Below are 113,202 nucleotides of genomic sequence, written 5' to 3'. Positions count from 1 at the left end.
GTGAGGCCGCGGATCGGGAAGATCTGGAAAAAGGAGCCGCCCGCGAACAGGATCACCAGCAGAATGCCGAACAGGAAGCTGGGGATGGCGTAGCCGACGATGACGACGGCCGAGGTCCACACGTCGAAGCGCGAGCCGTCGGCGACCGCCTTGCGGATGCCGAGCGGGATCGAGATCGCGTAGGAGATCAACGTCATCCAGAGGCCGAGCGAGATCGAGACCGGGAGCTTCTCCTTGATCAGCTGCAGCACCGAGACATCGCGAAAGTAGCTCTGCCCGAAATCGAAGCGGGCATAATCCCAGAGCATCTTGCCGAAGCGCTGGTAGGCCGGCTTGTCGAAGCCGAACTGGGCTTCGAGCTTCTTGATGAAAGCCGGGTCGAGCCCCTGCGCCCCGCGATACTTCGAGGTCTCGCTGCCGCCCCCTCCGCTGCGCGCCGCGCCGCCGCCGAGATCGCCCTGGCCGCCGGTGATGCGCGAGAGCGAGCCCTCCTGCTGGCCCTGGAGCTGGGCCAAGACCCGCTCCACGGGGCCGCCGGGCGCGAATTGGATGATCGCGAAGGTGATGAGCATGATCCCGAAGATCGTCGGGATCATCAGCGCGACGCGGCGCAGGATGTAGGCCAGCATGTCCCTCTAGACCCTCATTCCCGGCCGATCCGGCGCGCCTTGGCCTCGTCGTACCACCACAGGCCCGGCACCCCGAGTCCGTAGGTGGGAAGCTTCGCGGGGCGTCCGAACATGTCCCAGACCGCGAGGCGGTACTCGGGCGAGTACCACATCGGGATCCAGTAGCGGCCCGAGCGCAGGACCCGGTCGAGCGCCCGGCAGGCCGTCGTCAGGCTCGCGCGCGACTCCGCGCCGGCGATCCTGTCGAGGAGCGCATCGACCACGGGATCCTCGATGCCGGCGAGATTGTTCGAACCGGGGATCGCCGCCGCCCGCGAACCGTAGGCCTCGCGCAGTTCGGGGCCGGGGGTCGCGTCGCCCGATGCGGCGCGGCTGATGACGTCGAAGTCGAAGTCGCGCACCCGCGCCTGATACTGCGCGGCATCCACCGCCCGCTGGCGCGCCTTGATGCCGATCAGCCCGAGATTGCGGATGAAGGGCTGGACAATGGGTTCCCAGACCGAGTCCGAATCGAGGAATTCGAACTCGATCGGCTTGCCGCTCGGCAGGCGCACGACGCCGCCGTCGCGGGTGCAGCCGGCCTCCTTGAGAAGCGCCACCGCGCGGGCGAGAAGCGCCCGGTCCTGGCCGGTCCCGTCGGCGACGGGTGGGGTCCAGGCCTCGCCGAACACCTCCGCCGGCACGCGGCCGCTGAAGGGTTCGAGCAGCGCCAGTTCCTCGGGCGAGGGCTTGCCCGTCGCCATCAGGTCGGTCTTCTCGAAGAACGAGGTCGTGCGGTTGTAGGCCCCGAACATCGCCGAGCGGTTGGTCCAGGGAAAGTCGAAGCACAGGCCGATCGCCTCGCGCACGCGCGCGTCCTTGAACATCTCGCGGCGGGTGTTGAAGAACCAGCCCTGGATGTTGGCCGGCGAAGTGTCGGGCAGCGTCTCGCGCTTGACGCGTCCCTCGCGGACGGCCGGAAAATCGTAGCCGGTCGCCCAGATCCGTGAGGTGAATTCCTGCCGGTAGGAGAAGGCGCCGCCCTTGAAGGCTTCGAAGGCCACCTGCCGGTCGCGGAAATACTCGTAGCGCAATTGCGCGAAGTTGTTCTGGCCGGCCGTCACCGGCAGGTCGGCCGCCCAGTAATCCGGCACGCGCTCCAGCTCGATGAAGCGGCCGATATCGATCCGCCCGACCTGATAGGGACCGGAGCCGAGAAGCGGCTTCAGGGTCGGCGCCTCGAAGTCGCGCCCCTCGAGAGATGCGGCGGAGAAGATCGGGAGCTGCGCCACGATGAGCGGCAGGTCCCGGCTGCGTCCGGGGGCGAAGCGGAGCACGAGGGTGTCCTCGCCCTCGGCCGTCGCCTCGGCGAGGTCGCGGATGACCTGCGAGATCGTCGGGTGCCCCGTCTCCTTCAGGAGCATGAGGGAGAAGGCCGCGTCTCGGGCGCGCAGGGGCGAGCCGTCGTGAAAGCGCGCCTGCGGGCGCAAGGCGAAGCGATAGGTCAGGCCGTCGGCGCTGATCTCCACCGAGCGGGCGACGAGGCCGTAGACCGCGTCGGGCTCGTCCAGCGCCCGCACCATCAGGCTGTCGAAGGTAAGGTTGATGCCCGCCGCGCCGTTGCCGCGGAAGACGTAGGGGTTGAGCGTGTCGAAGGTGTCGAAGGCCTGATTGCCGAAGGTCTGCACGAGCTGCGCCGAGAAGCGCCCACCCCGCGGGGCGATCGGGTTTACGTAGTCGAAGTGCTGGAAGTCCGCGCCGTATTTCAGCTCGCCGAAGCTCGACAGGCCGTGGCTGGTACGGGAGCCCTCGGCGCGGGCGGGCAGGGCCGCGGCGAGCGCGAGCGCCCCGGTGCCGAGGACGACGCCCCGGCGCGTCGCGCCCGCGCTCACCGCGGCGCCCCCGTCTTGGCGGCGAGGGCCTCGTCGTACCACCACGTCGTTGGGAAGCCGGAGGAGCCGTATTTCGGCAGGACGGCCGGACGGTTGAAGCGGTTCCAGCGGATCGTGCGCGAAACGGCCGAGGACCATTGCGGCACCACGAAATTGTGGGCGAGCAGGGTGCGGTCCAGGGCGCGGGTCGCGGCGATCAGGGTCTCGCGGTCCTCGGCGTAGATCACCTTCTCGATGAGCGCGTCGATGCCGGCATCCTTGATCCCGGCAATGTTGCGCGAGCCAGGTTTGTCGGCGGCGGCCGAGCCCCAGAACTCCCGCTGCTCGTTGCCCGGCGAGAGCGATTCCGGCCAGTTCGAGGTCGTGATGTCGAAGTCGAAGCCGCGCAGACGGTTCTGGTACTGCGCCTGATCGATCACGCGCACGGAGCTCTGGATGCCGATGAGCTTGAGCTGCGCGGCGAACGGCAGGATCACTCGCTCGAACACGTTCTGGAATTCCAGGAACTCGACGGCGAGCGGCTCGCCCGTCTTCGAGACCATCTGGCCGTTCTTCAACTCGTAGCCGGCCTCGCGCAGGAGGCCGACGGCCTTGCGCAGGTTGGTGCGCGCGGCGTCCGGGGTGTCGTTGACCGGGTTCGTATAGGGCTCTGTGAAGACGCGCGGGGGCAGCTTGTCCTTCACGCTCTCAAGGATCGCCCGCTCCATGCCCTCGGGCAGGCCGGAGGCGGCGAGGTCCGAGCCGTAGAAGTAGGAATCGATCCGGCTGTACTGGCTGTAGAAGAGCTGCCGGTTCATCTCCTCGAAGTTGAGGGCGAGGTTGAAGGCGCGCCGCACCCGCTCGTCCTTGAACTTGTCCCGGCGCAGGTTGAACACGAAGGCCTGCATGATGCCGGTGCCGCGGCCGGGGAACTCCTCCTTGAGGAGGCGGCCGTCCTTGACGGCGGGGAAGTCGTCGTAGGCCGTGGCCCAGTTGCGGGCGATGTTCTCGGTGCGGAAATCGTAGAGGTCGCCCTTGAGCGCCTCCAGCAGCACCGACCCGTCGCGAAAATACTCGTTGCGGATCGTGCCGAAATTGTTGCGCCCGCGGTTCACGGGCAGGTCCTTGCCCCAATAATCGGCCACGCGCTCGTAGGTGGCCGAGCGGCCGGCGTCGAAGCGGGCGAGCCGGTAGGGGCCGGAGCCGAGCGGAATTTCCAGCGTCGTCTCGGCGGGGTTGCGGGGCTTGCCGTCCTTGTTCTGCCCCGTCCACCAGTGCTTGGGCAGCACCTGCATCTGACCCAGCACCTGCGGCAGTTCGCGGTTGCCGGCCTCGGCGAAGCGGAACACCACCTCGCGCTCGGCGCCCGGCTCGGCCTTGGTCACGGTGTGATAATAGGCGGCGTAGAACGGGCTGTTGGCCTTCAGCGTGTCGAAGGACCAGATCACGTCCTCGACGGTGACCGGCTTGCCGTCGTGCCAGCGTGCATTCGCCCGCAGGCGGTAGCTGACCGACATGCCGTCGGAAGCGATCTGCACGCCCTCGGCCAATAGGCCGTAGGAGGAGAAGGGCTCGTCGCCCGAATCCTCCATCAACGTGTCGTAGATCTGGATGATCCCGCCTTCGAGGTCGCCCTTCAACCCGTTGACGATGAAGTTGAGGTTGTCGAAGCCGCCCTGCGCGCCGAGCCGCACGAGGCCGCCGACGGGGGCGTTCGGGTTCGCGTACTCGAAGTGCTGGAAGTCGGGTCCGTATTTCGGCTTTCCGAGCAGGGTCAGCGCGTGGTGCCAGGTGCCGGGAGCTTCCTGTGCCGAGACCTTCGAGGCGGATTCCGCCGGCTCCTGCGCCGAGGCGGAGCCGCGCAGCCCCAGGAGAACGAGCGCTCCGGCAAGGAAGCTGCGGCGTGCGATCACGGCGTTCTCTGTCACGTTGGCGCGGTCTCCCGGTCCGATGGTGCGAGGATGGGCCGCCGTTCTAGGACGGAGCCGCCTCCGGCGCAAAGACGCCGCGAGCGCGCAGGGCGGCGCGCGAACGAGAAAGGCCGGGCCTTGCGGGCCCGGCCTTCGCCGTTTCGGATCGTGTCGGCCCTCGCCTTACGGCTTGGCGGCGTCGGGATCGGCCTTGGCCGGCGGCTCGGTGGCCGCGGGGCCCTCGGAGTCGGACGGGGCCGCCTTGGTCGGGATGTCGCCCGAGGGCTTGGCTTCCGGCGCCTGGGTCGGGGCGACCTCGTTGCGCTGCGGCTGGATCTCCGGCGAGGGCACCGGGCGGGCCGTGTCGCGGCCGTCGCCGGACTGGGTGGCGCCGCGCGGCGCGTTGGTCTCGGGCGTCTTGCTCTTGTCGCCGGTCGGGGTCTCGACCGGCTTCGGCTCGGTCGACTTGCCGGCCGCGGGCTGACCCTCGCCAGCCTTGCTGTCGGACGACTTGCTCTCGGCCGGCTTCGCGTCAGCCGGCTTGCCTTCCGTCGCCTTGGCGTCGGCGGGCTTGTCTGCCTCGGCCTTCTTCTCGCCCTCAGGGGCCTTTTCTTCCTTCTTCTCGGCAACCGGCAGGGGCTTCGGGCTGTCGGAGAGGCTGCGCAGATAGGCGATCACGTTGGCGCGCTCGGCCGGCGAGCTGATGCCGGCGAAGGCCATCTTGGTGCCCTTCGCGTAGCCCTTGGGGTTCTCGAGGAAGTGGTCGAGATCGTCGTAGCTCCAGGTGCCGCCCTTCTCCTTGAGGGCCGCGGAATAATCAAAGCCCGCCGCGTGCGCCTTCTCGCGCTCCACCACGTCCCAGAGGTCCGGGCCGACCTTGTTCGGGCCGCCCTTCTCGAAGCTGTGGCAGGCGGCGCAGGCCTTGGTGCCGCCCTTGCCCTTGTCGGCATCGGCGCTGGCCAGCCGCACGGCGATGGGCTCGGCCTTCGGCGCTTCCGCCGTGGCCCCGCCGCTCTTCGGCTCGGGCTCGGGCAGGGCATAGCCGGCATTGCCGGCGGGCTTGGGTTGATAGATCAGCTCCGCCACGAAACCCGATCCGACCGCGAACAGCAGGGCCCCCAGGACAGCGCCGGCGACCTTGTTCAGCTCGAAGGAATCCATGCTCGACAGCTCCGGCGCGCGGGATCAGGACCCGGCGGATGAGGGCCCGACGGGCAGCGCCGGACTTTGGAGGATTTCAAGGGTGATTAGCCGCTCGGGCCCGATCTTGACAATGGCCCCTGCGCGCTGCGCGCTGTCGCATACCCGGTTTCCGTCATTCTCAGGCGCGCGTAGCCCCTTTGCGTTGCAGCGCTGCCGCACCGGAAGCCGCCGGAGCCGGAAATGACAAGCCGCACGGCCGCTGCTAGAGGCTCACCCGCCCGCGATGCCGGGCGCGATCCGACCTCAAGCACGGCCGCTCTGGCCCATCCCTCGATCATGTCCGATCCCCTGATCCTGATACCGGCCCGCCTCGCCGCGACCCGGCTGCCGTCCAAGCCGCTGGCCGAGATCGCGGGCGAGCCCATGATCGTGCATGTCTGGCGCCGCGCCGTGGAGGCGGGCATCGGCCCCGTGGTGGTCGCCACCGACACGGCCGAGATCGCCGCGGCGGTCGAGGCGCAGGGCGGCCTCGCGGTGATGACGCGGACCGACCACCCATCCGGCTCCGACCGTCTGGCCGAGGCGTTGGAGATCGTCGATCCGGACGGCAACCACGATGTCGTCGTCAACGTGCAGGGCGACCTGCCGACCATCGATCCGGAAATCATCGCCGCGGCGGTGACGCCGCTCGCCGACCCGCAGGTCGACATCGCCACCCTCTGCGCGGTGATCCACCGGGCCGAGGAGATGGACGACCCGAACGTGGTCAAGATCATCGGTCACACCGTCGGGCCGAACCGCCTGCGCGCGCTCGCCTTCACGAGGGCGCGTGCGCCTTGGGGGGAGGGGCCGCTGTTCCATCATATCGGGCTCTACGCCTATCGCCGGAAGGCGCTCGCGCGCTTCGTGCGCCTGCCGCAGGGCGAGCTGGAGCGGCGCGAGAAGCTGGAGCAGTTGCGCGCCCTGGAAGCCGGGATGCGCATCGACGCGATGATCGTCGAGGATCTGCCGCTCGGCGTCGACACCCCCGCCGACCTCGAGCGCGCCCGCACGCTGCTCGCCGTCCGCCGCCTCAACTGAAACCTGCCTTCCGCCGCCCGCTTCGGCCCCGTTCCGAAGCCGGCGCAAACTCCTCGGGCCGCTGCACTGCCGATGACCGACCGCACGATAGCCTACCAGGGCGAGCCTGGGGCGAACTCCCACATCATCTGCTCGCAGGCCTATCCCGGCTGGACCGCGCTGCCCTGCGCGACCTTCGAGGACGCCTTCGTTGCGGTGAACGAGGGCCGAGCCTCGCTCGCGATGATCCCGATCGAGAACTCCATCGCCGGCCGGGTGGCCGACATCCACCACCTGATCCCGACCGCGCGGCTGCACATCGTGGCCGAGCACTTCCTTCCGATCCACTTCCAGCTCTTGGTTCTGCCGGGCACCCGGGCGGAGGATCTGCGCAGCGTGCACAGCCACGTCCACGCCCTGGGGCAGTGCCGCCGGATCACCCGGCGCCTGGGTCTCAAGGCGGTCGTGGCCGGCGATACGGCCGGTGCCGCCCGCGAGGTGGCCGAGGCAGGCGATCCCACCCGCGCGGCCCTGGCGCCGGCCCTGGCGGCGGAGGTCTACGGCCTCGACATCATCGAGCGGGACGTGGAGGACGAGGCGCACAACACCACCCGCTTCGTGGTGTTCTCGCCCGAGCCGGTCGAGGTCGCTCCCGATGCCGGGCCGATGGTGACGAGCTTCATCTTCCGGGTCCGCAACATCCCGGCCGCGCTCTACAAGGCGCTCGGCGGCTTCGCCACCAACGGCGTCAACATGTCGAAGCTCGAGAGCTACATGGTCGAGGGCCAGTTCACCGCGACCCAGTTCTACGCCGAGGTCGATGGCCACCCCGAGGATGACGGGCTGCGCCGGGCGCTGGAAGAGCTGCGCTATTTCTCGAAGGAACTGCGCGTCATCGGCACCTACCCGGCCCACCCCTTCCGCGAGACGACGCGGCAGGCTGCGGAATAGGCGGGGCGCAAGCAAAAGGCCGGCCCGAGAGGGGCCGGCCTTTTGCTTTGACGACATCGCGATCCATCGGGTGGAACGGATCCATCCCCGCGGTCGCGGCGGCCGGCTCAGGCCGCGTCGGCGGCCTTGTCCTTGCCGGCCTCGGGCTTCGGGCCGCCCTTGGAGACGCCGACCAGCGCCGGGCGCAGGGTCCGGTCGCCGATGACGTAGCCGGTCTGCACCACCTGCACCACGGTTCCGTTCGGAACCTCGGTGTTCGGCACCTCGAACATGGCCTGATGCCGGTTCGGGTCGAAGCGCTGGCCGTTGGGCTCCACGATCTTCACGCCGTGGCGCTCCAGCGTCTTGGTCAGGTCGCGCTCCGTCAGCTCGATGCCCTCGATCAGCGCCTTGAAGGCGCCGTCCGCCTGGGCGCGGGCCTCGGCCGGCACGCTGTCGAGGGCGCGGCGAACGTTGTCGGCGGTGTTCAGCATGTCGCGGGCGAAGTTCGTAACCGCGTAGGTGCGGGCATCGGCGACCTCGCGCTCGGTGCGACGGCGCAGGTTCTCCATCTCCGCGAGCGTGCGCAGCAGACGGTCCTTGAACTCGTCGCGCTCGGCGATCGCGCCGGCCAGGGCTTCGGCGTCCGCACCGGCGGTCTGGGCGCCCCGTGCCGCCTCGGACGCGGGCGTCTCCGCGCCGTGGTTCCGGTCCTGGTGGTCCATGTCGTCAGCCATCATCGTGCGATCGATCAGGTCTCTGAAGTGTTCCGGGTCGGGCCTGATATCATTCGGGTCAAGTCCGAAATCAAGCGAACGGCGCAGCCCAACGTCCTACAGCTCCCGCGGGGGCGGCGAGTCGACGAGCGCGTCGAGTCCCTCGGCGCGCAGGGCCGCGACGTCGCTGGCGAACACCTCCATCACCGCGGCCCGGATCAGCGCGAGCCGGTCCGGCTGCATCACGCGGGTGCCGGTCAGGTCGGTGACGTAGAACACGTCCACCGCCCGCTCGCCGAAGGTCGCCACATGCGCCGAGGTGATGTTGAGGTTCAGCCGGTTCAGCGCCGTCGTGAGCTCGTAGAGCAGGCCCGGGCGGTCGAGACCGGTGATCTCGACCACCGTCTCGCGGCTCGACAGGGCGTTGTCGATCGAGACGTCCGGGGGCACCAGGAAGGTCTTGACCGGCTCCTTGGGGTGCTTGTCGGCCACGAGTTCGGCGATCTTGATCTCGCCCTTGAGCGCCCGCTCGATGGCGGTGGCGATGCGTCCGGCCCGCCGCAACTCGTCCTCGTCCCGCTCGAAGGCGCGGGAGATGAAGATCGAATCGAGCGCGAAGCCGTCGGTCGTGGTGAAGATCTGCGCATCGACGATGTTGCCGCCCGTGGCCGCGCAGGCGCCGGTGATGATGGCGAGCAGGCGCGGATGATCCGGCGAGTAGACCGTCAATTCGGTCACGCCGCGTATGGGGTCGGTCTCGTAGGTGGTGGCGCTGGTGCGGCCCTCTTCCATGACCGTGCGCAGGAAGCGCGCGTTCTTGAAATGGCGCGTGCCGTCGACCTTGAGCCAGTAGGCCTGATTGTGGCGCGCCGCGTAGGCGTCGAAGACCTCCGCGCCCCAGTCCGCGAGTTGCTCGCGAAGCGCCATCTGGATCAGCCGCACCCGGTCGGTGCGGGCGATCTCGGAATGGCCGCCCGACAGCAGCACCTCGGTTTCGTCGTAGAGGGTGCGCAGCAGCGTGCCCTTCCAGGCCGTCCAGACGCCGGGGCCCACCGCCTTGATATCGGCGACCGTGAGGATCGCGAGCAGCTTCAGCCGCTCCAGGCTCTGCACCACGCTCGCGAACTTCTCGATCGTCTTCGGATCCGAGAGGTCGCGGCTCTGCGCCGTCATCGACATCAGCAGGTGGTGCTCCACGAGCCAGGCCACGGTCTCCGTCTCCGCCTGGGAAAGGCCGAAGCGCGGACCGAGCTTGCGGGCGATGGCCGCCCCCGCGATCGAGTGATCCTCCGGGCGGCCCTTGGCGATGTCGTGCAGCAGGATCGCGACGTAGAGCGCGCGCCGGTTGTGAATCGTGTCGATGAGGCGCGAGGCGAGCGGATGCTCCTCCCGCACCCGGCCGGAGTCGATCGCCGAGAGCACGCCGAGGGAGCGCAGAAGATGCTCGTCCACCGTGTAGTGGTGGTACATGTTGAACTGCATCATCGCCACGATGCGCCCGAAATCGGGGATGAACCGGCCGAGCACGCCCGCCTCGTTCATCAGGCGCAGGATCGTCTCGGGCGCATTCTTCGAGGTCAGGATGTCGAGGAAGAGCCGGTTGGCCTCCGGATCGGTCCGAACGCCGTGGGTGATGAGCTTGAGCGAGCGGTTGGCGAGCCGGGCCGCATCCGGGTGCAGGGCGAGGTTGTGCCGGTCCGCGAGCCAGAACAGCCGGATCAGGTTGACCGGATCGCGCTCGAACGTGTCCTCGCCGCGGATGTTGACCCGTCCGTTGTCGATCCAGAAATCCTCCGCCTCCATCGAGGTCGCGCGGAAGCGGTCGCGGAAACGGCCGATCCAGCGGTCGAGCACCGGCGTGCGCTTGGCGTGGCGCGCCTCCAGCTCGGCGCAGACGATGGCGGTGAGGTCGCCGACGTCCTTCGCGATCAGGAAGTAGGCCTTCATGAAGCGCTCGACCCCGGAGAGCCCGCCCCGCGCGCCGAAGCCCAGCCGCTCGGCGATCTTCGGCTGAAGCCCGAAGGAGAGGCGCTCCTCGGGGCGCCCGGTGACGAAATGGATGTGACAGCGCACCCGCCACAGGAACTCTTCGCAGCGCTCGAACAGCCGGTACTCGTCGGGCGTGAACAGGCCGGCATGGACGAGTTCCGCTTGGTCCCGGACCCGGTAGGTGTATTTCGCGATCCAGAACAGGGTGTTGAGGTCGCGCAGGCCCCCCTTGCCGTCCTTGACGTTGGGCTCGACGAGGTAGCGCGACGCACCCGCCTTCGCGACGCGCCCGTCGCGCTCGCGCAGCTTGGCGTCGACGAACTCGGTGGCCGAACCGATCACCAGTTCGGTATCGAAGCGCGTCACCAACTCCTCGAACAGGGAGCGCGAGCCGAACAGGAAGCGGGATTCGAGCAGGGCGGTGCGGATGGTCATGTCGGCGCGGCCCTCGCGCAGGCACTCCTCCACCGACCGGGTGGCGTGGCCGACCTTCAACTTCAGATCCCACAGCACGTAGAGCATCGCCTCGACGACGCTCTCGGACCACGCCGTCTGCTTGTAGGGGAGCAAGAAAAGGAGGTCGATGTCCGAGCCCGGCGCCATCGTCCCCCGGCCATAGCCGCCGGTAGCCACGATCGCGAGGTGCTCGCCCGTGGAGGGGTTGTCGTTGGGATAGAGACGCCAGACCACCGCGTCGTAGATCGCCCGCACCACCGCGTCGGTCAGGCGGCTCAACCGTTGGGCGCAGGCGAGGCCGTCGCGCTCCTTCAGCAGCAGGCGCTCGGCATCCTTGTGCCCGGCCTCGATCACGCGGCGCAGTTCCGGCACCAGAAGCCCCCGCAGCTTGGTCGGCTCGCGGGCATCGCGGTCGAGGGACGCGACGATCTTTTCGAGGGCGGGAACGGGGTCGAACATGGCCGCTGCGTTAGCATGTTCAGCCGGCGGCGGCATCGGTCGGTCGCGGACAACTCAACCGTTCTCTTTCTCGGATTATCCGTTTGACGAAACGAACGGGACTGTTCTAGCCATCAGGAAAGCGCGGGCGCCGAGCCCGAACGATCCGAGGGAGCCCGTCGTCATGATCCATCGCCGCACCGCACTCTCGGTGATCGCCGGATTGTTCGGCCTCCTCGCCGCGGGCGCGCCGAGTGCCGCGGCGGAAGTCTCCGAGGTTCGCCTGGACTGGGCGACCTACAACCCGGTCAGCCTCGTTCTGAAGGAGAAGGGCTTCCTCGAAGAGGCGCTGAAAGCCCGGGGCATCAAGGTGCGCTGGGTGCAGTCGCTCGGCTCCAACAAGTCGCTGGAATTCCTGAACGGCGGCGCCATCGATGTCGGCTCGTCGGCGGGAGCGGCCGCCCTTCTGGCGCGGATCAACGGCAACCCGATCAAGGTCGTGTACGCCTTCTCCCGGCCCGAATGGACGGCGCTCGTCACCCGCAAGGAGACCGGCATCGCCAAGCCCGCCGACCTCAAGGGCAAGCGCATCGCCGTCACCCGCGGTACCGATCCGCACATCTTCCTGATCCGGGCGCTCCAGGGCGCGGGCCTGACCGAGAAGGACGCCAAGCTCGTCCTCCTGCAGCACGCGGACGGACGCACCGCCCTCGAACGCGGCGACGTGGATGCCTGGGCCGGGCTCGACCCGATGATGGCGGCCTCCGAGATCGAGAACGGCGGCGTGCTGTTCCACCGCGACGCGAGCGCCAACACCTGGGGCGTGCTCGACGTGCGTGAGAATTTCGCCAAGGCCCATCCCGATCTCGTGAAGGTGGTGATCGCCGCCTACGAGCAGGCGCGCGCCTACGCCCTCGCCAACCCGGACGCGCTGAAGAGCGCGCTGGTGAGCGCGACCAAGCTGCCGGAGGCGGTGATCGCCAAGCAGTTGGAGCGCACCGACCTGAGCCAGCCCGCCGTCGGGCCGGCCCAGGCCGAGAGCATCCGCGCCGCCGGCCTCGCGCTGCAGCAGGCGGGCGTCATTCCGGCCGGTACCGACGTTGCGGCGGCGGTGGACGGCCTGATCGATCCGCAGTTCAATCCCGCGCCGGGGCGCTAAAGGGCGCGTTTCGCGACACAGCGATGAGCAGCAGTCCGGTCGCCTTGACACCCGCAGACGAGCAACCCGTCCCCGCGGCCTCGCGCCGTTCCGCCTTCCTAGGCGGCGGCGCGCGGGCGGCGCTCGGCTTGCTGCTGCCGCTGGGCCTCGCACTGGGCTGGGAGATCGCCGTCGCAGCGGGGCTCTCCTCCGGGCGGTTGCTGCCGCCGCCGAGCCGGATCGCCGCCGCCCTCTGGGCGCTCGCCGCCTCGGGCGAACTCTGGATGCATGTCGAGGCGACCTTGATCCGGGTCGGCCTCGGCTTCGCCTTCGGAGCGAGCGCCGGCATCCTGGCCGGGGCCCTGACCGCGACGCTGCCGCCGCTGCGCTGGCTCGTCGATCCGAGCCTCCAAGCCCTGCGCGCGGTGCCCTCTTTAGCCTGGGTGCCGCTGTTCATCCTGTGGTTCGGCATCCTGGAGACGCCGAAGGTCGCGCTGATTGCCGTCGGCGTGTTCTTCCCCGTCTATATCGGGGTCGCCGGTGCCATCGCCTCCGTCGATCGCAAGCTGGTGGAGGTCGGTCGCATCTTCCGCCTCTCGAGATGGGCGCTGGTCCGACGCATCCTGCTGCCGGCGGTGCTGCCCGCGACGCTGACGGCGCTGCGCACCGGCCTCGGCCTCGGCTTCCTGTTCGTGGTGGCGGCCGAGCTGATGGGCGCCTCCGAGGGGCTCGGCTACCTGCTCCTCGACGGCCAGCAATTCAGCAAGCCCGACCAGATCCTGGCCGCGATCATCAGCTTTGCCGTGGTCGGCAAGGCCGCCGACGCGGCGCTCGTCGCCCTGACCAATCCGCTCGTGCGCTGGCAGGACACGGCACGGGAGACGCTGTGAGGCGGCCATGCTGAGCATCGAAAGCCTTTCCAAAACCTACGCCGACGGCACCCGCGCGCTCGACGGCATCGACCTCGCCGTCCGGAGCGCCGAGATCGTCGCGCTGATCGGCGGCTCGGGCTGCGGGAAGACCACCCTCCTGCGTCTCGTCGCCGGCCTCGACCGGCCGAGTGCGGGCCGCATCGTGCTGGACGGGGAGGCGATCACCCGACCCCATCCGGGCGTCGGCCTCGTCTTCCAGGAGCCGCGCCTGCTGCCCTGGCTCGATGTCGCGGGGAATGTCGGCTTCGGCATCGACGGCCTGCCACGGCGCGAGCGCGCCGAGCGCGTGGCCCACGCCCTGGAGCGGGTCGGCCTCGCCGAGCATGCCGGCCGCTGGCCTCGGGAATTGTCCGGCGGGCAGCAGCAGCGCGTCTCGATCGCCCGCGCCTTCGTCGCCAGCCCGCGGGTCCTGCTCCTCGACGAGCCGTTCTCGGCGCTCGACGCCTTCACCCGCAAGGATCTCCACAGCCATCTGCTGGCCCTGTGGGAGGAGGTGCGCCCCACCGTCATCATCGTCACCCACGATGTCGGCGAGGCGGTGGCGCTCGCCGACCGGGCCATCGTCATGCGCCCGCGCCCGGGCCGCCTGGACGACACCGTGGCCCTGCCGCTGCGCCGCCCGCGCGAACCGGCGGCGCCGGCGAGCGAGGCGGCGACCCGGACCATCCTCGCCGCCCTCGATCGCTCGCTGCGTCCGCGCGAGGCCTCGCGCGCCCCGGAACTCGCGGGAGGCAGCTCGTTCTGAGGTGTCGCCGGCCGCGGAAAACCGCTAAAGCCCGGGCCTTCATCCAAGAAAAATCGGGAGGTCACCACGATGGACGCCAACGCCCTGCGCGCGCTCCAGGCCCCGCTCAAGAACCAGTACCGCGAGACGCCGGATTCCGCCGTCGTCACCCTCAAGGCCAAGGGCTCGCTCGACGACACCAGCATCGCCTGCAAGGTCGAGACCGGCCGGGCGCTCGCGGTGGCGGGCCTCCACCCGGCGACCGGCGGCTCAGGCGCCGAATTGTGCTCGGGCGACATGCTGCTCGAAGCGCTCGTCGCCTGCGCCGGCGTCACCGTGAAGGCGGTCGCGACCGCGCTCGAAATCCCGCTCAAGGCCGGCACCGTCAGCGCCGAGGGCGACCTCGATTTCCGCGGCACGCTGGGTGTCGACAAGGAGGCACCGGTCGGCTTCCGGGCCATCCGCCTGAAGTTCGACCTCGACACCGACGCGCCCCAGGAAAAGCTCGACCAGCTCCTCAAGCTGACCGAGCGTTACTGCGTGGTGTTCCAGACGCTCAACCACAAGCCGGAATTGGCCGTCAGCGCCTCCCGTCCGTGAGCGCGAGTCTTATCTGACAGGCTATGCGCCTGCTCATCATCGAAGACGACCGCGAGGCCGCCGCCTATCTGGTCAAGGCGTTCCGGGAAGCCGGACACGCCGTGGATCATGCCGGCGACGGCCTCGACGGCTACGCGCTGGCCCGCGAGGGCGACTACGACGTGCTGATCGTCGACCGGATGCTGCCGAAGCTCGACGGCCTTTCCCTGGTGCGCTCCCTGCGCGAGCAGGGGATCGCCACCCCCGTCCTCATCCTCTCCGCGCTGGGGCAGGTGGACGACCGGGTGAAGGGGCTGCGCGCCGGTGGCGACGACTATCTGCCCAAGCCCTACGCCTTCTCCGAGTTGCTGGCCCGCACCGAGGTCCTCGCCCGCCGCCGGGCGGCCGCACCGGGGCAGACGGAGGCGACCGCCTACCGCGTCGGCGATCTCGAACTCGACCGCCTCTCGCACCGGGTGACGCGGGCGGGCCGCGAGATCGTGCTCCAGCCCCGCGAGTTCCGACTGCTCGAATACCTCATGCGGCACGCGGGCCAGGTCGTGACCCGGACCATGCTGCTGGAGCATGTCTGGGACTATCATTTCGATCCGCAGACCAACGTCATCGACGTGCACGTCTCGCGCCTGCGCTCCAAGATCGACCGCGGCTTCGAGCATCCGTTGATCCACACGGTGCGCGGCGCCGGCTACGTGATCCGGCTCGACGAGCCGCACGTCACGTGACCCGTGAATCCGCGCCCGACCGGCCGCTGACGCGGATCGGCAAGATCTTCCGCACGACGGCCTTCAAGCTGTCGCTGGCCTACCTCATGCTGTTTGCGCTGCTGGCCTCGCTCGGGCTCGGTTACGTCGCCTGGAATGCGCGACGCGTGCTCGACGACCAGATCGTCTCGACGATCGACGCCGAGATCAACGGCCTGTCCGAGCAGTACACGGCCGGCGGCCTGCGCCGGCTCATCGCCGTGGTGGAGCGGCGCGCCCAGGAACCCGGCGCCTCGCTCTATCTCGTCACCACGCCGGCCGGAGAGCACATCGTCGGCAATGTCAGCCGGGTCCCCTCCGGCGTCCTGTCCCAGCCCGGTCAGTACGACGGGCCCTATGGGCGCCGCTCCGAGGCGGAGGGGGAGGAGCACCGGGCGATCATGCGGGTCTATACGCTGGCCGGCGGGTTCCGCCTGCTCGTGGGCCGCGACACCGAGGAGCGCGACCGTCTGCGGGCGGCGATCGGCAACACCTTCGGCTCCTCGCTGGCGCTGGTGGTGCTGCTCGGCGTGGTGGGCGGCTGGTTCGTGGCGAGCCGCGTGCTCAAGCGCGTGGACGACATGACCGAGACGACCCGCACCATCATGGCGGGCGACCTCGACGGGCGGCTCCGTGTGGCGGGCACGGGCGACGAGCTCGACCGCCTCGCCCAGAACCTCAACCTGATGCTGGAGCGCATCGGCGAGCTCATGCGCGGCATGAAGGAGGTGTCCGACAACATCGCCCACGACCTCAAGACGCCCCTCACCCGCCTGCGCAACCGCGCCGACGAGGCCCTGCGCACGGCCGATTCGCCCGATGCCCTGCGGATGGCCATCGAAGGCGTGATCGAGGACAGCGACGGGCTGATCCGTGTGTTCAACGCGCTTTTGACCATCGCCCGGCTGGAGGCCGGCAGCGCACCCGAGACCTTCCGCCGCTTCGACGCGGGCGCGGTGGCCCGCGAGGTCGCCGAACTCTACGAGCCGCTGGCCGAGGAGAAGGGACTGAGCCTGACCGTGACGGCCGAGCCGGACCTGCAGCTCGACGGCAACCGGGAGTTGGTGGGTCAGGCGCTCGCCAACCTGATCGACAACGCCATCAAGTATGGCGGCGACGCCGCCGAAGGCGCGCCCCGGGAGATCGTGGTCGACGCCGCGCGGGCCGACGGCGCGGTCCGGCTGCGGGTGGCCGATCGCGGCCCCGGCATCCCGGAGGCGGAGCGGGGGCGTGTGCTCGACCGGTTCATCCGCCTCGACGCCGCGCGAAGCCGACCCGGATTCGGCTTGGGGCTCAGCCTCGTCAACGCGGTGGCGCGCCTGCACGGCGGCCGGGTCGAACTCGCCGACAACGCGCCGGGGCTCGCCGCCGCTCTGATCCTGCCGCTAAAGATCGCCTGAGGACGGTCTCTCCGTCGTGTAGCCTTTGATTCCGCTCGGGTCCGCGAGCGAGGGCGGCGGGCTGTCGATCGACCAGATTACGAGGAAGACGAGAAACACCACGAAGAGCAGCGCGGCCAGCACGGCACCGACACGCTGCGGGTCGAACCGACGGCTCACGATCACCGCGCAGCCGATCGTGAAGGCGGCGGCCTCGGCCATCGGTATCAACTGAGGGTAGGTCATCGATTCGCGTCGTTCCCATCCAGTGCGTCGAAGGCTCGAACGTCGCTCGCCCGGGCAAGGCTCCCGCCGGCAAATTTTCACGGTCCCGCTTTCTTCCACAAGGCAGGGCGAGGCACCAGACGGGCCCGCGGACCGTTCGAACGAAGGAATAGTCGGACGCCTTGGACCGGCGCCCGGCGCCTGCGGCGCATCGCTGTTCGGAGATCGCCCCTTGGCAGAGGGCGAATTGCGCGTTTGATGGACAGGCACGCGCGCCGGCATCGACGCGGGACGCCTGGAACCGACACGGGGACGGCATGAGCAGGCGAGACGGCGGGCAGGCTGCCCGCGACGACGGCACCGCACCCCTGTTCGAACGGCTGGGGCAGGCGCCGCCTCTGTCCGACCCGGACGCGGCGCGCGCGCGGGTCGCTGAGATCGCCGCGGCCCTTCCCGCCACCCTGTGCGAGGGAGCGGCCGGGAACCTTCTGGCCGCGCTTGCCGACCATTCGCCCTTCCTCTGGTCGCTCGCCGCCCGCGATCCGCAGCGCCTCGCCCGGCTGCTGCAGGAGGCGCCGGAAGCCGCCGATGCCCGCCTCGTCACCGCACAGCGCGGCGCCGGACGAACGGGGGAGGGGCAGGCGCCCGATCTCGACGCGGTCGGCCGGACCCTGCGGCGCAACCGGGCCGAACACGCCCTGCTCCTGGCGCTCGCCGATATCGGCGGGGTCTGGCCGCTGGCTCGGATCACCGCCGCGCTCTCGGATTTCGCCGATGCCTCCGTCGGCGCGGCGGTCGATGCGATGCTGCTGCAGGCCGCTGCCGCGGGCCGGTTTCACCCCCTGGACCCGGCCGAGCCGCAGGTCGGCTCCGGCCTCGTGGTGCTGGGCCTGGGCAAGCTCGGCGGACGCGAACTGAACTATTCCAGCGACATCGACCTGATCGTCTTCTTCGATCCCGAGGCGGCTCCCTTGAAACAGGGGCTGGAGCCGACGCCCTTCTTCACGCGGCTGGCGCAAGGCGTCTCGAAGCTGCTGCAGGAGCGCACCGGCGACGGCTACGTCCACCGGGTCGATTACCGGCTGCGCCCCGATCCCGGCTCGACCCCGACGGCCATGAGCCTGTCCTCGGCCTACGTCTATTACGAGACCACGGGCCAGAACTGGGAGCGCGCGGCCTTCATCAAGGCGCGGGCCATCGCCGGCGACATTCCGGCGGGCGAGCGCTTCCTGGCCGACCTGACGCCCTTCGTCTGGCGCAAGTATTTCGACTTCGCGGCGATTGCCGACGTGCACGCCATGAAGCGGCAGATCCATGCCGTGCGCGGCCACGAGGCGCTTGCGGTCGCCGGCCACGACATCAAGCTGGGCCGCGGCGGCATCCGGGAGATCGAGTTCTTCGTCCAGACGCAGCAGCTCGTCTTCGGCGGACGCCGCCCGGCCCTGCGCGCCCGCGCCACGGTGCCGATGCTGGCCGCCCTTCACGAGGACGGCTGGATCTCGGCCGAGGCCCGGGACGAGCTGGGAGCGGCCTACGTCTTCCTGCGCACCGTCGAGCACCGCCTCCAGATGGTGCGCGACGAGCAGACCCAGCGCCTGCCCACCGACCGGAGCGAACTCGAAGCCTTCGCGCGCTTTGCCGGATTTGCCGACCTGCCCGCCTTCGAGGCCGCCCTTCTGGCCCATGCCCGGCGCGTCCAGGCCCACTACGCCCTGCTGTTCGAGGCCGGCCCCGATCTCTCGTCGGAACTGGGCGATCTCGTCTTCAGCGGCTCCGAGGATGATCCGGCGACGCTCGCGACCCTGCGCGGCCTCGGCTTCCGCGATCCCGAGCGGGTGGCCGACACCGTGCGCGGCTGGCATTTCGGGCGCCGCGCGGCGGTGCGCAGCGCCCGCGCCCGGGAGGTGCTGACCGAACTGGTGCCGGCCCTGCTCAAGGCGCTCTCCGGCACGCCGGACCCGGATGCGGCTCTGGCCAACCTCGACCGCGCCTTCGGGCGGATGCCGGCGGCGGTCGAGCTGCTGACCATCCTGCGGGAGCACGAGCGCCTGCGGCTGCTCTTCGCCGATCTCCTCGGCAGCGCGCCGCGGCTCGCCGACACCGTCGCCTTCTCCCCGCACGTCCTCGATGCGGTGATCGACCCCGATTTCGTCGATCCGTCGGTCGATCCGCAGGGACTCGCCGCCCATTACCGCGCCCTGCTGGGCAAGCCGGACAGTCACGAGACCTTCCTCGACCGCAGCCGCGACGCGGCCCGCCAGCTCCGTTTCCTCACGGGTGCGCGGCTGCTCTCCGGCATCCTGACGCCGCGGGCGGCCGGCGAGGCCTTCTCCGCCATCGCCGACGCCGCGGTCGCCACGGCCCTTGAGGCGGTCTCGAAGACCTTCTTCGCCGATCACGGGGCCGTGCCGGGAGGGCGGATGGTCGTGCTCGGCTACGGCCGGCTCGGCTCGCGCCAACTCACGGCGGAATCGGATCTCGATCTCGTGGTGCTCTACGATTTCGATCCGGACGACCGCACCAGCGCCGGGCCGAAGCCCCTCGACGCGGCGGTGGCCTATAATCGCCTGACGCAGCGCCTCGTCGCGGCACTGACCGCCCCGACCCGTCGCGGCCATCTCTACGAGGTCGACCTGCGCCTGCGGCCGGGCGGGGGCCAGGGCGCGGCCGCGTCGCAGTTCCGCAGCTTCCGCGCCTACCAGCGCGAGGAGGCGGAGCTGTGGGAGCATATGGCGCTGACCCGCGCCCGGGTGATCGCGGGCGATGCGAGCCTCGCCGAAGAGGTGCAGGCGGTGATCCGCGAGGCGCTCACCCAGGCACGCGACGCCGACGCCGTTTACCGCGATGTGCGCGCCATGCGTGCCACCGTCGAGCGCGAGAAGGGCGACCACGGCCCGCTCGACCTGAAGCTCAGCCCCGGCGGCCTGCTCGATCTCGACTTCCTCGCGCAGGCCCTGGTGCTCGGCCACGCGCAGGCCCATCCGGCGCTGATCGGCCGGGAGGCAACGGGCGTCTTCGCCGACGCCGCCGCGGCCGGGCTGATCGAGGGCGAGGAGGCGGAGCGTCTCGACGCGGCCTACCGTCTTCTCGACGACGTGCATCAGTGGCAGCGCCTCATGGTCGAGGGCGACCCGACGCAAGCCTCCGCGGTGGCGCTCGCCCGCCTCGCCCGCGCCGCCAACCTGCCCGACGCGAGGGCGCTCACCGCCCAACTCGACGCGGAGCGGGCGGCGGTGCGCGCGATCTTCGATCGGCGGCTCGGCGCCCCCGACTGATCGGTTCAGCCCGGCACGACCAGCGACTTCGCCTGCGGCAGGGCGTCGATCGCCGCACGGTCGAGCCGCGTATGCGCCTGCACCAGGGCGTGCGGGGTCAGGGCCATCCACTGGCGCAGGGAGATGTCGGCGTAGCGCGGAGAGCGAAACATCTCGAGGAAGGTGAGCGGCGTGTCGCCGGTGTTCTCGATGTAGTGGCCCATGGCGAAGGGCACGTAGCCGACGTCGCCGGCCTGATAATCGAAGCTGCGCGCCTTCGACTCCGAGCCGAACACGGTCATGCGCCCGCGGCCGGACAGGTAGTACTGCCACTCGTCGCCGTTCGGGTGCCAGTGCAGCTCGCGCATCGCGCCGGGCTCCAATTCGACCAGGGCCGCGGCGATGGTGGTGGAAGCGGGAAAGATCGAGGAATCGGTGATCCGCACGCTGCCGCCCTTCGAGCGGATCGGCTCCTGCGCCAGCATCCTGTGGCTGAAGCTCTTCGGCACCGGTCCGGCGCCACCCAGCTTGTCCTCGGCGAGCCCGCCCGGCTTCGGGCCAGGGAAGATGTAGAGTTCCTTCTCGGGGATCCCCTGGAAGGCGCTTTCCGGCAGACCGAAATTCTTGGCGAGCACGTCCCGCGGCGTATGGGCGAGCCAATCGGTGATCAGGAAGGTCGAGTCCTCGGAGAAATGCCCGTCGTCGAAGACGAGCAGGAACTCGCAGCCGTCCTCCGGGCCTTCGAGGCCCTGGATCGAGTGCGGGATGCCGGAGGGGAAGTACCAGAGGTCGCCCTCGCCGACATCGTCGGCGAAGGTGCGCCCGTCCCCGTCGATGGCGGTGATGCGGGCCCGCCCCTTGATCATGTAGGCCCACTCCGCTTCCTTGTGCCAATGCATCTCGCGCACCGCGTTGGCCTTGAGGCGCATGTTCACGCCGGCCATGGCGGTGGAGATCGGCAACTCCCGCGTCGTGGTCTGGCGCGCCCAGCCCCCCTCTTCCAGCCGCATGTGGCTGTCGGCGAAGGACCATTTCAGGTTCGGCATGGTGCCGTGATCGGTCTTCGGCGGTGCCAGGGTGAAGGGGTCCTCCGCTTCCCGAGGCGTGTTGCGCGGACCCAGGATATCCGCGCCCTTGCCGCCCCGGACCGGGGACGGGCCGTCCGCCGCGTTGGCGCCAGCGCTCAATGCGACGCCGCCCGCTGCGGCGATCAGGCCCCGGCGCGAGAACACGTTCATGACGACCTCCGTAATCCCTAATTCCGCCCGGTAACGAGCCGGAGGTGCGTTCGTGTCCGGCACCGCGATCACGACATCCGGCGCGATCGCCGCAGGGAGCGTCTGTAGGGAGCGACGCCGGGTGCCTTGCGGGAGAGGTCCGCCGGCCCCTAATCTCATCGCCATGAGCGTCGTCGCGATCGATTTCGAGACCGCTAACGAACGGCGCGACAGCGCCTGTGCGGTCGGTCTTGCCTGGATCGAGGGCGGACGCGTGGTGCGGCGCGTCTCCCGCCTGATCCGCCCGCCGCAGATGCGGTTCTCGCCCGGCAACATCCGCATCCACGGCATCCTGCCGGCGGACGTGCGCGATGCGCCGACCTTTCCCGAAGCCATGGCCGAGTTCCTGCCCGACCTCTCGGCCGGCGGGATGCTCGCGCACAATGCCGGCTTCGACATGGGCGTCCTCGCCGCCTCGCTCGCCGCCTGGGGCGAGCCGGTGCCGGAGATGGCGGGGCATTGCACGCTTCAGATCGCCCGGCGCATCTTCCCCGATCCGGCCGGGCACGGGCTGGCGAAGGTGGCGGGCCGCCTCGGCATCCGCTTCGAGCACCACGATGCGGGCGAGGACGCCTATGCCTGCGCCGAGATCGCGCTCGCGGCTCTGCGCGAGACCGGCGCGACCGATATCGCCGATCTCGTCCGGGGTCTCGGCCTGACGCCGATCCGTGCGGTGGCGGCGCCCCGGCGCGACTTCACCCGCTCGACCTCGGCCCGGGCAATCCGCGCCTCGGGCATCGTGGATCTGCGCCCCTCGAACGAGTTACGCTTCTCCATGCGCGGCAGCACCGGCAACCGCTACGTGCTCGCGCTCGAAGAACAGGCCGACGGCCCGTATCTGCGCTGCTCCTGCCCGGCGGGCACCCATCGGCGCCGCTGCCGGCACGTCGATGCCTTGGTCGAGGGAGACGTGACCGATCTGATCTCGAACAATCTCGGGGATGTCGAGCGGCTGCGGGAAAAGCTCGACGGCAAGGATGTGGGGCCGCTGCGCAGCAAGGGCATCGCGGCCGCCTGAGGCTTCGTCGGCCTCGGACGAATTTAAAAGCGCGACGGTGCCGATCCGGCACCGTCGCGCCTGGCCATCAGAGGCTGGCTTCCTCGAAGGCCCTCACCCATTCCGCGCAGATGCCGGAGCGGACGATGTCGTCGAGAGTGAACTCGACGATCGGAATCGTCATCATGCGGCTTTTCACGAGATGGATGACGGTGCGTAGTCCAGAGGTCTCGCGGAGATCCGTCTGAGAGACGTCGCCGTTGATGATGACCTGGCAATCGTCGCCGATGCGGGTCAGGAACATCTTGATTTCGGCAGTGGTGGTGTTCTGCGCCTCGTCGAGGATCACGAGGCAGTTCTTGAAGGTGCGCCCGCGCATCACCTCGAACGGCACCACCTCGATGTCCCCGGCCTTGACCGCGATGTCGAAGGCGGCCGCGCCCATGCGCTCCTTCATCGTCTCGGTGAGCGGCGCGACCCAGGGCGCGATCTTCTCTTCCAGGGTGCCGGGAAAGAAGCCGAGCGAGCGGCCGGAGGGGACATTGGGGCGGGTGATGACGACCTTGGCGATACGGCGCTGGCGAAGAAGATCCGCGGCGCGGGTACCGGCGATGAAGGTCTTTCCAGTTCCGGCGGGGCCGAGAACGATGACTTGAGAAGATGTTGCAAGGGCGTCGAGATATTGGCCTTGTCGTTCCGTTAGTGGTTGTATCGGTGCCGGGTTTCGCTCCTCGTCGAAACGAGTCCGATGCATGCGGATCGGGCGGTCTTCAACCAGTTCAAGCCGTGCGCGTCGTCTCTTCATGGATCAACACTCCACCTTGACTCGTGCGTGACTCTCGCAAACTCGATTTTTCAACCAAACTCGACTGCCCGAACACTCCCTCGATTCGGCGAAGACGTTACCGATCTTCGATCATCTTGACGCAAGAGCAAAGCCAACGACCCTGAGTCGGTTCCACCGGATGACGCGAAGCCTGTGGAACGCGGCTTTACGGCAACGCTTCTGCGAGCCCCGCAAGCCTTGCAAGCGGGGGCGACGGGGGCGTGACGGCTTTGCGACGAAGCGATGACCCGGGCGCCTCTCTCGGCGCCGTCGGCGGATCGGGACGATCCTGCTTGGGCCATCGCGGACGTCGCCCTCCTCGGGCGATCGGCGGCCGGCCACCCTTCGAAGGCCCGCCGGCAGGACGCCTCAACCGGGTTGGAGGAAGCTGTCGAGGACCATCTTCCGGCCGGCCTTGTCGAAGTCAACGGTGAGTTTGTTGCCGTCGACGCCCGCGACCGTGCCCGGCCCGAACTTGGTGTGGAAGACCCGCTGGCCGTGCTCGAAGGCGGACGGCGCACCGGTCGATTTGGCAACCAGTTCGCCCTCGATCTCGCGGGGCCCGGTGGAGCGGCCTCCGCCGCCGCGCCCGCTGCCGAACCCGCCGGAGGTGTTGGCCTGCGCCCGCTGCCAGCCCGGCGTGCCGTAGGACGAGCCGAACGGCGTCGGGTTGCGGTCGAAGCGCGAGGCGCCCGCAGAAAAATGCGCCGGGGCCTCGACCACGTCGACGGCCTCGGGCGGCAATTCGTCGATGAAGCGCGAGGGGATGGTCGAGGACCACAGCCCGTGGATGCGCCGGTTGACCGCGAAGGACAGCTTGGCGCGCTTGCGGGCGCGGGTGAGCCCGACATGGGCGAGCCGCCGCTCCTCTTCGAGGCCGGCCCGGCCGCTCTCGTCGATGGCGCGCTGGTTGGGGAACAGGCCGTCCTCCCAGCCGGGCAGGAACACGGTGTCGAATTCGAGCCCCTTGGCCGCGTGGAGCGTCATCAGCGAGACCCGGTCGGCCCCTTCCGCCTCGGAGGCTTCCATGACGAGGGAGACGTGTTCGAGGAAGCCCGCCATGTCGGGGAATTCCTCCATCGAGCGGACGAATTCCTTGAGGTTCTCCAGGCGTCCGGCGGCGTCCGCCGAGCGGTCCTTCTGCCACATCTCGGTGTAGCCGGATTCCTCCAGGATGGTCTGCGCGACCTCCGGATGGGGCTTGGATTCGATCAGCCGGGTCCACCGCGAAAAGCTCTCGACGAGGCCGCGCAGCATCGAGCGGGCGCGGGGCTTCAACTCGTCGGTCTCGATCAGCTTGCGTGAAGCGGCGAGCAGCGGAATCCGGTCGGCGCGGGCGAAGGCGTGCAGGGTCTGGAGGGTGGCGTCGCCGAGGCCTCGCTTGGGCGTGTTGAAGATGCGCTCGAAGGCGAGGTCGTCGGCGCCGTTCATGGTGACGCGCAGGTAGGCCAATGCGTCGCGGATCTCGGCGCGCTCGTAGAAGCGCGGGCCACCGATGACCCGGTAGGGCAGGCCGACCTGCACGAAGCGGTCTTCGATCTCGCGCATCTGCGCGGAGATCCGCACCAGAACCGCGATCTCGGAGAGCGCGTGCCCCTTGCGCTGGAGCGACTCGATCGACTCCGCGATCTGGCGTGCCTCCTCCTCAGAGTCCCACGAGCCGGTCACGGTGACCGGTTCGCCCTTGGCATCTTCGGTGCGCAGGGTCTTGCCGAGCCGGCCCTCGTTCCTGGCGATGAGGCCGGAGGCGGCAGCGAGGATGTGGCCGGTGGAGCGGTAGTTGCGCTCCAATCGCACCACGGTGGCGCCGGGGAAGTCGTGCTCGAAGCGCAGGATGTTGTCGACCTCGGCGCCGCGCCAGCCGTAGATCGACTGGTCGTCGTCGCCCACGCAGGCGACGTTCTTGCGCGCCTGGGCGAGCAGCCTGAGCCAGAGGTACTGGGCGACGTTGGTGTCCTGGTACTCGTCAACGAGGATGTAGCGGAACCGGTCCTGGTAGTTGGCCAGGATGTCCGGGTTCTCGCGCCACAGCTTGAGGCAGAGCAGCAGCAGATCGCCGAAATCGACCGCGTTGAGCGTCGCGAGCCGGGCCTGATAGGCGGCGTAGAGCTGGCCGCCCTTGCCGAAGGCGAAGGCCGTCGCCTCGCCCGCCGGCACCTGCTCGGGGGAGAGGCCGCGATTCTTCCATCCGTCGATGGTGTGGGCGAGCGAGCGGGCCGGCCAGCGCTTCTCGTCGATGTTCTGGTCGGCGATGACCTGCTTCATCAAGCGGATCTGGTCGTCGGTGCCGAGGATGGTGAAGTCGGATTTCAGCCCGACGAGCTCCGCGTGCCGGCGCAGGATCTTGGTGCCGATGGCGTGGAAGGTGCCGAGCCAGGGCATGCCCTCGCCCGCCGGCCCGATCAGCCCGCCGATGCGATGCTTCATCTCCCGGGCGGCCTTGTTGGTGAAGGTCACCGAGAGGATGTCGTAGGGGCGGGCCTTGCCGGTGGCGATCAGGTGGGCGATGCGCGTCGTCAGCACCCGCGTCTTGCCGGTGCCCGCGCCCGCGAGGACGAGCACGGGGCCCTCCGTCGCCTCGACGGCGCGGCGCTGCTCCGGGTTGAGGCCGGAGAGGTAGCCGGCTCCCTCGGGCCGCAGGGCGGCCATGGCGCGGGCGGCGATCGAGGTGGACGCGGCACCGCCATCGGACGGGCGCGGCCCGGACGCGTCGAACGCGTCCTCGTCGGACTCTTGCATCATGGCTGCCTCCCTGGACCAAAAGGCGAACGCCGTCGAGACCCGATCCGGAACCGGCAAGCCCCCTCACGCGTCACTCGGATGACCCGAATTGGCCCAGATGAAGGATGCGAGGCCATGCGCGCCCCGTCTCTCGCCCTCGTGATCGTGCTCGCCGGGGCGATGCCCGCCCTGGCACAGAGCCCCGGCAACCGGGGCGCGACGAGCCGGCAGAATGAGGTTTTCGAGTATCGCAACCAGAACCGCAACTTCGAGCAGCGGCAGACTTTGGAGAACAGCGCGATCCGCAACCAGATCCAGCGGGCCCCGCTCAACGCTCCCCCGCCGGCCGGACCGTCCTTCGGCGTCCGCCGCTGACCCGCGACCCTAGCTTGAGCGTGAGGTGCGGGCCGGCCGCAGCCTGTGCTATGGGCGGAAGCGACTGAGTTTCGCGCGGTTCCAGCGGCCCTATCCCGTCGAAGCGCGCGTGAGACGCGAATGGAGTCCTGCGGCCCGCAGGCCAGGCGGAAGCGAATACGGTGCGTGATTTCCTGACCGCGCTGGCGGGCGCCGTCGTTCTGGTTCTCGTGGCGGCGCTGGCGGTGCCGCCTTTCATCGATTGGTCGGCGCACCGGGCGCTGATCGACCGCACACTGGCCGAGTCGATCGGCGCCGGAGCCCGCAGCGAGGGCGCGGTCGATGTGCGTCTGCTGCCCTCGCCGCATCTCCGCCTCGCCCGGCTGCGCCTCGGCGCCGAGGATGGGCCGATGCTCGACGCCCGCGCGGTCGATGCCGAGATCGCCCTCGCACCCCTCCTCAAGGGCGAGGTCCGCTTCGTACAGACCCTCATCGAGCAGGCCGCCCTGATCCTTCCGGTCTCCGACGAGGCGTTGCTGCTGCCGCGCGCCCAGACCGCGATGCGCCGCGACATCGTGATCGACGATCTGCGCATCCGCCGCCTCGCGATCGCGACCCGGCGGGTCGGCGAGCGCCCGCAGGAGCAGATCCGCGCCGAGAACCTTCGCTTGAGGGCGCCGACCCTCGCCGGCCCCTGGCTCGCCGAGGGGACGGTGAAGGGCAGCCCCTTCCATCTCGCCACCAGCGCGGCGGGAGCGGACGGCGCGTTCTCCCTGAAGGCCACCGGCGGCGGGGACACGCTGCCCCGCCTGGAGCTCGATGCCCGCATCGCCTTCCAGGCCGAGGAGACGGTGGGTGGGGAAGACGGCCGTCGCGGCCTCATCCCGGAGGCGGAAGGGTCGGCCAAGCTCACCGTCGGCCCGCCGGTCCAGCCCGCCGGCGCCGGACTGCCCTTCACGATGACGGCCAAGTTCGACGCCCGCGGCGCCGTGCTGAATGCCAAGAGCGTGGAAACGGAGATCGACCCCGGCGGCAAAGCCGCGCGGCTCTCGGGCACCGGCCGGCTCAACCTGCGCGAGGGCCGGCTCGGCCTGACGCTGCGCACCCGCCGGCTCGACCTCGACGCCCTGCTGCTCTCCTCCGGAGGGCGCTCGCTCCTGTCCCAGGGGCTGTCCTCGGGCGTGCTGACCCCACCGCTGATGCTCGATCTCGACATCGCGGCCGAGACGGTGGCGCTCGGCCTCGACGACTGGGCCAACGTGGTTCTGCGCGGCACCTTCGACCGCAGCGGCGGTCTCGTCCTGCGTCGCTTCGAGGGCACCGCCCCCGGTGCTGCGAGCGTCGCGGCCACCGGCGAGATCGAGCTGGCGGGCTCGCCGCGGTTCTCCGGCCATGTCGACCTCTCCGCCCGCAACTCCGAAGCGCTCGGGCGCTATCTCGGCCGTATCGGCGCGGAGGAGACCGTCACCGCGATCCTCGACGGCCGGGCCTTCGATCTCGGCACGGACCTCTCGGCGGCAGGCGGGGAATTGTCCCTGCGCAACCTGCGTCTCGCCCTCGGCTCGGCGCGCCTGACCGGGAATGCGCGCTACGTGCGCGCGGGCCCGAGCGGGCGCGGGCGGCTCGATGCGCAGATCGCGGCCAGCGGTATCGACATCGCCGAGTTGCCGCCGGTGAGCCAGCTGATGGCCGGCCTGAACCGGCACGATCTCGGCCTCACCCTGAAGGCGCGGGATGTCCGCTACGGGCCTTCGGGGGCGAATTCCGGCAACGGCACCATCTCGGTGAGCCTGCAATCGGACGGCGCGAGCCTCGTGGTCGACGGGCTCGACATCGCCGACCTCGCCGGCGCCAGCGCGCAGCTCGCCGGGCGGATCGCCCCTGACGGCTCCGGGCGGATCGAAGGCCATGTCGCGGCGGGCAAGGCTGCGCCGCTGATGGCCCTGCTGGAGCGCGGCTTCCTGCCCGAGGCCCGGCTCGTACCCCGCAGCTTCCGCGAGGCGGGCCTTGCCCTCGACCTGACCCTGGAACGCGAATCGGGCGAGGCCGATACCCTGCGCGCCACCGCCCGGGGCAAGGCCGGCGACGGCGAGATCGACCTCGCGCTGTTGACCCGCGCCAGCCGGATCGACCGCCTGGACGCGACCCTGTCGACGCCGAGGACCGGGCGCTGGTTCGGCCGCGACGAGATCGCCGCCCTGCGCCGGCCGGGCCGCCTGCGTCTGGCCGGCGCCCGGCCCGCGGGCGAGGCCGGGCGGGAGAGCCCGCCGCTCGCCCTCACGATCGAGGGCGAGCTTGCGGGCCTGACGCTCTCGACGCCGCGCCCCCTGCTGCTCGGAAGCTTCGACGGACCGCCCACGGGTGGCGAAATCCGTTTGGATGCGCCGGATCTCGGCCCCTTCCTGCAACTCGCCGGAGCCGCCGGAACCCTTCCCGCGCTGCCAGGCACACTCTCCCTTGCCGTCTCGCGCCGGAATGCGGCGTTTCACGTCGACTTGAGCGGGCAGGTGGCCGGGACCGATCTCTCCGCCGCCCTCGATCGCGCGCCGGACGGCGGTTTGAGCGGTACGGCCGCACTCGGCCGCCTCTCGCTCCCGGCTCTCGCGGCGGCGACGGTGCTGCCGACGGAACCGGGTGGGCGGTTCGCGTCCGCGCCGGGCCAGACGCGGGCGAGCCTGGGGCTCAAGGTCGGTCAGCTCGAACTCGGCCGCGGCCTCGTCGCCGAGGGCGCGAGCCTGACGCTCCTGCGCGAGGGCGAGGTGCTGAGCCTGCGCGACCTCTCCGCCGCCCTCGCCGGAGGGCGGATCGGCGGCAGCGTCACTCTGGCCCGGCCGGGCGGCGCGGGTGCAATCTCGGGCGAGGGCACGCTGAGCGACGTGGAACTGGGCCGCCTGACCCGCTCCAGCACCCTGGCCGGCCGGCTCTCGGCCGCGCTGCGCTTCGGCGCGACCGGCGCAAGCCCCGCGGCTCTGGCCGATGACCTCTCCGGCAGCGGTGAGATCCGGCTTGCCGATCTCAGCCTGCCGGACGCCGAGCCGGGCGCGCTGGACCGCGCTCTGGGCCGGGCATTGGCAGAGGACGATCCTCTCCGCGAGGGCCGCCTCCAGGCGCTCGTCTCCGAGGAACTCTCCGCGGCGCCGCTGCGGGCGAAGGGGCCCGTTTCGGTCCCCGTCACCGTGTCGGGCGGGACCCTGCGCACGGCGCCGCTCGCTCTCGATCTCGGCCCGGCGCGCTGGAGCGGAACCCTGCAGGTCGATCTGCGCAATCGCAGCCTCGACGCCCGCGGCGCCCTCACCGCGGCAGCCGGGCCGAAGGGCTGGTCCGGCGCGCCGCCCGCGATCCAGCTCGGCTTCGCCGGGCCGCTGGCCGAGCCCGAGCGGCGGCTCGACGCCGCGCCGCTGACCACGGGGCTGGCCGCCCTCGTGCTCCAGCGCGAACTGGAGAAGATCGAGCTGTTCGATGCCGACCAGAGCGAGCGCCAGCGCCGCCGCGCCCGCATCGAGATGGATCGCGCCCGTGCCGCCGCCGAGGAAGCGGCGCGGCAGACCCGCCTCCGCGCCCAGCAGGCCGCCGAGGAGGCCGCCCGGCAAACCCGCCAGCGCGAGGCGGAGGAGACCGCGCGTCAGGCGCGCCAGCGGGAGTCCGAGGAGGCATCCCGCCGCGCGCGCATCGAGGCGGAGCCGCCGGCCGCGCCGGGAGCGCAGCCTCTCGACATCAGCCCACCCGCCGCCCGGCCCTGAGAGTCGTTCCGGGAGGGACGGCTTCCGCGGCCGGGGCGCGCGGGCGATGATGGTGCGGACGATCGATGCGGGGAATGTCGCGATGATTGCACCGGGCCCCGTGCCGCCTCCGCGCTTCGAGGCGCCCTACGCGCCCGACGATGGAGCCCTGGCCGAAAGCCTCCTGCGCGGCGCGACGCAGTCCGGTGCGACGGAGGCGGCGGTCGATGCCCTGGCTACGGACCTGATCGGCGCCGTCCGGGCCGATGCCGGCCACGGCGCGGTCGAGGCCCTGCTGCGGGAATACGCGCTCACGACCCGCGAGGGCTTGGCCCTCATGAGCCTCGCCGAGGCGCTGCTGCGGGTTCCCGATGCGGCGACCGCCGACCGGCTGATCGCCGACAAGCTGCGCGAGGGCGACTTCGCCCATCACACGGCACGCTCGGAGAACGGACTCGCCCAGGCCGCCGCCTGGGCGCTGGGTCTCGGCGCCCGCCTCGTCGGGCCGCAGGACACGCCGGAAGTCACGCTCGGCGGCATGGTGCGGCGCCTGGGCCGCCCGGCCGTGCGGGCGGCGGCCCACCGGGCGATGCGGGTGATGGGCGGGCAGTTCGTCCTGGCCGAGGATATCGCGACGGCGCTCAGGCGGACCGGCTCGGGTTCAGCCCGGCGCCTGCGCTACTCCTTCGACATGCTGGGCGAGGGCGCCCGCACCGCGCAGGATGCGGAGGGCTATCGCCACGCCTATTCCGAGGCGATCGCACGGATCGGCCGTGAGGCGGGCAACGCCGCCCTGCCGGCCCGGCCGGGTATCTCCGTGAAGCTCTCGGCGCTCCACCCGCGCTACGCGCCGATGCAGGCCGTCCGGGTCATGGCCGAGTTGGTTCCTGTGGTGCGCGATCTCGCGCGCGAGGCCCGCGCTCACGACCTCAACTTCACCCTCGACGCGGAGGAAGCCGAACGCCTCGAACTCTCGCTGGCGGTCTTCGCCGCGGTCCTGGCCGATCCGGCGCTCGCGGGCTGGGATGGGTACGGGCTCGCCGTCCAGGCCTATTCGAAGCGTTGTCTGGCCGTGATCGACCACGTGGCCGCGCTCGCCACCCATCACGACCGGCGGCTGATGGTACGCCTCGTGAAGGGTGCCTACTGGGATACCGAAGTGAAGCTCGCCCAGGTCCTGGGGCTGCCCGACTATCCCGTCTTCACCCGCAAGGCGATGACGGATCTGAACTATCTCGTCGCCGCCCGGCACCTGCTCGCGCACCGCCCCCGGCTCTATCCGCAGTTCGCTACGCACAACGCGCTCACCGTGGCGAGCGTGCTCGGCCTCGCCGGACAGGTCGAGCGGCCCGGGCAAGGGGAGGCGGGCTTCGAGTTCCAGCGGCTGCACGGCATGGGCGAGGCGCTCTACGAACGACTCGCCGCGCGCGCACCGGACATCGGCCAGCGGGTCTACGCGCCCGTCGGCGGCCACCGCGAGCTGCTCGCCTACCTTGTGCGCCGCCTGCTGGAGAACGGGGCGAACTCGTCGTTCGTCTCTCGGGCCGGCGATCCCTCCGTTCCGATCGCGGACCTGCTCGTCCGGCCGCAGGCGCTGATCGATGACCCGTCGCGGGCCCGCCACCCGAAGATCCCGCTGCCGCGCGACCTCTTCGACGGGCGACCCAACAGCCCGGGCCTCGCCTTCGGCGATAGCGCGGCGCTCCGGCGCCTCACGGCCGAAATCGAGGCCGCTGCCGGCCCGGGCGAGAGCGGTCCCGTCATCGACGGCGCCACCGTTCCCGGGCCGGGCCGCCCGCTCCTCGGCCCGATCGATCGCGTGCCGCTCGGCAGCGTGAGGGAGACGGGGCCCGAGACCGCAGCGCGGGCCATGCAGGCGGCGTGGCGCGGCTTCCCCGCCTGGAGCGCGACCTCGGCCGCCGAGCGCGCCGCCTGCCTGGAGCGGGCCGCCGACGCCTTCGTGGGCGAGCGCGCGCGCCTGCTCCATCTCCTCCAGACGGAAGCCGGCAAGACCCTGGACGACGCCGTGGCCGAGTGGCGCGAGGCGATCGACTTCCTGCGCTTCTACGCGGCGGAGGGGCGCCGCCTCTTCGCGACGCCGGCTGCTCTGCCCGGCCCGGCAGGCGAAGCCAACACCCTTCGTCTGGCCGGACGCGGCGTCTTCGTGGCGATCTCGCCCTGGAACTTCCCGCTCGCGATCTTCACGGGGCAGGTTTCGGCGGCGCTGATGGCGGGCAACGCGGTCGTCGCCAAGCCCGCGCCGCAGACGTCCCTGATCGCCCATCTCGCCGTGCGCCTGCTGCACGCCGCCGGCGTGCCGGCGGGCGCCCTGCATCTCGTTCCCGGCGGACCGGAGACAGGGGCGGCCCTGATCGGCCATCCCTTACTCGGCGGTGTCGTCTTCACCGGCTCCACGGCGACGGCGCAGAGCATCAACCGGGCGCTCGCCGCCCGCGACGGTGCGATCCTTCCGCTGATCGCCGAGACCGGCGGCATCAACGCCATGATCGTCGATGCCACCGCCCTGCCGGAGCAGGTGGCGGACGACGTCGTGACCTCCGCCTTCCGCTCGGCCGGCCAGCGCTGCTCGGCGCTGCGGCTTCTCTTGGTTCAGGAGGAGGTGGCGGAGCGGATGATCGCGGAGGTGGTCGGCGCCGCTCGCGAACTCCGGGTCGGCGATCCGCGCGCGCTCGCGACCGATCTCGGACCGGTGATCGACGGGCAGGCCAAGCAGCGGCTCGAGGCGTATGTCGCGCGGATGCGGGCCTCGGCGCGAACGCATCATGCGGGCAGCGCGCCGGACGGGCTCTACGTGGCACCGCACGTCTTCGAGATCGATCGTGTCTCGGATTTACGCGAGGAGGTGTTCGGCCCGATCCTCCACGTGGTGCGCTATCCCGCGAGCAACCTTGATCGCGTCATCGAAGCGATCCGGCAGGGCGGCTACGGTCTGACGCTCGGCATCCATTCGCGGATCGAGGAGGCCGCCGAGCGGATCGCCGCCGCCTTGCCCCACGGCAACGTCTACGTGAACCGCAACATGATCGGGGCGGTCGTGGGCAGCCAGCCCTTCGGCGGCACCGGCCTTTCCGGCACCGGCCCGAAGGCCGGCGGCCCGCATTACCTGCCCCGCTTCGCCACCGAGCGCACGCTCACCGTGAACACGGCGGCCGCGGGCGGCAGCGTCGGGCTCATCACCCTCGACGGTTGAGGCGAGAGCCGCCCGATGTCTTCGGGCAACGAGACCCCGTCACGGCGAGGCGGAGCGATCCAGCGCTCGATACGATCCGGGGGAGGTCGCGCAACTGGACCGTTTCGCTGACGCCGATTCTCGATCGAACAGCCAAGGTCGTCGGACGCGAGGCGTCAGTCCTCCGCCACGCGGGCGATCGGACGGTCGCTGCCCTGGGCGGTCTCGTCGTGCCACTGTCCGCGCCCGTCCTGGTAGCGGATGCCCTCGGTCGAGCCCGGCACCTGCTGCTCTGCGGCGGCAGCCTGCGCAGCCTCCAGCGCCTCCTGCCGGCTCGGGAAGGTCTCAGAGAACACGTCCCCGACCTTGTAGGCAAAGCCGCCGTCGTGCTCGACGATGTGGTAGGTGACTTCGGTCATCTGCGGAGATCCGTTCGCTTCGGCTCGGATGAGCGCGTGTGATGGAGCCCGAACCGGTTGCGCTGCCGGAGGTTCCGTATCCCCAGGGCCTCAGTGCCGCGTGGGCGGGCGCTGCGGCAGCCGCTCGACCACCGCCCGGCAGCCGGCGATGAGGGAGCCGCGCACGTCCTGCGGATCGAAGCCGACCCCGTCGGGAAAGGCGAAGACATGCGCCTCCGCCCCGTCCTCGGGCCGGATGCGGGCGATCCAGCCCTCCGGCCGACGCTCGAAATTCACCTCGTAGACGATCCCGTCATGCTCGAAGCTGTGCGGTTCCATGCTGGACCTCCCGAAGCCGCGGCGAGACGCGGCCTGTCGCCATATGGGGAGCCGCCCTATGCTGGCACGAGACCTCCCCGCCCGGAAAAAACACGCCCGATGCGCCCGATCCTCGCCCTCGCCGCCGCAAGCCTCTGCCTCGGCGTCCTGCCCTGTTCGGCGCAGGACGTGCCGTCGAACCCCTTCGCTTCGAACTACCCCTCGGCTCCGCCGCGGCTGGTCGGGCCGGACGGGCGCCTTCGGCCCGTGCGCGCCGCTCGGCCCCGCCCCCCGGCCCGGATCGAGCGCGGACCGGTTCCGCCCGCCGCGATCCCGGGGTGGTGAAGGCGCCGTCGGACGACGCTCGGCCGGATCAGGCCTGCCCCAGCTCCGCGACGATGGCGCTGACGATGCGCGGATCGCTCGGATCGACCGGCGTGGCGAAGGCGGCCCGCAGGGTGCCGTCGCGGCCGACGAGATACTTGTGGAAGTTCCATTGCGGCGTCTGGCCCGGCTTCTGCTCCGCCGCCCAGCGATAGAACGGGTGCGCGCCCGCGCCCCGGACATGGGTCTTGTCGGTGACCGGGAAGGTGACGCCGTGGTTCTTGCGCGCCGCCTCGGCGATGGCGGTCCCGTCGAGCGGTTCCTGGTTTCCGAAATCGGGGGAGGGGACGGCGATCACCGTCAGGCCCCGCTCGCCGAAGCGGGTCCACAGGCCCTGAAGGCCGGCGAATTGGGGAGCGAAACCGCAGGCCGTGGCGGTGTTGACGACGAGGATGGGCTTGCCCGCCAGATCGGCCAGGGCAAGGCTGCCGCCGCCGGGCTTATCGAAGGCGAAGGCTCCGGCGGGGCCGGCTTCCCCGGCGCGGGCGGGCGCCGCAGCGAAGAGGGCGAGCAGGGCGAGGCACTCGCGGCGTCGTATCGTCATGGCGTGATTCCTCCGGACCGGAAGCTGCCACGCGCAGCGCACATCGCGGTACGGGCCCTATCGTCGCGGCAGGCGCCTCGGCCTCAGGCGGCGCGCGCGGCGAGGGCCTCGCGCACCGAGGTCGCGACCGCCTCTTCCTCCGCCGGGCGCGGCACCAGCAGCGTGTCCGACGGCATCCGCTCGATGCAATCCGCGATCGCACCGTCGCAGGCGACGACGATGCCGAGATTCGGCCGCAGCGCACGCGCTTCCGCGGCGAGTTCGCCAAAACCCATCGTGCCGTGCAGCTCCGCATCGGTCACGAGAACGTCGACGGGCAGGCCGAGCACGAGAACCGTCAGGGCATCGACGGCGGAGTCGACGGTGATCGCGCTGTAGCCGGCGCGCCGGATCTGTCCGATCACGTCGTCGCGCCACTGCTTGCGGCGCCCCGCGATCAGGACCTGGACGCCGTAGCAGCTGCGCGAAGAAGAGGGTGCGGCTCCCTCCGCGCCCGCGAAGGACATCGCAGTGTCGATCGGGCCGTCGTCCAGATCCAGTTTGCGCTGCATCATTCGAGGTTAGCGTATTGCGTAACGGATTCAAGTGGCTCTGCTTTTCGCAAAGCGTCCACGACGGTGCCCCGAGCCGCGCTCCCTGCGCGTGTTGACGCGCGACGGCCCGGGGGCGAGAGAACGGCCGGCGATGCCGGGCTTCATCCCGGTGTCGCGTCCGCGTGCGAGGGCGCCGCTCTCGTGCGGCCCGCCGCGGCGGGCACGGAATCAGAGACGGAGCCGACCGATGTCATCCACCGAAATCTCGCCGCTGGCGCCGTCGACCACGCCCGCGCTGCCCGAGATCGCGGGCGTGCGTCTGGCCACTGCCCAGGCCGGCATCCGCTACAAGGACCGCACGGACGTGCTCTACGTGGCGCTCGACGAGGGCACCGCCGTGGCCGGGGTGTTCACCCGCTCCCGCTGCCCCTCCGCCCCGGTCGATTGGTGCCGCGATGCTCTGACCACGGGCCTCGGCGCGCGGGCGCTCGTCGTCAATTCGGGCAACGCCAACGCTTTCACCGGCCTGAAGGGCCGCGAGGCCGTGGCGCTCACCGCCGAGATCGCGGGGCAGGCGGCGGGCTGTGCCCCGTCCGCCGTGATGATCGCCTCGACCGGCGTGATCGGCGAACCGCTCGATGCCCGCAAGTTCGAGGGCGTGTTGGCCGATTGCGCCGCGCGCGCCGAGGGCGGCGCCGAGGCCTGGGCGCAGGCGGCGACAGCCATCATGACGACGGATACCTTCCCGAAGCTCGCCACCCGCCGCACCGAGATCGGCGGCGTGCCGGTGACGATCAACGGCATCGCGAAGGGCGCGGGTATGATCGCCCCCGACATGGCGACGATGCTCTCCTTCGCCTTCACCGATGCGGCCCTGCCGCGGGAGGTGCTTCAGACCCTCCTGAGCGAGGGCACCAAGACCTCGTTCAACTGCGTGACCGTGGACGGCGACACCTCCACATCCGACACCCTGCTGCTCTTCGCCACCGGCACGGCGGGCAACGAGGCGGTCGGCGATGCGAACGATTCGCGGCTGGCCGCTTTCCGCGCCGCGCTCGACGATCTGCTGATCGAGCTGGCGCAACTCGTCGCCCGGGACGGGGAGGGCGCCAACAAGCTCGTCACCGTCAGAGTGGAGGGCGCCGAGAACGACGCGTCGGCCCACCGCATCGCCATGTCGATCGCCAACTCGCCGCTGGTGAAGACGGCGGTGGCCGGCGAGGACGCCAATTGGGGCCGCGTCGTCATGGCCGTCGGCAAGGCCGGCGAACCCGCCGACCGCGACCGGCTGGCGATCTGGTTCGGGGACGTTCGCGTCGCCGTGCAGGGCGCGCGCGATCCCGATTACAGCGAGGCCGCGGCCAGCGCCGTGATGCGCGAGCCCGAGATCACCGTCCGGGTCGATCTCGGCCTCGGCCAGGGGCGGGCGCGGGTTTGGACCTGCGACCTCACCAAGGCCTACGTCGCGATCAACGGAGATTACCGCTCGTGAAGCTCGCCCCCCTCGCCGCGCTGGCGCTCCTCGCGTTTCCCATCGCCCCCGCCGCGGCGGACGACGAGGGCCGCATCCGTGTGATCGGCCGGGCCTCGCAGGAGATCGCACCGGATTTCGCCTCGGTGCAGATCGGCGTGGAGAGCCGCGGCGCCACCCCGGCCGCCGCCCTCGACGCCGCGAGCCGGGCGGCCAAGGGCATCATCGCCACGGCGCGAGAGATGGGCGTGGCCGAGGCCGATATCGGCACCTCCTCCGTCACGCTTCAGCCACGAACCCGAACCGTACGCCGGCCGGACGGCACGACGGATGAGCAGGCCGACGGCTACACGGCAGGCAACCGCGTGCGCGTGCGCCTCGCGGAGATGGGCAAGCTCGGCGAACTGATGCGGCGCGCGCTCGATTCCGGCGCGAACCGCATCGAGGGGATCAGCTTCGGCCTGCGCGATCCGCAGGCGGCCGAATCCGCGGTGCAGGTCGGGGCGGTCAGGGATGCGCGCGCCCAGGCGGAGCGCATCGCCGAGGCGACCGGCGTGAAGCTCGGCTCCGTCCTGTCGATCGACTCGCCCCCCCGGGCCGAGCCGCGCCCGATGCCCTACGCCCTCTCCATGGCGAAGGCGGCGGCACCGCGCGGCCGCACCGCGGTGCCGGTCGAGGCCGGCTCGATCGAGACTGCGGCCGAGGTCGAGGCGGTCTTCGCGATCGGCCGATGAGCGCGGTCCCCCTCAAGCTGCTGCTCGTCGTCGCGGCGGCCCTGGTCGATGGCGACGGGCGAGTGCTGATGGCCCAGCGTCCGGAGGGCAAGGCGCTGGCAGGCCTGTGGGAGTTTCCCGGCGGCAAGGTCGAGCCCAATGAGCGACCGGAGGAGACCCTGATCCGCGAACTCGCCGAGGAACTCGGCATCGCGGTGAAGGAGCCGTGCCTCGCGCCGCTCACCTTCGCGAGCCACGCCTATCCGGATTTCCACCTGCTCATGCCGCTCTACATCTGCCGACGTTGGGAAGGGTTTCCGCAGTCGCGCGAGGCGCAGGCGCTCCGCTGGGTCCGCCCGGGCGCGTTGCGCGACCTGCCGATGCCGCCGGCCGATCTGCCGCTGATCCCCTTCCTGATCGATCTGCTCGGCCCTTGACCGGGGCCGGGCCCGGCGGGGACGGGCGGGATGGCGCGACGGGCGAAGGCGGCGGTCGAGACGGCGGCAGCGGAGGCGAAGCCGGCCGCCGCGAAGCCGCGCAAGCCCCGCAGCACGACCCCGACCCGCGAGAGCCTCGCCGCACTGAGCCACGAGCGGCTGATCGCGCTGGTCCTCGAAGAGGTCGGCCAGAGCGCCGCCTTCAAGAAGCGGGTCAGAGCCGCTCTCGCGGCTCTGCAGGGACCCGACACGGTGGCGGCCATGATCGACCGGCGCCTCTCGGCCCTGGAAAAGGCGCGCGGCTACATCGACTGGCAGAAGCGCCGGGCCTTCGCCGCCGACCTCGACGCGACGCTCGCCACCATCCTCGCCGACCTGAAGCCCCTCGATGCGGGATTGGCCCTCGACCGGCTGCTGCGCTTCCTGCTCGGCGCCGACGCCACGCTGGAGCGGGTGGACGATTCGAGCGGGCAGGTGCACGCGGTCTACGAGGCGGCGGCGGAAGCCGCCTCCGGACTCGCGGCATCCCTGCCCGCCGATGCGGCCGTGCGCTTCGCCACACGCGCCCTCGCCGGTCTCGAAGGCGACGGGTTCGGCCTCATCGGCGGCCTGCTGGTCGACCTCCTGCCCAACCTATCCGCGGCGGCGCTCGATCCCCTCGACGCGGCCCTGACGGAGGCGATCGCGGCGCTGCCGGCTTCCGAGGGCAAGGGTGCCGTCCTCGCCGCCGGCGGCCAGGAATGGGAGCGGCGCTATCAGCGTCACCGCCTCAACCGCCTGCGTCAGGTCATCGCCGACATCCGCGGCGACGCCGACGCCTTCATCGCCATCGAGCAGGAGATGTCGCCGGAGCAGCCCGACACCGTCGCGGTGGCCGAGCGCCTGCTCACGGCGGGCCGCGCGGCAGAAGCCCTCGACTGGATTCGGCGCCGCCGGAGGCAGGGCATGCGGGTCGTCACCCGCGCCGATCTGATCGCGGGAGAGATCGACGCCGAGGGGCCAGACCGGGCGCGGGAGGCGGTCGAGATTCGCATCCTCGACGCCCTCGGGCGCAGGGACGAGGCCCAGAGCCTGCGCTGGTCGCGCTTCGAGGCGAGCCTCGACCCGGATGTCCTGCGCGACTATCTCGCCCGCCTCCCCGATTTCGAGGACGAAGAGGCCCTTGAGCGCGCCTTCGCCCACGCCGCGAGCCGCAAGGACCCGCATGGCGCGCTCTCCTTCCTGATCCGCTGGCCGAACCTCGACCGCGCCGCGCGCCTCGTGCTCGATCGGCGCCGGGAATGGTCGGGCCGCATCTGGGAGTTGCTGGCGCCGGCCGCCGAGGCGCTGGAGCCCGATCACCCGCTCGCGGCGAGCATCCTCTACCGCGCGCTCATCGACGACATCCTGGAGCGCGGTCGCGCTCCCGCCTACGGGCACGGCGCCCGACACCTCGCGCGGCTGGGCGAACTGGCCCGGGAACTGGCGCCCGGCGACCTTTCCCCGAGCCACGAGGCCTATGCGGCGGGGTTGCGCAAGGCGCATGGGCGCAAGAGCGGATTCTGGTCGCAGGTGGCCGGCTGACGGCAAATCCTCGCACGCCGCTCGCCGACCGTCATTGCGAGCGACAGCGATCCAGGGCGCGATCTTTCCGGCGGGTGCGGCGCGCTGAATCGCTTCGGCTCCGCCTCGCGATGACGGGCAAACATGCCTTCAGCGGTGCCCCCTCGGTCACGCTTCGATCGCGTCGACGCGATCCGGGTAGAACGCGACATGCCCGCGAATGCGCGAGACGGCCGGGAACGGATTCTCGTAACTCCAGGCCACGGCCGGGCGCAGCGCGCCGCCGACCGAGAGATCGAAGTAGGACGCCTCGCCCTTGTAGGGGCAATGGCTGCGCTGCGGGCTCGGCGCCAGGGCGGCGGCGTCGATATCCGCGCGCGGGACGTAGAGGACGGCCCCGTAGCCCGCCTCGCGCAGTTCGAGCGCCCGGTCGGTCTCGGCGACGATGCGTCCCCCGGCGATTACCCGCACATGGCCCCCATGCGGCGTGATCGTGATCGGATGGTGAGGCCCGGGCTCCTTCACGATTCGTCTCCCCGAAGCGGCAAGGTATGTTCGGCGGTGCCGAGGGCATCGGCGAGGCGCGCCTTCGCGCTGCCCGGCCGCAGCGGCTTCTGCTGGCTCTCGTGGGGCACCCAGCCCGAGAGCCAGAGAATCTCGAAGGTCGCGCGCAGGCGCCCGTCCGGGTCGGAGAAGCGCTCGGCGTAGATTTCGGCGGCGCGCAGGAGCGTGCGGCGGCGCAGCGGCGTGCGGCGGCGGTCGGTCAGGGCGTTGGTCAGGCCCATCGCCCGCAGATCCCGCATCAGCGCGAACGGATCGCCGTAGCGCACGGTGATGATGTCGGCATCCACCACCGGCAGGGCGAAGCCCGCCCGCTGCATCAGACCGCCGAGGTCTCGCAACTCGGCGAACGGCGCGACGCGAGGGCTGGCGCCGCCCTCCGTCTCGCTCTCGGCCTGGAGAAAGGCCTGACGCAGCTCGGTCAGGCTCGCCCCGCCGAGCAGGCAGGCGACGAGCAGGCCGTCCGGCTTCAATGCGCGCCGGGCCTGGATGAGGGTGCCCGGTAGATCGTTTACGTGTTGAAGCGCCAGCGCCGAGACGGCGAGATCGAATCCCGCCGTCGCGCCGAAGGGCAGGAATTCGGGATCGCCGACCAGCGAAGAACCGGGTTCCGAGACTGGGCTCAGGCGGATCATCCGCTCGACCCGTCCGCTTCGGCGCAGCCGCTCGGCCAGGGCCGGCAGCGGCGTGCCGAGGTCGAGCCCGAGGGGGAAAGCGCGGGTCACCGCCGCCAGACGATCCTCGAGGTCGTCGGCGACGCGCTCAAGCAGGAAGCCGGCATAGCCGCCGGCACGGGCTCGCCCGATGCGGTGGCGGACGAGGCTCGAATCGAAGAGGGGAGATGTCGTGTTCATGGATGTCGGCAGATGGTGCGGCGGAGCGGTGTCGGCCAGGGTCGGGCCGCTGCCTCCCATCCCGCGTAAGGCCTGTCTCGACAAGGGGCTGGACGGTTCGATCGTGGCTTACGTTTCGTTATCCCTCGCTGGCGAAATGTCCGGGAACCGAAGCTTGAAATGTCCGTTTCTGCCCGTCGATCAAGGAGATTGAACATGACACGGATTTTCATCCGCGCCGGTCTGATCTTTGCCGCCGTCGCTCTTTCCAGCGTTGCGGAGGCCAAGGGCTGCATGAAGGGTGCCGTGGTGGGTGGCCTTGCCGGACACGCCGTCGGTCACGGCGTCGCGGGTGCCGCCGCCGGTTGTGCCGTCGGCCACCACCGGGCCAACAAGAAGGACAAGGCGGCCCAGGACAGCGGAAGCGCGGGCCGCTGATCGGTTGAGGCGGTCCCGTTCGCATGCGCGGACTTCCCGGTCTCGCCGGGAGTCTGCGCCGGGCGGCGGCGACCGCCATCGGCCTGATCTACCCGCCGACCTGCGTCGGCTGCGGTGCTGCCACCGGTGACCCGCACGCGCTCTGCGCCGCCTGCTGGAGCGGGCTCCGGCTGATCGAACGGCCCTTCTGCGAGCGCCTGGGCACGCCCTTCGCACTCGATCTCGGCATCGGCGCCCTCCTCTCGCCGGGCGCGATCGCGGAACCGCCCGTCTATGACCGTGCCCGTGCGGTCGCCATTTACGAGGGTACCGCACGAGACCTCGTCCATCGCCTGAAATACAACGACCGCCTCGACCTCGCCCGGACCATGGCCCGCATGATGGCCGGCGCCGGGGGCGAGTTGCTGGACGGGGCCGACCTGATCCTGCCGGTGCCGCTCCATGGCCTGAGACTGTGGCGGCGGCGCTTCAATCAGGCCGCCCTCCTCGCGCGCGAGATCGGACGCCTCTCTGGCAAGCCCTGCGACCTGCGGGCACTGGCGCGGGTCAAGGCGACGCGGCCTCAGGTGGGTCTCACCCGCCACCAGCGCGCCGAGAACCTGCAGGGAGCCTTCCGGGTGCCGGTCGGGGCGCGCCCGAGGATCGCCGGGCGTCGCCTGCTCCTCATCGACGACGTCACGACCACCGGCGCGACCGGCAACGCCGCGGCCCGCGTGCTCCTGCGCGGCGGCGCGGCGAGCGTCGATCTGCTCACCTTCGCGACCGTGACGCGTGACGGGCTCTGATCGCCCGACGCGAAACGGGGGCCATGAAGGCCCCCGTCTGGGATGGCATGACCGCGCCCGGCTCAGGCGGTGGCGTGTTCGATCCGGGCACCGGCGGCGGCCTGCGTCTCCGCCGGCTGATCGAGCACCTTGCCCCGCGGGCCGACCCAGCTGCCGACCCACTTGCGCTGCCACATGAAGAGGCAACCGAGCACGACGCCCGTGAACACCGCGTAGGAGACGAAGCCGGTGGCAAAGCCCCCCGTGTACTGCTTCGAAAGACCCATGACGTTGGGCAGGATCGCCCCGCCGAGCGCGCCGACCTCACCGATCATCGAGCCGGCCACCGCGGTGTTCGTGGGCCAGCGCAGGGGCACGAGCTGGAACAGCGCGCCGTTGCCCGCACCGAGCGCGGCGAAGCAAAGCATGAACAGGATCGTGGTGACGGCCAGCGAGGGCGTCGCGGTGAGCGCGAGGAACGACCCGATCGCCGCGAGCAGGACCAGCGAGAGCACGAGGATCCCGCCCATGCGGTCGGCATAGTAGCCGCCCACGATGCGGATGCCCGAACCCATCAGAGCGGCGAGCATGGTGAGGCGTCCGGCCTCGACCTTGGTGACCGCGAACTGCTCGTAGAAGAAGGTCGGCAGGAAGTTCGAGAGGCCGATGAAGCCGCCGAAGGTGATGACGTAGATCAGCGAGAAGGCCCAGCCGTCCTTCGTGAACAGGCAGGAGACGTGCTCCTTGAAGCTCTGGCCGTGGCAATCCGGCGGCTCCTTGGCGAGGAAGATCATCACCAGGATCGGCAGGATCATCACGATGCCGGCGAAGCCGTAGACCGCCTGCCAGCCATAGGCCTGGGCCAGGGGCGGGGCGAACAGCACGGCGAGCACGGTGCCCGAATTGCCCGCCCCCGCGATGCCCATGGCGAGCCCCTTGTGCTCCGGCGGGAACCAGCCCGAACCGAGCGAGAGCGCCACGCCGAAGGACGCTCCGGCGATGCCGAGGAGCACGCCCATCGCCAGCACGTCGTTGTAAGTAGAAACGAAGAAGAAACCGTAGATCATCGCCAGTACGATGACACCCATCTCGGTGAGCGCGGCGTTCTTGCGGCCGATATACTGGGCGAGCACGCCGAGCGGAAAGCGCATGATCGCGCCCGCGAGGATCGGCAGCGAGATCATGAAGCCGGTCTGGGCCGGGCTGAGCCCGTAGGTCTCGGTGATGAACGGACCCATGGCGCCGTTCAGCACCCAGATCGCGAAGCAGAAATCGAAGTAGAGGAAAGCGGCGAAGAGGGTCGGGGGGTGGCCCGACTTCATGACCGTCTTGAAGGAAGCCATCGGCGTGCTCGTTCGGCTTTGACGCGCGCCGCCCGGACGCGCCGGGCGGGGCCGCTCATGCGGGGAGGTTGTCCGGACAGGCGCCGTCCGCATCGCGGGGCGCCGTTGCCCCGCCTGCCACCCGGAGGTAGCGGTCAGCCCTGATGCAGCCCTCGTGCCAAATCGTCGGACGGCCTCTTCGCCCAGGACCTTCCCAGCGAAGCGCTTGAAACGCTGCCGCTTGCCGCTCGGCCGTGCAGCGATGCCTAGGAAGGATGCAACCGCTTCGTTGCCTCAAGCGAGGGCAGTGCCGCGATCCACAACGCGGACGACGCTGCGGCCGCTACCGCGCTTCTCCACGCGGATCTGGACAGCGATGCGCTCCATCATGCCGGCGACATGGGTGATGACGCCGACCTTCCGGCCGCACCCCTGGAGCGTCTCCAGCGCATCGACGGCGAGATCGAGGGTTTCGGCATCGAGCGAGCCGAAGCCCTCGTCGATGAACAGGGTGTCGACGAAGGATTGCCGCCCCTCCAGGCCCGACAGCGCGAGCGCGAGCGCCAGGGAGACGAGGAAGCGCTCACCCCCCGAGAGGCTGCGCGTGGCCCGGCGCTCGTCGCCCATATCGCGATCCACGACGTGGAGGGCGAGGTCGGCCCCCGCGCTGCGGGCGAGGCGGTAGCGCGGGCTGAGCGCCCGAAGCTGCTCGTTGGCGAGATGAACGAGGTGATCGAGGGTCACGCCCTGCGCAAAACGGCGGAAACGGTCGCCGCCGGCCGAGCCGATCGCCTCCTCGACCCGGTGCCAGGTAGAGAGTTCGGCCCGCGCCGTCTCGATCTGCCCGGCGAGGTCGGCGGCCTTGGCGCGTGCCGCCTCGTCCCGGCGCAGTTCCGCGTCGAGGGCGCCCAACCGCTGCTGTGCCTCCGCGATCGCCTCCGAGAGGCGCGCGGACTCGGCCCGGGCCGCCGCCAAGTCGATCTCGACCTCCGAGCGGAGCGCATCGAGATCCGCACGGCGTGTGGCGAGCGCGGTCGCGGCCTCGCTCTCCTCGCGCGACAACCGGTCGAGCCGCGCGCGCAGCGCGGTTCGCGCCTCTGGGGGCAGCGCGAGGAGGGCGGACACCGCCTCGCGTCCCCGCGCGCCGCAAGCCTGGGTGAAGGCCGCGTCGGTCGCAGCGTAGCGGGCGTCGGCACGCTCCGCGGCCGCGGCGGCACCGGCCGCTTCGGCGATGGCACCCGTCAGGGCGCGGGCAGCCTCGGCACAGGCCGCCTGCGCCTCCTTCAGCGCATCGCGCGCCGCGTGGCGCTCGTTGTTGAGCCGGGTGCGGTGGGCACCGGTCGCCTCGCCGCCGAGGAGGCCGGCCCGCTCCTGCCGTGACTGCGCCAGCCGCGCCTGCCGCTCGGCCGCCTCGGTGCGGGCCTTGGCTGCCGCGCGCGCCTCGGTCTCGCTCAAGGAGGCTGCAGCGGCCCGTTCCGGAGCCAAGGCCGCGATCTGGGCCTCGAGCTCCGCATGCTGCGCGCGCAGGCCCGCATAGGCCTGCCCGAGCGCGGCGATTCGATCGGCCGCTTCCTCCGAGGCGCGGTCGAGATCGGGCAGGCTCAGGTCGGCGGCACTCAGGGCAGGGCCGATCTCGTCCGAGAGATCGGCGACGCGCTGAAGCAGCGCGGCGCGCGTGCTCTCGGCCCGCTCGGCGGCGAGTCCGGCCTCGGTCCGGCGCCGGGTGAGGGCGTCGAGGGCACGGGTCTCCGCCTCCGCCCGCGCCTCGGCCGCGTCGCGATCCCGGATCAGGCCGTCGATCTCGCCGCGCAGGGTCCGCGCTGCCGTCAATGATCGAAGGACCGCGTCGCGCTCGGCCCGCGCCGTTGCCCCGGTTGCGGCCAGCACCGGCGCATCGGGCTCCTGCGGCAGCACGCAAGCGAGCCCGGCGGCTTCGAGCGCGGTGGCCAGCGTGGGCAGAGCGGCGCGGTAGCGGGTGCCCGCCGCCGCTGCGGCTTCGGCGGCCGCGGCGGCCCGCTCCTGTGCGTCTTCGAGCCGGCCCTCCGCCGCCGCCGCGTCGCCGCGGTCGCGGTCGCGGGCGGCTTGATGCCGACCGATCCGCTCATCGAGTTCGGCCCGCCGGGCGCGCATCTCCCCGGCGAGCCGACCGAGCGCACCCTCGGATTCGTGGGCGTGGGGATGGTCGGCGCTGCCGCAGACGGGGCAGGGGCCGCCGGACACGAGCAGGCTGCGCAGGCGCGCGGCCTCGCGCGAGACGCTCTCTTCGGCGAGTTCCGCCAGCGGGGCGATCTCGGAGCGCCGGATTCCGGCCTCCTGAAGTGCCGCGTCCTCGACCGCGTAGCGCGCCGCGGCCTCGGCGAAGGCCGCGGCGGCTTCCGTCTCCGCCTCGGCGGCGGCCGCGCGATCCGCCAGCGCCGTGGCATGGCGTCCGGCCAGGGCGTAGGCTTCGCGAAGTAGATCGAGCAGGCCTTCGAGGGCTCCAGCCCGGACCTGCGCCGCCGGCTCGGCCAGGGCTTCGAGCGCCGCCTCGCGTTCGGCACGGGCGGCGGCCAGTGCCTCCCGGCGCGCACGAAGCTCGGCGAGGCGGACCGTTCCGGCCTGCGCGTCGCCGTCGCACGCCGTGATCTCGCATCGGCGCGCGGCACCTTCCGCCGCGGCTGCCTCGGCCTGACCACGAAGCCGCGCCCGCTCGCGGATGCGCCGGGCGAACTCGTCGCCGCGTTCGGCCAGAGGAGCGTGGGCGCGGTCGGCGTCGAGGCGACGGGCCGCGGCCGCGCCGGCCTCCCGCGCCTCACCAAGACGCAGGTCGAGCGCGGCAAGGGCGATCCTCGCCGTCTCCGCCGCCTCGGCGGCGCGGCTCGCGACCTGCCCGGCTCCGGCCGCCTCCTGCTCCGCATGGGTGACGGCGGCGTCGAGCGCGGCGGCCCGGTCCCAAACCGGACCGAAACTCTTGAACACGGTTTCCGCCGCCTCGTCCGCGGCACTCGCTTCGGCGCGCGTCGCCTCGCAGGCCTCGGCGCGGCCTTGCGCCGCCGTGACGCGAGCCCGGACGGCCTCGACCGCGGCCCGCGCCGCCTGACGCTCGCGGCCCACCTCGTTCAACGCTTCGACCCGGCCGCGCAACGGCTCGACCGCGTCGAGCTCGGCGAGATGCGTCCGGTCCGAGGCGGCGGCTGCCGAGACCTCCCGGGTCGCCGCGGCGCGCTGCTCGGCCTGGGCCAGCGCGGTGCGCGCCGTTTCGATGCGGCGGGCGGTTTCGAGGATACGGCCGACCGCTTCCTGCTCCACGTGCCATGCCGCGACCTGAGCCAGGCGCTCCGCGCGCTCCGTGTCGCGGGCCTTCACGCCGTCCTCATCGAGCAGGCCGATCTCCTGGCGGCGCATCTCGAGCGCCTCGACCGCGCGGCGGTGCTCCTCGTAGCCGAGGTGAACCCGCTTCGAGATCTCGGAATAGATCGCCGTGCCGGTGATCTTTTCCAGGAGCTCCGCCCGCTCGCCCTCGGCGGCGAGCAGGAAGGCGTCGAACTCGCCCTGCGCCAGCAGTACCGTGCGGCGGAACTGGTCGAAGTTCAGATCGGTCAGCTCGACCACCTTCTCCAGCACGGCAGTCTTCCCGGCCGCGACGGCGCTGCCGTCATCCAGGCGGTGCAGGCGGCGGCGCTCGGCCTGGAGCTTGCCCGTCGCCCGGTTGCGGGCGCGGTAGGCTTCCCAGCCGACGCGGTAGGCGACACCGTCCCGGCCCACGAAGTCGACTTCGGCGAATCCCGCCCCCGCGCCCCGGCGCAGGATCGCCCGCCCGTCACTGGCGCTCAGCGCCTCGCCGCCCGGATCGGGCACGTCCTCGCGGCGGCTGACGGCGACGCGGGGATAGCGCCCGTAGAGTGCGAGGCAGAGCGCGTCGAGGATGGTTGACTTGCCGGCGCCGGTCTCGCCCGTGATCGCGAACAGGCCGGTGGCGCCCAGTGGCTCGGCCGCGAGATCGACCGCGAAGGGTGCGGCAAGGCTCGCGAGATTCTCGCCCCGGATCGCCAGGATGCGCATGGCGATAACCCCTCAGGCCTCGGCCCGGGCGCGGTGGAACACGTCGAGATGGGCGGGCTCCGGCTCCTCGTCCCATTTCGCCCGGTAGGCGAGGCGGAACAGTTCCTCAGGGTCGCGCTCCGACAGGCGCGGGGGCGGCACCTCGGTCTCCGCGACCCCGGCGGCGACCTGCGGGGGCACGGTGACGCGCACATCCACCACGCGCACCGGAAAGCCCTCGGCGATGCGGTCCACCTCCGCCCGGTAGCCGGGCAGCAGACCCTCGCGGGCGAGCCGGACCTGGATGTAGGGCCGGTCCTCCGGGGGCAGGCTCGGATCGAGGCCCAGGGCGGCCAGATGGTCGCCGAGATCGTCCAACGGCATGTCGCCGGATGCCGGCAGGCGCAGGAAGGGCACGGGCCGGGCGATCTCGATATGCTCGATGACAGCCGATCCGGTTCCCAGCGTCACCAGGGTCACGCCGTGGCGATAAGGCTGCTCTGCGGCCGAGAGCGGAATCAGCGAGCCGCAATAGCGGACCTGCCCACGCCCGAGTTCCTGCGCCCGGTGGAGATGGCCGAGCGCCACGTAGCGCGCCTCGTCGGGGAACACGTCGGCCGGCACCGCGTGCTCGCCGCCGACGAGGATGCGGCGCTCGGCGCCCTCGGATTCGAGGCCGCCCGCCACGTGGAGATGGCCGGTGACGACCAGCGGCAGACCCTGCAGGCGCGGACGCGCCGCCTCGAAGAGCTGACCGTAGAGATCGCGCACCGCGCCGACGATCGGCGAGGCGTCGCCGGCTCGCGTCTGCCGGCCGAGCGAGGAGAGCGGCGGCAAGCAGGCCGCGGTGGGGTAGGAGACGGCGAGCACCTGCGCGGCCGTCTCGCCGTCGGCGCTGCGCACCGGAACGAGGTGCCGCGCGAGATCGATCGCGCCGTCGCGTCGCCGAACATTGCCGACCACGTGCACGCCGATCGCTTCGAGCAGGGGGCGAGGCGCCTCCAGCCGGCCGGCGGCATCGTGGTTGCCGGCGGTGATGACGATGGTCATGGCCGGCCGCGCCGCGTGCAAACGGGCCATCAGCGCGTAGAACCGCGCCTGCGACTCGCCGGAGGGGTTCTGGCTGTCGAACACGTCCCCGGCCACGACCAGCGCATCGACCTCGCGCTCGACGACGATCGCTTCCAGCCGCCCGAACACGGCGTCGTGCTCACGCTCGCGCGAGAAGCCGCGCAGGGTCTGACCGATATGCCAATCGCCCGTGTGGAGGACGCGGATCACTGGGGACGCCACTCGCGCGAGAACCGGGCCGCACCGGCGGCCGTCAGGACCGGCTTGTAGCGATTTGCGCAGCCGGCTTCGAGTGGCCGCCGGCCGCGGGGCCCGGATCTCCTGTGATTTCGCGCGTTTCCGCTCGAAAGCCGCTCAGTGGCAGACGGTGACCGTCTTCACGAGCCAGCCCTGATCGGCCTGCCAGAGCTTGCGTCGCACGCGCGAGCAATTGGCCGGCTCGGCCGCCGTCCAGGCGGTCTGCGGCGCGACGGGGGTCGGCTGGGCCAGCGGCGGCGCGGCCTTGCGGGGCGGCGCGGCCTTGCGGGCGGCCAGGGCCTCGCTCGGCAGCGTCAAGCCGAGGCAAAGCAATCCGAGCGAGAGGCGGAGGATCGAGGCGCGCAAGGGAATGGGTCCGTGGTCGGGGCCATACGGCCACGCTCGATCTAGTGAGTGGCCCGGCCAAAGCAATCGCCGCGCGCCACAATTCGCCACGGCATCCGCACAATTTTTTCGAAATCGTTAAAGCCATCTCGAAAGCGCATAACGGGTCTGCCTGTAACCTCACGGACACAATGTTCGCACAGTCGCGGTGTGATGGGCTCCCATGTGCAGTCCGGCGCTGACGGACCTTCGCTTCCTTGATAGTGAGCAAGCGGGGCAGTTCAGCCGGCCCGGACGATCTGCATCGTCTTTCCGATTGCGGAAGACGTGTCCCGCCCGGCCCATTCGATCGAGCGATCCATGTCACTTCAGAACCGCCGTACGCTTCTTCTCGGGGCCGCGACGAGCCTCGGGCTCGCCAGTCTGCCGGGCCGCGCCCTGGCTCAGACCTTCGACGGCTTCGACGACGACCGCCTCTATCAGGACGGCAACGGCCAGCTCTACCGCCGCCGGGGCGGGCAGTACGTTCCCTATAACGGCCGCGTCAGCAACGGCCGCCCGGTGCCCGATTCGCAGACCGACCTCGACGCGGAGGCCTATGCCCGCCGCCGGGCCGAGCGCACCGGCGAGCCGCCCGCCGCGGAGGCGCCCAACCAGACGCCGCGCCAGCAGCAGGCCGGCTATCCGGTGCCGCCCCAGGAGCCCGACAACGGCCCGATCGACTACACCCGCGCCTACGCGGCGATCGCCAACGAGCCGTTCCCGGTCCAGGCGATCCCCTACAAGAAGTTCAACCCGGTCTTCCTGCGCCAGGAAGTGGATTTCCGCACCGCCGAGCCGCCGGGTACGATCGTGATCGATCCGCGGGCGCACTTCCTCTACCTCGTGCTGCCGAACGGCCGGGCGCGGCGCTACGGCGTCGGCGTGGGCAAGCAGGGCTTCTCGTGGTCGGGCACGGCCACCGTCAATTCGAAGCAGGCCTGGCCCGATTGGTACCCGCCCAAGGAGATGATCGCCCGCCGGCCGGACCTCGCCCGCGAGGTCGACAAGCTCCAGAGCGGTCTCGGCGTGCCGGGCGGCTCGCGCAACCCGCTCGGCGCCCGGGCGATGTATCTTTGGCAGAACAACAAGGACACGCTGTTCCGCATCCACGGCACGCTGGAGCCGCACTCGATCGGCAAGAGCGTATCCTCGGGCTGCATCCGCATGATCAACCAGGACGCCATCGACCTGTTCAACCGGGTCGAGGTCGGCGCGCGGGTGGTGGTGCTCGGCTGATCGCGCGGTAGTTTCCTCGCCTGGAAGAGCCTGCTGCCGTCGGCGGCGGGCGCCCGGTTCGAGGAAACGTCATGGTCGATCTGATTCCGCGCGAGCATCTCTTCGGCAACCCGACGCGGTACGGACATCAGATCAGCCCGGACGGGCGCCGCCTCGGCTGGGTGGCGCCCTTCGAGGGCGTGCTCAACGTCTGGTCTGCGCCGGTCGACGATCTCGACGCCGCCACGCCCGTCACGACGGACCGGCGCCGGGGCATCGACGCCTTCGCCTTCGCCTATGACGGGCGCCACCTGCTCTACGTGCAGGACGCGGACGGGGACGAGAACAACCACCTCTACGCCGTGGACCTCGCAACGGGTGAGCGGCGCGACCTCACGCCGATCCCCGGCATCGCCGCCGGGATCGTGGGCCTGAGCCGGATCGTGCGCGACCGCGTGCTCGTGGCGATCAACGACCGCGATCCCCGCTTCCACGACCTGCACAGTATCGACCTGGCCACCGGCGAGCGCAGCCTGGTGGTCGAGAACCCGGGCTTTGCCGGCTTCCTGATCGACGAGCGCTACGCGGTGCGCTTTGCCTTCCGCAACCATCCCGACGGATCGAGCGAGCTGCTCGCCCGCGACGGCGCGAACTGGAAGCCCTGGCTCACCTTCCCGGCCGAAGACGCCCGCGTCTCGGGCGCGGAGAACCTCGACGCCGCCGGCACCGCCCTGTTCTGCCGCGACAGCCGCGGCCGCGACACGGCGGCGCTGACCCGGATCGACCTCGCGACGGGCGAGACCCGCGTGCTCGCCGCGCATGATGAGGCCGATATCGGCGCGGTGCTGCAGGACGCCGAGACGCACGAGCCCGTGGCCTACTCGGTCACGCATGCCCGCAAGTCCTGGCACGTGCTCGACCCGCGCTTCGCCGACGACTTCGCCTTCCTGGCGACGCAAGACCTCGGCGACTGGTATCCGGCCAGCCGCACCGAGGACGATGCGATCTGGATCGTCGTCGCCCGCGCCGACACGCGCGTCGGCGAGGCTGCGCTCTACGATCGCCGGGCGAAGACGCTGCGCTCCCTCGGCAGCGCCCGGCCCGAACTCGACGGCGCGCCGCTGGCGCCGATGAGCCCGGCGATCATCCGCTCCCGCGACGGCCTCGATCTCGTCTCCTACCTCACCCGCCCGCTCGACGCGCAGGGGCCGGGCCCGCTGGTGCTGCTCGTCCATGGCGGACCCTGGGGGCGCGACAGCTTCGGCTTCGACGGCATCCACCAGTGGCTGGCCAACCGCGGCTACGCAGCGCTGAGCGTCAACTTCCGCTCCTCGATCGGCTTCGGGAAAACCTTCCTCAACGCGGGCGACCGTGAATGGGGTCGGCGCATGGACGACGACCTCAGCGACGCCGTGGCCTGGGCGGTGGCGCAGGGCGTGGCCGACCCCGCCCGCGTCGCCATCATGGGCGGCAGCTACGGCGGCTACGCCACCCTGATGGCGCTGACCCGCAACCCCGATTCCTATGCCTGCGGCATCGACCTCGTCGGCCCGGCCAATCTCGAGACGCTGGTGCGGACGATTCCGCCCTACTGGGAGGCGATGCGCGCGCAGCTCCACCGCGCCATCGGCGATCCCGACACCGAGGAGGGCATGGCCCTGATCCGTGAGCGCTCGCCGGTCTACTTCGCCGATCGCATCAAGGCGCCGCTCCTCATCGTGCAGGGCGCCAACGACCCTCGGGTGAAGCAGGCGGAATCGGATCAGATGGTCGCCGCCATGGAGCGCGGCGGCATTCCGGTGACCTACCTGCTCTTCCCCGACGAGGGCCATGGCCTCGTGCGACCGGCCAACCGGCTGGCCTTCTTCGCCCGCGCCGAGGCCTTCCTGGCGCGCCATCTCGGCGGGCGCAGCGAGCCGATCCGCGAGGCCGAGTCGGCGGGAACGACGATGCAGGTGGTACGGGAAGGCTGACGCCGAAGGCGCCTCGCTCGCATGCGGCCGAGGCGCCCGTATTGCTTCGCCCCACGCCCTGCGATGACGACGGAGGCCGTCCAGCGATCACCGCTTGTTGGCCCGGTTTACACCTCGGACCGTCGTCGCGAGCGTCAGCGAAGCAATCCGGCGGCGCGCGTTCTCCGGATGGTGCTGAGCGGGACGGCTTCGCTTCGCCATGACGGAGACGAGGCAGAGGCGATCGGCCGGCGCCGCGTGGTACGCGTCCTCGCGGAGCCGAAGCGAACCGGCACCGCGGCAGGATCAGAGATGGCCCCGGCAGCGAACCCGCCGACACGGCCGCTCCTCATGCGTCGAGCGTCTGCTCGTCCTCGTCGTCGATATCCACAAGGAAGACGATGTCGGCCTCGTCCTCGTCGTCCGAGCCGTCGCCCTCGGCGGCGTGCTGCTCGTCGGGCTCGAAGTCGCCCTCGCCGTCATCGGCGGCCAACGCGTCCTCGAACTCCTCGACCTCGTCCTCGGTGGACTTGCGCACGGTCAGCGCCGAGGTGCCGTTCCAGATCGGACGGCCATCGATCGTCATGGTGCGGATGTCTTCCTTGAAGCCATCGCAGGTGAACAGGTCGCGGGCGGTCGCCTCGTCGCCGTTGATGACCGCGATCGCCGTGCCGTCGATCTCGAGCGTGAACATCGGGAACATCCTCGGAAGAGGGGAAAGCTCCACGGGCCGGTGAACGGTCCGCGCGGGAAACCCGGACCGGGGCGGCCGGGTTCGGCGCGCTTGTAGGACGCGCATGCGGGATTCGTCGATGGGCGAAACGCGCGCGAAGGCGCCGTTCGGTTTCAGGTGCCGCTGCTGCCGCGGGCGATGGCCCGCTTGACCACCGCCTGCACCTCGCGGTTCGACAGGAACAGGTCGTGATTGAACAGGCCGCCGCCGTAATCGGAGGCATCGGCCACCCGCACGCCCAGGGCCTCCAGGCGCTCCCGGTCGGCGGCGCCCGCGCGGACCACGCCGCCGGCGATAGCGCCGGAGAGTTCGAGCGCGCGGTCGTTGGTCGCCGAGATCACGGTGATGCGCTTGGCGTCCGGCCCGAGCCGCTCGACGCCGTTGGCGAACAGGTCGATGTCGATGTCGGGGGCGGCGAGCACCACCGCGCCGATGCGAGCGATGGCCGCCTCTCCGGCCTCGACCCGCAGCATGCGAAGCGTCTCCAGCGTCAGGAGCGTCCCCATCGAATGCGCGACGATGTGGATGCGCCCGCCGCTCGGCGTCGTCGTCAGGGTCTTGAGCAGATCCTCGAAGGCGTCGCGCGACCACAGCGCGCTCTCGCGGTCGTAGCCGTAATCGAAGGTCGCCGCGGCCGAGGGCCAGGTGAACAGGGCCGAGGCGCCGTTGAAGCGGATGCCGTCGGAGAGCCGCGCGGCGCTGATCGCGGCGGATTCGAAGCTCTCGCGATAACCGTGGACGTAGATCAGCACGTCGCGCCCGAAGGCCGACTGCGCGAAGGCGGCCGCCGCGCCCGGCCCGCTCGTCACCTCGCCCACGGAGCGGATGCCCCAATCGCCGCCGACCACCGCCGAGACCTTGCCGATCAGCGAGCGGTCCGGCGCCGACATCCGCGCCTCGGCGAAACTCAGGCCCCGGCCGCGCTCCGAGCCGAAATAGGGCGCTCGCGGCGGGCTCCCAGAGGCCGGCCGGCGCGTGGTGGCGACGAGGAGGACGGGGCTCACGTCGAGCGCCGACTGCGTCTCGGCGACCGTGCCGGTAGCGAGCCCGTCCATCACGCAGGCCGAAAGGCCGGGGGCGAGGGTGGCCACACCGCCAAGACCCATCAGGCGAAGCAGGGAGCGGCGGGTCGCGTCGGAGGGCTGCATGGCCGGTGGTGGTCCCCGAAAAAGCCCGCCCCGGTGGCGATCCGGCGCTGGGCGATCCTCCTTCGCCCACGATCTTGGCCGTGGCGGGGCACGAATGGGGCTTTGAGCACTCGACGCCCGCGCAGCGTCCCGGCATGAAGGGGCCATGAGCGCGACCCTCCCCGACATGGATCAACTCCGCGAGCGACTTTTGGCCGGCGACCGCGCGGCGCTCGCCCGCGCCATCACGCTGGCGGAATCGCGCCGGGCCGACCACCGGGCAGCGGTGCGCGACCTCATCGACGCGGTGCTGCCGCAGACCGGACGGGCGATCCGCGTCGGCATCACCGGTGTGCCGGGCGTGGGCAAGTCCACCACCATCGACGCGCTCGGCTCGCAGCTGACGGGTGCCGGCCACAAGGTTGCGGTGCTCGCGGTCGATCCCTCCTCGACCCGCACCGGCGGCTCGATCCTGGGCGACAAGACGCGGATGGCCCGCCTCGCCATCGACCGCAACGCCTTCATTCGGCCCTCGCCCTCCTCGGGCACGCTCGGCGGCGTCGCGGCCAAGACCCGCGAGACCATGCTGCTGTGCGAGGCGGCGGGTTTCGACGTGATCCTCGTCGAGACCGTGGGCGTCGGCCAGTCCGAAACGGCGGTGGCCGACCTCACCGACTTCTTTCTCGTGCTGATGCTGCCGGGGGCGGGCGACGAGCTTCAGGGCATCAAGAAGGGCATCCTCGAACTCGCCGACATGATCGCGGTCAACAAGGCCGATGACGGCGAGGGCGAGCGCCGGGCGAACGCCGCGGCCTCCGAGTATCGCGCCGCGCTCCACATCCTGACGCCGCCCTCCGCCACCTGGACGCCGCCCGTCGTCACGATCTCGGGCCTGCACGGCAAGGGACTCGACGCCCTCTGGAGCCGGATCGAGGACCACCGCAACCGGCTCACCGCCACCGGCGAGATCGCGGGCAAGCGGCGCGAGCAGGACGTGAAGTGGATGTGGGCTCTCGTCCACGAGCGGCTGCACCAGCGCCTCGTCGGCAGTGCGGAGGTCCGCAAGGCGACCGCTGAGGCGGAGCGGGCGGTTGCCGGCGGCGCGCATTCGCCCGCGGCGGGGGCCGATGCGATTGCCACGCTCATCGGCCTGTGAGCCGACTTCTCGTCACCGGCTTCGGTCCGTTCCCCACCGTGCCGGACAACCCGAGCGGGCGCCTCGCGCGACGGCTCGCGGCGCTGCCCCGCCTGCGCCGGATTCTCGGTGAGGCGCCGGACTGCCTCGTGCTCGATACCCGCTACGCGGCCCTCGAGGCGCAGCTCGCGCCGGCTCTGGCCGCCAAACCCGGCGCCGTGCTGATGATCGGGGTCGCGGCCCGGCGCCGCCGTGTCTGCGTCGAGACCAGGGCGATCAACCGGGTCAGCCGGTTGTTTCCGGATGCGGACGGGACGGTAGGCCGGCGGCTCAGCGTCCAGCCGGATGGCCCCGCGCTGCGCCCGAGCCCGGCGGCAGCGCAGGTGCGGCGCGCCATGAGGCGGGCCGGGCTCGATGCCGCCGCGTCGCGGGATGCCGGCCGCTACCTCTGCAACGCCTCGTACTATCGGGTTCTCGCCGAGGGCTGCCCGGCGGTCTTCCTCCACATCCCGATGCCGCCGCGCACGAAGCGCCCGCAAGCCGGGGGAGGGCGCCGCCGCCCCGCCCTCGATCTGTGGGCGGAGGCGTTCGCGGAAGCCGCGCGGGTGCTCGCCCTGCGCAGCCGTATGACACGACCCTTCGGCTAGGCGGTCAGGCCCAGCCGCGCGCTGCGAGCTTGGCCTCGTAGGCATCGATCGCCGGAGCCTTCTGGTCCAGCGTCAGGCCGATCTCGTCGAGGCCGTTGAGCAGGTTGTGCTTGCGGCCCTCGTCGATGTCGAAATGCAGCGTGCCGCCGTCCGGGCCCTTGATAGTCTGCGCGGCCAGATCGATCGTCAGCGTGGCGTTGGAGCCGCGCTCGGCATCCTCGAACAGCTTCTCCAGATCCTCGGGCGAAACCACGATCGCGAGGATGCCGTTCTTGGCGCAGTTGTTGAAGAAGATGTCGGCGAAGCTCGTGGAGATCACGCAGCGGATGCCGAAATCGGCCAGCGCCCAGGGCGCGTGCTCGCGCGAGGAGCCGCAACCGAAATTGTCACCCACCACCAGGATCTTGGCGTTGCGATAGGCCGGCTGGTTGAGGACGAAGTCCGGGTTCTCCGATCCGTCGTCGTTGTAGCGCATCTCTGAGAACAGGCCTTCGCCGAGCCCGGTGCGCTTGATCGTCTTGAGGTACTGCTTGGGGATGATGCGGTCGGTGTCGATGTTGATGATCCGCATGGGCGCGGCGACGCCCTCAAGGGTCGTGAACTTGTCCATCGCTCTTCTCGAAATCGTCGTGCCGGCCGGCGATACTGAGACCGGTCCCGCTCGACCGCCTTCTAGCAGCCCGATCGCCCAGCCGGTAGTCGAGCCCGTCGCGCGATGTTCCGCACCGCACCGGGTTTGCGCTATGACGAAGGGAATCGCTCAGCGAGGATCGCGACACGCCGATGGCCGAAACACCCGACACCTTCAAGAAGGCGCCCAAGCGCAAGCCCTCGAAGGGCAAGAGCGTCGCCGTCTCGGCCGAGATGCGGCAGGCCTACGCCGACCTGATCAAGGAGCGCGAGGACAAGGAGCAGGCCTATGGCCGCCACCTGCGCAAGGACGAGCCCCGCCGGTGACGGCGCGGGCCCTCACACCGTCCTGAGGGCCGGCCCGCGACGGACGAAGCCGACGATGTCCTTGACGGCATCCAGCGTCGGCGCGGCGATGGAAGCGGCCCGGTCCGCACCGTCGGCGAGCACCGAATCGATGTAGGCCGGATCGGCGACAAGGCGCTTCATCTCGGCATTCACCGGTGCCAGCATCTCCACGGCGAGTTCGACGAGTGCCGGCTTGAAGCTGGAGAACTGCGCTCCGCCGAAATCCTTCAACACCTCCTCGCGGGTGATGCCGCGCAGGGCCGCGAAGATACCGACGAGGTTGTCGGCCTCCGGGCGCCCGGCGAGACCCGCGACCTCGGAGGGGAGGGGCTCCGGGTCGGTCTTGGCCTTGCGTACCTTCTGGGCGATGGCATCGGCGTCGTCGGTCAGGGCGATGCGCGAATAATCGGACGGGTCCGATTTAGACATCTTCTTGGTGCCGTCGCGCAGGGACATCACCCGGGCCGCCGGCCCGCCGATCAGCGGCTCGGTGATCGGGAAGAACTGCTCGCCGTGGCCGTGGGCCTGGATCGACTGCGCGAAGTCGTTGTTGAACTTCTGCGCGATGTCGCGAGTCAGCTCGAGGTGCTGCTTCTGGTCTTCGCCCACGGGCACATGCGTCGCCCGGTAGGCCAGGATGTCGGCGGCCATGAGCACGGGATAGTCGTAGAGCCCGATCGAGGCGTTCTCCCGGTCCTTGCCGGCCTTGTCCTTGAACTGCGTCATGCGGTTGAGCCAGCCGAGACGGGCCACGCAATTGAAGATCCAGGCGAGTTCGGCGTGCTGCGGCACCTGGGACTGGTTGAAGACGATGGAGCGCTTCGGATCGATGCCGGCGGCGAGGAAGGCGGCTGTCACCTCGCGGATCTGTCCTTTGAGCGCCTGCGGGTCCTGCCAGAGGGTGATCGCGTGCAGGTCGACCACGCAGTAGAGGCACTGCGCGTCCCGTTCCTGCATCTCCACGAAGCGCTTGATGGCGCCGAGATAGTTGCCGAGGTGCAGGTTTCCGGTCGGCTGGACGCCGGAGAAGACGAGTTCGGTGAACGCGGCCATCGGCGCGGGTCCCTGGAGAGAAGGTCCGGGCCGAGGCGATCTCGCATCCCGCTTGAAGCGGCGGTTACTGGCACCGGCGGCAGCGGCCGGTCAAGCAGGAGGGGACGAGGTTGCACGTCCCGTTCGGCCGGTGCCGGCGTTGCAGCGAAAGCCAGATCGACGACCGGGCTCCAATCACACTTGCGGCCGACCGTCTTCTGCATCCAGACACGGTCCGCACACCGTCGATGAGCGTGGATCGACCGTCTGGCGACTATTCACACGGCCTCGGGCACATTGACGGCCAGCACTGTCAGCCGTTTGAGGGCGCCCGAGCGGGTTTCCCAATCGATCGACTGTCCCATGCTCAAGCCGATCAGAGCTGCCCCGATCGGCGTCAGGACGGAGATCTTGCCCTGCTCGATGTCGGCCTCCCCGGGGTAGACCAGCGTCACGGACTGCGTTCTGCCCGTCGCGTCGTCGCGAAAGTCCACCCGGCTGCCCATGCGCGTGAACTCCCCCTTAGAGGACCCTCCGCGGACGATCCGAACCCGGTCGAGTTCGTCCAGAAGAAATGAAGCGACCTCCGGCACGCGATCCATTGCGCTCGCCGCCAGCCGCGACAAGCGTTCATGATCATCGGCCGTCATCTTGATGCGCGGCTTCACCGGAGCGTGGGCAACCTTTGCCAAAATCCAAAATCCTTGAGAAGTCGTTGTCGTACAGCGCGATCATGATGCTTTGGATCGCCATCATCCTTTGCAGGAAAATGGAGATCACTCTTAATTTTCGCTGAGACCAACGAACACGAAGATTTCTTACGCGAAAGTAGAAAGCGCGCTGGGCGGACGCGATGCCATGTCGTGCGCGGAGATGAGCTCTTTCGGTTCGTTTGGCGTCTCGACTGCCGCCGATACGCCGGCCGGTCCGAGGCTAATTGCCCGCGACCAGATTCCCTGCCCGAAGCAGGATGCGGCTGAAACACACAGTTTTGCGCATGATGGCCTGAGCATCAGCGAAGTTGATGCTCCTGTCAATTCGCCGGGACGAGGCAATTGCGAACGCGCTGTGCCGAAAAACTGTTCTTCTCAGCATGCTTGACACCCGCACGGCTGAGCCTATGCTCAGCTGGATTATGCCGAACCATCTTCAAAGCATTCGTCTTCTAGGGCGGGCGGGCAGCCTGCAAGCAGGCCTCTAAGCCCTGAAGCTTGGCCGGCCTGACGAGAAAGGCGCGGCCCGCTTCAGGGTCAATCTCCAGCATTTCTTCCTTTTCGACGCGCAGGTCTCGACTGGACTGCAACGTCATCCACTCTGCGCGGCTTGGCCGTGCGGAGCGGTCCCGCTGTGAGGTGTCAGAATGGGCTTTGTTCAGAAACTCCCGCCGATCACGCTTCCGAACCACGATTTCGATCGGCTCGTTGCTTTTGGTCTTGCTGCGTATCAACGCGGCGATCCAAACGCCGATCTTCTTCTTTCGGAACTCGAACGTGCGGCTTACCGTGGCGCTCCCACGCCCTCGGAGGAAGTCGCGGCCATCAGTTGTCGAGTGAGCTATCGGCTCAACGACGAGCCGATGGTCCATACGCGTCGTCTTGTACATCCAAGCACTCGGATCGGCTTGGAAGAGGACATCTCAGCGGCAAGCCCGCTCGGGATAGCCCTGCTCGGTCTCAGGCGAGGAGACCGCATGCCGTTTCGCGACAGCGCTACGGGACGCGAACACCTCGTCGAAATCGCCGATGTCGGGCCGCCCCGCTCCACGGGTGACGCGGTCCCGCCCAGGCCGTTCGATCGTCTTCTGCGCTGATCGTCCACCGACGCGCAGCCGAGCGATCGGGGTCAGTTCTTGGTCGTATGACCCGTGCTGGGTGCGGCCGGAGTCGCGAGGCGGCCCTCACCGGCTTTGTTGATGTACTGGCTGGCAATGAAGAGTCCTTTGAGCGGCCGGATGACCGGCACGCAGGCCAGCAGGAGCAGCGGGAGTGTCACGACCGCGTGGATCCAGAGCGGCGGATCGTAGGCAAGCTCCAACCAGATGCCGAAGGCTGTGACGGGAAAAGCCATCGTCATCATGATGAAGAAGGCCGGCCCGTCCGCCGGATCAGCGAAGCGATAATCGAGGCCGCATGCCTCGCAGCGGGGCTTCAGGGTGATGAAGCCGTCGAAGAGTTGTCCTTCGCCGCAGCGAGGGCAGCGGCAACGCAGCCCAACGGACAGCATCGATTGATTGGTCGCACTTTGCATCGCCCACATTCCTGATCCGGCCGCCAAATCCAGCCATTACGAAGCAGCGTCTTGCACAGTCAGAATGTATGGGATACAAACCCATACATTCAGGGATGAATTCCGCTGCCTTCGGGGAAGTTCCGAAGGCGTATCCGCGCCGAATTCGATGCCTCAGATATATGTATGCATACATTGCCGTGAGAACAGGGGTCAATGACGGAGACCTGGAGCCCGACAATCTCTGGTGACGCAGGGCCGAAATACCGAGCCATCGTCGACGCTCTGGCGGAGGACATCCGCGCCGGTCGCCTCACGCCGGGCGTACGCTTGCCGCCGCAGCGCGCACTGGCCAAGCAGCTCAACGTCGATCTCACAACGGTCACGCGGGCCTTCAACGAGGCACGCCGAATGGGATTGATCGATGCCACGGCCGGCAGGGGCAGCTTCGTTCGCGAACACCTGCCCAACCCCGCGGAGGTACGCAGGCCGGACCCGTCCGGGAGCGTCGACTTCAGCATGAACATGCCACCCCAGCCGATCGCGGCGCGTCTGGCGAAGCGTATGGAAGCGGGCCTGTGTCGCCTCGCCGGTTCACCGGGCTTCCTCGACCGGATGCAGTATCAGGAAAGCGCCGGGAACATGGCTGACCGGGCCGTGGCGGCACAGTGGCTCGGCCGACGGCTCGGGTCCTGTTCGGTGCAGCGCGTCCTTGTGGCGGGTGGCGCCCAGGTCGTCCTGGCTGCCGTTCTCGCCGCCATCCTCAAACCGGGCGACGCGCTCTGCGTGCCGACCCTGACCTATCCCGGCCTGCGTATGCCCGCCGAGCGTCGTGGCGTACGCCTCGTTCCGGTGAGTTGCGACGAGGACGGGCTCGACCCAGACGCGTTCCTTAAAAGCTGCACGGCCGACGGGCCGCGGGCCTTGTACGTGGTGCCGACGCTCGACAACCCGACCACCGCAACGCTGCCGAAGGCGCGCCGTGAGCGTATCGCCGAGATCGCGCGCACGCACGGCGTCGCCATCATCGAGGACGACGCCTACGGCCTGCTGCCGCCGGAGGCTCCCGCTCCCATCGCGGCGCTGGCCGGCGACATCACTTGGCACATCACCACGCTGTCCAAATGCGTCAGCCCGGGCCTGCGCATCGCCTACGTTGCGGTTCCAGGGACGAACGAAGCTGTCCGGCTCGCCGCGGAACTGCGGGCCATCGACATGATGGCCCCGCCCCTCACGGCCGCGCTCGCCTCGCACTGGATTGCCGAGGGCGAACTCGATGCCATCGTTGCCGCCATCCGACAGGAGAACGGCCTCCGGCAGGAGGTCGCGCGCGAGGTGCTGCGGGATCTCGATGTCCGGGCGCACCCCTATGGTCACCACCTCTGGCTCCGGCTTCCAGAGCCCTGGCGGCGAGGTGCGTTCGGCGCGCATGCCCATCAACTCGGGTTGTCCGTCGTCCTGAGCGATGCCTTCGCGGTCGGCCCTGCGCCGGAGGCGATCCGTGTCTCCTTGGGGGCGGCTCGCGATACGGAGACGCTGCGCTATGGCTTGAGCCTCCTGGCGACGTTGCTGGCGCATCCGCCCGGCGCGATTTCCACGGTCGTCTGACGTGACAACCTCATCGCGCAAGCGGGAACCTTCGGTCAGCCGTCGGCGCCGGCTCGTTTGGCTGCCGCGGACACGGGTCCCGGCCACCTTCTTCGGCATGGTCCTGGGGCTCTGCGGCCTGGGCAACGGCTGGCGCACGGCCGCTCGCCTCGATCTGTCCCCGGCCTGGGCCGGAGAAATGCTCTCCCTCCTCGGCGTTGCGGTCTGGGCGGCGTGGCTGGCCCTCTACGCCGCGCGGTGGCTGAACGACCGGGACGCAGTTCTCTTCGAGTTGCGCGACCCGACATCCGCGTTCTTCGCCTCGTTGGCTCCCGTCGCCACCATGATCGCGAGCGTGGGCCTCGCGCCGCATTGGCCGGGAGCGGCATGGGTGATGGCCTTGGCCGGGCTGACCGGGACGACGCTCTTCGCCGTCTGGGGCGTGGGAGGGCTCTGGATGGGCGACCGCGCCTTCGAGGCGACGACACCGATCCTCTACACGCCCACGGTCGGCGGAGGCTTCGTGGCGGCCATCACCTGCGCCACCTTCGAGATGAAGGAGCTGGGCCTTCTCTTCTTCGGCGCCGGTCTCCTGTCATGGCTGACGCTGGAATCCGTCATCATCCATAGGCTGATCTTGCAGACTCTGCCCGTGCCGCTTCGCGCCTCGCTCGGGCTTCACCTGGCGCCGCCCGCGGTGGCCTGCGTCGCCTATCTGGCGGTCACAGACGGACCGCCCGACCGACTTGCCCAGATCCTCTTCGGCTACGCCCTCCTGCATGCCTTGGTCATGGTGCGGCTGGTGCCCTGGCTGCGCAAGCAATCGTTCTCGCCCGCGGCCTGGGCGTACACGTTCGGTGTCTCGGCCCTCCCGCTCGCCGCATTGCGCCTCACGGAGCGCGGATTGGACGGACCGAGCGCGTCTCTGGCCGTTCCGCTGTTCGCCGCAGCCAACCTCATCATCGGCTGGATCGCAGCCAGGACATTCGTCCTGTTGCTGCGCGGCAAGCTGCTGCCTGTCCGAAATCACTGAACGCTAAAGGCAGGCGGCACGGCCCGGCGATCCAACCGAGCCCAACGGCGTCGGGCGCCCCGGGCCGCGCCTCATCAAAGGGGCGGCCCGTCGCCACGCGCAAACGGGAACCGCGTGCAGCTTCACAGGCGACCTTCGCCTCGCTGCCCTTCTCGTTCGATCGCGTGACGACAGGCCCAGTATCACGACATCGCAGATGTCTCAGAACACCTGCGCCGCGCCCTCGCCCCGCTTCGGAGCCCCCGGCACGCCGGCCTCCGCGTCCGCCTTGTCGGCGGCGCGCTTGTCCAGCGCCCGCTCCACCACCTTGGCGAGCCCGACCATGATCTTGTCGAGTTCGTAGTCCTTGGGCGTGTAGACGGCGGTGACGCCCATGTTCTTGAGCACCAGCTCGTCCTCGGTCGAGATGATGCCGCCGACGACGACCGGCACGTGGTCGAGCCCGGCCTCGCGCAGCTTGGCCTTCACCTCGCGCACCAGCGGCACGTGGCTGCCGGAGAGCACCGAGAGGCCGATGACGTGGGCACCCCGCTCCTTGGCCTTGGCGACGATCTCGGTGGGGGTCTGGCGGATGCCGTCGTAGGTCACGTCGAAGCCGACGTCGCGGGCACGCAGTGCGATCTGCTCGGCGCCGTTGGAATGGCCGTCGAGGCCCGGCTTGCCGACCACGAGCCGCGGCGTCTCGCCCAGACGCTCCCCGAGATCGGCGATGAGCAGGCGGGCGTCCTCGGCCGCACCCGAGGTGACGGTCTCCAGCGTCACGCCGGTGGGCGCGCGGTACTCGCCGAACACCTCGCGCAGGCGCTGGCCCCACTCGCCCGTCGTCACGCCGGCCTTCGCCGCGGCGATGGAGGGCGGCATGATGTTGGTGCCCGTGCGCGCGGCCTGCTCCAGATCCGCGAGCGCTTGGCCGACCGCGCGGTCGTCGCGCTTCGAGCGCCACTCGCGGATGCGCGCTTCGGCCTCCATCTCCACGGTCTCCGAGACGGTGAAGATCGCGCCGTCGCCGGCCGTCAGCGGCGAGGGTTCGCCCTGCTGCCACTTGTTGACGCCGACGACGATCTGCTCGCCCTTCTCGATCGCCGAGATGCGCTTGGCGTTGGATTCCACCAGCGCCCGCTTCAGCTCGCCCGCCTCGACCGCCGAGACCGCACCGCCGAGCTCGGCGATGCGCGTCAGCTCGGCCCGGGTCTGCTCCTTGAGGGCCGCGACGCGGGACTCGATCACCGTCGAGCCGTCGAAGATGTCGTCGTACTCGAGGAGGTCGGTCTCGAAGGCAAGGATCTGCTGCATCCGCATCGACCATTGCTGGTCCCAAGGGCGCGGCAGGCCGAGCGCCTCGTTCCAGGCCGGGAGCTGCACCGCGCGGGCGCGGGCGCGCTTCGAGAGCGTCACCGCCAGCATCTCGATCAGGATGCGGTGGACGTTGTTCTCGGGCTGCTGCTCGGTCAGCCCGAGGCTGTTGACCTGAACGCCGTAGCGGAAAATCCGCTTTTTGGCGTCGGTGATGCCGTAACGCTCCTGGGCGATCTCGTCCCAGAGCTCGGCGAATGCCCGCATCTTGCAGATCTCGGTGACGAACCGCATGCCAGCGTTCACGAAGAACGAGATCCGGCTGAACACGTCGGAGAAGCTGGCCTCGTCGAAATCGGGGTCGTCGCGCACGGTGTCGAGCACGGCGATGGCGATGGCCAGCGCGTAGGAGAGTTCCTGAACCGGCGTCGCCCCCGCCTCCTGCAGGTGGTAGGAGCAAACGTTCATCGGGTTCCACTTCGGCACGTTCTTGGTCGTGAACAGGATCACGTCCTTGGTGAGCCGGAGGGAAGGCGCGGGCGGAAACACGTAGGTGCCGCGCGAGAGGTACTCCTTGATGATGTCGTTCTGCGTGGTGCCCTGAAGTGCTGCGAGGGGCGCGCCCTGCTCCTCGGCCACCGCGAGATAGAGCGACAGCAGCCACGGGGCCGTGGCGTTGATCGTCATCGAGGTATTCATCTGCGCCAGCGGGATCTGGTCGAACAGGGCCCGCATGTCGCCCAGATGCGCGATCGAAACGCCGACCTTACCGACCTCGCCGCGGGCAAGCTCGTGGTCCGGATCGTAGCCGGTCTGCGTCGGCAGATCGAAGGCGACCGAGAGGCCGGTCTGACCCTTGGCGAGGTTACCGCGATAGAGCTTGTTCGATTCCGCCGCCGTGGAGTGACCCGCATAGGTGCGGATGATCCAGGGTTTGTCGCGCTTGACTTCCGCCACGCTCGCGCTCGCGCTCATTCCACTCGACTCCCTGTCCGATCCGACTTCGCGCTTCGCCCGCGCGGCTTGTTGGCCGGCACCGTAGCGAAGCCGTCCCGCCGCGTCATCTGGGAGAAAGGTCGAGGCCGCCCGCCTCAAGCCCTGGAAAAACTTGGTGCGGTCTTGAAGTGGATTTGTCTTCGATCGATCGCTCCGGGAAAGACCCGTTCAAGGCAGCATCGATAGGGCAGAGTTCATCACGTCTGCGCGAACCCCTCTCGGAGCGGCGACAGATGCAGCCCCCCTATCAGATTCGAACGGCTCCAAGCTCGGCCTCGTGCGTTGGGGCGGCAACGTTCGCACGGCACACCGCTGGTCGCGACGCCTGCCCGCAGAGGCAACGACGAGGAGAGACATGCGATGGCAGACCAGAGCCCGCGATTGACCACGGCCTTCGGGAACCCGGTTTCCGACAATCAGAACTCGCTCACTGCCGGCCCGCGCGGCCCGGTTCTGATGCAGGACTACCACCTCATCGAGAAGATGGCTCATTTCAACCGGGAGCGGATCCCGGAGCGGGTGGTCCACGCCAAGGGCTACGGCGCCTACGGCACCTTCCGGCTCACGAAATCGCTCGCCGAGTTCACCCGCGCGAGGGTACTGACCGAGGTCGGCAGGGAGGTGCCGATGGTGGCGCGCTTCTCCACCGTCGGCGGCGAGTCCGGATCGGCCGATACGGCCCGCGACCCGCGCGGTTTCGCCCTCAAGTTCTATACGGAGGAGGGCAACTGGGATCTCGTCGGCAACAACACGCCGATCTTCTTCGTACGGGACGCGATCAAGTTCTCCGACTTCATCCGCACGCAGAAGCGCGACCCGCGCACCCACCTCAAGCCGCACTGGCGCCGCTGGGACTTCTGGAGCCTGTCGCCCGAGGCGATCCATCAGGTGATGTTCCTGTACTCGGATCGCGGGACGCCGAAATCCGCCCGCTTCATGAACGGCTACGGCTCGCATACCTTCTCGCTCTGGAACGACCGGGGCGAGCGCTACTGGGTGAAGTTTCACTTCCACTCCAAGCAGGGCATCCAGAACTTCACCGCCGACGAGGCCGACGAGGTCGCGGGCAAGGATCCGGACTACTCCGCCGCCGACCTCTCCAACGCCATCGAGACCGGCGACTTCCCGAAATGGAAGGTCTCGGTGCAGATCATGCCGGAACTGGAAGCCGACACCTACCGCATCAACCCGTTCGACCTCACCAAGGTCTGGCCGCACGGAGACTATCCGCTGATCGAGATCGGCGAGATGGAGCTGAATCGCAATCCCGACAATTACTTCGCCGAAATCGAGCAAGCCGCCTTCGAGCCCTCGAACGTGGTGCCCGGCATCGGCTTCTCGCCGGACAAGATGCTGCAGAACCGGGTGCTGTCCTACGCCGACGCCCATCGCTACCGGCTCGGCGTCAACTATCAGCAGATCCCCGTGAATCAGGCCAAGAACGCACCCGTTCAGACCTACCACCGCGACGGCGCGATGCGCACCGACGGCAACCACGGCGCCCAGGTCGATTACGAGCCGAACTCCTTCAGCGGTCCGAAGCAGGACCCGTCCTTCGCCGAGCCGCCCCTGCGCATCCGCGGCGATGCCGGCCGCTACGGCTGGCCCGGGGACGACGAGGATCTCTACGGCCAGCCGCGTCTGTTCTGGACCAAGGTGCTCGACGAGGGCGGCCGCAAGCGGCTCGTCGAGAACATCGTCACCTCGATGGGTGACAGCCCGCGCGCCATCCAGGAGCGCATGATCGCCCATTGGGACAAGGTGCACGGGGATTTCGGACACGGCGTGGCCGAGGGCCTCGGAATCGACAGGGCGCGGGTCGCCGCCGAGTAGTCGTCTCAACGTTATTTTGAATACAGAGGCATTGGCGTCGGCCAGTGCCTCTTTTTTGTGCGGACGAGACAAACCCTTGCCTTTTAGGCCACTTGGAAGGCTGGAAACATCGTGCTTATAGCGTCGGCCAAGGTCGCGCGGATCGATACGCGCGCGCCAGAGATGTGACAGGGAGTGCCACGATGGCTGCAAGCGCAGCGCCGGCCTGGACCGGGCAGACGGCGGAAGCCAAGGACCTTTACGAGCTCGGCGAGATCCCCCCGCTCGGCCACGTGCCTGCCAAGATGTATGCCTGGGCGATCCGCCGCGAGCGCCACGGGCCGCCGGAGGAGTCCCACCAGCTCGAAGTGCTGCCGGTTTGGGATATCGGCGACGACGAAGTGCTCGTCTACGTCATGGCCGCGGGCGTGAACTACAATGGCGTCTGGGCGGGCCTCGGCGAGCCGATCTCGCCCTTCGACGTGCACAAGGGCGAGTACCACATCGCGGGCTCCGACGCGTCGGGCATCGTCTGGAAGGTCGGCGCCAAGGTGAAGCGCTGGAAGGTCGGCGACGAGGTCATCGTCCACTGCAACCAGGATGACGGCGACGACGAGGAGTGCAACGGTGGCGACCCGATGTTCTCGCCGACCCAGCGCATCTGGGGTTACGAGACCGGTGACGGCTCCTTCGCCCAGTTCTGCCGGGTGCAGTCGCGCCAGCTCATGTCCCGGCCGAAGCACCTGACCTGGGAAGAGGCCGCCTGCTACACGCTGACGCTCGCCACCGCCTACCGCATGCTGTTCGGCCACGCGCCGCACACCGTGCGCCCGGGCCAGAACGTGCTGGTCTGGGGCGCCTCCGGCGGTCTCGGCGTGTTCGGCGTGCAGCTCTGCGCGGCGTCCGGCGCCAACGCCATCGCCGTGATCTCGGACGAGTCGAAGCGCGACTACGTCATGAGCCTCGGCGCCAAGGGCGTCATCAACCGCAAGGACTTCGAGTGCTGGGGTCAGCTCCCGAAGGTGAATTCGCCTGAGTACAACACCTGGCTCAAGGAAGCCCGGAAGTTCGGCAAGGCGATCTGGGACATCACCGGCAAGGGCAACGACGTCGACATCGTGTTCGAGCATCCGGGCGAGGCGACCTTCCCGGTCTCGTCGCTGGTGGTGAAGCGCGGCGGCATGGTGGTGTTCTGCGCCGGCACGACGGGCTTCAACATCACCTTCGACGCCCGCTACGTCTGGATGCGCCAGAAGCGCATCCAGGGCTCGCACTTCGCCCACCTCAAGCAGGCCTCGGCCGCCAACCAGTTCGTGATGGACCGGCGCGTCGATCCCTGCATGAGCGAGGTGTTCCCCTGGGACAAGATCCCGGCCGCCCACACCAAGATGTGGAAGAACCAGCACCCGCCGGGCAACATGGCGGTGCTCGTCAACTCCACCCGCGCCGGCCTGCGCACGGTCGAGGACGTGATCGAGGCCGGTCCGCTCAAGGCGATGTAAGCTGCGCTTCGCCTTGCAGGAATGGGCGGAGGGAACGGCTGATCCGACACGCAAGAGCCCGCGCATCCCGAAAGATGCGCGGGCTCTTGGTTTTCAGATCGTCAACGCGTCCGGTTGATGGCCTTCTGCGGCGTACCGATGGTGGTGTGGAACGGCCGCTCGCCGCCGCCCTTTTCGAAGGCGACAATACTGTCGTAGACGTGGATCGCGCCGATGCTACGTCCGATCTCGCTGGTCTTCCGGCCGTGATACCAGCCGTGCATGTCGTCGATGAACGACTTGGTGACCTCCAGGAACGTGCCTTTGCGTCGGTAGCCGCCCTCGTACCCCTTCCAATACGCGGTGTGCAGGTCTTCGGCGACGTAGAGCCCGTCCTGCGCCAGGAGCGGGAACAATGTGTCGAAGCTGATGCGCTGGTGGCTCGCGACGTGGCTGCCGTCGTCGAGGACGACATCGACGCCGCCCATCTCCTGCACCACGGATCGCAGGAAATCGGGGTCGGCCTGCGAACCGATGCGGACCTGCGCGGCGCGGCCGTCGAACACGGCGCAGCGTGGATCGACGTCGATACCGTAGAGGATGGCGTCGGGGCCGAAGAAGCGCCGCCAGAGATCGAGGGAGCCGCCCTCATAGACCCCGATCTCGAGGAAGCGCAGGGGCCGCCCGTCCGGCATGCCGTCCCGGAACGGCGCGAACAGCCGGCTGTAGATCGGCAGGAAGTGGTCCCACTTGTTGATCAGGTGGTCGCCGTCATAGCCGTAGAACAGCTTCGAGAACGGATCCTCGCCCCGCGACGTCACCTCGGCGAGGTCGCGGTAGAACGCGTTGGCGGGGCTGTCGCGCAGGATGCCGACGGATTTGGCGACGGATTTCAGCGTGCGCTTGAGCCGCGGATGTTTGTCGAGGAGTGTTCCAGGCATCGTCATGTCGAGAGGCGACCCGCTGCGGCGACCGGGATCGGGCGCACGAAGCACGGGGCGGCCGGCTGCGTAAAGCCGGCCGGCCCGAACGATTGCGCGAGGCCAGCCGAGCGCGATCCGGCTCGGCGCTCCGCGGCTCAGGCCTCGCCGCGGGCGACGAGCGCCTCGTATTCGGAGACTTCGAGGCGGCCCTCCTTGGCCACCCGCGCCTTGTCCTCGTCGCTGATGACGTCGCCGGCGAGGTCGAGCCGCTTCCAGGCGGCGAGCGGCGTCTCGCGGTCGGGGCGGGGGACGTACTTGTTCTGCTCGAGCTTCCGGTACTTGTGGATGTAGCGCGGGCAGTTCACCCAGATCTTGGTCACGTCGATCTTCACGAGGTACTTCGCTTCCGTGTACTCGGCCATCAGCGGGTCGTCGCGCAGCACCGAGGCATGGCCCTGGACGCGGATACGGTGCGGCGTCTCGAAATCGATGAAGAGCAGGCCGACCTTGGCCTGTCCGGCGATGTTGCCGACCGAGTAGAACATCCCGTTGCCGTCGAAGCCGGGAAACACCAGCGTCGAGCCGTCGAGCACCTTCACGAAGCCGCTCGGCCCGCCCTTGTAGGAGACGGTCGGCATGCCGTCGGGATCGACGGTGGAGAGGAAGAACATGTCGCGCGAGCCGATGAAGGCGGCCTCGTCGGGTTGAACCGTCTCGTGCACCCAATCCTCGTCCAGGCGGACGGCGAGCTTGGTCGTGCCGAATTCCTCTTGGAGCGCGCGGTGCGCCTCCGAGTAGAGCGATGCCATGAGCGTCTCCTCCGTCGCCTCTTTGCCAGGGCCTCCTGGGACGCGGTTCTAAGCCAAGGTCCCGGCATGAGAAAGGCCGGCCACGCTCGCGCGGACCGGCCCTCGAAGACGCTGGCGAAGGCCGAGCGAAGCCCGGCCTCCCCCTCTCGCAGACTCAGTTCTTGGTCTTGTCGACCAAGGCCTTCTCGGAGATCCACGGCATCATGCCGCGGAGCTTGGCGCCGACTTCCTCGATCGGGTGGGCGGCGAGCTTGGCGCGGGTCGCCTTGAACGAGGTCTGGCCGACCTTGTTCTCCAGCATCCAGTTGCGGGTGAAGATGCCCGACTGGATGTCGTTGAGGACGCGCTTCATCTCGGCCTTGGTCTCCGGCGTGACGATGCGCGGGCCGGTGACGTACTCGCCGTACTCGGCGGTGTTCGAGATCGAGTAGTTCATGTTGGCGATGCCGCCCTCGTAGATGAGGTCGACGATCAGCTTCACCTCGTGCAGGCACTCGAAATAGGCCATCTCGGGGGCGTAGCCCGCCTCGACCAGGGTCTCGAAGCCGGCCTTGATCAGCTCGACGAGGCCGCCGCAGAGCACGGCCTGCTCACCGAACAGGTCGGTCTCGCACTCTTCCTTGAAGGTCGTCTCGATGATGCCGGCGCGTCCGCCGCCATTGGCCGAGGCGTAGGAGAGGCCGAGGTCGTGGGCGTTGCCCGACGCGTCCTGGGCGATGGCGATGAGCGTCGGCACGCCGCCGCCCTTGAGGTACTCGCCGCGCACGGTGTGGCCGGGGCCCTTGGGGGCGACCATCAGCACGTCGAGATCCTTGCGGGGCTCGATCAGGTTGAAGTGTACGTTGAGGCCGTGGGCGAACAGGAGCGCGGCGCCCTGCTTCATGTTGCCCTCGAGCGACTCCTTGTAGATGTCGCCCTGGAGCTCGTCGGGGGTGAGCATCATGACGACGTCGGCCTGCTTGGCGGCGTCGGCGACGTTCATGACCTTGAAGCCCTCGTGCTCCGCCTTCTTGGCGGTGGCCGAGCCCTCGCGCAGAGCGATCACGATGTCCTTCACGCCCGAATCGCGCAGGTTGAGCGCGTGGGCATGGCCCTGGCTGCCGTAGCCGACGATGACGACCTTCTTGCCCTTGATCAGGTTCAGGTCGGCGTCGCGATCGTAATAGACGCGCATGGTGATGTCCTCTCCGGTTTGATGGTTTCGGTTCAGGGTTTCGCCTGGCCGTACAGAGCCAGGAACTGCTCGACGGCGCGGGCCGCGTCGCTCTGGATCCCGGCGGCGTCGAGCGCGAGCGCGTCGCCGAGAAGAAGTCGGATCTGGATATCGCGCCCGACCAGACCGAAGAAGGTCCGGAAGGCCGCCTCGCTGTCATCGAAAGCGAGAAGACCGGCTGCGCGGCCTGCTTCGAGCACGGGCTTCACCCGCTCGCCGATGGCGAAGCGCCCGTTGGCGAGCACGATCCCGCCGAGATTGCTCTTGCGCGAACCCGCATCGGCGATGGCGATGCGATTGAGGGCGACCGATGTTCGGCTGGCGATCACCGCGAGCCAGCTCGCGGCGAAATCGCGGAGGATGTCGCGCAGAGTTCCCGCATCGAGGGCGCCCACCGCTTCGCGGCCCGCATGGACGCGCGAGGCCTGCCAGCGCACCGTCGCGACGAGCAGGCCGTCACGGTCGCCGAACCACTTGTAGAGCGTCTCCTTCGAGCAGCTCGCCCGCCGCGCCACCGCATCCATGGTCAGCGGGTCGTCGCCCTCGACCATCAACGACAGGACGACATCCAGCACCGCCTGCTGACGCGGGGAGGGCGTCAGTTGCGGGTGCTCGGTCGCTTGCGTGGCTGTCGGCTGCATGATCCGGTCGAAAAGTGCGTACCGTACGGTACGGTTCGCCCACTAGCGTGTTCCATTCGGCGGCACAAGCGGAGCAGCGGCGAAATCCACGCGCGGCGGCACGAAGCCGACGAAAGGATTCCGCACGGGCGGTCGTCGAACCGCTTTACGAGCGCCCCGCCCCGGCGTATACGGCCCTCCGTCGCCGAGGCGACACCCGTGCCGCCCTCCGCAGGCGGCACGTCGGGGCTCGGGTGCGTAGCTCAGCGGGAGAGCATTCGCTTCACACGCGAAGGGTCACAGGTTCGATCCCTGTCGCGCCCACCACGCCCTTCCACGGTTTCTTCCCCTTACGATTGTCTTCACGTCCGGCTGCACGGGTTTGACCCGATGCCGGCCGCATGGTGATCTTCGCCGCGATTCGCATCGCTCGCACGGAGACGCCTATTGCCGGTCCTCATTCTCGTCGCAACGGTCCTCGCCGGCGTGCTGTTCTGGCTCCTGCGGGCGCATTACACCGTCAAGCAGATCAAGGAAGTCGATCGGGACACCAAGGGGCTGCAGCGGCAGGCCAAATCCGTCTTCGAGAGCCTCGTCGGCACGCCGCTCCAGCGGGTGAACGACGTGCGGCTCGCCGCCGTGATCCTGATGATCCAGATCGTGCGCACCGGCTCTCCGATCACCGCCTCCGAGAAGACCCGCATCCTCGAATTGATGGAGAATCCGCTGGAAATTCAGACGATCTCCGCGACCTTCGAGCGAGCTTGGCGCTACACGCAGGAGCGGCGCCCCTTCTCCCTCGTGGCCGACCCGCTGCTCCCGCTGTTCCGCGGAAAGCTGACCGAGGCCGAGCGGATGCAATTCGTCGACATGCTGACCAAGGTCGCCTCGGCCCATTCCGCGCCGAGCGAGTTGCAGCGCGAGGCGCTGGTGCGGCTCAAGCGGCGGCTGAGCGGCGGCAAGCCGACGCTGGCGACGAACAAGGCCGGCAATTTCGGCTGAGCGTCGACGCCGACGAATCAAAAGGCCGCCCCGAGGGGCGGCCGAACGTCGTTCCCGCCTTCAGAGCGGGATGTTGTCGTGCTTCTTCCAGGGCTGCTCCATCTCCTTGGTGCGCAGCATGCCCAGCGCTCGCGCGATCCGCTTGCGGGTGGAGTGGGGCATGATCACCTCGTCGATGTAGCCGCGCTCGGCCGCCACGAAGGGCGAGAGGAAGCGGTCCTCGTACTCCTTGGTACGCTCGGCGATCTTGTCCGCGTCGCCGATCTCGGCGCGGAAGATGATCTCGACCGCGCCTTTGGCGCCCATCACCGCGATCTGGGCCGTCGGCCAGGCGTAGTTCAGGTCGGCGCCGACATGCTTGGAGGCCATGACGTCGTAGGCGCCGCCGAAGGCCTTTCGCGTGATGATGGTCACGAGCGGCACCGTCGCCTGGCTGTAGGCGAAGAGCAGCTTGGCGCCGTGCTTGATCAGGCCGCCATATTCCTGAGCGGTCCCTGGCAGGAAGCCCGGCACGTCCACGAAGGTGACGATCGGGATCGAGAAGGCGTTGCAGTAGCGCACGAAGCGGGCCGCCTTGCGGGAGGCGTCCGAGTCGAGCACGCCGGCGAGCACCAGCGGCTGGTTGGCCACGAAGCCGACGGTGCGCCCCTCGATCCGCCCGAAGCCGGTGATGATGTTGCGGGCATACGCCGCCTGGATCTCGAAGAAGTCGCCCTCGTCCACGACCCGGCGGATCAGCTCGCCCATGTCGTAGGGCTTGTTGGGATTGTCCGGAATCAGCGTGTCGAGCGACTTGTCGAGGCGGTTGACGTCGTCGAAGCTCTCGATCTCCGGCACGCCCTCGATGTTGTTGGCGGGCAGGAAGTCGAGCAGGCGGCGGATCTGGAGGATCGCCTCGACGTCATTCTCGAACGAGCCGTCGGCGATGGAGGACTTCGTCGTGTGCACCTTGGCGCCGCCGAGTTCTTCCGCCGTGACGACCTCGTTGGTGACGGTCTTCACCACGTCGGGGCCGGTCACGAACATGTAGCTCGTGTCGCGCACCATGAAGATGAAGTCGGTCATGGCCGGCGAGTAGACGTCGCCGCCCGCGCAGGGGCCCATGATGACCGAGATCTGCGGGATCACGCCGGAGGCCGCGACGTTGCGGCGGAACACCTCGCCGTAGCCGCCGAGCGCTGCCACGCCCTCCTGGATGCGCGCGCCGCCGGCATCGAAGATGCCGATGATCGGCGCGCGCATCTTGAGCGCCATGTCCTGGACCTTGACGATCTTGGCCGCGTGCGCCTCCGACAGCGAGCCGCCGAACACCGTGAAGTCCTTGGAGAAGAGGAAGACCGTACGCCCGTTCACCGTGCCCCAGCCGGTCACGACGCCGTCGCCGGAGATTTTCTGCTTCTCCATGCCGAAATCGGTCGAACGGTGCTGCACGAACATGTCGAACTCTTCGAACGACCCGTGGTCGAGCAGGAGTTCGATGCGCTCGCGCGCCGTGAGCTTGCCGCGTTTGTGCTGGGCCTCGAGCCGCTTCTCCCCGCCGCCGAGACGGGCCTGGGCACGACGCTCCTCAAGCTTCTCGAGAATGTCCTTCATGGTGCTGGCGAGACTCCCTGGCAGTTGAAATCGTTTATTGAATGCAGATCTGCCCGCGAGAGCTTGACCTTGCATCGATCGATCGCCCTTAGCACGCGTTTCGGCCCTCGGAAACGGTTCTAAAAGGCCAAGGACCGCTTCGCCCCAGGCCGGCGACGCTTCGCCTAAGCCGCAACCGCTCTCTCGAACCGGGCCGGAAAAGAATGCGGATCGATCCGGTTTCCGTGATAGAACGGGACGTGAACGGACGGCGCGTCGGCGTCGGCCTCGTGCGGGCCGGCCGCGCGGGGATCGGGGCCGAGGCGTCCCGTCGAGGAAGCGAAGATGGCCCTGAAGACCACCTACATCGTCCAGACCTTCGAGGTGAAGCGCAAGCGCCTCGTGCCCGGCGCCAGAGAAGCCACCGCCACCGAGAGCGGCGCGCTGAAGAAGGCGCAGGCGGTGGCCGGCCGCATGCCCGGTGCGGCGGCGCTTCGGATCGTGGCCGACGACGAGACCGGTGAGTTGGAGAGCGCCACGATCCTGGAGGCCTTCGGCGAGATCCCGGACGACTTCGCGGAGCGCCTGCAGGGCGGTTGAACCGAGCCGGTCGAACACGAAACGCAAGGAATAAGACGATGGCATTGAAGCCAAGATCGGCCGCCGAGGGAAAGGCCCGCGATCTCGGGCTCGCGCTGGCCCGCCTCGCCGAGGCGGACGGGACGCCCGCCGATGTCGGGATCGACCGGCTGCGGCAAGCCAATCCCCGCCTGACGCCGCTGGCCATCGGCCAGATGGTGCGCAAGCATCGCGACATCATCGAGGAAACGCTGGTCGAGCGCGGATTGTCCCTGGTCGATTACGCCGACCAGGGCCCGGGGCGGGGAATGGAGTTCGCGGTCGAGGAGGCCGGCTGACGAGGCGTCCGTTTCAGAACCCGCGGCGGCCGCGCGGCCGTCCGGCGAGCAGCAGGGCCGCCGCGGCCCCGAGCCCCAGGACGGCGCCCGCCGATGCGAGCGGGTGCAAGCTCGCACGGGTGTAGGCGCTGGTGCGCTGGACGTAGACCGGCGGATCGCCGCGCTCGCGCCCGGCCTCCTGCGGGGCGTGCAGGGCGCCGTTCGGCTTCCGGGGTGGCTGGGACCGCTTCTGCAGCGCGATGATGGCGGGGGCGAGTTCGTCGTAGGCGCCGGGCGCGAACTCCTTGCTCATCACGAACAGCTTGCCGCCGCCGCCGACAAAGATGTCGCGCTGGGGATGGACCGCGGCGTGGAGAATGGCGTTGGCCACCTCGCTCGGAGGATAAATCGGCGGCGGCAGCGTCGGCTCGCGGTCCATGTAGTTGCGCGCCCGGCTCGGCAGCGGCGTGTCGATGGAAGCCGGCTTGATCAGGGTGACCGAGACGGGTGCACCCTCGGCGATCAACTCCATGCGCAGCGTATCCGTGAAGCCCTTCACCGCGTGCTTCGAGGCGGCGTAGAGGCCCTGGAACGGGAAGGCGAGGTCGGAGGCGATGCTGCCGACATTGATGAGGGCGCCGCCGCGCTGCCGCAGATGCTCGGCCGCGATGAGCGAGCCGTTCACCGTGCCCCAGAAATTGGTCCGGATCAGCCGCTCGTGATCCTCTTGCGAAATCTCGCGCAGGGGGCCGTAGACCGTGAGCCCGGCAACGTTCACCCAGGTGTCGAACCCGCCGAAGGTGGCGACCGCCTTGTCGGCGATGGCCTGCACGTCCTCCCGCCGACCGACATCGGCCACCACGGAGACGGCACGGGGACCGAACTCGTCCGCCAGCTTCGTCAGGGCGTCCTCGCTGCGCGCCGCCAGGACGACCCGGGCGCCGCGCTGCACGGCCATGCGGGCGGTGGCCAGACCGATGCCGCTCGAAGCGCCGGTGATGACGAGGACCTGCTCGCGGAGGGGCTTGTGCTTCATGATCCGTCGCTCGTTGCCGCGCGCTCGCCTCGGAGCACCGGCAGGGCTACGCGTGAGCGCACCGAGATGTTTCGGCCTGCGCCGTTTTCGCGCGTCGGCAGCGGTCCATCGTGTGCCGGGATCAACCGGTCCGGTCGCGCGCTTTACGCTTCGGTCCCAGCGCATCCTCGCGGGGCGGAATAGGGCGACCAACACCTCGTAGAGCTAGCCGGCAGCGCGATGAGTGAGAACCACCTGACGCTCGAAGCACTTCGGAAGACGCCGCTTCCGATGCCGGAGGAGGGCGGCAAGGAGCAGCGCGGCACGGTGCTCGTGCTCGGCGGCTCGGCCGAGCTTCCCGGAGCGATCCTTCTGGCCGGGACCGCCGCCCTGCGCGCCGGCGCGGGACGCCTGCGGATCGCCACGGTGGAGAGCGTCGCGGTGGCAACCGCCGTCGCGCTGCCGGAAGCGCGGGTGATCGGCCTGCGCCAAACCAGCGGAGGCCAGATCGATCCGACCGAAGCGGCGCGTCTCCCGGCGCTCGCCCAACGCTGCGACGCGCTGCTGATCGGTCCAGGCCTCGGCCCCGGCGCGGCGACGGACGCGCTCGTGCTCTCCCTGCTGTCGGATGGGCCGCCCAAGCCCTGCGTGCTCGATGCCGGCGCCCTGAGCGGGCTCGGCGCCCATGCGGAGACGATGCGAGCCTGCGGCGGCCGGGGCGTAATCACCCCGCATGCCGGCGAAATGGCGCAGCTCCTCGGGATGGAGCGTGAGGCGGTCGAGGCGGACCCGCGCGGGGCCGCCGCCCGGGCCGCGGAACTGTTGGGCTGCGTGGTGATCATGAAGGGCGCGCGAAGCTGGATCGTGGACCCGGCCGGTGCGCACTGGCTCTATCCCGGCGGCGGGGTCGGTCTCGCGACCTCCGGCTCCGGCGACGTTCTGTCCGGGATCATCGGTGGCCTCCTCGCCCGAGGAGTCGGGGCGATGACGGCGGCGCTCTGGGGCGTCTACCTGCACGGTCAGGCCGGACGGCGCTTGGCGGCGCGCATCGGCCCGCTCGGCTTCCTTGCACGCGAACTCCCAGGCGAAGTGCCCACCCTTCTGCGCGAGTCGGCGACCGCAGCCTCGGCACCGGCGTAGCGGGGGCAGCGGGAACATCGCCGAAACCGGGCGGGTTCTTCCCCACCTCAGACGAGGAGGGCGGTCATGATGTCAGCGGAGCCTACGAAACCCGGAGACGATGCGCCCCCCGGCACGCCAGGCACGGGCGAGAACCTCTGCCCGCGCTGCAGCGGCAGCGGCCAGTTCGAGGCGAAGACCTGCCCGGATTGCAACGGGACCGGAAAGGTCGTCACCGGCATCGGCGGCGGCTGAACGCCGGGTGCGGCCGAGCGGTCCTCGCTCGGCCGGCAGCAGGGCCTCTCCGATATCGTGGGTGACCGGCTGAGGACGTAATCCGGGGTTTCCCCGGGCGTCCGCTCCCGTGCGATGATCGCGTTCGCGGAGTACGACTGACATGCACGACATCGGCGACGGTCACACCCATGACCATGACCCTCCCGCTCACGATCATGACGAGGGCGCAGCCGCACCCTGGAAGCATGACGGCGTGCGGGTTATCCCCGGCGATCGGCTCGACCCCAACACCGCCCAGACGCCCGGCATGTTCCGGCAGGCAGCGGTCAACGCTGCCCGAGTCGGCGCGCAGAAGATCTGGGCCGGCACGGTGGCGATCGAGCCCGACGCCAAGACCGGCGTGCATCACCACGGCGCGCTGGAGAGCGTGATCTACATCGTCTCGGGCCGCGCCCGGATGCGCTGGGGCGAGCGCCTGGAATACGTGGCCGAGGCTGGTCCCGGCGACTTCATCTTCGTGCCGCCCTACGTGCCGCACCAAGAGATCAACGCCTCCACCGACGAGCCCCTGCACTGCGTGCTGGTGCGCTCCGACAACGAGGCAGTGGTGGTCAACCTGCCCGATATCGAGGCGGCCGAGCAGCCCGAGACCGTCTACTGGGTCGATCCGATCCACAAGCAGCCGTGACCGCCCCGAATCGATCGCGCTCCCACCCGCCGAGAAAATCGCGCTGCGCGGGAGGCGGCAGGACGCGCGGCGACAGCCTGTCACGCCGAAACCATCGCACGCGCTGGCGTTCTCCTCTCAGGCAGAAGCGGGAGGCCGACATGGAAGGCGGGATGGTTTGGCTCGGCATCATTGCGGGCATCCTCGGGCTGAGTGGCCTCGGCTTCCTCTTCGCCTCCTGGGCCAAGGCGAGGCGGAAGCCGCGCTGACAGGCATGGACTGAGCCGGATTCATCGCCTGGCACGGCGATCCCTCGCGGATCGGCCCACGAGAGGGCCTCTGCGTGGGGTCAAGCTTATGAATTCAGGAACTCCCAGACCTTCGAGATGACGACCGACCCCTCGCCGACCGAGGCCGCAACCCGCTTGATCGAACCGGCGCGCACGTCGCCGACGGCGAAGATCCCGGGGCAGGACGTGGCGTAGGGCGAACCGCCGCCCATCACCTCACCCGTCCGGACGAACCCCTTCTCGTCGAGATCGACCAATCCCGACAGCCACCCGGTATTGGGCGCGGCACCGACCATGATGAAAACCGCGCAGGCCGGCACGGTTTGGCTGGTGCCGTCGGCGGTCGTGCGGATCGTCACGGCTTCCAGGCGATCCGCGCCGTGCAGCGCGATGAGTTCCGAGCCGTATTCGATGGAGATGGCCGGGTCCGCCGCCAGCCGGCTCGACAGATAATTGGACATGGAGGCGGCGAGCGAGTGGCCGCGCACCAGCAGCCGGACGCGGCTCGCCGACCGGCTGACATACATCGCCGCCTGTCCGGCCGAATTGCCGCCGCCGATCACGAGGGCCTCGGCTCCGCGGCAATGGCGCGCCTCGTTCTCGGTCGCGGCGTAGTAGACCCCGCCGCCCTCGAAATGCTCCAGACGATCGATCGGGAGACGCCGGTACTGGACACCCGTGGCGACCACCACCGCCCCGGGGGCGCTGGCGATGTTCTCCCTCAGCGTGGGCTTGTTCTTCGCGATCCCGCTCGTCACTCTCATCTTCGCGCGCCTCGTCTTCAAGGAGCCGTTGCCGTCAGCGCAGAGGCCGACGCTGATGATCCTGATGGCTCCCTTCGCCGTCGGCTTCTCCAGCTACGTCGCGACGCTCGGCGCAATCGACGCGTTCGCGGCGGCTCTGTTCTTCATCGCGCTGTTCGTCCTGATCGTCCTGGCCAATCGTCTGCGCGACCTGCCGCGCTGCTGTCCATTCCGGGTCTCATGGTGGGCCGTCAGCTTTCCCCTCGCGGCCGTCGCCGTCGCCGGCTTGCGTGTCGCGAGGCCCAGCGTAGCAGCGCCCGTAACACCACGGTCTCACCGCGCTGGCGGCTCAGGGACGGTGCGGATCGCCTCACAGGTCGGCGCAGACGATGTCCGTCTCGTTCGTACTCGATATGCGTGATGAGCTTGCCGGGACCTTCGGTCCAGTAGGTGCGCCGCCATTCCGCGTAGCGCTCCAGATCCGTCTCGGTGACCGCGTCAACCGGCTTGTCGCCGAAATAGCCGATGAAGTAGCGGCGAATCACTGCGGGCTCGCTCTTGCCCTGGTCGGCTCGCCGCTCCCCTCGCTCCACCTCGCGCAGGATCTGAGCGATATACGCCTCGGCCACGCTGTCGAAGGTGTGGGTTTTGGCCGTGAGCCCCTGCTTGGCTCGGTAGATGGCCTCGTACCAGATGGCCTCGGCCTTGCGCTCGGCCTCTCTGCGGTCATCGGTGTCGAGGGAGCGCTTGAACTGCCCCTGGCCCTTGATGCTGAAGCGCACCTGCCACCGGGTGCTGCCGGCGCGCTTGAACAGCTGGAAGCGCTCGCCTGGGGCGTCTGCAGGGGTGCTCACGATGCGGCCCTGTCTGGTTACTGCGGTGCGAGGGACTGCGCTAGAAGTGCGCTAGGCTGCTTCTTGAGCCCCCAGCAAACCGTTACGACCGCACGATAATTTTTTCGGGTGCGCTAGCGCTGTTCTAGGATTTAAAGCCGAAATTCGCAGCGGACAAGCCAAAGAAAAAGCCCCGCTAAGTGCTTAGCAGGGCTTCGAAAAATGATGGTAGCGAGGGAGGGATTTGAACCCCCGACACAAGGATTATGATTCCTCTGCTCTAACCAGCTGAGCTACCCCGCCACGTTCGGAGACGGCGCCCGCTGCGGCGCCGGCCGATGGCCGCGGTATAGGGAGAACGGTGCGGAGGTGTCAACGGTCTGTTGGACCTCCGGCACCGCTTCTCCTCGTCAGAGCGTCGTACCGAAGATCTGGGCGACCTGGGGGATGTCCTTGTCGCCGCGGCCGGAGAGATTCAGCACCATCAGATGCTCCGCCGGCTTGGTCGGCGCGATCTCCAGCACCTTTGAGAGAGCGTGGGCCGGCTCGAGCGCCGGGATGATGCCCTCGAGCGCGGAGCACAGCTTGAAAGCGTCCAGGGTCTCCGCGTCCGTGGCCGAGAGATAGGTCACGCGGCCCATCTCGTGCAGCCACGCGTGCTCCGGCCCGATGCCGGGATAGTCGAGGCCGGCCGAGATCGAGTGCGCGTCGGCGATCTGGCCATCCTCGTTCATCAGGAGATAGGTGCGATTGCCGTGGAGCACGCCCGGACGGCCGCCGGTGAGGGAAGCGGCGTGCAGCCCACTCTGGACGCCGTGCCCGGCCGCCTCGACGCCGTAGATCTCCACCTCCCGGTCGTCGAGGAAGGGGTGGAACAGGCCCATCGCGTTCGAGCCGCCGCCGATGCAGGCGATGAGCGAGTCCGGCAGGCGGCCCTCCATCTCCAGCATCTGCCGCTTGGTCTCGATGCCGATCACCGACTGGAAGTCGCGCACCATGGCCGGGTAGGGGTGAGGCCCCGCCACCGTGCCGATGCAGTAGAACGTGTCGGCGACGTTGGTGACCCAATCGCGCAGCGCCTCGTTCATCGCGTCCTTCAAGGTGCGGGTGCCGGACTGGACCGGGATCACTTCGGCGCCCAGCATCTTCATGCGGAAGACGTTCGGGGCCTGCCGTTCCACGTCGACGGCGCCCATGTAGACGACGCATTTGAGACCGAAGCGGGCGCAGAGCGTCGCGGTGGCGACGCCGTGCTGGCCCGCCCCCGTTTCGGCGATGATCCGCGGCTTGCCCATCCGGCGGGCCAGCAGGATCTGGCCCAGCACGTTGTTCACCTTGTGCGAGCCGGTGTGGTTCAGTTCCTCGCGCTTGAAGTAGATCTTCGCGCCACGCCCCGCCGGGGCTTGGGCGCGCAGGTGCTCGGTCAGGCGCTCGGCGTAGTAGAGCGGACTCGGACGGCCGATATAGTGGGTGCCGTAGGATTCCATCTCCGCTTTGAAGGACGGATCGGCCTTGGCCTCGGTATAGGCCTGCTCCAGATCGAGGATCAGCGGCATCAGCGTCTCGGCCACGAACCGGCCGCCGAAGATACCGAAGCGGCCGCGCTCGTCCGGCCCGGTGCGGAAGGAATTGGGAGCGGGGCTAAGCGTCACGGGGACGTGTCCTTCGCGAAGGTCTGTCGTTGGCTTGCGTGCTAGACCCATGGGACGACGGCCGCAATGCGGCACAGCCGGACAAACGCGCGCAAACGATCGAGGCGGTTGAAGCCGCCAGGAGCTCAGGCGGGCTTGCGCGCGGCGGTGACGAAGGCCGCGATCCGCGCCGGATCCTTCTCGCCCGGGCGTATCTCGACGCCGGAGGAGACGTCGACGGCCGTCAGTCCGGTGCACGCCAGGGCCGCCGCGACGTTGTCGGCATGGAGGCCCCCGGACAGCATCGTACCGGTCGGCAGCACGGCCGCCTTCAGGAGATCCCAATCGAACGAGCGCCCGTTCCCGCCGGGTAGATCGGAGCCGGGGGGGGCCTTGGCGTCGAGCAGGAGCCGGTCGGCGACGGCCGCGTAGGCGGGGAGGGGGGCGAGATCCGCGGCGCAGGCGACGCCGAGAGCCTTCATGACCGGGCGTCCGGTCCGCTCGCGGATTTCGGCCACCCGCTGGGGCGTTTCGCGGCCGTGGAGCTGGATCAGATCAGGGTCGAGCGCTTCGAGTGCCGCGGCGACCAGGGCATCGTCCGGATCGACAAGCAGGACGACGCGCTCCGCCCGCCCCCGCGCTTGGCGGGCGAGGCGGCCTGCGTCGTCCAGGGAGACGTGCCGAGGGCTCCTGGGAAAGTGGACGAAGCCGACGAGGTCGGCGCCCGCGTCGAGCGCCGCGTCGAGCGTCGCGGCACTGCTCAATCCGCAGATCTTGACGCGTACGCTCGACATGTGAGGACCCGCTCCCGTTACCGGGCGGCCGCCGGCGCCGGGAGTGCCGCTTGGCCCGAGACCCGGCCGTAGCCCGGCTCGGCGCCCGGCGTACCGAAGGTCTTGAGTTCGGCCGCCTCCTTGGCGAAGCGGTCGGCCTCGCGGCGATGATAGCGCGCCAACCGGCGGGTCTTGCTCTGGCTCATCCAGCTTCCCACCCCACCGACCAGGATGCCGAGCGCCACGGCGCCGAACAGGACGGCGTAGAGCGGCAGCACGACGCTGAACAGCGGCTCGGGCGAGAACGGATCGAGGGACAGGGTGACGGGTTCGCGGTTCGCGACCGCGAGCAGCACGACCACCACCGCGACCGGCAGGAGCACCAGCGCTTTCAGGAAACGGATCATCAACAAGGTCTCCGATGGACGGGACGGGCCTTCGACCGGTCCGGACGGGATCGGTCGTCCGAGACCCACGGGACCGCCGAGGGGCATTCGAGGTTCGAAAGCAAGGATTTAGTGCGAACCGGCCCCGCCGTCACGCTCTCCGGCGAGCGTGAAGCCGTTCAGGCACCCGGTTGTTCCTCGCCGATGCCGGCCCGGTTCAGGCGCAGGCGCATTTCCTTGCCGGTCTTGAAGACGGGGATCGCCTTCTCCGACACGGCGACGGACTCGCCGGTGCGGGGATTGCGCCCGCGCCGGGCCTCGCGGCGCTTGACCGAAAAGGCGCCGAAGCCGCGCAGCTCGACCCGGTCGCCCTGGGCCAGGGCGTCGGTGATGGTGTCGAGGATCGCGTTGACGAGGGTCTCGACGTCGCGCTGGTAGAGATGGGGATTCTGCTCGGCGATCTTGAGCACGAGTTCCGACTTGATCATGCGGCTCTCTTCCGAATGCGGTGCGGGCGCGGCCTCGTCTGCCTCAGGGCGCCGGGCGCCAGACGGCCATGAGCCCACCCTCGGCGAGCCCCGCGGTCTCGGCCTCGAGCGCGCGCAGGCGGGCGGCCAGACCGTCGAGCCCGAGGAGATCGGCCCCGATGCCGAGCGACGACCACAGCTTGAGGCCGCCCTCGGCCTTGGGCTTCCAATCCTTCACCGGAAGATCCTTGGGGACCTTGCGCTCCGTCTCGAGCCACGCGACTGCCTGACGTTCGCCGCCGAGCTCGTCCACGAGCTTGAGCGGAACGCTCTGCCGGCCGCTGAAGACACGCCCGTCGGCGACGGCCGAGAGCTGCTGCTCGTTCATGCCGCGCCGCTCGGCCACCAGACCCTTGAACCAGCCGAAGGTGTCCATCACGATCGAGGAGAGCGCCGCGCGCGCCTCCGGCGAGGTCGGGCTGAAGCCCGAGGGCTCCGCCTTGAGGGGCGAGGATTTCACGGCCTCGACCTTCACGCCGACCTTGTCGAGCAGGCCGGACACGTCGGGATACTGGAACAGCACGCCGATGGAGCCGACGAGCGCCGTCTCCCGGGCGACGATGTGGTCGGCGGCGATCGCCGTGATGTAGGCGCCCGAGGCCGCCGTGCCGTCGACGAAGGCGACCATCGGCTTCTTCTCGGCCAGCGCGCGCAGGTTGCGGTAGAGTTCCTCCGACCCCGTCGTCGTGCCGCCGGGCGAGGAGATCGAGACCACCACGCCCTTGACCGAATCGGCCTTGGCCACGCGCTCGATCAGCTTGCGGGTGGACTCGCTGCCGGCGATGAAGCCGCCGATCGAGATCCGGGCGATCTGGTTTTCCGTGGCGGGAAACAGCCGGCCCTCGCCGACCCGCGCCCGGTAGCCGACCGCGCCGACCGCGAGGATGACGGCGCCGATGCCGAGCACGCGCCACAGGGTCAGCTTGCGGCGCAAGCGGCGGCGGTCGATGAGAAGCTCGGCGTCTGCAGCCATCCGACGGTGCACTCCCTCAAAGCTCCGGCCTCGGCGGGCCGGTTCCGATCGACGCCGCGGATGCGGCGGCACGACGGGGCTACGCCCGCGGGGGGCCGCCATCGTCTCGCCGCGCGCTGGCCTCGGCCGGCACCCCGTCATTTACGGGAATCGGCGGATGCTCCCGCCGGATCAGGGCTGTGTTCTATCGCCTGCCGCGCCGCACGGGCAAGATGCTCCCGGCAAACAAGAACTCCGCGGCGTTCGGGCGAAAAGCCGCCTGGACGAGGGACGCCCGGACAAACGAAACGCCCGCGCGGGATCTCCCCCGCGCGGGCGTCGGACGAAAGTCGGGATCGGGCGCGGTTTCCCGCGCCCGGAGCGGCGAGGACTACTCCTCGTCGCCACCCTTCTTCTTGTTGAAGGCGGCGCCCAGGATGTCGCCGAGCGAGGCACCCGAATCGGCCGAGCCGAACTGGGCCATCGCCTCCTTCTCCTCAGCCACCTCGAGCGCCTTGATCGAGACCTGCACGCGGCGGGCCTTGCGGTCGAACTGGACGACGCGGGCGTCGAGCTTCTCGCCGGCAGCGAAGCGCTCGGGGCGCTGGTCACCACGGTCGCGGGCGAGTTCGGCCCGGCGGATGAAGGTCTGCATGTCGGTGTCGACGAGCTTCACCTCCAGGCCCGAATCCTTCACCTCGACGACCTCGCAGGTGACGATCTGGCCCTTCTTGATCTCGCCGGCTTCCGCGAAGGGATCGCCGCCGAGCTGCTTCACGCCGAGCGAGATGCGCTCCTTCTCGACATCGACGTCGAGAACCTGGGCGCGGACCATGTCGCCCTTCTTGAACTCCTCGATGACCTGCTCGCCGGGACGGTTCCAGTCGAGATCCGACAGGTGGACCATGCCGTCGACATCGCCCTCGAGGCCGATGAACAGGCCGAACTCGGTCTTGTTCTTGACCTCGCCCTCGACCTCGGAACCGACCGGGTGCTTCTCGGCGAAGGCCTCCCACGGGTTCTGCAGGGTCTGCTTGAGGCCGAGCGAGATGCGGCGCTTGACCGAATCGACTTCCAGGATCTGCACCTCGACCTCCTGAGAGGTGGAGACGATCTTGCCCGGATGGACGTTCTTCTTGGTCCAGCTCATCTCCGAAACGTGGATCAGGCCCTCGATCCCCGGCTCCAGCTCCACGAAGGCGCCGTAATCGGTGATGTTGGTCACGCGGCCCTTGAGCTTGGCGCCCTCGGGGTAGCGGGCGGCGATGCCCTCCCACGGATCGGCGAGCAGCTGCTTGATGCCGAGCGAGATGCGGTGCGTCTCGTGGTTGATCTTGATGATCTTGACCTTGACCGTCTGGCCGATGGTCACGACCTCGGACGGGTGGTTCACGCGGCGCCACGCCATGTCGGTGACGTGCAGCAGGCCGTCGATGCCGCCGAGATCGACGAAGGCGCCGTACTCGGTGATGTTCTTGACGACGCCGTCGATGACCTGACCTTCCTCAAGGTTGGCCACCAGCTCCGAGCGCTGCTCGGCGCGGCTCTCCTCAAGGACGGTCCGGCGCGACACGACGATGTTGCCGCGGCGGCGATCCATCTTGAGGATCTGGAACGGCTGGGGCGTGCCGAGCAGCGGGGTCACGTCGCGCACCGGGCGAATGTCGACTTGGCTGCGCGGCAGGAAGGCCACGGCGCCGTCGAGATCGACGGTGTATCCGCCCTTGACCTGGTTGAAGATCGTGCCGGTGACACGCTCGTTGGCCTCGAAGGCCTTCTCGAGCTTGACCCACGATTCCTCGCGGCGCGCCTTGTCGCGCGAGATGACGGCCTCGCCCAGCGCGTTCTCGATGCGGTCGACGTAAACCTCGACCTCGTCGCCGACCTTGAGCTCGCCCTCGCGGCCCGGGCCGGTGAATTCCTTCAGGGGCACGCGCCCCTCGGTCTTGGCACCGATATCGATGACGGCGACATCTTTCTCGATGCCGACGACGGTACCCTTGACGACCGAGCCCTCGGTGATCTCGTGCTGGAGGAAGGATTCCTCGAGCAGGGCCGCGAAATCTTCGCGAGCCGAGGGGCTTACGTTCAGACCAGCAGACATTCTCTCTCCTGAATGGCCCCGTTCCGGGACCCGCGTCGACGGCTCGTGTTGCGAAAACCCCCGTCACCGCCGCCCGCCGGATGGACGATCCGGTCGGGCTCGCCTCCTCTCGGAGGGCCGACGCATGCTGGATAAGCGATGGTCGAGGGCCGATCTCCCTAACGATGCGGCCGTCGGGCACGGGTGCCCGAATCCTGACGATACCGATGGGGAAATCGGTGTGAGCGATAACGGATACAGTGTCCGGACGCAACGTGCCGCCGCGAAGGATCGCGTCCGGCCGGACGTTGCCTCCGCCAGATCAACCCGGAGGCGCGTTTTCAGGCGGTCGGGGCGCCCGGCCGGGTGAGGGCGTAGAGGGTGATCGCGGCGGCGTTCGAGACGTTGAGGCTGCGGATCGCGCCCACGGCGTCGATGCGCACCAGCAGATCGCAGCACTCGGTGGTGCGCTGGCGCAGTCCCTTGCCCTCGGCGCCCAGCACGAGCACCGCCGGGCGTCGGGGCGTGACCGTGTCGAGGGGGATGCCGGCCTCCGAGTCGAGCCCGATCCGGGTAAAACCGCGCTCGCCGAGGGTGATGAGCGCCTCGGCGAGATTGCGCACGACCACCAGGGGCACGTGCTCCAGGCCGCCGGAGGCGGATTTGGCGAGCACGCCGGTGGCGTTCGGCGAGTGACGCGCCGTCGTGACGATAGCGGTAACGCCGAAGGCGGCGGCCGTGCGCACGATAGCGCCGACATTGTGCGGATCGGTGATCTGGTCGAGGGCCAGCAGCAGCGCATCGTCCGGCATCGCGTCGAGCGCGGGGGCCTCGAGGTGCTCGGCCTCGGCGTAGAGGCCCTGATGCACGGCGTCGGGGCCGAGCAGCCGATCGATCGCGCTCGGACGCACGATCTCCGGCTCGATCGGAAGCTCGGCCAGCGTCTCCTTCAGCCGGGCGAGCGCGTTCTCGGTGGCGAGCAGGCGATGGAAGCGACGGCCGGAATTCGCCAGCGCCTGCGAGACCGGGTGCCAGCCGTAGAGCACCACGTGGTCGTGACCTTCCCGCGCGGCGGGTCCCGGCCGCTGCTGCATCCGTGGGCGTGGCCGAAATCCGTGCGGCTTGAATCCGGGCGGCTTGGCCGGGCCGTCGCGCGGCGGAGTCATGGGCTTGTCTTTCGCGATGGGAGGTGTCGAAGCGGAAGAACCGGCCGGATCGCCCCGCGTCAAGCCGTGAAATGATGGCCAGAGACCGTTGCCGCGCGCCCAGAACCCGACTATAGCACCGGTCGCCGCCGGACAGCGCCCTTCGTCTATCGGTTAGGACGTCAGCCTTTCACGCTGAAAAGGCGGGTTCGATTCCCGCAGGGCGCGCCAATCCCCCTTCCGAGTCAGTTCGTCCGATCGAGGCTCCTCCGCCTCCGATTCGATCACGACGTATCTCGAAGCGATGGTCGGCAGAGCGACGGTCGATCTCCGCCGACCGGTGCGGGTGTCATCGCCGCGAATTGCGGCTAGAGTCGCGTGCGCGATCCGCGTGTCCGCCCACCGGTGCTTTTCATGGACGCCCATTCCGCGAAACTGGCGAGCGCTCGGGCTCGATTGCTGGCCGTGACATCGCTCGACGAGATGGTTTCGGCGCTGAATGCGACCGGCCGCGAGATTGCAGGATCGGACGGCATCGCCGTGGTGCTGCGAAGCGGCGGCTTCTGCCACTACGTGGCGGAGGACGCGATCATGCCGTTGTGGCGCGGCAGCCGGTTCCGCCTGGAGGAATGCATCTCCGGTTGGGCGATGCTGAACGGGCGCGCGGCGGTCGTGCCCGATGTCTGGAGCGACCTGCGCGTCCCCGTCGCCGTCTACAAGTCCAGCTCGGTGCGAAGCCTCGTCATGACGCCGATCGGAACGCCCATCCCGGTCGCGGCCCTCGGTGCCTATTGGTGCGCCTCGGTCGAGCCGGATGACGGCACGGTGCGGCGCCTGCAGGCGCTCGCCGACATGGCCACCGAAGCGCTGACCCGGCTGCAGCCAAGCACCTGCGCGGCCTAAGCGCCCTCGGGAAGCCGACCCGGCAACCCGTATGACTGACACTTCAGACCGGCTCGCGCCCGGCCCGGGGGTGCGGTGGAGCGCAGGCGTCAAACCGCCAGCCGCGCCACCGTCGCCGCCGCATCGAACTCCGCTCGGCGCAGAGCGAGGCGGGTTTCGGCCTCCGCGTCGCGGCCCCAGACCGCGGCTTGGTAGCTTTCGTCCACATGCGCGGCGTCCCAGGCCTGCGCCGCGTCCAGGCGTCCGTGGAGGACGGCGAGGGCGATGATGAGGGAGCCGCCGAGCGTCGTCAGCGCATGCAGGGCCGCGAGCCGGTACGGATCGTCCACCGCCTCGATCGCCGCGCGCAGGGCTGCCACCGAGCCCTCGGGCTGCGCCACGTGCATCACACCCTCGGCGAGGAACAGCCGCGCGCCGAACGCGTCCGCGGCCCAGGCGACCAGCGGATCCCAGGCGGCCGCCTGCTCTGCGACGAGCCGATCCGGCGCGTCGGCGCGATAGGCGATGAGGTCGGTGCCGGCATAAGCGGCCAGATCCTCGGCCACCTCCGCCCGGCGATCCACCACGCCGTCGATCGTCGTGTTGACGAGGCGGGTCAGCGGCATGGTGCGCGGATCGATCTCCGTCTCCTGCGCGGCCCATTCGGCGGCCAGAGCGTCGCCCAGGGCGGCGGTCGGCACCGCCAGCGGCCGGCGGCCCGGCGTGTTGGCGCCGCGCCCGTCCAGCACCAGCCGGAAACCGCCCTCGGTCTCGGCGATTCCGGCCTGCGCGTAGAACCGCTTGGGCAGGGCCGGCCCCGTGCTGGCCCGGGCGGCGCGGACCGGGTCCGGGCTCGAATCATTGCCGGGCTCGCCCAGCCAGTCGCGGGAGACGTCGTCGCCTGAAGTGCTCATGACTTGCAGATAAGGCCTCGCGCACGGCCGCGCGAGTCCGGGCGAGTCACGGGGCTCAGGCTCACGCGCCCGGAGGCAATTCGAGATTCTCCGCGACGGGGCCGGGCCGCGCCTCGTCGAGGGGCCCGGAGAACAGGTCGCTGAGCGAGGTTGCGGATTCGACCACGGTGACCGCGCCGGCGCCGAACAGGGCGCCGGGTGCATGATAGCCCCAGGCGACGCCGATCGCGGCCACGCCCGCACTGCGGGCCATCATCATGTCGTAGGTCGTGTCGCCGATCATTACGGTCATGCCCGGCTCGGAGCCGGCCTCGGCCATGGCCTGGAGCAGCATGGCCGGATCGGGCTTGGAGGGGGCGTCGTCGGCGGTCTGGATCGTCGCGAACCAATTCTCCCAGCCGTGCTTGTCCACGAGATGATCGACGCCCCGGCGCGACTTGCCCGTGGCGATTCCGAGCTGGATATCCTCGCGGCCGTGCAGCCGTGCCACCAGCTCCGCCATGCCGGGGAAGAGCGGCTCCTCGTAATCGGGATCGATCCGCAGCGCCTGGAAGGCCTTGCGGTAGCTGTGCGAGAGCGATTCGATCGGCCCCGCCTCGCCGACGAGGCGGCGGAACGCGTCCGGCAGCGACAGTCCGACCACGGAGAGCGCCTCCTTGCGCGGGGGCGCCTGCAGGCCGTGCTCGGAAAAGGCGCGCCGCTGCGCCTCGACGATGAGGTGCTGGCTGTCGACGAGGGTGCCGTCGACGTCGAAGACGACGAGCTTGAGCACGGAGGGGGCGATCCGAGCGCTCAAGGCCGGCGAGCGGGCGACGGCGCGGAGGCCGGGCGCCGCTCGTAGCCGAGCCGGCAACGGACGAGGAAACGCCGGCGCGCGCCGCCGGACAGCCGCCGCCGGTGGGATTCGCGGTTGCAGGCGGCGTAGGAGGTGCGACGCCTCCGTTCGAGCGCCCGCGCGCCCGGCGCAGGTGGACGGGGAGAGGCCGCCGGAGCCGGCGAAGCAGGCGCGCGCGGAGGGACGGCCGAATTCGGCGGCGAGGGGGCGGCGGGAGCCGTCGTCTGTGCCGGTCCGGCCTCGCCCGGCGGCGCGGCGTCGGCCGGCGCGGCGAGGCAGAGCAGACCGGCAAGCGCGACGGACGACAGCGTGACGGGCCTCATGCGAACCTGACCTCGTTCCACAGAACCGGTGACGGGAGACGAAAGACGGCGTGTCGGGACCGATAAGACCATTCCGCCCCGCCCTCGTCCACGCGGTATCCTCGCGCCGCAAGAGCTAAGGCGTGACGCCGGCTTTCCAAGGCGCGCCCTTTGTCGCCGAAGCACCGTGCGTGCCGGTTCAGGCTTCCGGCGCCTCGACGATCGGATCGTAGCGGGCGGCGTCGAAACCGAGCAGGTTCCAGCTCTGCGCCATGTGCGGCGGCAGCGGGGCGCTGACGTCGACGGGCCGGCCGGTGCGCGGATGCGGAATCACGATGCGCCGGGCGAGCAGGTGCAGGCGATTCTGGATGCCGCCGGGCAGCTCCCAGTTCTCGACATCGAAGTATTTCGGGTCGCCGACGATGGGGTGACCGATATGCGCGGCGTGGGCGCGAAGCTGGTGCGTCCGCCCCGTGACCGGCTTGAGCGAGAGCCATGCGAGCTTCTGCGCCGCCTGATCGACGGTGGCATAGTAGGTGAGGGCGTGGCTCGCTCCGTCGTCGCCGTGCTGAGCGACGCGCATGCGCGCATCCGCATCGGTCGGCTCGTCCTTGACGAGGTAGGTCGAGATCCGGCCCTGGCGTGTGCGCGGCACGCCGGCCACCAGCGCCCAGTAGATCTTGCGCGCGGCGCGCGAGCGGAACGACTTGGCGAGCGTCGCGGCGGCCAACCGCGTCTTGGCGACGATGAGGCAGCCGGCAGTGTCCTTGTCGAGGCGGTGGACGAGGCGCGGGCGCTGGCCGTCCGGTCCGGTCAGAGCGTCGAGCAATCCGTCCACGTGGCGCACGGTGCCCGAGCCGCCCTGCACCGCCAACCCGAAGGGCTTGTTGAGGATCATCATCTCCGCGTCCTCGTAGAGGATTAGCGAGCGGATGAAGTCGGCGTCTCCCGCGGCCTTTGCCGCGCTGCGGGGGCGGTCGGTCGGCTGGTCGAGCTTGAGCGGCGGCACCCGCACGCTCGCCCCCGGCTCCAGGCGGTCGTTCGGCTTGGCGCGCTTGCCGTCCACGCGCAGTTCGCCCTTGCGCACGATGCTTTGCACGCGGGTGAAGGGAAGCTGGGGAAAGCGCGCGCTCAGAAAGCGGTCGATGCGCATGCCCGCCTCATCGGGCGCGACCGTCAGCGTCTGCACGCCGCTCGCCAGCGTGGCCGAGGCGGCGGCGCGCTGCTCCCGCCGGGTCGGACCCTCGGGCGGGGGAGGGGCCTGCACGGACGGCTTTCCGCTCCGGGGGCGAGGCGCCTCCGCCCGCGGCTTTGTCACGCGCTTCGGTGCCGGCGCCAGCTCCGGAGTCCCGGAGGCGTTCCAGGGCGAGCGCTCAGCGGCATCGTCGCCGCGGTTGCGGGCGGCGCGCTGGGCGGCGTCGAGGGCGGAGCTGCGCGGTCCGGTTCCGGCGCGCTGCGTGAACCCGCCGGCCTTCGGCCCGCCGGGCCCGCGCCTGGCTCCGGATCCGCGATGTGGAGGACGTCCCTTCATGAGCCGCTGCTATCACTCTGAGGGGACGACGCAAAGCACGACGGCCGATCACACGCCAAAACCCGGTTCGCCGGGCCCTGCGCACCGCCGGGATCGCTCCCGCGCCGACCGACTCAGCGTGCGAGGCGCGCCGCCTCGAGGGTGAGCCCGAGTCCGACCGAGCCGAAGGTGTCGCCGTCGACGACGCGCGCGCCGGGCACGCAGGCCGTCAGCGCGTCGCGGACATGCGGCAGGCCGGTCGAGCCGCCGGTGAGGAACAGCGCGTCGATCCGGTCGGCCGAGAGCCCCGCCTGATCCAGGCAGCTCTCGATGCGCCGAGCCATGCGGCGGGCCAGATCGTCGGTATGGCCGGCCAGACGCGCCCGATCGACCTCGGCCGCGAGACCCGCTTCGACCCAATCCAGATCGACGGTGCCGGCGCCCGCGTCGGAGGCGGCGATCTTGGCGCCCTCCACCGCCATGGCGAGCGAGTGGCCGCGCTCGGCCTCCACCACGGAGCGCAGGCGTGTCACCAGTTCCGGCCGCGCCGCGTCGCGAACCACCTCGTCGATCTCGCGCAGGGTCTTCGCGTTGTAGAGCCGGTTGATGCTCGACCACGTCGCGAGGTCGTGGAAATAAACGTTCGGCACCGCCAGATCCGCCCGCTTCATCGGGCTGCCCAAGCCCAGCAGCGGCATCACCGCGCCGAGGCTCAGGTTGCGGTCGAAATCGGTGCCGCCGATGCGCACGCCGTCATTGGCCAAGATGTCCTCGGCCCGCTCGTCGCGCCGATGGCGCTCGGGCGAGAGCCGCACGATGGAGAAATCCGAAGTGCCGCCGCCGATATCGGCAATCAGCGCGATCTCCTCCCGCGTCACGCTTCGCTCGTAATCGAGGGCGGCGGCGATGGGCTCGTACTGGAAGCGCACGTGGCGGAAGCCGATTCCTTCGGCGATCCGACGCAGCGTATCCTCGGCCTTACGGTCGGCGGCCGGGTCGTTGTCGACGAAGTGTACCGGTCGGCCGTGCACCACCGTGTCGAGTTCCTCGCCGGCCTCGGCCTCGCCCCGCGCCTTCACCTGGGTAAGGTAGCGGGCGATCACGTCGCGGAAGCGGATGCGCTCGCGCCCGACCGGCGTCGTCTCCTCGATCAGGGGCGAGCCCAGCACCGACTTGAGCGCCCGCATCAGCCGGCCCGGCGTGCCCTCGACATAGGCCTCGATCGCCGCGCGCCCGATCTGCGCCTCGCGTCCGGGCGCGAAGAAGATCGCGCTGGGCAGGGTGCGGTGGCGATCCTCCAGGGGCACGAGCACCGGACGGTCGCCCGTGCCGATGCCGAGGGTGGTGTTGGACGTGCCGAAATCGAGGCCGCAGGCCGCCATGGGACCGGATCGCTTGGTTCTTGTCGGGGAGGGCGGCCCCGTTAAGGCGCCGCGCCCGCACATGCAATCCCCGATCCGCGCTCAAGCCGCCGTTCACGCCTCGCCGAGGTAACGCCGCCGCAGATGCGCGAGGAAATCGGCCGCACCGAGCGGCCTGCCGACGGCCGCGACGAGGAGTTCGTCCGTCTCCAGCAGGCTCCCCCGGGCATGAACGGTTTCGAGCAGCCAGCTGCGCAGCTGCGCGAAATCGCCCCGCGTCAAGCCTGAGCGGATCCCGGGATGGCGCGCATTCGCTGCCGTGAAGAGCTGCGCGGCGGCCAGCGCTCCGAGCGTGTAGGTCGGAAAATAACCGAAGCTGCCGCCGGGCCAGTGGATGTCCTGAAGGCAGCCGCGCCGGTCGTCCGGTACGCTGATCCCGAGCAGTTCCCTCATGCCGTCGTTGAAGGCGCCGGGCAGATCGACCACGGCGAGGTCGCCCGCGATCATCGCCGTCTCCAGGCGGTAGCGCAGCAGGATATGGGCCGGATAGGTCACCTCGTCCGCATCCACACGGATGAAGCCGGGTTCGACCCGGGTGTAGAGGCGGTGCAGGTTCTCGGGTTCCCAGGCCGGCCCCCGACCGCCGAAGGCGTCGCGCAGGACCGGGGCGAGATAGGCGCAGAACTCCGCCGAGCGGCAGGCCTGCATCTCCACCAGCAGCGACTGGCTCTCGTGCAGGCTCATGCCCCGCGCCTGTCCCACCGGCTGGTGACGCCAGGCGGCCGGGCGGCCCTGCTCGTAGATCGCGTGGCCGGTCTCGTGCAGCACGCCCATCAGGGCGCCGGTGGCGCTCGCCTCGTCGTAGCGGGTGGTGATGCGGACATCGTCGGTGGCGCCGCCGCAGAACGGGTGCAGGCTCACGTCGAGCCGGCCGCGCTCGAAGTCGAACCCGACCGCCCGCATCAGCCGCAGGCCCAGTTCGCGCTGGATTGCGACCGGGAACGGTCCCGGCAGGGGCAGGGGCGCGGCCTCCGCCGCCTGCCGCTCGCGGATGGCGGCCACGAGATCCGGCAACGTGCTGCGCAACTCGGAAAAGATCGGGTCGATGCGGGCCCGCCGCATGCCGGGATCGTACCCGTCGAGCAGCGCGTCGTAGGGCGCGAGTTGGAGTGCCGCCCCTTTGGCCTCGCCAACGGCGCGCTGCAGCCGCAGCACTTCTTCCAAGTGCGGGCGCAGCCGCGGGAAGTCGGAGTCGCGCCGCGCCTCGCGCCAGACCATCTCGCAGCGCGTGGCCGCCTTCGAGGCCGCCGCGACGAGATCGCCCGGGACGGCCGAGGCATGCGCGTAGGCGCGGCGCATCTCGCGCAGGTTCGCCCGCTCCCATTCGCCGAGCCCGCTTTCCGCCTCCGCCGCCGCAATCCGCTCCGCGTTGCGCGGATCGGTCAGGATCTCGTGGGCGAGCACCCGCAGCACCGCCAGCTGCTCGCCGCGGGCCTCGGAGGCGCCGTCGGGCATCTGGGTCTGCGTGTCCCAGCCGAGGATGCCGCTCGCATCCTCCAGCGCGCCGAGGCGGGCGAAGGTTTTCGCGAGCGTCGTGTAGGCCTGCATGGTCGGTCGGTGTCCCTGGATGAGTGGGGGATCGTCTATTCCTCGCCGCGCCGCTCCTGGCGCAGCCGCTCCCAGTAGGCGAGGCGTTCGCGGTAGCGGGTCTCCATGCCCCGGTCGGTCGGCTCGTAGAAGTGCTGGCGCCCGAGCGCCTCCGGCCAGTAATCCTGGCCTGAAAAGGCGTCCGGCTCGTCGTGGTCGTAGCGGTAGCCCTCGCCGTAGCCGATGCGCTTCATCAGCCCCGTGGGTGCGTTGAGGATGGTGCGCGGCGGCGCCAGCGAGCCGGCGGCCTTCGCCGCACGGGTGGCGGCCTTGTAGGCGGCATAGATCGCGTTCGATTTGGGAGCGCAGGCGAGATAGACCGTGACCTGGGCCAGCGCCAGCTCGCCCTCTGGGGAACCCAGGAAGTCGAAGGCATCCTTGGCCGCGTTGGCGACGACGAGCGCCTGCGGGTCGGCCAGCCCGATATCCTCCACCGCCATCCGCACGAGGCGCCGGGCGATGAAGAGGCGATCCTCGCCCGCGTCCAGCATCCGGCAGAGATAGTAGAGCGCCGCGTCCGGATCTGAGCCGCGCACGGTCTTATGCAGGGCGGAGATGAGGTTGTAGTGGCCCTCCTGCGCCTTGTCGTAGATCGGCGCGCGGCGCTGCACGAGGGTCTGCAGCGTCTCGGCATCGAGGATCTCGCCGGGACGTGCCGAGCGCCAAACCTCCTCCGCCAGCGTCAGCGCGGCCCGCCCGTCGCCGTCGGCCATGCGGATCAGCGCGGCGCGCGCCTCCTCGTCGAGGGGCAGGGGCGTGCCTTCCAGCTCCTCGGCCCGCGCGAGCAGCCGGGCGAGCGCGCCGGGGTCGAGGGCGCGAAACAGCACCACCCGGGCGCGGGAGAGCAGCGCCGCGTTGAGTTCGAAGGAGGGATTCTCCGTCGTCGCGCCGACGAGGGTGACGGTGCCGTCCTCCATCACCGGCAGGAAAGCGTCGAGCTGCGCCCGGTTGAAGCGGTGGATCTCATCGACGAACAGCAGCGTGCCCTGGCCCGTCGCGCGCCGCTTGCGCGCCGCCTCGAACACCTTCCGCAAGTCGGCGATACCGGAGAAGATCGCCGAAATCTGCTCGAAATGCAGGGCCGTCTCGTGGGCGAGCAGCCGCGCCACGGTGGTCTTGCCCGTGCCGGGCGGTCCCCAAAACACCAGCGAGCCGAGCGAGCGGGAAGCGAGCAGCCGGGTCAGCGCTCCGTCCGGTCCCGTCAGGTGCTCCTGCCCTACGACCTCGGCGAGGCGGCGCGGGCGCAGGCGATCCGCAAGCGGTCGGGGCGCGCCCGTTTCGAGGCCAGCGGAGGCGAAGAGATCGGACATGGCCGGCATGAACACCGCCGCCCCACCCGTGGGCAAGAGCCCCTGCATCGCACCCGCAAATCTTGCATGAAGCCGGCTTGTGGGGCCGCCGGCCGCGTGCTAGGGCGCATCCCGTCGTCACGACACCTCTGCGGAGAGGTGGCAGAGCGGTTGAATGCACCGCACTCGAAATGCGGCATGGGTGCAAGCCCATCGGGGGTTCGAATCCCCCCCTCTCCGCCACTTGGTTTTTTTGTATAAACTCAGTCACATAGCTGCCGGATTGTGCAACGTTTTGTAGCGACGTTGTGGTACAGATGGTGTAGCCCGACGCCGCTCCGACGGGCCTGTGGTTGGTTGGCAACTCGGCTTGACCGTTGACGCTTAGTTCGCGATCCACGACCGATGGGTTCCCTGGCTCTCCTGCCCCTTTCTCGCTTGCTGCCTGCAGCGCGGCTCAGCCGCCGGGTGTAACCATGACGGGCATCGATCCCGGCCAGCATAGCCGCGATCTCGCGGCGTGCGACCGCGTGCGCTACACGGGCTAGTACAGCTTCATCGAGGTAGGCAAACTGCTTATGATTTGCATGATACGGAAGGGCTACAAGGACTGGTGGCGAACTGAGCGTTCTTACGGGTGATGTTCCGGAAGACGTCAGATGTCAGGCAGCGGTCGTTTCGAGCGGATTGGTGTCGCACCCATCTTCGGGGCTGATATGGTCGCACCGCCGAATCACCCGCACTTCTCGCTGGTGGCGATGGCCCACCGTCATCTCGGCTTCGCCATACGGATCGTCGTCCGGTTGGTAGGCGAACAGGATAGCCTCGGGTGGAGCGGTGGCCTGTAGGAGGAGGCTGCCGCCCTCTCAGGTTCGCCAGCGGTCTGCAGCGAACTCCGCGGCCAGGGCGCGAAAGGTGGCCCATGATAGCCCGTAGGGTCGCTTGCGACGGTTCAGCGCCCCGTCGCCACGAAAGACAACTGCCCCGTCGCCTCGGTATGAAGCGCACACCATAGTTTGTCGGTTTGGGCGCGTTCCGTGCCATGATCTCAGCATATTTTGTCCGGCGCAGGAATGCGTCGTTGATAAGTCAGCGCTTTCTCGCGCCCTACTCAGATGTAACGGGGGCGCTCTCCAATTATAGTAGTGAGGATCAGCAAAGCGTTGCGCGTGTTCCAGGCAAGCATGGCACTCTGGCCACTATGTTTCGCTGCAGTAGATCACCATCCGGTTCACAACGTCCTGCACCAGGATCCTTCGCCGACGATGCCATATCGGATGTCGCGGCTGGTAGCTGACGGGTACGGCCATACAACGAGCCACACGCGTGGCGTCATCTCATATCCGAACGAAACGGTCCACTGCGATCCGTGGCCGAAATGTTATATATTCCAACTGCTTATCTGTGGATAGATGGGCCTCCTATGTTTTGAAAACATGATAGCGGCTGAGTTCATCACGAACACGTGCTACCGCTAGGCCGCCTTCGATGTCTCGTACAACGATGGTCCCTCGCAAGCTCAGCCCGGGCGCAATCTGAGGGGAAGTCGCTGATGCCGTTTGGGCACTGGCTGCAACCAGGCCTCACCGAAATACAAGCAAGCACCATCACTGAGCTGCTGGACCTAGAGCCAGCTCCAACTCGCTAACCATCCCGTCGCGGGTCGGCACGGAGTGCATATGAACGTTCACGAGGCAGCGATTCGCAATGGTAAGCCGGACGTGGCCAGCAAGGGCAGCACGTCCCTGGCTGATTTCATCTGGAAGAATGCCGAAGACCTATGGGGCGACTTCAAGCATACCGATTTCGGCAAAATCATCCTGCCACTGACGCTGCTTCGTCGCTTGGAGTGTGTGCTCGAACCAACCCGCGAAACCGTGCTCGCCACGCATAAGGCGATGGCTGACCAGGGCATCGATCTCGATGTGGTGCTCCGCCAACAGACCAGCTACCCGTTCTACAACACATCGAATTTTACGCTCGCAACCCTCGGCGGCACCCGTACTCGTCAGAATCTCGAAGCCTATATCTCAAGCTTCAGCGACAACGCTCGAGTCATTTTCGAACAATTCGATTTTGTTAATACGATTGCTCGCATGGACCGGCAGGGCGTACTCTTCAAGATATGCCAAAATTTCGCTGGTATCGACCTGCACCCGGACACGGTTCCCGAGCGGGTCATGAGCAACGTCTACGAGCATCTCATCCGCCGTTTCGGCGCGGAGGTGAACGAGGCGGCCGAAGATTTCATGACGCCTCGTGACGTCGTGCACTTGGCGATCGAGCTACTCCTCGATCGGGACGACGAACTGTTCATCAACAACCCCGGTCTGATCCGTACGCTGTATGATCCCACCTGCGGGACCGGTGGGTTCCTGTCGGACGGCATGGCACATGTTCAAAACCTGAGCGATCGCTACAGCATCGCTCCCGTCGTGGTGCCCTACGGTCAGGAACTGGAACCGGAAACCCATGCCGTCTGTCTCGCAGGCATGCTCCTGAAAACGCTCCAGTCAGATCCCGGACGCGACCTCTCGAGAAACATCAAACTCGGCAGCACACTCTCCGACGACAAGCTCTCAGAAGAGCGATTCCACTACTGCGTATCCAATCCTCCGTTTGGTAAGAAGTGGGAAAAGGATCAGGATGCCGTTTTCAGGGAGCATTGCGACAAAAATTATGAGGGTCGCTTCGGTCCAAAGCTGCCTAGGGTCAGCGACGGATCGATGCTCTTCATGCTCCATCTCGTCAGCAAGCTTGAACTGCCAAAAAGGGGCGGCGGTCGCGCCGCCATCGTTCTCTCAGGCTCGCCACTTTTCAACGGTAGCGCGGGACAAGGCGAGTCCGAGATCCGGCGTTATCTCCTCGAGAAAGACATCGTCGAGGCGATCGTTGCTCTCCCAACCGAGATCTTCTTCCGTACTGGCATCGCGACATACATATGGATTCTATCTAACAAGAAGCCGAAAGCGCGTGTTGGCAAAATTCAGCTCATCAACGCCGCGGAGCTATTCACACCGATGCGTAAGAGCGAGGGCAACAAGCGGCGCGTGATCAGCCCTAGCCAGACGCGACAGATCGTCGAGACCTATTCTGGTTTTGAGACGAGCAAGACCAGCCTGATCTTCAATTACCAGGAATTTGGCTACCGCCGCGTGAAGGTGCTTCGACCATTGCGTATGAAAGCAATCGTGTCCGACGAGGGCTTCGCCAAAATCTCAAGCGACAAATCATGGAATAAGCTCACCGACGAGCAGCGCAAAACATGGACGGCGCTGTTAATGCCACATGTCGGCGTCGAACACGATGTTGCGTGGCTCGAGATATTCGCTAGGTCTGCTACCAAGAAGCACGCTGACCTTGGCAGGGCTGCGAAGCCGCTGATCAAGGCTTTTATCTCCGCCTTCGGGGTTCGCGATCCCGAAGCTAGACCCGTCACTAACGATGACGGTAGCGCGGTCGCGGACGACCAGCTCACTGATTTCGAAAACGTGCCGCTTAACACCCCGATCAGCGTCTACATGGCCGCCGAGGTGCTACCGCATGCTCCGGACTCCTATGTCGACCTGAGTTACCGAGACGAGCAGGACGGCGAGGTCGGTGTCGTCGGCTACGAGATCAATTTCAACCGCCATTTCTACCAATACCAACCACCACGCGACTTGCAGATGATCGACGCAGACCTGAAGGCAGTTGAGGCCGAAATCGCGGCGGTGCTGGCGGAGGTGACGGAATGAGCCTCCCCTCTCCCTATCCCGATCTGCGTCCCAGCGAATTGACGTGGGCTCCGCTAATCCCGAGCCACTGGGAGGTAAAACGGGCCAAGTACCTGTTCAACTTGGAGCGTCGCTCGGTTCGGCCTCAGGACGACGTCGTCACAGCCTTTCGTGATGGTGAAGTCACTCTGCGCTCAAAGCGGCGCACTAACGGATTCACGAACTCAGAGAAGGAAGTCGGCTACCAAGGGGTGCGTGCTGGAGATCTGGTGATCCATGCAATGGACGCATTCGCCGGAGCTGTTGGGGTGAGCGACTCGGATGGAAAGTGCACGCCGGTCTACTCCTGTTGTACACCGATCGGTCCAGTTTGCACCGAATTCTATGGGCGTATGCTTCGCACGATGGCTCTCACTGGTTTCATCGAGAGCCTATCGAAAGGAATTAGGGAGCGATCGACAGATTTCCGCTGGCGCGAGTTCGCGGAGCAACCCCTTCCTGTCCCGCCGCTAGCCGAACAACACCTCATCTCGCGCTTCGTGGATCGCGAGGCAGGGCGCATTGATAGTCTCATCGTGAAGAAGGGTAGGTTCATCGAACTCCTTCGAGAGAAGCGTCTCGCCCTGATTGCCCGCGCGGTGACAAAGGGCCTCGATCCAAACGCACCGATGGTTTCCTCTGGCGTGAAGTGGCTCGGTGCGGTGCCAAGCAAATGGAAGGTCACGCCGCTAAAGTATCTATGCACGGTCAGGACCGGCAATCGTGATACAGCGCATGCCGTTTCTGGAGGCGGTTATCCTTTTTTCGTCAGATCGCAAACTGTCGAGGAGATTGATAGCTATTCCGCTGACTGCGAGGCAATCCTGACAGCAGGTGACGGAGCGGGCGTCGGCAAGATATATCACTACTTCAACGGGAAGTTCGACTTCCATCAGCGTGTTTACATGCTATCGCAGTTTAATGGAGTTAGGGGACGCTACCTTTTCTACTACTTATCAGCTCTGTTTGCGGCTGTTGCTCTCGACGGTGGTGCCAAGTCAACGGTTGACTCCTTGCGCATGCCAGTATTCATGGGATTCGCTGTCGCATATCCACCCCTATCGGAGCAGGATATCATTCTCGAATACGTGGACCGGCAGGTGCAGCGGATCGACGATATCGTCATCAAAACGGAGCGCAGCATCGAGCTCCTAAAGGAGCATCGCTCCGCGCTCATCACTGCCGCCGTCACCGGCAAGATCGACGTGCGCGGCCGAGCAGGCGAACGCATGGAAGACGCCGCATGAGTTCCCTGCACCACGAGAAGCACCTGGAAGCCTACATTGTTGAACAACTTGTTCAGCGAGGCTGGCAGGTCGGCGCGTCCAAGTTCTACGACAAGGATTATGCCCTTTATCCAGAGGACCTTGTTGGGTGGATCAGGGACACACAGCTAGCGAAGTGGGAGAAGCTGACCGCACTCAATGGCGACAAGGCCGAGAAGGTCCTCAAGGACCGGCTCGAACAAGCTCTCAATAAGCAAGGAACAATCCAGGTTCTTCGCCGCGGTTTCGACATCGCTGGTTGCGGGCACATTGATCTTAGCGAGTCTGCCCCGGAGGACAGGCGCAACAAGGACATCCTGCACCGCTACGCGTCCAATCGCCTACGCGTCGTGCCGCAGCTGCGGTATCACCCATCCAAGGACTACGAGATTGATCTCGTCCTGTTTCTCAACGGGCTCCCGCTAGCCACCGTCGAGATCAAGACCGACTTCACTCAGTCGGCTGAGGCCGCGAAGGACCAATACAAAGCGGATCGTCTGCCCGTCGATCCGCAGACGAAGCGTAAGGAACCACTGCTCACATTCAAGCGCGGAGCCGTTGTCCATTTCGCGATGTCCGACAGCGAAATCTGGATGGCGTCCGAACTCGCGGGCGAGAACACCATCTTCCTGCCGTTCAATCGCGGGCGCGATGGTCACGCCGGCAATCCTCCCCGCAACGATGGTGAGTATCCGGTCGCGTATTTCTGGGAGGGGATCTGCGAGCGCGATGCATGGCTCCGCATCTTCCATAGCTTCGTCTACGTCGAGAAGAAGCCAGTGGTCGATCTGAAGGGCAATTGGTCGACGAAGGAAACACTGATCTTTCCACGGTTCCACCAGTGGTCCGCCGTCAACGCCATGATCGCCGATGCTGCCCAGAATGGGCCAGGACAGACGTATCTGTGCGAGCACAGCGCGGGCTCCGGCAAAACATCGACCATCGCCTGGACGGCTCATGATCTCATCAAGCTGCGCCGAGACGATGGAACATCGATCTTCAAATCGGTCATCGTCGTGACCGATCGAACGGTTCTCGACGGGCAGCTGCAGGATGCTGTCCAGCAGATCGACCACCAGACGGGCCTGATCGCAGCCATTGATCGCGAAAAGTCCTCGAAATCGAAAAGCCAGCAGCTGACGGAAGCCCTTATCAAGGGTGTGCCGATCATCATCGTAACAATCCAGACCTTCCCCTACGCGATGGAGGCCATCCTCACCGAGCAATCGCTCCGAGACCGCAACTTCGCTGTCATCATCGACGAGGCGCACGCCTCGCAGACCGGCACCACGGCGTCTAAGCTGCAAGCGACCCTCGCCCTGACCTCGAAGCAGGTCATGGACAAGATGACGATCGAGGAGCTGCTCACTCAGATCCAGAACGCTCGTGTGCGGCCGAAAAACATTTCGCAGTTCGCCTTCACCGCGACGCCGAAGCACGCCACTCTGATGCTCTTCGGTCGACCGAAAGATCGGTCCAGGCCTGCGTCTGACCACAATCTGCCAGAGGCGTTTCACCGCTATCCGATGCGCCAAGCCATCGAGGAAAAATTCATCCTTGATGTGCTCGAGGGCTACATTCCCTACAAGACCGCGTTCAATCTTGGGAAAGATCTGGTCGACACTAAGCGTGTCGACGGCAAGGCTGCCAAGCGCGCGCTTGCCAAATGGATGATGTTGCACCCAACCAACGTCGTTCAAAAAGTCCAGTTCATCATGGAGCACTTTACCAAGAACGTCGCGCATCTCCTCGACGGTAAGGCGAAGGCCATGGTCGTCACGAGTTCACGTGCCGCCGCTGTCCGGTACAAGAAGGCGTTCGATGCCTTTATTGAGAAGCACCCTCAGTACAAAGACATTCACGCCCTAGTAGCATTTTCAGGCCAACTTACGGGCACGGAAGTCATGCATTTCGACGACGACCAGCTCAAGGGCGACGTCTTCATCGTCGATGATAATGCCATCTTCTCTGAAGACACAATGAACCCAGCCGTCAAGGGTCAAGACCTCCGGACTGTGTTCGACCGGCCTGAGTACCGAGTCATGCTGGTTGCAAATAAATTCCAGACTGGCTTTGATCAGAAGAAACTCGTCGCGATGTACGTCGACAAGAAAATTGCGAACGACGTTGAGATAGTGCAGACGTTCTCACGTCTCAATCGCACTTTTCCCGGCAAGGACCGAACCTTCGTCATTGATTTTGTCAACGACCCGGAGGTGGTTCATCGCGCGTTCCAGCGATACGATGATGGCGCTGTCATCGAAGACGTCCAGGACCTCAACATCGTCTACGAGCTTAAAGATCGGCTCGATGAGGCCGGTGTGTATCAGTTCGCCGATCTTGCGGCATTCAAAGCTGCGCGATTTAAGGCGGCCAAGGACTTCGTCAGCAATAAGGAGCCGCAGCACAAAGAATTGTACGCTGCCACGCAGGCTCCGACCGATCACTACAATCAGCGGCTTAAGGGGTATCGCGCTGAGGTCCGAGCGGCTGAGATTGACTATCAAAAGGCGAAAGACGCCGGCAACGACGACGGTATGAAGGCAGCCGATCATCGGCGTACGTGGGTCGACGGCTCAATCCGCGTCCTCGCGGACTTCAAGTCCAGTCTGAGCCGCTTTGCTCGAACCTACGGCTACATCGCCCAGCTAATCGAGCTCAATGATCCCGAACTCGAGAACTTTGCAGCTTTCACGAAGCTGCTGACAATGCGTCTCGATGGCGTTGCTCCCGAGGCTGTGGACCTGAAGGGCCTCACCCTGACCGGCTTCGACATCAAGGCTCGCACGCCAATGCCGCACCGAGGGTCGGTCGACGACGAGCAGCCTGAGGACATCGTGCTCAAGCCCGCTACCGGTGGCGGGGCCTCGGCTCCCGCAGGAAAGCCGGTCTACCTCCAGGAAATCATCCAGCGGCTCAACAGCCTATTCGGAGAGGCCGCGCCGCTCAGGGACCAAGCCCACTTCGTCAACCAGATCGCCGCTATCGCCCAGGAGAACAAGGTCGTCATGGCCCAGGTCCACCAAAGCGAGAAGGAGCTTGCGATGAAGGGCAATCTGCCTGGCGCGGTTCAGGGGGCAGTCGTCCGGGCAATGACATCGAATAGCTCACTTGCGACCCTCCTTCTCAAGAACGATCACCAGGCGATGGGCATCCTGACCAACATCATCTACGACATCCTGAAATCGGGCGAGAAGCTCGACCTCGATGGCCTGAAGGATGCCTGAGCGGCATCGATCAGATGCGTCCCTGCGGGCGGCGCTCCATCACGCCTTGCTGGAGCGGCTGGCAGGAGCCGGGCAGCTGGACTGGCGCCGCGCGGCGTTCGACGACGCTAGCATCCCGGCCAAATGGGGGCACTGTCACCGGCACGAACCTGACTGACCGCGGCAAACGGGGCACGAAACGCCGCCTCGTCGTCGATGCCCGCGGCACGCCGCTCAGCGTCGTTATGACCAGGGCCAACGCCAACGACAGCACCAAGCTTACCGCTACCGCTGGACGCGATCTCCTCGATACACACGGACCGACGGGGACGCACGCGCCGCAGGCGCGACAAGCTGCATGCCGACAATGCTCACGATTACCGTCGCTGTCGCAGGGAATGCCGGGCACGCGGGATCGTGCCCCGCACCGTCCGCCCGGGCATCGAGAGCAGCCAGCGCCTGGGACGGCACCGCTGGGTCGTGGAACGCACCTTGGCGTGGCTCGCCCGCTTCCGCCGGCTCGCTATCCGCTACGAACGCCGCGCCGACATCCACCTCGCCTTCACCACCCTCGCCTGCGCCGCCGCTACACTCAACCAGTGCAGAAGTTTCATTTAGACGCTCTAAGTCAGTCGTGATCTGGGGCTGATCGTTCTGCCTCTTGATTATAGGTGATCCGGCTTAGCCAACATCAGCTCAATGTCGGGAATGCCGACATCCGGAAGACTGCTTTCCTCAACGGAAATCATTGTGTCTAGCGGGCTGTCGATGACCGCCTTCATTGGGTGGTCTACTTCGATGTCTTCGACAATTTTCTTTATGTCCCTGGCTAGATCAGCATCGCTAAAGCCGAGAGGCACGCCATCGAGAGTCAATTCGGCGCTGTCGTCTTTCTTGGTCATGATGGTTTCCCCTATGCCGCCGCTTGGCTGAAATGGCCATGTGGTCGAGCGAGAAGCAGGCTGAGCAGAAGCCGCGGGATTTGCGAGAAAAGATTTGAGAAAAGATTAGGCGGTTCGCTTCGACCTGCGCCAGCGCGGCATCAGCTCATTGATCGCGAGCCTAATGGCGTCGTACTGCTCGGCCGCATGCCGGTTCGCTCGGTCCGTGAATGGCACGGTGGTCGTGATGAAGATGGCGTCGTCCATCATCTGCATGGCGACGACGACGCCCAGATGCGGATGCTCGCCCTTCACCATCGTCACATCGTCTAGAGCGCTGAAGCGTAGGCATTCGAGTTCTTCATAGGCCTCTACTCACTGATCCATCGTAATCGTCCGCACGAACATCCCTATTCTCATAGCACGGTGGCACTCGGTTGTTTTACCGCCTCATGAGTAGATGGCCGATTTGCCGCTGACGGGCAAGTGCAATCTGCGAAATGACTGCTAACTTTATGCCATCGATCAATATTGATCGATAAGCGGATTTGTCCGGAGGCCCACGTGTCCTGTTGCCGGCTAGCAGTGCGTGCAGAACCGGGCGCCGCGGTGCGACGGGCAGCGAGAGCGGCGGCCGGTGCCTACACCGGCCGGTGGTCGGCGACGAGTGCAGCGGCCGGAGACGGCGATTCGTCAAGGTCGGCCGGCGGCGTAGGGCGCGGCAGCGAGGGACGCGGTGTGCGAGTCGCCTAGGAGACTCACCAGCAGCCGGGAGTGCTTCGGGGCTGCTCGGCTGCGGCAGAGGGGCTGACGGCCGCTTGCGGGCTTCTGTGACGATCTGACGGGCCCTCTCGGCTGCATCTTTGGCGAGACGGGTCGTGCCGTGCGTCATGGTCACGACCGGACCCTCGAACAGCGGCGCGAGGTGTCCGGCCCCGACGCTGGCGGCGAACCGACGCGACGAGGCGGAGGCTAAGCGGGCGTCTTTCGCGATGTAGGAGGACCAGCCCACGTCGATCTCGTGGGAGAACTCGATCTGGTGGCCTTTGCCGGGGCGTTCCCAGGTACCGAACGCCGCCTTCATCGCGGCCCGCGCCTTGTCGGCGCGGCGGCGCGAGGTGAGATCCAAGCCGAGGATGCCGTGGACGTGGAGCCGGCGCTTGCCAGTCCTCGGGTCGCGGGCTTCCTCGTAGGTCGCCACAAAGTCGATGGCCGAACCGAACATCCTGTCGATCTGCTCGCGCACTCGCTTGTGCAACCACGGGCCGGGCTTCGGCTGGGCGTAGGCTTGAGTGGCGACGGCCTCGGATAGATTCGCAGTGAAGCCGATGACGGGGCCGGCGGCTTGGAGACCGAGGAAGGCAAAGATCACCTGAGCGTGGTCATCGAGATCACGCCAGGGCTGCGGCTTCTTCGTGGTCGTGCCGGGAATGGTTGGTGCGGTGCGGACCCTCATCTCCAGGTAGGAGAGCTTCTTGGAGGGAGAGGGAGAAGGTGGGGTGTAGCCCTTAGAGGTATTTACTGAACGGCGCGCGTCTCGATGGGGCTGAATAAGGCCCATCTCGGTCAGGGCTTCCCCTACGAAAACAAGGCTGGCGAGCGGGTCACGGCGCGACCGGCCGGCGCCGCCTTTTTTGCACAGCGAGGCCGGTCCCAGCGACGAATCGCCGATGGCCCCGGGGTTCAAGCTCTCCGCGGCATCGGCCGGAGCGGTATGCGCGGCTTCTTCGGCTGACGGGGCTGAAGCGGCTGGATCGGTATGAGGGGCTTCAACGGCCTCATCGACGTACTCGCAAAGTGAGGAATTATGGTTGTAGAGGCTGTGATTTATGGGGTGCGCATCTTGAATACGCGCCCCTGCTACACTAATGTTCATCTGTTCATCTTGATCTTTGGGCCGTGCGTTTGCCAGGACGTGCGGCCCTTTCTCTGTGGGGTAACTGTCGCCGGAGCGGCATTCATTGAAATGAGGCGCCTCACGCGGCTACGGCCTCGGGCCTCCCTTCGAAGGTCCGCGCCATCCACTCAAGGACAGCCTCGTGAGCGCAGCCGTGCTCGGCCAGGAGATCCTCACCCACGATCATTGCCCGCGGGTCAGCGGCTCGGCCGCGAGGGCTTCGGCGGCGGTGGCATAGTGCCGGAAGCTCTCGGCAAGGTCTTCGGCGATGCTGGTCGTGAGGCCGTGGACCATGATCGGCTCACGCGAAGCATCCGCCACGTCGTCCTCGACCTGAAGGATGAAGCCGCGGCCCTTCTTCGTCCCAACGAAGCGAGCCCGGTAGCTCTCATAGGCGGCATCGACCTCGAAACGGGTCGCTCGGCCGTGAACGAGTTCGTTGATACCATCGGCGACTGCGTGGGCCTGCTCGACGGTTAGAAACACCGGCTGGGTGCCTGTGTTATTGAAGTAGACGGTCGGCGTTCCGGTCTCGTCATCGAGACCGGCCGTCAGGTCGAAGCCAGGGAGCGACCTGTCGCCGATGACGTCATCCCAAGATGCGCGGATGAACGCATCAACGAGTTCGAGCGATGTTGCACCTCGTTTAGAGGCTACTTGGCGAAGCTGCGCGGCGCGGATCGCCGGCAGCGTCAGGGTGGTATGGAACTGCATGACTCTCCCCGCAGGAGTTAATCCAATTTAGTTAGTGTGGGGAGCCAAGCCTCGCCATGCAAGAGGCTGAGGCGCCTCTTTGCTGATTTCGCCTTCGATTTTTCACTGCCGGCACAGAATGCGGCCCCTTCGAGGTAGGCGCTTTTCCCTGGGACTTCGCCCTTTTCGAAATGCGCGATATGGCTCGACTAGATGAAGCCGGTACGAAGTCAGGACTGGAAGGTGATGTCCACCACCTTGTTCTCTTCCTCGGGTAAGTCCTCTGCATCGTCTGGGTCCTCGCGCATCGCTTCGATCTCCTTGCTGGTCAGGTTGACAACTTGAAGGACGGGAAGATCGTCATCGAGCGTGCTTTCGTCAGTGAGACCGAGAGCCGAGCGCTTGAGGGAGTGTAGCCGTTCAAGGGTCTGGGCTGCGAGAGCCGTCGCCTTTGCTGTGGCGGCGAGTGCAAAGAGCTTGCTGGGATCGGCAGCGGCTTCATCAAGGGCCGAGAGCAGAAGCTGCTCGATGCGCACCGCGCCCTGAAAGGCGTTCTCGCGGATTGCCACGGCACGCTGCGCCAGATCGTCGGTGTCGGCGAGCACCGAGACCCGCACCTGAGAGCGGATCTGGGCGCCGAGAGCTGCCGCAGTGGAGCCTTTCACGATCCCGCGCTTGGCGAACCGCAACTGCATCGCTCGTGCCGACACGCTGTAGCGGCTCGAGAGTTCGGCGAGCGTAGCTGCGCCGCTCGCCCACAACTCCTCCACCTCTGCCCACTGGGCGGGGCCGAGGCGGGCGTAAGGGCGCTTGGTCGGGGATGCAGCGGCCACGGTCATGCCGCCCACCGTGCGAGCGCGGCCTCGGCTTCGGCTCGGTCGTCCTTGATGCGGTAGATCGTCTGCCGGGACAGGCTCGTCACCTGGGCAATGGCAGAGACGGATTCGCCTTGATCCAGCATCGCCACCACGGCGTCGAGCTGGGCGCGCGTGTAGCTCGGCTTCCTGCCCCTGTAGGCGTCAGCCCGGCCCTTTGCATGGGCGATGCCGGCGCGCTGCGCTTCCTTGGTCGCTTCGGCCTGGGCCTGTGCGGTCGCGGCCATGAACGCGATCAGAGCGTCCCGCACCGCCCGCTGCATCGGGTCGGTCGTGGCGCCGTCGAAGGTGAGGCCGTTAATGACGCTCCGGACGATGACGCCCTTTTCCATGAACTTGCGGATGGTGTCGCACACGTCCCCATAATCACGACCAAGCCGGTCGATCCAGCGAACGATGAGCGTGTCGCCCTCCCGCAGCATGTCGAACAGACGGCGGCCCTGCGGGCGATCCGCCAGGCGAGTCGTGATGCCCGAGATGCCTTCGTCGGCCACGGTCTCAGCAAGGGGCCGCGCGCCTCCTGAACAGGGTTACCGTTTATGACTGGTGCCGCCTCATCTAAAGAGGCGGCACTGCTCGTTTGATAGCCTAATGCTGACTGTGCCCCACGTGTGCTTGCAAAAATATAAAACAGGATTGCTAGTATAGTATGTTTAATTGCGCTTTGTATTGATCGCGGCGCTCATTAGTTAATCTGCTAACACCATTGTTGTATATTAAAGATACTGAGGTCGTTAGGCGGCCAAGGCCTTCGATTGGTTTATCTTTCGCGATGATGTAGCCGCCTTCAACTTCTGAGTCGTGGAAATGGCGCCAATGATTCAATGCGTCCCAGAAGTATGTCACGGACCCATTGAGATAAAATCTGCTTGCCAGCCAAGATGGCCCCATATTTTCAAACAGAATTGTCCTGATCTGCAGAGTTCCCCCCAAATAGGAGTGATTTCGGTTCGGAATGAAAGCAGTCCGTCCTGGGTCATCAACCGTAAAGTAATTAAATTCTGGAATGATCCGGAAATATCCAGTTATAATATTTTCCTCCCCGGGAGTTATAGCCCTCGCGCCAAGATTTATACTAGCTTTTGTAGGCTCATAGGTTGTAGAAAAGCCGTATATTGACGCTTGTCCGCGGAAGTCCGTTTGATAGTATGGACGAAGGCCTAAGGTCTGCACAAAATCCGGCAGAATGTCGCCAAATTTGATTTGAATGTCCGCTCCAATTTGGGCGGCGTTTCGCTCCGAGGAAGGCCGCTCGGGATTGGTGAGTGTGCCATTAAAGTACGCGAAAGGTGCAAGGGCATATCCGAAATCTTTTCCAATGTATTCTCTCGCAACGACGTACGAAATGAACGCGTTTGTAGCAAGCGTCTGAGTGCGAGTTAATTCGTTGCTTGTAAATGAGATAGAAGCACCTTTACCATCTAGCGGTGATAAGGGGAAAAGATATCTAAAAGCGTCAAGAGGATCGCTTCTTATGTATAAATCTTGTATCTTGCTCGCATTGGACTGAGCTAAAGATGAGTTTAAGCCGCGCTCTGGATTTCCGTAAGGGTCGGTGGCGATTTTAGCGTCTTGAGATCTTTCGTTGGGCGCTTCACTTGTTGAAGCTGTTTTCCTGCGAACTGCACCTCCTCTGCGCGCCTGCTCTTTTCGCAGACTCTCAAGCTCTGTCGATCTGACCTTCATTAAATACTTTAACTCAGCGTCTGTCATTTCGACGATGGATTTTTTTGCCATCGCCTGCGCCGGCAGTAAAATCAACAGGGCGACTAGGATATACCGAGTGATCATCGTCAGTGCGCCCCTCAGCACATTCCTGCCATGATGCACGCAATTTTGTCTATAAGGTTCTGTACGTAAAACAGGTAAGTGCAATCGTTTGATCTTATTTGAACTCCCGCGCGCTGAAAATTTTGACTGCTATTAACTTTCAACATAACTACTGAAGTAATGGCCGCAGGGTTTCCTCCGGCATACTTCAGCAAGCTCGTGCTTCCATCCATTGTGGAGTCGTTAAAGCAGTTTGGAGCTTTTAGAGCAGCAAGGATGTTGAAACGCTGGCTGGAGCCCTGGTCGAAAGCAGCCGCCGTGAAAAACGCATCTTGCGGCCGAGGCTTGTCTGATCCTTCACGCGCATGTTCGTTATTCAACAAAACTTTGAGCTCGCTGGGGGCCTTTAAAAGGTTATCGACAGTCCTCTGAGCAGTCAATTGGTCAATTGCAATCGTGAGAGCCTTGATGGCCGATGTATTCTCCTCCAAAGATTTGAGTAATTCTTCTGGAATTTTCGGAGTTGAAATTGCATCGGTATGCGATCCCTCTTCCGGATCAGCCGACGGTGGTGCGGGAGAGGTGGCTTCTGCTGCTTTCAGGCGTGTTCGGCGTGCCATAGAGCTTCTCCGTCATCCTATTCGTATTACGGATTACTAGGGCCTCACGAGTCCAGTGGTTTTCATGTTACATGGCGAAAATATATAATTAGCGTGGCCTTGTTGAGAGGGGCACGTACGACAAGGGTGAGCATCGATGAGCACGAACCGTCCGCTTTGGGGAAATCTCGCGGGCCCACCCGCACGGCACTCCCCGGCAGCGAACGGCCTGCGAGGAACGCGGCATGATGGCTGGATCAAGCTCCGGCTTTGCCACGCACCGGGGCGATCCTATCTCCTACCCGATGTCCTGATCGGCTTCGGAGGCACTCGTTTTTTCGTCCCGAGCTTCTTCGGGCCGCCGCAGTTGGCCTTCAACATTCCGCCCCGATCCATCACAGGGAAAGGGGTCCACGAGGCGAGGCTGAGCCTCGACGTCGCGGCGCCGCGAGGCCAGACCGCCACGCGGTTACAGGTCACCATCCGGTCGGATGGGCACGTGCTATCCTACGAGGACGGGGCGCAATTGTATCGCTGCACCTACGTCGGCCCTGCTGGCACGCGTCTCGCGCCGCTGGTCTCGGGTAATTGTGCTCGTCTCCCGAACGACGATTTCGCCCTGGAGGTATTTCACCACACCGTCGCACCGACGGTGGATAAGATCCTGGCCAGCCGCGAGCTCTGGTCCGGGCCGTACAACCTTGCTGGCACGGCCAAGCTCGACAACGTCGCGCACGTCTATTTTACGACGCTGCCGACCATCGTTGACGAAGCCGACCTTCGCAGGATCGCGATGAGCTCGGGCGGCGTCATCTCGTTCCAGACCACCTCGGATCGGCCGCAGGAGGAGGCTCTGGACCTGCCGGTGTACCGCAGCTTCACAGCCGACCGCACGGCTACTTTGGCGTTCCATGTGCCCTGCGGGATCATTGCTCCTGCCCACCTCCTGTTCCATTCCTACGTGCCGCCGAACCCGGCCTATTACGAGGTCGTCGGATCCGAAATTGTCCGCGTGGCGATGAACCCAGGCGCAACCCTGCCGTTCGTCGATCAGAGCATCTCGCCGGTCCAGACGACGTTGAAGCGTTTCGACTACGTCGTGGAGGGAAACGCCTCGACAACCACAGGGCTTGAGGCGCCGATGCGCGAAGACGGCACCGCTCAGGTCGCCCATCTCGAACGACTCGATAGAGGTCTCGACCTCTTCGAATTCTGGCTCAAGCATCAGAACAGTGACCAAGTGAGCGGCCGTTCGTTTGAGGCACGCCGAATGCAACCTCCTGCCTGATACCTAAATGTGTGGCGAGGCTCGCCTGAAATATCGGGAGGGATTGCCCTGCCGGCATCCCGCAAGAGCCTGACTGTCGCCGGGGGTGAGTTCGGGCACGAGCACGCGCTCGACATAAGTCTGGAAAGCGTTGCGGTAGGTGGCGACGTCCAGCACGAATGGCGCGGGGTAGTGGGTCAGTCTGGAATTTTCGAGGGTTGAAGAACCTTGTCTCGCCCCTCTCGGCGAGAGGCTGACCTGTGAGGGCGCGCCCTAGTCGAGCGCGCCCTGCCTTGCGACTCGTGAGCTAGAGCGCGATCCGAGCGGGTTGAATCGTCTGGGGTTTTGGTGCGGGCGGGGATGTGATTCAATGTGCGGCCTTCCGAAGAGGAGAGCCGAATG

General features: G+C 68.2%; 97 protein-coding genes, 4 tRNA genes and 4 pseudogenes (1 of these 105 only partly in view). 46 read left to right on the top strand and 59 right to left on the bottom strand.

What is annotated here, in order from left to right; all coding sequences use genetic code 11:
- From BY998_RS16380 to BY998_RS16365, 4 genes are all read right to left on the bottom strand, one after another.
- Positions 1–629, bottom strand: partial view of a microcin C ABC transporter permease YejB gene (locus tag BY998_RS16380; protein ID WP_110352679.1) — the 5' portion only. Its footprint begins 478 nt before the window's first position; only the first 629 of its 1,107 coding nucleotides appear in the window; the start codon lies at positions 627–629; its stop codon lies beyond the left edge, outside the window.
- Between the two features lie 14 nt (positions 630–643).
- Positions 644–2,500, bottom strand: a complete 1,857-nt coding sequence (locus BY998_RS16375) for an extracellular solute-binding protein (RefSeq protein ID WP_110352678.1) — start codon at positions 2,498–2,500, stop codon at positions 644–646.
- Positions 2,497–4,407, bottom strand: coding sequence for an extracellular solute-binding protein (locus BY998_RS16370; protein ID WP_110352677.1), 1,911 nt, complete (start codon positions 4,405–4,407; stop codon positions 2,497–2,499). The genes BY998_RS16375 and BY998_RS16370 overlap by 4 nt, the downstream gene beginning before the upstream one ends.
- Before the next feature lie 165 nt (positions 4,408–4,572).
- The gene (locus BY998_RS16365) at positions 4,573–5,550 is read right to left on the bottom strand and encodes a cytochrome c family protein (RefSeq protein WP_110352676.1); all 978 of its coding nucleotides are present in this window, start codon (positions 5,548–5,550) and stop codon (positions 4,573–4,575) included.
- Positions 5,551–5,868: 318 nt separating this feature from the next.
- Between BY998_RS16365 and BY998_RS16360 the strand changes: the two genes are divergently transcribed.
- Both BY998_RS16360 and BY998_RS16355 read left to right on the top strand, forming a co-directional pair.
- On the top strand, positions 5,869–6,612 hold the full coding sequence (locus tag BY998_RS16360) for a 3-deoxy-manno-octulosonate cytidylyltransferase (RefSeq protein ID WP_110352675.1): 744 nt from the start codon (positions 5,869–5,871) through the stop codon (positions 6,610–6,612).
- 72 nt (positions 6,613–6,684) lie between these two features.
- On the top strand, positions 6,685–7,542 hold the full coding sequence (locus BY998_RS16355; protein WP_110352674.1) for a prephenate dehydratase: 858 nt from the start codon (positions 6,685–6,687) through the stop codon (positions 7,540–7,542).
- Positions 7,543–7,649: 107 nt separating this feature from the next.
- Here BY998_RS16355 and grpE read toward each other — a convergent pair whose 3' ends face one another.
- Positions 7,650–8,261, bottom strand: coding sequence for a nucleotide exchange factor GrpE (gene grpE, locus BY998_RS16350; protein WP_110352673.1), 612 nt, complete (start codon positions 8,259–8,261; stop codon positions 7,650–7,652).
- A 93-nt stretch (positions 8,262–8,354) separates the two neighbouring features.
- Complete coding sequence (locus tag BY998_RS16345) at positions 8,355–11,177, bottom strand: [protein-PII] uridylyltransferase (protein ID WP_110352672.1); 2,823 nt, start codon at positions 11,175–11,177, stop codon at positions 8,355–8,357.
- A gap of 127 nt (positions 11,178–11,304) precedes the next feature.
- On the opposite strand from BY998_RS16345, the gene BY998_RS16340 reads away from it, so the two are divergent.
- The 6 genes from BY998_RS16340 (at position 11,305) to BY998_RS16315 (ending at position 16,654) form a co-directional block, all read left to right on the top strand.
- The gene (locus BY998_RS16340; protein WP_110352671.1) at positions 11,305–12,279 is read left to right on the top strand and encodes an aliphatic sulfonate ABC transporter substrate-binding protein; all 975 of its coding nucleotides are present in this window, start codon (positions 11,305–11,307) and stop codon (positions 12,277–12,279) included.
- Positions 12,280–12,302: 23 nt separating this feature from the next.
- Positions 12,303–13,148 carry an ABC transporter permease gene (locus tag BY998_RS16335; protein ID WP_110352670.1) on the top strand — a complete coding sequence of 282 codons (846 nt, stop codon included), beginning with the start codon at positions 12,303–12,305 and terminating at the stop codon, positions 13,146–13,148.
- Positions 13,149–13,155: 7 nt separating this feature from the next.
- Entirely contained in the window at positions 13,156–13,935 is a 780-nt protein-coding gene (locus tag BY998_RS16330) for an ABC transporter ATP-binding protein (protein WP_110352669.1), read from the top strand.
- A gap of 69 nt (positions 13,936–14,004) precedes the next feature.
- On the top strand, positions 14,005–14,514 hold the full coding sequence (locus BY998_RS16325) for an OsmC family protein (RefSeq protein ID WP_110352668.1): 510 nt from the start codon (positions 14,005–14,007) through the stop codon (positions 14,512–14,514).
- 23 nt (positions 14,515–14,537) lie between these two features.
- On the top strand, positions 14,538–15,236 hold the full coding sequence (locus BY998_RS16320; RefSeq protein ID WP_110352667.1) for a response regulator transcription factor: 699 nt from the start codon (positions 14,538–14,540) through the stop codon (positions 15,234–15,236).
- Positions 15,233–16,654 (top strand): ATP-binding protein, encoded by a 1,422-nt coding sequence (locus BY998_RS16315; RefSeq protein WP_245421616.1) that lies wholly within the window; start codon positions 15,233–15,235, stop codon positions 16,652–16,654. The genes BY998_RS16320 and BY998_RS16315 overlap by 4 nt, the downstream gene beginning before the upstream one ends.
- Here the strand turns inward: BY998_RS16315 and BY998_RS16310 are convergent.
- Positions 16,640–16,879 carry a hypothetical protein gene (locus BY998_RS16310; RefSeq protein ID WP_110352666.1) on the bottom strand — a complete coding sequence of 80 codons (240 nt, stop codon included), beginning with the start codon at positions 16,877–16,879 and terminating at the stop codon, positions 16,640–16,642. The two genes, BY998_RS16315 and BY998_RS16310, sit on opposite strands and share 15 nt — an antisense overlap.
- A gap of 296 nt (positions 16,880–17,175) precedes the next feature.
- Between BY998_RS16310 and BY998_RS16305 the strand changes: the two genes are divergently transcribed.
- A complete protein-coding gene (locus BY998_RS16305) occupies positions 17,176–20,133 on the top strand; it encodes a bifunctional [glutamine synthetase] adenylyltransferase/[glutamine synthetase]-adenylyl-L-tyrosine phosphorylase (protein WP_110352665.1) in 2,958 nt (985 codons plus the stop codon).
- Between the two features lie 5 nt (positions 20,134–20,138).
- Here the strand turns inward: BY998_RS16305 and BY998_RS16300 are convergent, their stop codons facing one another.
- Positions 20,139–21,350, bottom strand: a complete 1,212-nt coding sequence (locus BY998_RS16300) for an oxalate decarboxylase family bicupin (RefSeq protein WP_110352664.1) — start codon at positions 21,348–21,350, stop codon at positions 20,139–20,141.
- 163 nt (positions 21,351–21,513) lie between these two features.
- On the opposite strand from BY998_RS16300, the gene BY998_RS16295 reads away from it, so the two are divergent.
- Positions 21,514–22,407: a 3'-5' exonuclease gene (locus BY998_RS16295; protein ID WP_110352663.1), complete on the top strand. Its 894-nt coding sequence runs from the start codon at positions 21,514–21,516 to the stop codon at positions 22,405–22,407.
- A 67-nt stretch (positions 22,408–22,474) separates the two neighbouring features.
- Here BY998_RS16295 and BY998_RS16290 read toward each other — a convergent pair whose 3' ends face one another.
- Both BY998_RS16290 and BY998_RS16285 read right to left on the bottom strand, forming a co-directional pair.
- Positions 22,475–23,191 (bottom strand): PhoH family protein, encoded by a 717-nt coding sequence (locus BY998_RS16290; protein ID WP_110352662.1) that lies wholly within the window; start codon positions 23,189–23,191, stop codon positions 22,475–22,477.
- A gap of 390 nt (positions 23,192–23,581) precedes the next feature.
- A complete protein-coding gene (locus tag BY998_RS16285) occupies positions 23,582–25,954 on the bottom strand; it encodes a UvrD-helicase domain-containing protein (RefSeq protein ID WP_110352661.1) in 2,373 nt (790 codons plus the stop codon).
- A 114-nt stretch (positions 25,955–26,068) separates the two neighbouring features.
- Between BY998_RS16285 and BY998_RS16280 the strand changes: the two genes are divergently transcribed.
- The 3 genes from BY998_RS16280 to putA all read left to right on the top strand — a co-directional run bounded on the left by BY998_RS16280 (position 26,069) and on the right by putA (position 33,217).
- Complete coding sequence (locus BY998_RS16280; RefSeq protein ID WP_110352660.1) at positions 26,069–26,308, top strand: hypothetical protein; 240 nt, start codon at positions 26,069–26,071, stop codon at positions 26,306–26,308.
- Between the two features lie 161 nt (positions 26,309–26,469).
- Positions 26,470–30,027, top strand: coding sequence for an AsmA-like C-terminal region-containing protein (locus BY998_RS16275; RefSeq protein ID WP_110352659.1), 3,558 nt, complete (start codon positions 26,470–26,472; stop codon positions 30,025–30,027).
- An 82-nt stretch (positions 30,028–30,109) separates the two neighbouring features.
- Positions 30,110–33,217, top strand: coding sequence for a bifunctional proline dehydrogenase/L-glutamate gamma-semialdehyde dehydrogenase PutA (gene putA / locus BY998_RS16270; RefSeq protein ID WP_181425540.1), 3,108 nt, complete (start codon positions 30,110–30,112; stop codon positions 33,215–33,217).
- A gap of 155 nt (positions 33,218–33,372) precedes the next feature.
- Here the strand turns inward: putA and BY998_RS16265 are convergent, their stop codons facing one another.
- Positions 33,373–33,615, bottom strand: coding sequence for a DUF2188 domain-containing protein (locus BY998_RS16265; RefSeq protein ID WP_110352658.1), 243 nt, complete (start codon positions 33,613–33,615; stop codon positions 33,373–33,375).
- 90 nt (positions 33,616–33,705) lie between these two features.
- Positions 33,706–33,933, bottom strand: coding sequence for a hypothetical protein (locus BY998_RS16260; protein WP_110352657.1), 228 nt, complete (start codon positions 33,931–33,933; stop codon positions 33,706–33,708).
- A 99-nt stretch (positions 33,934–34,032) separates the two neighbouring features.
- Between BY998_RS16260 and BY998_RS16255 the strand changes: the two genes are divergently transcribed.
- Positions 34,033–34,257 (top strand): hypothetical protein, encoded by a 225-nt coding sequence (locus tag BY998_RS16255; protein ID WP_110352656.1) that lies wholly within the window; start codon positions 34,033–34,035, stop codon positions 34,255–34,257.
- Positions 34,258–34,285: 28 nt separating this feature from the next.
- On the opposite strand, the gene BY998_RS16250 is transcribed toward BY998_RS16255, so the two are convergent.
- Entirely contained in the window at positions 34,286–34,840 is a 555-nt protein-coding gene (locus BY998_RS16250; RefSeq protein WP_110352655.1) for a glutathione peroxidase, read from the bottom strand.
- An 83-nt stretch (positions 34,841–34,923) separates the two neighbouring features.
- Positions 34,924–35,394: a histidine kinase gene (locus BY998_RS16245; protein WP_110352654.1), complete on the bottom strand. Its 471-nt coding sequence runs from the start codon at positions 35,392–35,394 to the stop codon at positions 34,924–34,926.
- A gap of 226 nt (positions 35,395–35,620) precedes the next feature.
- On the opposite strand from BY998_RS16245, the gene argJ reads away from it, so the two are divergent.
- Genes argJ through BY998_RS16225 form a run of 4 tightly spaced genes read left to right on the top strand, consistent with a single transcriptional unit; the run spans position 35,621 to position 39,557 of the window.
- Entirely contained in the window at positions 35,621–36,865 is a 1,245-nt protein-coding gene (gene argJ, locus BY998_RS16240; protein WP_110352653.1) for a bifunctional glutamate N-acetyltransferase/amino-acid acetyltransferase ArgJ, read from the top strand.
- Positions 36,862–37,578 carry an SIMPL domain-containing protein gene (locus BY998_RS16235; RefSeq protein WP_110352652.1) on the top strand — a complete coding sequence of 239 codons (717 nt, stop codon included), beginning with the start codon at positions 36,862–36,864 and terminating at the stop codon, positions 37,576–37,578. The genes argJ and BY998_RS16235 overlap by 4 nt, the downstream gene beginning before the upstream one ends.
- On the top strand, positions 37,575–37,994 hold the full coding sequence (locus tag BY998_RS16230) for a (deoxy)nucleoside triphosphate pyrophosphohydrolase (RefSeq protein WP_110352651.1): 420 nt from the start codon (positions 37,575–37,577) through the stop codon (positions 37,992–37,994). Before BY998_RS16235 ends, BY998_RS16230 begins: the two co-directional genes overlap by 4 nt.
- 30 nt (positions 37,995–38,024) lie before the next feature.
- On the top strand, positions 38,025–39,557 hold the full coding sequence (locus BY998_RS16225; protein ID WP_110352650.1) for a DUF6880 family protein: 1,533 nt from the start codon (positions 38,025–38,027) through the stop codon (positions 39,555–39,557).
- A 147-nt stretch (positions 39,558–39,704) separates the two neighbouring features.
- Here BY998_RS16225 and BY998_RS16220 read toward each other — a convergent pair whose 3' ends face one another.
- Together BY998_RS16220 and BY998_RS16215 are read right to left on the bottom strand one after the other, a co-directional pair.
- The gene (locus tag BY998_RS16220) at positions 39,705–40,061 is read right to left on the bottom strand and encodes a DUF427 domain-containing protein (protein ID WP_110352649.1); all 357 of its coding nucleotides are present in this window, start codon (positions 40,059–40,061) and stop codon (positions 39,705–39,707) included.
- Positions 40,058–40,951 carry a methyltransferase domain-containing protein gene (locus BY998_RS16215; protein ID WP_110352687.1) on the bottom strand — a complete coding sequence of 298 codons (894 nt, stop codon included), beginning with the start codon at positions 40,949–40,951 and terminating at the stop codon, positions 40,058–40,060. Before BY998_RS16215 ends, BY998_RS16220 begins: the two co-directional genes overlap by 4 nt.
- 195 nt (positions 40,952–41,146) lie before the next feature.
- Between BY998_RS16215 and BY998_RS16210 the strand changes: the two genes are divergently transcribed.
- Both BY998_RS16210 and BY998_RS16205 read left to right on the top strand, forming a co-directional pair.
- A complete protein-coding gene (locus BY998_RS16210) occupies positions 41,147–41,368 on the top strand; it encodes a hypothetical protein (RefSeq protein WP_110352648.1) in 222 nt (73 codons plus the stop codon).
- A gap of 23 nt (positions 41,369–41,391) precedes the next feature.
- Positions 41,392–42,153: a ComF family protein gene (locus BY998_RS16205; protein WP_110352647.1), complete on the top strand. Its 762-nt coding sequence runs from the start codon at positions 41,392–41,394 to the stop codon at positions 42,151–42,153.
- A gap of 62 nt (positions 42,154–42,215) precedes the next feature.
- Here the strand turns inward: BY998_RS16205 and BY998_RS16200 are convergent, their stop codons facing one another.
- The 4 genes from BY998_RS16200 to BY998_RS16185 all read right to left on the bottom strand — a co-directional run bounded on the left by BY998_RS16200 (position 42,216) and on the right by BY998_RS16185 (position 49,148).
- Positions 42,216–43,475, bottom strand: coding sequence for an MFS transporter (locus tag BY998_RS16200; protein ID WP_110352646.1), 1,260 nt, complete (start codon positions 43,473–43,475; stop codon positions 42,216–42,218).
- A 273-nt stretch (positions 43,476–43,748) separates the two neighbouring features.
- Complete coding sequence (locus BY998_RS16195) at positions 43,749–47,495, bottom strand: AAA family ATPase (protein ID WP_110352645.1); 3,747 nt, start codon at positions 47,493–47,495, stop codon at positions 43,749–43,751.
- Between the two features lie 12 nt (positions 47,496–47,507).
- Positions 47,508–48,755, bottom strand: a complete 1,248-nt coding sequence (locus tag BY998_RS16190) for an exonuclease SbcCD subunit D (RefSeq protein WP_110352644.1) — start codon at positions 48,753–48,755, stop codon at positions 47,508–47,510.
- A gap of 144 nt (positions 48,756–48,899) precedes the next feature.
- On the bottom strand, positions 48,900–49,148 hold the full coding sequence (locus tag BY998_RS16185; RefSeq protein WP_110352643.1) for a hypothetical protein: 249 nt from the start codon (positions 49,146–49,148) through the stop codon (positions 48,900–48,902).
- Between the two features lie 339 nt (positions 49,149–49,487).
- Between BY998_RS16185 and BY998_RS16180 the strand changes: the two genes are divergently transcribed.
- Both BY998_RS16180 and BY998_RS16175 read left to right on the top strand, forming a co-directional pair.
- Positions 49,488–50,405 carry a L,D-transpeptidase gene (locus BY998_RS16180; protein WP_110352642.1) on the top strand — a complete coding sequence of 306 codons (918 nt, stop codon included), beginning with the start codon at positions 49,488–49,490 and terminating at the stop codon, positions 50,403–50,405.
- Positions 50,406–50,476: 71 nt separating this feature from the next.
- On the top strand, positions 50,477–52,357 hold the full coding sequence (locus tag BY998_RS16175; RefSeq protein ID WP_110352641.1) for a S9 family peptidase: 1,881 nt from the start codon (positions 50,477–50,479) through the stop codon (positions 52,355–52,357).
- 328 nt (positions 52,358–52,685) lie between these two features.
- On the opposite strand, the gene BY998_RS16170 is transcribed toward BY998_RS16175, so the two are convergent.
- Positions 52,686–53,030, bottom strand: a complete 345-nt coding sequence (locus BY998_RS16170; RefSeq protein ID WP_110352640.1) for a hypothetical protein — start codon at positions 53,028–53,030, stop codon at positions 52,686–52,688.
- Between the two features lie 152 nt (positions 53,031–53,182).
- Positions 53,183–54,217, bottom strand: a complete 1,035-nt coding sequence (locus BY998_RS16165; protein WP_110352639.1) for an alpha/beta hydrolase — start codon at positions 54,215–54,217, stop codon at positions 53,183–53,185.
- A gap of 145 nt (positions 54,218–54,362) precedes the next feature.
- On the opposite strand from BY998_RS16165, the gene meaB reads away from it, so the two are divergent.
- Entirely contained in the window at positions 54,363–55,352 is a 990-nt protein-coding gene (gene meaB, locus BY998_RS16160; RefSeq protein ID WP_110352638.1) for a methylmalonyl Co-A mutase-associated GTPase MeaB, read from the top strand.
- A complete protein-coding gene (locus BY998_RS16155) occupies positions 55,349–55,978 on the top strand; it encodes a peptidase C15 (RefSeq protein WP_110352637.1) in 630 nt (209 codons plus the stop codon). Before meaB ends, BY998_RS16155 begins: the two co-directional genes overlap by 4 nt.
- 4 nt (positions 55,979–55,982) lie before the next feature.
- Here BY998_RS16155 and leuD read toward each other — a convergent pair whose 3' ends face one another.
- Complete coding sequence (gene leuD / locus BY998_RS16150; RefSeq protein WP_110352636.1) at positions 55,983–56,588, bottom strand: 3-isopropylmalate dehydratase small subunit; 606 nt, start codon at positions 56,586–56,588, stop codon at positions 55,983–55,985.
- Between the two features lie 173 nt (positions 56,589–56,761).
- On the opposite strand from leuD, the gene BY998_RS24435 reads away from it, so the two are divergent.
- Positions 56,762–56,935 carry a hypothetical protein gene (locus tag BY998_RS24435; RefSeq protein WP_181425539.1) on the top strand — a complete coding sequence of 58 codons (174 nt, stop codon included), beginning with the start codon at positions 56,762–56,764 and terminating at the stop codon, positions 56,933–56,935.
- A gap of 12 nt (positions 56,936–56,947) precedes the next feature.
- Here BY998_RS24435 and trpS read toward each other — a convergent pair whose 3' ends face one another.
- From trpS to BY998_RS24780, 3 genes are all read right to left on the bottom strand, one after another.
- Complete coding sequence (gene trpS / locus BY998_RS16145) at positions 56,948–58,009, bottom strand: tryptophan--tRNA ligase (RefSeq protein ID WP_110352635.1); 1,062 nt, start codon at positions 58,007–58,009, stop codon at positions 56,948–56,950.
- 257 nt (positions 58,010–58,266) lie between these two features.
- Entirely contained in the window at positions 58,267–58,680 is a 414-nt protein-coding gene (rnk, locus tag BY998_RS16140) for a nucleoside diphosphate kinase regulator (RefSeq protein WP_110352634.1), read from the bottom strand.
- A 473-nt stretch (positions 58,681–59,153) separates the two neighbouring features.
- The gene (locus BY998_RS24780; RefSeq protein WP_245421620.1) at positions 59,154–59,591 is read right to left on the bottom strand and encodes a hypothetical protein; all 438 of its coding nucleotides are present in this window, start codon (positions 59,589–59,591) and stop codon (positions 59,154–59,156) included.
- Here BY998_RS24780 and BY998_RS24775 point away from each other — a divergent pair.
- Complete coding sequence (locus tag BY998_RS24775; RefSeq protein WP_245421618.1) at positions 59,565–59,798, top strand: hypothetical protein; 234 nt, start codon at positions 59,565–59,567, stop codon at positions 59,796–59,798. The genes BY998_RS24780 and BY998_RS24775 overlap by 27 nt on opposite strands.
- A gap of 32 nt (positions 59,799–59,830) precedes the next feature.
- Here the strand turns inward: BY998_RS24775 and BY998_RS16130 are convergent, their stop codons facing one another.
- Entirely contained in the window at positions 59,831–60,235 is a 405-nt protein-coding gene (locus tag BY998_RS16130; RefSeq protein WP_110352686.1) for a DUF983 domain-containing protein, read from the bottom strand.
- Positions 60,236–60,430: 195 nt separating this feature from the next.
- On the opposite strand from BY998_RS16130, the gene BY998_RS16125 reads away from it, so the two are divergent.
- The gene (locus BY998_RS16125) at positions 60,431–61,822 is read left to right on the top strand and encodes a PLP-dependent aminotransferase family protein (protein WP_110352632.1); all 1,392 of its coding nucleotides are present in this window, start codon (positions 60,431–60,433) and stop codon (positions 61,820–61,822) included.
- Position 61,823: 1 nt separating this feature from the next.
- Positions 61,824–62,834 carry a dicarboxylate transporter/tellurite-resistance protein TehA gene (tehA, locus tag BY998_RS16120; protein ID WP_280952916.1) on the top strand — a complete coding sequence of 337 codons (1,011 nt, stop codon included), beginning with the start codon at positions 61,824–61,826 and terminating at the stop codon, positions 62,832–62,834.
- Positions 62,835–63,035: 201 nt separating this feature from the next.
- On the opposite strand, the gene BY998_RS16115 is transcribed toward tehA, so the two are convergent.
- On the bottom strand, positions 63,036–65,102 hold the full coding sequence (locus tag BY998_RS16115; protein ID WP_110352630.1) for a protein meaA: 2,067 nt from the start codon (positions 65,100–65,102) through the stop codon (positions 63,036–63,038).
- Positions 65,103–65,483: 381 nt separating this feature from the next.
- On the opposite strand from BY998_RS16115, the gene BY998_RS16110 reads away from it, so the two are divergent.
- A complete protein-coding gene (locus tag BY998_RS16110; RefSeq protein WP_110352629.1) occupies positions 65,484–66,956 on the top strand; it encodes a catalase in 1,473 nt (490 codons plus the stop codon).
- Positions 66,957–67,138: 182 nt separating this feature from the next.
- The gene (ccrA, locus tag BY998_RS16105; RefSeq protein WP_110352628.1) at positions 67,139–68,437 is read left to right on the top strand and encodes a crotonyl-CoA carboxylase/reductase; all 1,299 of its coding nucleotides are present in this window, start codon (positions 67,139–67,141) and stop codon (positions 68,435–68,437) included.
- A 101-nt stretch (positions 68,438–68,538) separates the two neighbouring features.
- On the opposite strand, the gene BY998_RS16100 is transcribed toward ccrA, so the two are convergent.
- The 4 genes from BY998_RS16100 to BY998_RS16085 all read right to left on the bottom strand — a co-directional run bounded on the left by BY998_RS16100 (position 68,539) and on the right by BY998_RS16085 (position 72,002).
- A complete protein-coding gene (locus BY998_RS16100; RefSeq protein ID WP_245421614.1) occupies positions 68,539–69,357 on the bottom strand; it encodes a class I SAM-dependent methyltransferase in 819 nt (272 codons plus the stop codon).
- A gap of 137 nt (positions 69,358–69,494) precedes the next feature.
- Positions 69,495–70,148, bottom strand: coding sequence for a pyridoxamine 5'-phosphate oxidase family protein (locus tag BY998_RS16095; protein ID WP_110352626.1), 654 nt, complete (start codon positions 70,146–70,148; stop codon positions 69,495–69,497).
- Positions 70,149–70,302: 154 nt separating this feature from the next.
- A complete protein-coding gene (gene ilvC / locus BY998_RS16090; protein ID WP_110352625.1) occupies positions 70,303–71,322 on the bottom strand; it encodes a ketol-acid reductoisomerase in 1,020 nt (339 codons plus the stop codon).
- 32 nt (positions 71,323–71,354) lie between these two features.
- Complete coding sequence (locus tag BY998_RS16085) at positions 71,355–72,002, bottom strand: TetR/AcrR family transcriptional regulator C-terminal domain-containing protein (RefSeq protein WP_110352624.1); 648 nt, start codon at positions 72,000–72,002, stop codon at positions 71,355–71,357.
- 231 nt (positions 72,003–72,233) lie between these two features.
- Between BY998_RS16085 and BY998_RS16080 the strand changes: the two genes are divergently transcribed.
- Positions 72,234–72,308, top strand: a tRNA-Val gene (locus BY998_RS16080).
- A gap of 120 nt (positions 72,309–72,428) precedes the next feature.
- Complete coding sequence (locus tag BY998_RS16075) at positions 72,429–72,983, top strand: TerB family tellurite resistance protein (RefSeq protein WP_110352623.1); 555 nt, start codon at positions 72,429–72,431, stop codon at positions 72,981–72,983.
- 60 nt (positions 72,984–73,043) lie between these two features.
- Here BY998_RS16075 and BY998_RS16070 read toward each other — a convergent pair whose 3' ends face one another.
- Positions 73,044–74,576: an acyl-CoA carboxylase subunit beta gene (locus BY998_RS16070; RefSeq protein WP_110352622.1), complete on the bottom strand. Its 1,533-nt coding sequence runs from the start codon at positions 74,574–74,576 to the stop codon at positions 73,044–73,046.
- Positions 74,577–74,900: 324 nt separating this feature from the next.
- On the opposite strand from BY998_RS16070, the gene BY998_RS16065 reads away from it, so the two are divergent.
- Both BY998_RS16065 and BY998_RS16060 read left to right on the top strand, forming a co-directional pair.
- A complete protein-coding gene (locus BY998_RS16065) occupies positions 74,901–75,155 on the top strand; it encodes a hypothetical protein (RefSeq protein WP_110352621.1) in 255 nt (84 codons plus the stop codon).
- 38 nt (positions 75,156–75,193) lie between these two features.
- Entirely contained in the window at positions 75,194–75,472 is a 279-nt protein-coding gene (locus BY998_RS16060; RefSeq protein WP_110352620.1) for an adenylosuccinate synthase, read from the top strand.
- 13 nt (positions 75,473–75,485) lie between these two features.
- Here BY998_RS16060 and BY998_RS16055 read toward each other — a convergent pair whose 3' ends face one another.
- Complete coding sequence (locus tag BY998_RS16055; protein ID WP_110352619.1) at positions 75,486–76,487, bottom strand: SDR family oxidoreductase; 1,002 nt, start codon at positions 76,485–76,487, stop codon at positions 75,486–75,488.
- Positions 76,488–76,706: 219 nt separating this feature from the next.
- Here BY998_RS16055 and BY998_RS16050 point away from each other — a divergent pair, with 219 nt between their 5' ends.
- The 3 genes from BY998_RS16050 to BY998_RS16045 all read left to right on the top strand — a co-directional run bounded on the left by BY998_RS16050 (position 76,707) and on the right by BY998_RS16045 (position 78,510).
- Positions 76,707–77,606, top strand: coding sequence for an NAD(P)H-hydrate dehydratase (locus BY998_RS16050; protein WP_110352618.1), 900 nt, complete (start codon positions 76,707–76,709; stop codon positions 77,604–77,606).
- A gap of 66 nt (positions 77,607–77,672) precedes the next feature.
- On the top strand, positions 77,673–77,840 hold the full coding sequence (locus BY998_RS24430; protein ID WP_181425538.1) for a hypothetical protein: 168 nt from the start codon (positions 77,673–77,675) through the stop codon (positions 77,838–77,840).
- Between the two features lie 142 nt (positions 77,841–77,982).
- Positions 77,983–78,510, top strand: a complete 528-nt coding sequence (locus tag BY998_RS16045) for a cupin domain-containing protein (protein WP_110352617.1) — start codon at positions 77,983–77,985, stop codon at positions 78,508–78,510.
- Between the two features lie 334 nt (positions 78,511–78,844).
- On the opposite strand, the pseudogene BY998_RS16040 reads toward BY998_RS16045, so the two are convergent.
- Positions 78,845–79,474, bottom strand: a pseudogene (locus BY998_RS16040) (NAD(P)/FAD-dependent oxidoreductase); the annotation flags it as partial.
- A gap of 10 nt (positions 79,475–79,484) precedes the next feature.
- Here BY998_RS16040 and BY998_RS16035 point away from each other — a divergent pair.
- Positions 79,485–79,820, top strand: a pseudogene (locus BY998_RS16035) (C4-dicarboxylate ABC transporter); the annotation flags it as partial.
- Here BY998_RS16035 and BY998_RS24770 read toward each other — a convergent pair.
- The 9 genes from BY998_RS24770 to rlmB form a co-directional block, all read right to left on the bottom strand.
- Positions 79,774–80,376, bottom strand: coding sequence for a hypothetical protein (locus tag BY998_RS24770; RefSeq protein ID WP_245421619.1), 603 nt, complete (start codon positions 80,374–80,376; stop codon positions 79,774–79,776). The pseudogene BY998_RS16035 and the gene BY998_RS24770 overlap by 47 nt on opposite strands.
- A gap of 205 nt (positions 80,377–80,581) precedes the next feature.
- Positions 80,582–80,658: transfer RNA gene (locus BY998_RS16030), tRNA-Met, on the bottom strand.
- A gap of 107 nt (positions 80,659–80,765) precedes the next feature.
- On the bottom strand, positions 80,766–82,007 hold the full coding sequence (gene trpB, locus BY998_RS16025) for a tryptophan synthase subunit beta (protein ID WP_110352615.1): 1,242 nt from the start codon (positions 82,005–82,007) through the stop codon (positions 80,766–80,768).
- Between the two features lie 125 nt (positions 82,008–82,132).
- Positions 82,133–82,780: a phosphoribosylanthranilate isomerase gene (locus BY998_RS16020; RefSeq protein WP_110352614.1), complete on the bottom strand. Its 648-nt coding sequence runs from the start codon at positions 82,778–82,780 to the stop codon at positions 82,133–82,135.
- 17 nt (positions 82,781–82,797) lie between these two features.
- Complete coding sequence (locus tag BY998_RS16015; protein ID WP_110352613.1) at positions 82,798–83,166, bottom strand: LapA family protein; 369 nt, start codon at positions 83,164–83,166, stop codon at positions 82,798–82,800.
- Positions 83,167–83,324: 158 nt separating this feature from the next.
- Positions 83,325–83,633 (bottom strand): integration host factor subunit beta, encoded by a 309-nt coding sequence (locus BY998_RS16010; protein ID WP_110352612.1) that lies wholly within the window; start codon positions 83,631–83,633, stop codon positions 83,325–83,327.
- 43 nt (positions 83,634–83,676) lie between these two features.
- Positions 83,677–84,645 (bottom strand): signal peptide peptidase SppA, encoded by a 969-nt coding sequence (gene sppA / locus BY998_RS16005; RefSeq protein ID WP_110352611.1) that lies wholly within the window; start codon positions 84,643–84,645, stop codon positions 83,677–83,679.
- A 370-nt stretch (positions 84,646–85,015) separates the two neighbouring features.
- Complete coding sequence (gene rpsA, locus BY998_RS16000) at positions 85,016–86,728, bottom strand: 30S ribosomal protein S1 (protein ID WP_110352610.1); 1,713 nt, start codon at positions 86,726–86,728, stop codon at positions 85,016–85,018.
- Positions 86,729–87,048: 320 nt separating this feature from the next.
- Positions 87,049–87,873, bottom strand: coding sequence for a 23S rRNA (guanosine(2251)-2'-O)-methyltransferase RlmB (rlmB, locus tag BY998_RS15995; RefSeq protein WP_110352609.1), 825 nt, complete (start codon positions 87,871–87,873; stop codon positions 87,049–87,051).
- A 135-nt stretch (positions 87,874–88,008) separates the two neighbouring features.
- Between rlmB and BY998_RS15990 the strand changes: the two genes are divergently transcribed.
- Positions 88,009–88,083: transfer RNA gene (locus BY998_RS15990), tRNA-Glu, on the top strand.
- A 183-nt stretch (positions 88,084–88,266) separates the two neighbouring features.
- A complete protein-coding gene (locus BY998_RS15985) occupies positions 88,267–88,755 on the top strand; it encodes a GAF domain-containing protein (RefSeq protein WP_110352608.1) in 489 nt (162 codons plus the stop codon).
- Between the two features lie 89 nt (positions 88,756–88,844).
- Here the strand turns inward: BY998_RS15985 and BY998_RS15980 are convergent, their stop codons facing one another.
- The 6 genes from BY998_RS15980 to BY998_RS15950 form a co-directional block, all read right to left on the bottom strand.
- On the bottom strand, positions 88,845–89,648 hold the full coding sequence (locus BY998_RS15980) for an ATP12 family protein (RefSeq protein ID WP_110352607.1): 804 nt from the start codon (positions 89,646–89,648) through the stop codon (positions 88,845–88,847).
- Positions 89,649–89,709: 61 nt separating this feature from the next.
- Positions 89,710–90,420 carry an HAD-IA family hydrolase gene (locus BY998_RS15975; RefSeq protein ID WP_110352606.1) on the bottom strand — a complete coding sequence of 237 codons (711 nt, stop codon included), beginning with the start codon at positions 90,418–90,420 and terminating at the stop codon, positions 89,710–89,712.
- Between the two features lie 564 nt (positions 90,421–90,984).
- Positions 90,985–92,316 carry an RluA family pseudouridine synthase gene (locus BY998_RS15965; RefSeq protein WP_110352604.1) on the bottom strand — a complete coding sequence of 444 codons (1,332 nt, stop codon included), beginning with the start codon at positions 92,314–92,316 and terminating at the stop codon, positions 90,985–90,987.
- Positions 92,317–92,429: 113 nt separating this feature from the next.
- A complete protein-coding gene (locus BY998_RS15960) occupies positions 92,430–93,677 on the bottom strand; it encodes an Hsp70 family protein (RefSeq protein WP_110352603.1) in 1,248 nt (415 codons plus the stop codon).
- A 93-nt stretch (positions 93,678–93,770) separates the two neighbouring features.
- Positions 93,771–95,264 carry a carboxypeptidase M32 gene (locus BY998_RS15955; RefSeq protein ID WP_110352602.1) on the bottom strand — a complete coding sequence of 498 codons (1,494 nt, stop codon included), beginning with the start codon at positions 95,262–95,264 and terminating at the stop codon, positions 93,771–93,773.
- 35 nt (positions 95,265–95,299) lie between these two features.
- Complete coding sequence (locus BY998_RS15950; protein ID WP_110352685.1) at positions 95,300–96,613, bottom strand: replication-associated recombination protein A; 1,314 nt, start codon at positions 96,611–96,613, stop codon at positions 95,300–95,302.
- 132 nt (positions 96,614–96,745) lie between these two features.
- On the opposite strand from BY998_RS15950, the gene BY998_RS15945 reads away from it, so the two are divergent.
- The 5 genes and pseudogenes from BY998_RS15945 to BY998_RS15920 all read left to right on the top strand — a co-directional run.
- Positions 96,746–96,835: transfer RNA gene (locus BY998_RS15945), tRNA-Ser, on the top strand.
- A 1,436-nt stretch (positions 96,836–98,271) separates the two neighbouring features.
- Positions 98,272–100,329 carry a class I SAM-dependent DNA methyltransferase gene (locus BY998_RS15935; protein WP_110352600.1) on the top strand — a complete coding sequence of 686 codons (2,058 nt, stop codon included), beginning with the start codon at positions 98,272–98,274 and terminating at the stop codon, positions 100,327–100,329.
- The gene (locus tag BY998_RS15930) at positions 100,326–101,594 is read left to right on the top strand and encodes a restriction endonuclease subunit S (protein ID WP_110352599.1); all 1,269 of its coding nucleotides are present in this window, start codon (positions 100,326–100,328) and stop codon (positions 101,592–101,594) included. Before BY998_RS15935 ends, BY998_RS15930 begins: the two co-directional genes overlap by 4 nt.
- A complete protein-coding gene (locus BY998_RS15925; protein ID WP_110352598.1) occupies positions 101,591–104,839 on the top strand; it encodes a DEAD/DEAH box helicase family protein in 3,249 nt (1,082 codons plus the stop codon). The genes BY998_RS15930 and BY998_RS15925 overlap by 4 nt, the downstream gene beginning before the upstream one ends.
- A 16-nt stretch (positions 104,840–104,855) precedes the next feature.
- Positions 104,856–105,436: pseudogene (locus tag BY998_RS15920) on the top strand (IS5 family transposase); the annotation flags it as partial.
- Between the two features lie 47 nt (positions 105,437–105,483).
- On the opposite strand, the gene BY998_RS15915 reads toward BY998_RS15920, so the two are convergent.
- The 8 genes from BY998_RS15915 to BY998_RS23985 form a co-directional block, all read right to left on the bottom strand.
- Positions 105,484–105,720: a hypothetical protein gene (locus BY998_RS15915; RefSeq protein ID WP_110352597.1), complete on the bottom strand. Its 237-nt coding sequence runs from the start codon at positions 105,718–105,720 to the stop codon at positions 105,484–105,486.
- Between the two features lie 105 nt (positions 105,721–105,825).
- A complete protein-coding gene (locus tag BY998_RS15910) occupies positions 105,826–106,017 on the bottom strand; it encodes a hypothetical protein (RefSeq protein ID WP_110352596.1) in 192 nt (63 codons plus the stop codon).
- A gap of 124 nt (positions 106,018–106,141) precedes the next feature.
- On the bottom strand, positions 106,142–107,575 hold the full coding sequence (locus BY998_RS23995) for a hypothetical protein (protein ID WP_146221790.1): 1,434 nt from the start codon (positions 107,573–107,575) through the stop codon (positions 106,142–106,144).
- A 204-nt stretch (positions 107,576–107,779) separates the two neighbouring features.
- Positions 107,780–108,310, bottom strand: a complete 531-nt coding sequence (locus tag BY998_RS15900) for a hypothetical protein (RefSeq protein WP_110352594.1) — start codon at positions 108,308–108,310, stop codon at positions 107,780–107,782.
- A 209-nt stretch (positions 108,311–108,519) separates the two neighbouring features.
- Positions 108,520–109,128 (bottom strand): hypothetical protein, encoded by a 609-nt coding sequence (locus BY998_RS15895; RefSeq protein WP_146221789.1) that lies wholly within the window; start codon positions 109,126–109,128, stop codon positions 108,520–108,522.
- Entirely contained in the window at positions 109,125–109,658 is a 534-nt protein-coding gene (locus tag BY998_RS15890; RefSeq protein ID WP_245421613.1) for a recombinase family protein, read from the bottom strand. Before BY998_RS15890 ends, BY998_RS15895 begins: the two co-directional genes overlap by 4 nt.
- A 145-nt stretch (positions 109,659–109,803) precedes the next feature.
- The gene (locus BY998_RS23990) at positions 109,804–110,955 is read right to left on the bottom strand and encodes a hypothetical protein (RefSeq protein ID WP_146221788.1); all 1,152 of its coding nucleotides are present in this window, start codon (positions 110,953–110,955) and stop codon (positions 109,804–109,806) included.
- Positions 110,956–110,969: 14 nt separating this feature from the next.
- Positions 110,970–111,554 carry a hypothetical protein gene (locus BY998_RS23985; protein ID WP_146221787.1) on the bottom strand — a complete coding sequence of 195 codons (585 nt, stop codon included), beginning with the start codon at positions 111,552–111,554 and terminating at the stop codon, positions 110,970–110,972.
- 136 nt (positions 111,555–111,690) lie between these two features.
- Between BY998_RS23985 and BY998_RS15885 the strand changes: the two genes are divergently transcribed.
- The gene (locus tag BY998_RS15885) at positions 111,691–112,821 is read left to right on the top strand and encodes a hypothetical protein (RefSeq protein WP_146221786.1); all 1,131 of its coding nucleotides are present in this window, start codon (positions 111,691–111,693) and stop codon (positions 112,819–112,821) included.
- Positions 112,822–112,896: 75 nt separating this feature from the next.
- Here the strand turns inward: BY998_RS15885 and BY998_RS24765 are convergent.
- Positions 112,897–113,004 (bottom strand): annotated as a pseudogene (locus BY998_RS24765) (IS630 family transposase); the annotation flags it as partial.
- Positions 113,005–113,202 lie beyond the last annotated feature (198 nt).

Source organism: Methylobacterium sp. B4 (assembly GCF_003201865.1).
In the GTDB taxonomy this organism is placed as follows: Bacteria; Pseudomonadota; Alphaproteobacteria; order Rhizobiales; family Beijerinckiaceae; genus Methylobacterium.
This window is presented reverse-complemented; position numbering and strand designations above follow the sequence as displayed.

Excerpts from the sequence above, each read along its gene's own strand:
- BY998_RS16365 (WP_110352676.1), bottom strand. The coding sequence starts at position 5,550 with ATGGATTCCTTCGAGCTGAACAAGGTCGCCGGCGCTGTCCTGGGGGCC.
- BY998_RS16360 (WP_110352675.1), top strand. The coding sequence starts at position 5,869 with ATGTCCGATCCCCTGATCCTGATACCGGCCCGCCTCGCCGCGACCCGG.
- BY998_RS16355 (WP_110352674.1), top strand. The coding sequence starts at position 6,685 with ATGACCGACCGCACGATAGCCTACCAGGGCGAGCCTGGGGCGAACTCC.
- grpE (WP_110352673.1), bottom strand. The coding sequence starts at position 8,261 with ATGATGGCTGACGACATGGACCACCAGGACCGGAACCACGGCGCGGAG.
- BY998_RS16345 (WP_110352672.1), bottom strand. The coding sequence starts at position 11,177 with ATGCCGCCGCCGGCTGAACATGCTAACGCAGCGGCCATGTTCGACCCC.
- BY998_RS16340 (WP_110352671.1), top strand. The coding sequence starts at position 11,305 with ATGATCCATCGCCGCACCGCACTCTCGGTGATCGCCGGATTGTTCGGC.
- BY998_RS16335 (WP_110352670.1), top strand. The coding sequence starts at position 12,303 with ATGAGCAGCAGTCCGGTCGCCTTGACACCCGCAGACGAGCAACCCGTC.
- BY998_RS16330 (WP_110352669.1), top strand. The coding sequence starts at position 13,156 with ATGCTGAGCATCGAAAGCCTTTCCAAAACCTACGCCGACGGCACCCGC.
- BY998_RS16325 (WP_110352668.1), top strand. The coding sequence starts at position 14,005 with ATGGACGCCAACGCCCTGCGCGCGCTCCAGGCCCCGCTCAAGAACCAG.
- BY998_RS16320 (WP_110352667.1), top strand. The coding sequence starts at position 14,538 with ATGCGCCTGCTCATCATCGAAGACGACCGCGAGGCCGCCGCCTATCTG.
- BY998_RS16310 (WP_110352666.1), bottom strand. The coding sequence starts at position 16,879 with ATGACCTACCCTCAGTTGATACCGATGGCCGAGGCCGCCGCCTTCACG.
- BY998_RS16305 (WP_110352665.1), top strand. The coding sequence starts at position 17,176 with ATGAGCAGGCGAGACGGCGGGCAGGCTGCCCGCGACGACGGCACCGCA.
- BY998_RS16300 (WP_110352664.1), bottom strand. The coding sequence starts at position 21,350 with ATGAACGTGTTCTCGCGCCGGGGCCTGATCGCCGCAGCGGGCGGCGTC.
- BY998_RS16295 (WP_110352663.1), top strand. The coding sequence starts at position 21,514 with ATGAGCGTCGTCGCGATCGATTTCGAGACCGCTAACGAACGGCGCGAC.
- BY998_RS16290 (WP_110352662.1), bottom strand. The coding sequence starts at position 23,191 with ATGAAGAGACGACGCGCACGGCTTGAACTGGTTGAAGACCGCCCGATC.
- BY998_RS16285 (WP_110352661.1), bottom strand. The coding sequence starts at position 25,954 with ATGATGCAAGAGTCCGACGAGGACGCGTTCGACGCGTCCGGGCCGCGC.
- BY998_RS16280 (WP_110352660.1), top strand. The coding sequence starts at position 26,069 with ATGCGCGCCCCGTCTCTCGCCCTCGTGATCGTGCTCGCCGGGGCGATG.
- putA (WP_181425540.1), top strand. The coding sequence starts at position 30,110 with ATGATTGCACCGGGCCCCGTGCCGCCTCCGCGCTTCGAGGCGCCCTAC.
- BY998_RS16265 (WP_110352658.1), bottom strand. The coding sequence starts at position 33,615 with ATGACCGAAGTCACCTACCACATCGTCGAGCACGACGGCGGCTTTGCC.
- BY998_RS16260 (WP_110352657.1), bottom strand. The coding sequence starts at position 33,933 with ATGGAACCGCACAGCTTCGAGCATGACGGGATCGTCTACGAGGTGAAT.
- BY998_RS16255 (WP_110352656.1), top strand. The coding sequence starts at position 34,033 with ATGCGCCCGATCCTCGCCCTCGCCGCCGCAAGCCTCTGCCTCGGCGTC.
- BY998_RS16250 (WP_110352655.1), bottom strand. The coding sequence starts at position 34,840 with ATGACGATACGACGCCGCGAGTGCCTCGCCCTGCTCGCCCTCTTCGCT.
- BY998_RS16245 (WP_110352654.1), bottom strand. The coding sequence starts at position 35,394 with ATGATGCAGCGCAAACTGGATCTGGACGACGGCCCGATCGACACTGCG.
- argJ (WP_110352653.1), top strand. The coding sequence starts at position 35,621 with ATGTCATCCACCGAAATCTCGCCGCTGGCGCCGTCGACCACGCCCGCG.
- BY998_RS16230 (WP_110352651.1), top strand. The coding sequence starts at position 37,575 with ATGAGCGCGGTCCCCCTCAAGCTGCTGCTCGTCGTCGCGGCGGCCCTG.
- BY998_RS16225 (WP_110352650.1), top strand. The coding sequence starts at position 38,025 with ATGGCGCGACGGGCGAAGGCGGCGGTCGAGACGGCGGCAGCGGAGGCG.
- BY998_RS16215 (WP_110352687.1), bottom strand. The coding sequence starts at position 40,951 with ATGAACACGACATCTCCCCTCTTCGATTCGAGCCTCGTCCGCCACCGC.
- BY998_RS16210 (WP_110352648.1), top strand. The coding sequence starts at position 41,147 with ATGACACGGATTTTCATCCGCGCCGGTCTGATCTTTGCCGCCGTCGCT.
- BY998_RS16205 (WP_110352647.1), top strand. The coding sequence starts at position 41,392 with ATGCGCGGACTTCCCGGTCTCGCCGGGAGTCTGCGCCGGGCGGCGGCG.
- BY998_RS16200 (WP_110352646.1), bottom strand. The coding sequence starts at position 43,475 with ATGGCTTCCTTCAAGACGGTCATGAAGTCGGGCCACCCCCCGACCCTC.
- BY998_RS16195 (WP_110352645.1), bottom strand. The coding sequence starts at position 47,495 with ATGCGCATCCTGGCGATCCGGGGCGAGAATCTCGCGAGCCTTGCCGCA.
- BY998_RS16180 (WP_110352642.1), top strand. The coding sequence starts at position 49,488 with ATGTCACTTCAGAACCGCCGTACGCTTCTTCTCGGGGCCGCGACGAGC.
- BY998_RS16175 (WP_110352641.1), top strand. The coding sequence starts at position 50,477 with ATGGTCGATCTGATTCCGCGCGAGCATCTCTTCGGCAACCCGACGCGG.
- BY998_RS16170 (WP_110352640.1), bottom strand. The coding sequence starts at position 53,030 with ATGTTCACGCTCGAGATCGACGGCACGGCGATCGCGGTCATCAACGGC.
- BY998_RS16165 (WP_110352639.1), bottom strand. The coding sequence starts at position 54,217 with ATGCAGCCCTCCGACGCGACCCGCCGCTCCCTGCTTCGCCTGATGGGT.
- meaB (WP_110352638.1), top strand. The coding sequence starts at position 54,363 with ATGAGCGCGACCCTCCCCGACATGGATCAACTCCGCGAGCGACTTTTG.
- leuD (WP_110352636.1), bottom strand. The coding sequence starts at position 56,588 with ATGGACAAGTTCACGACCCTTGAGGGCGTCGCCGCGCCCATGCGGATC.
- BY998_RS24435 (WP_181425539.1), top strand. The coding sequence starts at position 56,762 with ATGGCCGAAACACCCGACACCTTCAAGAAGGCGCCCAAGCGCAAGCCC.
- trpS (WP_110352635.1), bottom strand. The coding sequence starts at position 58,009 with ATGGCCGCGTTCACCGAACTCGTCTTCTCCGGCGTCCAGCCGACCGGA.
- BY998_RS24775 (WP_245421618.1), top strand. The coding sequence starts at position 59,565 with ATGGTCCATACGCGTCGTCTTGTACATCCAAGCACTCGGATCGGCTTG.
- BY998_RS24780 (WP_245421620.1), bottom strand. The coding sequence starts at position 59,591 with ATGTACAAGACGACGCGTATGGACCATCGGCTCGTCGTTGAGCCGATA.
- BY998_RS16130 (WP_110352686.1), bottom strand. The coding sequence starts at position 60,235 with ATGCAAAGTGCGACCAATCAATCGATGCTGTCCGTTGGGCTGCGTTGC.
- BY998_RS16125 (WP_110352632.1), top strand. The coding sequence starts at position 60,431 with ATGACGGAGACCTGGAGCCCGACAATCTCTGGTGACGCAGGGCCGAAA.
- BY998_RS16115 (WP_110352630.1), bottom strand. The coding sequence starts at position 65,102 with ATGAGCGCGAGCGCGAGCGTGGCGGAAGTCAAGCGCGACAAACCCTGG.
- BY998_RS16110 (WP_110352629.1), top strand. The coding sequence starts at position 65,484 with ATGGCAGACCAGAGCCCGCGATTGACCACGGCCTTCGGGAACCCGGTT.
- ccrA (WP_110352628.1), top strand. The coding sequence starts at position 67,139 with ATGGCTGCAAGCGCAGCGCCGGCCTGGACCGGGCAGACGGCGGAAGCC.
- BY998_RS16100 (WP_245421614.1), bottom strand. The coding sequence starts at position 69,357 with ATGCCTGGAACACTCCTCGACAAACATCCGCGGCTCAAGCGCACGCTG.
- BY998_RS16095 (WP_110352626.1), bottom strand. The coding sequence starts at position 70,148 with ATGGCATCGCTCTACTCGGAGGCGCACCGCGCGCTCCAAGAGGAATTC.
- ilvC (WP_110352625.1), bottom strand. The coding sequence starts at position 71,322 with ATGCGCGTCTATTACGATCGCGACGCCGACCTGAACCTGATCAAGGGC.
- BY998_RS16085 (WP_110352624.1), bottom strand. The coding sequence starts at position 72,002 with ATGCAGCCGACAGCCACGCAAGCGACCGAGCACCCGCAACTGACGCCC.
- BY998_RS16070 (WP_110352622.1), bottom strand. The coding sequence starts at position 74,576 with ATGAAGGACATTCTCGAGAAGCTTGAGGAGCGTCGTGCCCAGGCCCGT.
- BY998_RS16065 (WP_110352621.1), top strand. The coding sequence starts at position 74,901 with ATGGCCCTGAAGACCACCTACATCGTCCAGACCTTCGAGGTGAAGCGC.
- BY998_RS16060 (WP_110352620.1), top strand. The coding sequence starts at position 75,194 with ATGGCATTGAAGCCAAGATCGGCCGCCGAGGGAAAGGCCCGCGATCTC.
- BY998_RS16055 (WP_110352619.1), bottom strand. The coding sequence starts at position 76,487 with ATGAAGCACAAGCCCCTCCGCGAGCAGGTCCTCGTCATCACCGGCGCT.
- BY998_RS16050 (WP_110352618.1), top strand. The coding sequence starts at position 76,707 with ATGAGTGAGAACCACCTGACGCTCGAAGCACTTCGGAAGACGCCGCTT.
- BY998_RS24430 (WP_181425538.1), top strand. The coding sequence starts at position 77,673 with ATGATGTCAGCGGAGCCTACGAAACCCGGAGACGATGCGCCCCCCGGC.
- BY998_RS16045 (WP_110352617.1), top strand. The coding sequence starts at position 77,983 with ATGCACGACATCGGCGACGGTCACACCCATGACCATGACCCTCCCGCT.
- BY998_RS16020 (WP_110352614.1), bottom strand. The coding sequence starts at position 82,780 with ATGTCGAGCGTACGCGTCAAGATCTGCGGATTGAGCAGTGCCGCGACG.
- BY998_RS16015 (WP_110352613.1), bottom strand. The coding sequence starts at position 83,166 with ATGATCCGTTTCCTGAAAGCGCTGGTGCTCCTGCCGGTCGCGGTGGTG.
- BY998_RS16010 (WP_110352612.1), bottom strand. The coding sequence starts at position 83,633 with ATGATCAAGTCGGAACTCGTGCTCAAGATCGCCGAGCAGAATCCCCAT.
- sppA (WP_110352611.1), bottom strand. The coding sequence starts at position 84,645 with ATGGCTGCAGACGCCGAGCTTCTCATCGACCGCCGCCGCTTGCGCCGC.
- rpsA (WP_110352610.1), bottom strand. The coding sequence starts at position 86,728 with ATGTCTGCTGGTCTGAACGTAAGCCCCTCGGCTCGCGAAGATTTCGCG.
- rlmB (WP_110352609.1), bottom strand. The coding sequence starts at position 87,873 with ATGACTCCGCCGCGCGACGGCCCGGCCAAGCCGCCCGGATTCAAGCCG.
- BY998_RS15985 (WP_110352608.1), top strand. The coding sequence starts at position 88,267 with ATGGACGCCCATTCCGCGAAACTGGCGAGCGCTCGGGCTCGATTGCTG.
- BY998_RS15980 (WP_110352607.1), bottom strand. The coding sequence starts at position 89,648 with ATGAGCACTTCAGGCGACGACGTCTCCCGCGACTGGCTGGGCGAGCCC.
- BY998_RS15965 (WP_110352604.1), bottom strand. The coding sequence starts at position 92,316 with ATGAAGGGACGTCCTCCACATCGCGGATCCGGAGCCAGGCGCGGGCCC.
- BY998_RS15960 (WP_110352603.1), bottom strand. The coding sequence starts at position 93,677 with ATGGCGGCCTGCGGCCTCGATTTCGGCACGTCCAACACCACCCTCGGC.
- BY998_RS15955 (WP_110352602.1), bottom strand. The coding sequence starts at position 95,264 with ATGCAGGCCTACACGACGCTCGCGAAAACCTTCGCCCGCCTCGGCGCG.
- BY998_RS15950 (WP_110352685.1), bottom strand. The coding sequence starts at position 96,613 with ATGTCCGATCTCTTCGCCTCCGCTGGCCTCGAAACGGGCGCGCCCCGA.
- BY998_RS15935 (WP_110352600.1), top strand. The coding sequence starts at position 98,272 with ATGAACGTTCACGAGGCAGCGATTCGCAATGGTAAGCCGGACGTGGCC.
- BY998_RS15930 (WP_110352599.1), top strand. The coding sequence starts at position 100,326 with ATGAGCCTCCCCTCTCCCTATCCCGATCTGCGTCCCAGCGAATTGACG.
- BY998_RS15925 (WP_110352598.1), top strand. The coding sequence starts at position 101,591 with ATGAGTTCCCTGCACCACGAGAAGCACCTGGAAGCCTACATTGTTGAA.
- BY998_RS15915 (WP_110352597.1), bottom strand. The coding sequence starts at position 105,720 with ATGACCAAGAAAGACGACAGCGCCGAATTGACTCTCGATGGCGTGCCT.
- BY998_RS15910 (WP_110352596.1), bottom strand. The coding sequence starts at position 106,017 with ATGGTGAAGGGCGAGCATCCGCATCTGGGCGTCGTCGTCGCCATGCAG.
- BY998_RS23995 (WP_146221790.1), bottom strand. The coding sequence starts at position 107,575 with ATGAACATTAGTGTAGCAGGGGCGCGTATTCAAGATGCGCACCCCATA.
- BY998_RS15900 (WP_110352594.1), bottom strand. The coding sequence starts at position 108,310 with ATGCAGTTCCATACCACCCTGACGCTGCCGGCGATCCGCGCCGCGCAG.
- BY998_RS15895 (WP_146221789.1), bottom strand. The coding sequence starts at position 109,128 with ATGACCGTGGCCGCTGCATCCCCGACCAAGCGCCCTTACGCCCGCCTC.
- BY998_RS23990 (WP_146221788.1), bottom strand. The coding sequence starts at position 110,955 with ATGATCACTCGGTATATCCTAGTCGCCCTGTTGATTTTACTGCCGGCG.
- BY998_RS23985 (WP_146221787.1), bottom strand. The coding sequence starts at position 111,554 with ATGGCACGCCGAACACGCCTGAAAGCAGCAGAAGCCACCTCTCCCGCA.
- BY998_RS15885 (WP_146221786.1), top strand. The coding sequence starts at position 111,691 with ATGAGCACGAACCGTCCGCTTTGGGGAAATCTCGCGGGCCCACCCGCA.